Below are 101,587 nucleotides of genomic sequence, written 5' to 3'. Positions count from 1 at the left end.
GAGAACCCATGCGCACCCACGCCGTCGTCGACAGCCCCTGCGGCCCGCTGACGCTGGTCGCCGAGGGCGACGCGCTCTGCGGCCTCTACATGGTCGACCAGCGCCACCGCCCGGCCCAGCTCACCTTCGGCTCGCCGGACCCCGGCGCGGACGTCTTCGCCCGTGCCGAAGCGGAGCTGAAGGAGTACTTCGCCGGGCACCGCCGCGAGTTCGAGGTCCCGCTGGTGTTCGCGGGCACGCCCTTCCAGCAACTGGTCTGGGCCGAGCTCCGCAAGATCCCCTACGGAACGACGATTTCCTACGGTCAGCTGGCCGACCGGCTCGGCAAGCCCGCGGCGTCGCGCGCGGTGGGCCTGGCGAACGGCAAGAACCCGATCGGCATCATCGTCCCGTGCCACCGGGTGGTCGGCTCGAACGGCTCGTTGACCGGCTACGGCGGCGGCCTCGAGTGCAAGCGGTACCTGCTGGACTTCGAGCAGGGCGTGCTGTTCTGATCCCAGCCCGTGGGAGGCCGCGTCCACGGCAGTGTGAGATGGGCGGCACCCGCGGCGGGGCGGAGCGGCGTCGAGGGGGCCGGGATGGAAGGATTCCGGACCGTGAAGACCTTCGATGAGCTGTTCGCGGAGCTTGCCGAGCGCGCGCGTACCCGTCCCGACGGGTCCGGCACCGTCGTCGCCCTCGATGCCGGGGTGCACGCCCAGGGCAAGAAGGTGCTCGAGGAAGCCGGCGAGGTGTGGATCGCCGCCGAGCACGAATCCGACGAGCGCCTAGCCGAGGAGATCTCCCAGCTGCTGTACCGGGTGCAGGTGCTGATGCTCGGCCGCGGCCTGTCGACCGAGGACGTCTACCGCTACCTGTGACGGGTCGTCTCCGAAGAACCCGAAGAACGAGGAGAGAAGCGAAATGCTGCGTGTTGCCGTGCCGAACAAGGGAGCCCTCGCCGCCGCGGCGACGGAGATGCTCGGCGAGGCGGGCTACCGCAAGCGGCATGAGCAGCGCGACCTGACCGTGCTCGACCACGTCAACGAGGTCGAGTTCTTCTTCCTGCGGCCCAAGGACATCGCGATCTACGTCGGCTCCGGCGAGCTCGACCTCGGCATCACCGGCCGCGACCTCGCGCTCGACTCCGGCGCCCCGGTGGAGGAGATCCAGGCGCTGGGCTTCGGCGGCTCGACGTTCCGCTACGCCGCCCCGGCGGGCCGGGACTGGAAGCCGGCGGACCTGCACGGCAAGCGGCTGGCGACGTCGTACCCGCGGCTGGTCCGCGACGACCTCGCCCGCCACGGCGTCGAGGCCGAGGTGATCCGCCTGGACGGCGCTGTGGAGATCTCGATCCAGCTCGGCGTGGCGGACGCGATCGCCGACGTCGTCGAGTCGGGCCGGTCCCTGCGGCAGAACAACCTGGTGGCGTTCGGCGACCCGATCTGCGTGTCGGAAGCCGTGCTGCTGCAGCGCCGCGGCAGCGAGCAGAGCAAGGCGAAGACGCAGCTGGCCGCGCGGCTGCGCGGGGTCGTGTTCGCGCAGCAGTACATGATGCTGGACTACGACTGCCCGCGCACGCTCGTGGAGCGCGCGATCGCGATCACGCCGGGCCTGGAGTCGCCGACGGTCGCCCCGCTCGCGGACGAGGACTGGGTCGCCGTGCGCGCGATGGTGTCGCGCAAGAAGGTCAACCTCGTCATGGACGAGCTGGCCGAGGTGGGCGCGAAGGCGATCCTGGCGTCGGACATCCGTTCCTGCCGCCTCTGACGCACCTCCGTGGTGAGGCGGGTTCCGACCCGCCTCACCACACTCACGACCGAGGCCGGTTCGGCTTCTTCGGCAGCAGGTCGTAGAGGCCCTTGCGGGCGCCGTTGTCGTTGACGTTGCGGGCCACCGCGACCTCGGAGATGAAGTCCTCGAAGACGAATTCCTCGTCGGCCGGGACCACCGCCGGAGCCGCGTTCTGCTCCAGGTAGCCGTCCAGCGTTCCGGCGATCTCGCGGAAAGACAGCGCTTGCAGCGTCTCCGGCGCGTACGTCGTCACCGGGACGCCGTGCGCCGCCGCCTCGTTCATCACCACACCGAGCGGCAGGTGCGAGAGCATCGGGATGCCGAAGTCGTACATCTCCTGCAGCGCCGCGGCCGCGTAGTGCGAGATCGGCCGCCGGTACAGGCTCGGCACCAGGCCGAACCACGACAACGGCTGCCGCCCGACCGTCTGCTCGACGTACCGGACCTGGTCGGCCAGCAGCCGCAGCGCGCGGATGCTCGTCTTGTCCGGCTGGACCGGCACCAGGATGCCGTGCGAGGCCGCCAGCGCGTTGTTCGTCAGCACGTCCAGCGCGGGCGGGCAGTCGATGATGCAGTGGTCGTAGTTGGCGAACTGGATGACCCGCGCGAGCTGCCAGCCCGGCACGCGGAAGGAGTCGAGCCGCCGGATCAGGTCGAACATCCCCGGCGACGTCGGCACGACGTCGAGCGCGCCGCCGCGGCCGAGGTTGCTGCGCGGGTGCGGGACGACGAGTTCCTCGATCGGGCCCTTCCACGTCTTGGCCAGCGCCTTCGCCAGGCTCGGCTGGTCCGCGGCCACCTCGGACAGCCCGAGCATCTCGGTCGTCGCGTGGCCCTGCGGGTCGAGGTCGACCAGGAGCACCCGGCGGCCCAGCTCGGCCAGTGCGGCCGCGGTGCCGACGCTCAGTGAGGTCTTGCCGACCCCGCCTTTCTGGTTGACCACCGAGGTGATCTGCATGCCGGAGCGCTCCTCAAGTCGGTCGTTCCGCGAAGGTTATTGGATGCGGGCCCGTTGTGGGTGGCTATCCGCCCCCGGCCTGTCGCGGCCGGACCATCAGCGCCTGCGCGCCGGTGGCCACCGGGCCGTCGGCGTCGTGCAGGATGCTCGTCGCCGTGCCGATGCCGTGCTTGCCGGCCAGCGTGACCGCGTCGAGGCCGATCCACTCGCCGGCCGGCACCCGCCGCAGGTGCACGGTGAGCTCGGAGTTGATGAACCACCACTTCCGCGGGTCGAGGTAGTTCGAGACGCCGTTGCCGGAGTCGGCGATGGCGAACAGCCGCTGCAGCCCGCTCGGCTCCTCGCCGTCGACCAGCGGGACGCGCTGGCGCGCCCACACCGCCGCCGGGCCGGGCACGTCCATGCCGCCGCGCACCGCGCGCCACTCGACCGCGTCGAGGTAGCCGCCCTGCCAGCCCTCGGGCCACGGCGACTCGCCGACGCTGCCCGGCCCCGGCAGCAGCGGGCCGGCGTCGGTGGCTGCCTCCGCCGTGTCCGACGTCGCGATCCGCCACGCCGACGCCCGCGCCACGACGCGTTCGGCGCTCGCCAGCTCCGCCTGCAGCAGTTCGACCGAGCGGCCCGGCCGCTCGACCCGGGCGCGCACGGCGAGTTCGGCGACCGGCGCCGGGCCGAGGATCTCGACGGTGACGCGCGCGAGTTCGGAGGGATGGGTGGTTTCGACGCTTTCGAGGGCGCGCACGAGCAGCGCCGACGGCGGGCCGAAGTGCTGGGCGTCCGGGGTCCACGGCCCGGCCGTGTGCCCGGTCGCGGCGAACCGGCCTTCGCCGAGCGGGACGTAGAAGGCGTCGGCCATCAGTCGGCCCGGTCCAGCGGCGTCTCCTCGCCCGCACCGGGCTCCGGCCAGCCGGGGTAGGCGGGTGGCGTGCCGCCGTACTCGGGGCAGTGCGCCTTGTGGTCGCACCAGTTGCACAGCTTGCTCTTGTTCGCCCGGAAGTCGCCGGTCTTGCCCGCCTTGAGGATGGCCTGCCAGATGGCTTCCAGCGTGCGCTCGAAGCGGATCAGCTCCGCCTCGTCGGGCGTGTAGGCCAGCGATTGACCGTCGGTGAGGTACATGAGCTTCAGCTGGCGCGGCACGATCCCGCGCAGCCGCCACAGGACCACGGCGTAGAACTTCATCTGGAACATCGCCTTGGCCTCGCCGATCTCCCGCGGCGCGGCGCCGGTCTTGTAGTCGACGACCCGGATCTCGCCGGTCGGCGCGACGTCGACGCGGTCGATGTAGCCGCGCAGCAGCACACCGGAGCCGAGCTCGATCTCGACGTGCAGCTCGCAGGCTTCCGGCTCGAGCCGCCGCGGGTCCTCCAGCTCGAAGTAGGCGTCCAGCAGCTTTTCCGCCGACCGCAGCCAGTCGGCGTGCTCTTCGGGCTTCGCGCCGTCGAACAGCTCGGTCCACTCCGGACGGTCCGCGGACAGGTCCGTCCACGCCGGGCCGAGCAGCTCCCGCGCCTGCGCGGGGACGCGCTCGGCGGCCGGGAGGGCGAAGAGCCGCTCCAGGACGGAGTGGACGAGCGTGCCGCGCAGCTGGGCCTTGGTCGGGACCTCCGGCAGCCGGTCGACCGCGCGGAACCGGTAGAGCAGCGGGCACTGCTTGAAGTCGCTGGCCCTCGACGGCGACAGCGCGGGCCGCCGCCGCACCTCGGTGGCGACGGCGGAGGCTGGGGAGTCGGTGGTGACGGTGTCGGCGTCGGGCATGGGCAGAGCGTAACGCCGGGGTCCGACAGTTCCGTCGACCGCAACGCCCGCCACCCCTCCCGACCCGCGGTCCCGAAGCGCCCCAATGCGGCCTTGGGTGCGTTGAATCAGCACTGCGGCGCGAAGCGCCTCCGTTGAGGGTGGTGGCGGGGGCATGGATGGAGCACCGAAGGCCGCCTTGGGTGCGTCTTGCGCAACCAAGGCCGCATTGGGGCGCTTCCGCGGGCGGGGGCGACACCGGCTGGGCGACACTGGCGGAGCGACACCCGTGGGGGCGGATCACCCGGTACCCACACGCGGGGCTCTAGGCTCTCCGCATGGCCGCGACCAGTGAGCAGGGCACCGGCGGCACCCGGCAGGCCGTCCTCTCGGACGGCGGCCTCGTGCTGTTCCGGGTCGCCGGGGTGCCGGTGCTGCTGGCGCCCTCCTGGTGGGTCGGCTCGCTGATCGTCGTCGTGCTGTACGCGCCGCTGGTCGGGCGGCTGCTGCCGGACGCGTCGACGGCGACGTCGTGGCTGCTCGCGGGCGCGTTCGCGCTGCTGCTGGGGTTGTCCGTGCTCGCCCACGAACTCGGGCACTGCCTGGTCGCCCTGCGGCTGGGGATCCCGGTGCGGCGGCTGCGCCTGTTCCTGCTCGGCGGCCTGTCCGAAGTGGCCCGCACGCCGAAGCGCCCCGGTGACGAAGGCCTGGTCGCCGCGGCCGGGCCCGCCGTCTCCCTGCTGCTCGGCGGGTTCTGCGGCCTGCTGATGTTCGCCGTGCCCGCGGACGGTGCGGTCTGGCTGCTGATCGGCGAGTGCGCCGTGGCGAACCTCGCCGTGGGCGTGTTCAACCTGCTCCCGGGGCTGCCGCTGGACGGCGGGCGGCTCGTCCGCGCCGGCGTCTGGGCGGCCACCGGCATCCGCGCCAAGGGCACGCGCGCCGCGGTCGCCGGCAGTGCGGTCGTGGCCGCCGGGCTGCTGGTCTGGGCCCTGTGGGGCCTGGCGACCGCGAGCCCGGACCGTTGGCTGCGGCTGGGCGTCTGCGTCGTCACGGCGTGGTTCGTGATCCTCGGCGCGCGTTCGGAGCTGGCCGCTGAAGCGCGCCGCACGTGGCCGGAGGGCCTGGTCCTCGGCGAGCTGGTCCGGCCGGTGCTGCAGCTGCCCGCCGAGAGCCCGGTCTCGGACGCGCTGGCCGCGTCGGCCGGGCGCGGCGTGGTCCTGGTCCGCGCCGACGGCGTGGCCGCGGGCCTGCTGGACGAAGGCGCGGCGGAGCGGCTCGCGGGCACCTCGCCGCACGCGCCCGCGGAGCTGGCGGCCGAGCCGATCCGGGCCGAAACCGTGCTGCTGGCGTCGGAGCCGGGGGAGGACGTCGTCGAGCGGGTCCGCGAAACCGCCGCGTGGCAGTTCCTCGTGGTCGACGACGAGGGCCGCCCCGCGGGCGTGCTGCGCCGGGAAGACCTGCGGGCCGCCCTGAACCGCCGTACCCGCTGAGCCCCGCGCCCGCGCGGCCTGCGAAGATCTGGCGTCGGCCAAACGGGTTACAGGAGGAAGTTTTGTCGGTCAGCGGACCGTTTCGCGCGGGTGATCGGGTGCAGTTGACCGACTCGAAGGGGCGGCACTACACCCTGACGCTGGCCGCCGGTGGTGAGTACCACACCCACCGGGGCGCGCTGGCCCACGACGACCTGATCGGCCGTCCAGAGGGCTCGGTGGTGACGTCCGCCGGCGGGTCGACCTACCTCGCGCTGCGCCCGCTGCTGCCGGACTACGTGCTCTCGATGCCCCGCGGCGCGCAGGTGATCTACCCGAAGGACGCCGCGCAGATCGTGATGTGGGGCGACATCTTCCCGGGCGCGCGCGTGCTCGAGGCCGGTGCCGGCTCCGGCGCGCTGACCTGCTCGCTGCTGCGCGCGGTCGGGCCGGCCGGGCGCGTGCACTCCTACGAGATCCGCGACGACCACGCCGAACACGCCGAGCGCAACGTCGTGAAGTTCTTCGGCGAGAAGCCGGCCAACTGGTCGCTCACGGTCGCCGACCTGGCGACGCACGAGGGCGAGGTCGACCGCGTCGTGCTGGACATGCTGGCGCCGTGGGAACAGCTGCCGAACGTGGCCGCGCACCTGGTGCCGGGCGGGGTGCTGACGGTCTACGTGGCGACGGTCACGCAGCTGTCGCGCGTCACGGAGTCCCTGCGCGAGCAGCAGTGCTGGACCGAACCCGAGTCGTGGGAGACGCTGATGCGCCCGTGGCACGTGGTGGGCCTGGCCGTCCGCCCGGACCACCGGATGGTGGCGCACACGGCGTTCCTGCTCACCGCGCGGCGGCTGGCGGACGGCACGGTGTCCCCGCGCGTGTCGCGCCGGCCGAGCAAGGGCAAGGGCTGAGGCGGCCCGCCTAGCCCGGCACGCACCAGCGGCCGTTCTCCTTGTGCAGCGGGAAGGGCGTGTCCTTGACCCCGCCCGCCGCCTCGACGTGCACCTTCGCCGTCGCCGACTCGCCGCGCAGCTCCGGGGGCGCCGCCAGCCGGGCGGTGACCGGACCGGCCGCGTCCCACGTGCGCTGGAGCCCGGCGAGGGCCTCGGCGGTCTGCGGGCGGCAGGTGAGCTTCCCGAACGCCGCCGAGTCGTGGCGGGCGATCGCGTCGACGATCGCCCTGGCCAGCACCGCCACCGCCGCGGTGTCGGCCTCGTCCGGCGCGGACGACGCCGACGTGCTGGTCTTCGGCGGTGCCGAAGCGGCCGGCGCGGCGGGCGGGGCACCGGAGGGAGCCACCAGTAGCAGCCCGAGCACCACGCCCGCTCCGGCCGCACCGGCGAGGACCAGGCCGGCGGCGAACGCGCGGTTCACCGCCGCCGGGCGCTCACGAGCCATCCGCCTTGACGTTGGACAGGCACCAGAGCCCGGATTCCTTCTGCGCCGACATCGTGCCGACCTTGGTCTTGCTGCCGTCGGTGGCGGAGTAGCGGACGGTGGCCTTGTCGCCGGTCTCCTCCGGCGTGCCGGTCAGCTTCACCGTGACCTTGGGGATCTGGCCCGTCGTGCCCTCGTAGACGCTGCGGCAGATGACGTCGCCCAGCGCCTTCTCGTCGCCCGCGTTGTAGGCGGCGATCGTCGTGTCGAACAGCTCCTGGGAGCTCTCCTTGCCGCCGGGGGCCGGGCCGCTCGCCGGCTTGCTCTTCGCCGTCGGGCTGGTCGGCGCGGTGGTCTTCGGCTTCGGGGAGGTCTTCGGCGCGGACGTCGGCGCCGCCGAGGTGCTGCTCGCGGGCGGCGCGGCGGTCTGGTCCCCGTCGCGGTTGGCGAGGACGAACGCCGTCACGCCGCCGCCGACGACCACCACCGCGGCCACCGCGATGCCGACGATCAGGCCGGTTTTCTTCTTCTTCGGCGGGGGAGCTTCACCGAAGCCGCCGCCGTAGGGGTCGTGGCCGCCGAACGTCTGCGGCGGCCGGCCCCACTGGTCCTGCTGGCCGTACTGCGGGGGCTGAGGGCCCGTCTGCGGCGGGTAACCACCCTGGCCGGACTGGTCGTAAGGGCCGGGCTGGCCGTATTGCTGGGTGCCGTCGTAGCCGCCGGGCTGACCGTACTGCGGTGAGCCGCCGGGCTGGCCGTACTGCTGGGTGCCGTCGTAGCCGGGCTGAGGCTGGGGACCGCTCTGGGGGTAGCCGCCGGGCTGCTGGCCGTACGGCCCGGGCTGCTGCCCGTAACCGCCGGGCTGCTGCCCGTAACCGCCGGGCTGCTGCCCGTAGCCGCCCGGTTGCTGCGGCGGGTAGGTCATGACTGGTGCCCCCTAGCGTTCCTGCGGTGGCGCCCGGCCGTCGGGCCCGGCGCGGCGTCGCCCGATGCTAGCCACCGGGCCCGGCGCCCGCGCGGTTAGGGCGGAACTGGCCGGAATCGCCCCGGTTCCGCGCCGGGGTTGGTGCTCCGGCGGGCGGGGTACTCCCGACGTGCTTGCTTGTTCCCGGCCCGTCCGGACCCGCGACACACCGGCGCCACGGCACCGAAATGGCCGCTTGCGCTGCGGGAATGTCCGTGCTGGGGGTGGCAGGCAAACCGCGACGCGCCGATCTTGTGATCCGGAAAGGCCTTTTCTTGTCGGTGATCGCCGGTACCGTGGAATGAAAAGCACTCCGAGGAGGTGCCCGATGCATCATGACCTTCCCGGAGGTCGGCGCGAGGAGGCCGACCCTTCAGCAACATCCGGAGCTGGGACGACGGCGGACGAGCAGGCTCGGCAGATCCGTTTTCTCGAGGAAGAAGTGGCGCTGCTGCGTCGCAAACTGACGGACTCGCCACGGCAGAACCGCGTTCTCGAACAGCGGCTCGCCGAGGCCTCGGAAAGGGTGAGCCAGCTCACCGAACGCAACACCAAACTGGTCGAAACCCTGCGCGAAGCGCGAGGACAGCTCCTCGCCCTCCGCGAGGAGGTCGACCGGCTGGCCCAGCCACCGTCCGGGTACGGCGTCTTCGTCGAGGCGTACGAGGACAACACGGTGGACGTCTTCACGGCCGGCCGGAAGATGCGGGTGTCGGTTTCGCCCGCGGTGGAGATCTCGTCGCTGCGCCGCGGCCAGGCGCTGCGGCTCAACGAGGCGCTCACCGTGGTCGAGGGCGGCGGTTTCGAACGCACCGGTGAGGTGTGCGCGCTGCGTGAGGTGCTCGCACCGGACGTCGAGGGCGGCAGCCCCCGCGCCCTGGTGGTCGGGCACGCGGACGAGGAGCGGGTGGTCCTGCTCTCCGACCTGCTGGCCGAGCAGCCGCTCAAGCCGGGCGACTCGCTCCTGGTCGACTCCAAGGCCGGCTACGCGTACGAGCGCGTGCCGAAGGCGGAGGTCGAGGACCTGGTGCTGGAGGAGGTGCCCGACGTCCGCTACGAGGACATCGGTGGCCTCACCCGGCAGATCGAGCAGATCCGGGACGCGGTCGAGCTGCCGTTCCTGCACGCCGACCTGTACCAGGAGTACCAGCTGCGGCCGCCCAAGGGCGTCCTGCTCTACGGCCCGCCGGGCTGCGGCAAGACGCTGATCGCCAAGGCGGTGGCGAACTCGCTGGCCAAGAAGGTGGCCGAGGCCCGCGGCGACGCGGCGGACGGGAAGTCCTACTTCCTGAACATCAAGGGTCCCGAGCTGCTCAACAAGTTCGTCGGGGAGACCGAGCGGCACATCCGCCTGATCTTCCAGCGGGCGCGGGAGAAGGCCTCCGAGGGCACCCCGGTGATCGTGTTCTTCGACGAGATGGACTCGATCTTCCGGACCCGTGGCTCGGGCGTGTCGTCCGACGTGGAGACGACGATCGTGCCGCAGCTGCTGTCGGAGATCGACGGTGTCGAAGGCCTGGAGAACGTCATCGTCATCGGCGCCTCCAACCGCGAAGACATGATCGACCCGGCGATCCTGCGGCCGGGCCGGCTCGACGTCAAGATCAAGATCGAGCGTCCGGACGCCGAAGGCGCGAAGGACATCTTCTCCAAGTACCTGGCCGAAGGCCTGCCGATTCACGCCGACGACCTCGCCGAGTTCGGCGGGGACCACAAGGCGACGTTCGACGCGATGATCCAGCACACCGTCGAGCGGATGTACGAGGAGAGCGACGAGAACCGGTTCCTCGAGGTGACCTACGCCAACGGGGACAAGGAAGTCCTGTACTTCCGCGACTTCAACTCGGGCGCGATGATCCAGAACATCGTGGACCGGGCGAAGAAGTCGGCGATCAAGTCGGTGCTCGAGACGAAGCAGCCGGGTCTGCGCGTCCAGCACCTGCTCGACGCGATCGTCGACGAGTTCGCGGAGAACGAGGACCTGCCCAACACCACCAACCCGGACGACTGGGCCCGGATCTCCGGCAAGAAGGGCGAGCGGATCGTCTACATCCGCACACTCGTCACCGGCAAGAACCAGGATTCGGGGCGGGCGATCGACACCGCCACGAACACCGGTCAGTACCTGTAGGCACCAGTGCTCGATGGGGCGGTCGCTTCGGCGGCCGCCCTATCGGCGTGTCTAGCGGCGGATGAGTTCGCCCCCGGGCCGGGTTGAGCGGCGCAGGCGCAACTTTCCGTGCGCGGCGAGGATGCCCAGCACGACGAGCAGCGCCCCGGCCGGCTGGTTCCAGCTCACCGGCTCGCCCAGCACCAGCACACCGAGCAGCACCCCGACCACCGGCGTCAGGTACGTCACCGCGGAGGCGTTGGCGGCACCCCAGGCCGCGATGATGCGGACGTTCCAGACGTAGGCCAGTCCCGTGCCGAACACACCGAGCGCCACCATGCTCGCCACGACCGGCAGGCTCAGGTGCATCGGCGTGGCCGCGATCGCCGGCGCCAGCAGCCCCAGGATGATGGTCGCGGACGCCGTCTGCCCGAACGCGACGACCACCGGGTCCGTCCCACGGGGTGAGAGGAACCGGCGCATGTAGACGAAGCAGGCGCCGTAGCACGCTGTCGCGCCGAGGCAGGCGAGCTGGGCCGTCAGCTGGTGGGTCACGTCGACGCCGTGCCACACCCCGACGATCGTGAGCACACCGGCGAACCCCAGCAGCAATCCGAGCACCCGCGCCGGCGTGAACCGCTCCTCGGGCAGCGCGACGGCCGCCAGCAGCATCGTGACCAGCGGCGTCGTCGCGTTGAAGATGCTCGCCAGCCCGGAGGAGATGTACTGCTCCGCCCACGAGAAGAGCAGGAACGGCACCACGCACAGCAGCACCGACACGACCGCGAGGTGCCCCCACAACCCGGGATCACGGGGGAGCGGCCGCCGCCGCGCGACGAGGACCACGGCCAGCGCGAGCGCTCCCAGCGCGACCCGGGCGAGCGCGACCTGGGCGGGGGAGAGCCCGTTCAGGCCCACCTTGATGAACAGGAAACTCGCACCCCACACGACGGCCAGCAGCGCGAACCGCACCGCGACCCCGAACTCCGCCCGTTGCATGGCCGCAGTCAAACCGGGCGACCACCCGCGAAGCCAGTGGTTTTCCGACGCCGCGTTGTGTATAACGACCTATACCATGGGGCAGGAATGGCGAAGAGCGGTCCAGTACGTCGCCGACCGGGTCACCGGACCGCCGCTCCCGGCGGGCCTGGACGTCACGGTCCACTTCCACCCGGAGCGGCTGGTGGGCGACGTGCCGCTGCTGCGGCACTGGCTGACCGACGGTGTCTACCGCTCGCAGTTCGAGACCGGTACTGGCAACGGCGGCCTGACCGCGCACCCCGGCGGGGCCCGGTGGCACTGGGAACACCGGATGTTCGGCGGCGTCTACGACGGGCTGCCGCCGTCCGGGCGCCCGAAGTACGGCTCGCTGAACCACCGCCTCCGCCCGGCCGGCGGTTCCGTGCGGTTCGGCTCGGCGCACTTCCGGCTCGAGCGGCACGTGCTGGGACGCACGACGTTCTGCTACCCGGACAGCTTCCACGAGCCGGCGCACTTCGGCACTCGGACGCACATGCCGCTGCTCCCGCTCGTCGAAGTGGACGCCCCCGACGAACTCGACGACTACGTCGAGGCCCACGTCCACGGCCCGCTCCGGCTGCCGGACGACGTCGCCGCTCTCGTGCTGGACCCGTCCTTCCGCGGCACCGACGTCGAGGCGGCGGCCGCGGAGCTCGGGTGCCCGACGTACTGGCACCACGGGTTCCGGCTCCCGGTCGCGAAGCTCGCCGAGCACGCGGACTACCGCGGTGAGGAGGCCGTGCGGGCCGGCGAAGCCATCGCCGAGGACGGCTGGGTGGATGCGCGGATCATCGGTGACGCCGTCCGTGCCGGCCGGCACGACCCCCAGGTGCTCAAGCGCGTGTGGCACTGCACCGCGCGGTTCGGCCTACGCGGGTAGCAGCGCTTCGGTCAGCCGGCGCCAGTGCGGCATGGCCGACTTGCCCGGCTCGACCCCGATCACCTGGACGCCGACGTGGTCGGCGCCCGCGTCGAGGTGTTCGCGCAGTTTCGCGGTGATCGTGTCGAGGTCGCCCCAGAACACGAGGTCGTCGACGAGGCGGTCGCTGCCGCGGCCGCCGTCGATGTCCGCTTCCGTGTAGCCCAGCCGCCGGAACTTGGCGATGTTGTACGGGGACGTGAGGTACGGGTGCAGGTGGGCCCGGGCGGTTTCCCGCGCCCGGGCCGGATCGGTCTCGAAGAGCACGGCGTGCTCGACGCCGAGGAACGGCTCCGCGCCCAGGATCTCTCGCGCCTGCGCGGTGTGCTCCGGGGTGACGTGGTAGGTGTGGGCGCCCGCCGACCGGTCGCGGGCCAGCTCCAGCATCTTCGGGCCGTAGGCGGCGAGGATCCGGCGCATCGGGGCGCGGGGCGCCGGGTTGACCTTCGAGTCGGTGTCCAGGGCGTCGAGGTAGTCGTTCATCGCCCGCAACGGCTTCGCGCCCGGCTTCCCGGCGCCGAAGCCGAGGCCCAGGAGGTGGCGGTCCGGGTAGGCGTCGGCCAGCAGCAGGGCCGCGCCGCGGGTCCACTGCGCCTCGCGCGACCAGATCTGGGCGATGCCGTTCACGACGGTGAGGCGTTCGGTGGCCGACAGCAGGAACCCGGCGTGCGTCAGCGCCTCCCGGCCTTCGCTCTCCGGGATCCAGATCGCCGGCCAGCCGAGTTCTTCCAGCTCCTGCACCGAATCCCGGATCAGGCCGGCGGGCTGGTCTTCGAAGTCGAACGTCCAGATGCCGTAGCGGCCGAGCCGCATGTTCTCGATCATACCCATAAATCGAAGTATCTCAGATTTTCGATATGAGTCGCAATGGGGGATGGCGGACCTGGGAGAGAAGCAGGTCAGAGGGTGCGGCCGAGCAGCTCGACGAGCGCGGCGATCCGCGTCTCGTCCCGCTTGTAGTGCGTCCACTTGCCGACCCGCGTCGCCCGCACCAAGCCGGCGCGCTGCAGCTCGGCCATGTACGCCGACACCGTCGACTGCGCCAGCCCCGTCTTCTCCTGGATGTGCGTCACGCACACGCCGACCTCGACGGGATCGGCGATCGCCCGGTCGACGGGGAAGTGCCGCACCGGCTCCCGCAGCCACCGCAGCACCTGCAGCCGCACCGGGTTCGCGAGCGCCTTGAACACGTCGAGCAGCGGCTCGACGTCGGCTTCGGGTTCGGTGTGGGCAGTCATGGGCTTCGAGATCAGCATAACCGCTCCGGCGTGTGCTCCGCCGAACCGAGCGTATAACGACCTATACTCGCCGGCGTGACCGAAGAAACCCGGCCCCGCGCCCCCATCACCGAAGCCGATGTCCTGGCCTGGCTGGAGACGACGGCCGCCGCCGTCGAAGCGGGGGAGGTGAGCGCCCCGGAACTCATCGACATGCTGGGCGAGCTGCGCCGTGCGTCCGCGGCCTGCGCCGACGCCTCGGACTGGCTGCTGCTCGCCGCCCGCGAAGGCGGCGCTAGCCTCCGTCAGATCGCCCCCGTCTTCGGCAAGGGCTACGTCCGGGCCCCGGCCGCGCGTCTGGAGAAGCTGCACCGCCAGGCGCAGACGGCGGGACAGTGGCTGGCCATCCTGCGGCACAAGCAGACGGCGTGAGCACGCGCGTGGACCGCATCGCCCTGGGCCTGGCGGCGCTGGGCCGTCCCGCGTACATCAACCTCGGCCGCGACGGGGCGCTGCCGCCGGTGCGGGACGTCGCTTCGATGCGCGCGGCGACGTTCGCGGTACTCGACGCCGCGTACGCCGCGGGTGTCCGGCACGTCGACGTCGCCCGGTCCTACGGGCGTTCGGAGGAGTTCCTGGCCGGCTGGCTCGCCGAGCGCGGGCCTGCCGGAGTCGAGATCTCCAGCAAGTGGGGCTACGCCTACGTCGGGCAGTGGCGGCTCGACGCCGACGTGCACGAGGTGAAGGAGCACTCGGCGGCGCGGTTCGTCACGCAGTGGGCGGAAACCCTGGCGCTGCTGGGGGACCGGGTCGGCCTGTACCAGGTCCATTCGCTCACTGTGGACAGTCCGTTGTTCACCGACGAGCCGTTGCTCGAAGCGCTCGCGGAGCTGGCCGCGAACGGGGTCGCCGTGGGCTTTTCGACCTCGGGGCCGGCCCAGGCGGACGCGGTCGAGCGGGCGTTCGCGCTGGAAGTGGCCGGGCAGCCGGTGTTTTCGGCCGTGCAGTCGACGTGGAACCTGCTGGAGCCCTCCGCGGGCGAGGCACTGGCGGCGGCGCACGCGGCCGGGAACCGGGTGCTGGTCAAGGAAACCCTGGCCAACGGCAGGCTGGTCGTCGAGGCGCCGGCCGTGGTGCGGGAGATCGCGGCCGCCCACGGGACCGGGCCGGATGCGGTCGCGGTGGCCGCGGTGCTGGCGAACGGCTGGGTGGACCGGGCGGTGATCGGCCCGGCGAGCCCGGCGCAGCTCGAGGCGAATCTGCGGGCCACGGCCCTGGAGCTGACCGCGGCCGAACGGGACGCGCTGGCCGCGCTCGCCGAGGAGCCCGGGGCGTACTGGCGACACCGGTCCTCGTTGGAGTGGGACTGAGGGGCTGCACTACCCTTCGCAGGCACGCCACGGACGACAGGAGGCCGGAGCAGGTGCGTCATCGGCAGGCGATCGCGTTGGCCGCGGTCGCGTTGGTCGGCCTCACGGCCTGCGAAGGGCCGGACCCGGACAACCTCGAGACGTACTACGACGATCCGGTCCCCACGTCCTCGGCGGTCCCGACGCCCTCGGAGGCCCCGGTGAGCCCGGCGAAGGCGGCTCCCGTCACCCCGCCTCCGGCCGTGCCCGACGCCGGCCGGCTCGCGGAGCAGGCGTTGCTCTCCGACGCCGACGTCGCCGGGGAAGGCGTGCAGCCGGGCTCGGGTGAGGCTTCCGGGTGCCTGGCGGACGGGCCGTCGGCGGGCAGCCGGACCGCGACCTGGCGCTACGCCAGCGGGTCGGTGCTGAGCCACCGCGTCGTGGTGTTCCCGGACCGATCGGCCGCTCAAGCCCTCGCGGAAAACGAGTGCGCGGGCAAGCCGGTGACCGTCCCCGCCCAGCCCGGGGTCGAGCGGCAGCAGGCCTGGTGCGAGGGCAAGACCTGCACGGTCCTGCTGGCCAAGGGCAGGCTCGTGTCCGAGCTGACGGTCTCGGCGAGCACCGGGACCCGCGCGGTGGACGCGGCGAAGCGCCTGCTGCCGGCGATGACGGCGAAGCTGTCCGCTCAGCCGTAACGGCGGAACCACTCCCGGACGCCTTCGCGGCCGTCGGGGATGAAGGGCAGCTCGGGGACCGGGTCGTCGACCCAGGCCCGCAGCTCGCCGAGGGGGATCCAGCGGCCTTCGACGATCTCTTCGGCCTGGTGGCGGATCGGGCCGTCCCACCGCACCTCGAAGGCGAAGTTGTGGCAGCGGTTGCGGCCGTCGTCGTAGACCTTGGTGAACAACGGCACGGGTTCCACGCCTCGGACACCGAGCTCTTCGGCGAGTTCGCGGCGGGCGCACTCGGCCGGGGTCTCGCCCGCGGCGACCACGCCGCCCGCCCAGCAGTCCCAGGTCGAGGGGAACACGTCCTTGTCCGGGGTGCGGAGGTGCACGTAAACGGCTTCTCCGTCACCCGAACGGACCAGGACGACGCCGGCCGCGTGCCACAGGGCCTCGGCGCGGACACGCGCGCGGGTCGTCGTGCCGACGACCGCTCCGGCCTGGTCATAGAGGGCAACGAGTTCGTCACTGCCTGGCATGGGTGCATCGTTCCACTAGGACGACCCCGTAGGGTGGGGACATGCGGCGGATCATGGGAACCGAAGTCGAGTACGGCATCTCCGTGCCGGGCGACGCGACGGCGAACCCGGTACTCACCTCCACCCAGGTCGTGCTGGCGTACGCGGCGGCGGCCGACATCCCGCGCGCCCGGCGGGCGCGGTGGGACTACGAGGTGGAGAGCCCGCTGCGGGACGCGCGCGGGTTCGACCTGACCGGCCCGGGCGGGCCGGGGCACGACCCGGACGTCGAGGACCTGGGCGCGGCGAACGTCATCCTGACCAACGGGGCCCGGCTCTACGTCGACCACGCGCACCCGGAGTACTCGGCGCCCGAGGTGACGAACGCGCGCGACGCGGTCATCTGGGACAAGGCGGGCGAGCGGGTGATGGAGGAGGCGGCGATGAAGGCCGCTTCCGTGCCGGGCCAGCCGCAGCTGCAGCTGTACAAGAACAACGTCGACGGCAAGGGTGCCAGCTACGGCACGCACGAGAACTACCTGATGGCGCGGTCGACGCCGTTCACCGCGGTGATCGCGGGCCTGACGCCGTTCTTCGTGTCGCGGCAGGTCGTGACCGGCTCCGGCCGGGTCGGGATCGGCCAGCAGAGTGAAGAGGCCGGGTTCCAGCTCTCCCAGCGCGCGGACTACATCGAGGTCGAGGTCGGCCTGGAGACGACGCTCAAGCGCGGGATCATCAACACCCGCGACGAGCCGCACGCGGACGCGGACAAGTACCGGCGGCTGCACGTCATCATCGGCGATGCGAACATGTCGGAGTACTCGACGTACCTGAAGGTCGGGACGACGGCGCTGGTGCTGGACCTGATCGAGTCCGGCATCCGGTTCGACGACCTGAAGCTGGACGAGCCGGTCAAGGCCGTCCACCAGATCAGCCACGACCCGACGCTGAAGGCGCAGGTGTCGCTGGCCAACGGCAAGAAGTACACCGGCCTGGACCTGCAGTTCGCCTACCACGAGATCGCCTCGCAGAACCTGGAGCGCACCGGCGCCGACGAGGCCTCGAAGGAGGTCCTGCGGGTCTGGGGCGAGGTGCTGGACGCGCTGGCGCGTGACCCGCAGGAGTGCGCCGACCGGCTGGACTGGCCGGCCAAGCTGCGGCTGCTGGAGGGCTACCGGCAGCGCGACCAGCTGGCCTGGGGCGCGCCGCGGCTGCGGCTGGTCGACCTGCAGTACTCGGACGTGCGGCTGGCCAAGGGCCTGTACAACCGGCTGGTGACGCGCGGGTCGATGAAGCGGCTGGTCACCGAGGAGGAGGTGCTGGCCGCGGTGACGACGCCGCCGTCGGACACGCGCGCCTACTTCCGCGGCCGGGCGCTGGAGAAGTACGCGACGTCGATCGCGGCGGCTTCGTGGGACTCGGTCATCTTCGACGTGGGCAAGGAGTCGCTGGTGCGGATCCCGACCCTGGAGCCGCTGCGGGGGACGAAGGCGCACGTCGGCAAGCTGCTGGACAACGCGGCGACGGCGGAGGAGCTCGTGGAGGCGCTCACCGGTTCGGACTAGGCGGGACGCACCAGCGATCGCGGCGTGACCCCGAATGTCGGGGGCGCTGGGTAGGCTAGGAAACATCAGCCACACCGGGAGGCGAGATGGCCCAGGAAAAGATCGAAAAGCACGGCGGTGGTGACTCCGACGAGGAGTTCGAGGACACCGGCGCGGCGGGTCAGGAGCGGCGCGAGAAGCTCGGCGAGGACGTGGACACGATCCTCGACGAGATCGACGACGTGCTCGAGGAGAACGCCGAGGACTTCGTCCGGGCCTACGTGCAGAAGGGCGGCGAATAGCCGCTGCGGGGCACTGCCGCCCCTGCCGACCGTTCAGCCGGCGGCCGGGGCTCCGCGTGGCGGCTTCTCGCGCGCGGGGCGCCCGGCCCGCACAGATGGGATTTTTGAGCACGTATGGACAACACCAGGGGCATCTCGGGTCCCGCGCTGCCTGCGACGTACTTTTCCTCGGCGACGTCGTCGTTCTCCGACTTCCTGCGCGTGCAGGCGCCGGAGCTGCTGCCCGCGCGCCGCGTGGCGCCGGGCGCGGCCGAGCTGGGCGTGCCGCACGGGACGACGATCGTCGCGTGCACCTTCGCCGGCGGCGTGCTGATCGCGGGTGACCGGCGGGCGACGTCGGGGAACCTGATCGCCAGCCGCGACATCGAGAAGGTGCACGTCACCGACGAGTATTCGGCGGTCGGCATCGCGGGCACGGCGGGGCTGGCCGTGGAGATGGTGCGGCTGTACGCGGTGGAGCTGGCGCACTACGAGAAGATCGAGGGCGTCTCGCTGTCGCTGGACGGCAAGACGAACAAGCTGGCCGGGATGGTCAAGGCGAACCTCGAGATGGCGATGGCCGGGCTGGCCGCGATCCCGCTGTTCGTGGGGTACGACCTGGAGGCCGAGGACGCCAAGCACGCGGGCCGGATCGTGTCGTACGACGCCGCGGGCGGCCGCTACGAGGAGAACGGCGGCTACGCGGGCATCGGCTCGGGTTCGCTGTTCGCGAAGTCGGCGCTGAAGAAGCTGCACGACCCGGACGCCGACGTCGAAGGCGCGGTGCGGGTCGCGGTGGAGGCCCTGTACGACGCCGCGGACGACGACACCGCATCGGGCGGCCCGGACCTGGTGCGGCGCATCTTCCCGAGCGTCGTGACGATCACCGCGGAGCGCGGCGCCGTGCAGCTGTCGGAGTCGGAGACGGCGGCGGTGGCCGAAGCGGTGGTGGCCGGCCGGATCGAGCGCCAGCAGCGCCGGCTGTCCTGACCGGAGCCGGACCAGTGAACGTTGGAACACCGAAAGACCTGGAGCGCACACCGTGACGATGCCGTTGTATGCCTCTCCCGAGCAGCTGATGCGGGAGCGTTCCGAGCTGGCGCGCAAGGGCATCGCGCGCGGCCGGAGCGTGGTGGTGCTGAAGTACGCGGGCGGCGTGCTGTTCGTGGCGGAGAACCCGTCGGCGACGTTGCACAAGGTGTCCGAGATCTACGACCGCATCGGTTTCGCGGCGGTCGGGCGCTACAGCGAGTTCGAGAACCTGCGCGTGGCGGGCATCCGCCACGCGGACCTGAAGGGCTACCAGTACGACCGCCGTGACGTGAGCGCCCGCGCACTGGCGAACGCGTACGCGGCGACGCTGGGCAGCATCTTCACCGAGCAGCTGAAGCCGTTCGAGGTCGAGATCTGCGTGGCGGAGGTGGGCGCGAGCTCGGCGGAGGACCAGCTGTACCGCCTGACGTACGACGGTTCGATCTTCGACGAGCCCCAGTACGTGGTGATGGGCGGCCAGACGGACAAGATCTCGGCCAAGCTGAAGGAGACGTTCGAGGACGGCCTGGACCTCCAGGCGGCCTTGAGCGTGGCGGTGGCGGCCCTGAGGACCCCGAGCCAGCCGGCCCCGGCAACGTCTTCGGGCTCATCATCATCATCGTCCGCGGCGGGCACGGCATCGAACGGAAACGGCGACGCGGACCCGATCAAGCTGGAGGTGGCGGTCCTGGACCGCGACCGCCCCCGCCGTTCGTTCCGCAGGCTGACGGGAACGGCACTGGACACGCTCTTGCCGGTCCCGGACCCCCAGGGCGAGGAGCCGGAGAGCAAGCCGGAAGGCGACTGAGCAAAGCGAAGCGAAGGAAACGGGGCGCGGCCGAAGGGCCGCGCCCCGTTTCGCATGCAAGACGCTGACCACCCAAAGCACCCGAGCACCAGCCCGACTCCAACAAGCCGGGCGCCAAGGCAAAGACGCCGAACACGAAAAGGCCCGCAGGGCCTCCGGCCACACCCCCCTGCCGACCCGATACGCAGCCGCATCAGCGGCCGACAGGCCGTGTCAAGGCACGCTTTCCCGCCTTGACACGGCCTGTCGGCCGTTGAACGATCCGGCGTTCGGGCCGGCGGGAAGACTCCGGTAGGGCTGAGTCCGGTAGGGCTGAGTCCGGTAGGGCTGAGTCCGGTAGGGCTGAGTCCGGTAGGGCTGAGTCCGGTAGGGCTGAGTCCGGTAGGGCTGAGTCGGCAGGGCTGACTCCGGCAGGGCTGACTCCAGCAGAATCAACCTGCCCACCGCGCAACAGCAAGCAGGTGAGCGCTGGTCTCGACAACGAGCGGATCCTGTTCCACGATCCGCGCCGCCCGCAGGGCGGATTCGACGAGGTCACCGAACCGCCCCAGCCCGGCAGCATCAAGAGCAGGCCAAGCCGGCCCCTCGACCCCGAACACCGCAACGTCCGAAAACCCCGCGGCGCCGACTTCCGCCCGCAGTTCCCCGGCGGTGTGCCAGTGCGTGGCGACGAACCCGACGTGCCCGTCATAGGCACCGGTCGAGATGACTTCCCGGATCGGAGCGACCCGCGAAGCGGTGAGCGTCCCCCCGGCACCGGTCTCCAGCAGCGACAGATAACGGCTGATCCCCGCCGCCGCGAGCACGCCACCGGGCCGCAGGACCCGGCGCGCCTCGGCGAGCGCCCGCGCCCGATCGGCGCCGTCGATCAGGTGGTAGAGCGGTCCGAGCAGCAGCACCACGTCGAACGCACCGTCCGGGACGCCGAGACTCCGAGCGTCCCCGACCTCGGCGGTAACCCCCGGCAACGTCGCCGCCTGCGCAACGTGGGCCGCGACCACGTCGACGAGGTGCACGACGTGCCCATCGGCGGCCAGCCACCCGGCGTGCACCCCGGTCCCACCGCCGACGTCCAGGACCCGGGCGCGCGCGGGCAGGAAACGACGCAGCAACTCCTGGGTACGCAGGTACTCCAAGCGGCCGTGCGGGGTCCGGATCAGCCGCGTCTGCTCCGCCGGCCCACTCCCGTACGCGATCTCGAGATCCACCCGCTCAGGATGCCGCAGGCGGAGCCCGGAAGGTCTGATCGGCAAAAGCCAGCAGGTACGGCAGCGTCGCCCGTGCAGTGTGCCAGGTGTGGTTGAACCCCCGCTCAGCGTGCACCACAGCCTCCTGCCCCCGAGCATGCAGGGCGTCCGCGATCCGGTGCGCCGTCGTGACGTCGGTCGGGGCGCCGGTCCCCACCGCCAGCATCACCGAGATCGGCGCGGAGAACTTCATCGTGGGCAGATAACGGCGGGGCGTGTTCGCGGCGATCGCCGCCCGGTTGCCGTCGAGGATGCCGATGGAGTCGTTCAGGTCGTCGTACGGGAGCGCGATCACCAGGGTGGCGAACTCGTCGACGTGGTGGAGGCCGATGTTCAGCGCGCCGAAGCCGCCGCCGGACATGCCGCCCAGTGCCCGGTGCTTGCGGTCGGCGAGGGTGCGGTACCGCTGGTCGATCGCCGGGACGACCGTGCCGGCCAGGTAGCTCTCCAGCTGCGGACCGCCCGGGACGTTCAGGCACTCCCAGTCGGTGCTGGGGTTGCCCGCCGTCATGTCGACGGTCACCACGATCATCGGCGCGATGACGTTGGCCTGCTGCAGCGCCAGCAGCGAGCCGGGGGCGTCGCCGGAGGTGAGCCAGTCGCGCGGGCCGCCGAACGGGTAACCGTGGATGAGGTAGACGACCGGGTAGCGGCGGGTGGGGTCGCTGTCGTACCCGGGCGGGAGGACGACGTAGTTGCTGCCCGTCGGGATCCCGTGCGCGGGGTCGGCGACGTTGACGACGTCGATCCGCTGCCCGGCGGCCGGCTTGCCGGCGCCGGGCCGCGGCGTGGACCCCGACGACGACGAATCGGGCGACGACGAGCCCGAGCCCGACGACGGCTCGGGGGCTTCCTTGCCGTCGTCGAGCAGGCGGCCGGCGAGGTTCACCACGCCCGGGCCGCGCTGGAGCAGCCGCGCCAGGTCGTCGGACGTGCGGACGTACCCGACGTAGCTGTTGAGCGCCGTGACCGACGCCACCAGCAGCAGCACCGCGAAGGCGGTGAACCCCCAGCGCCGGACGCGGCGGCGGTACCAGAGCGCGACCACCACGGCCAGCACCGCGACGGCGGCCGAGGCGAAGCCGAGCCAGATGAGCGGTGACTCGAGCGGGCCCAGGTCGCGGGCACGGGCGGTCACGTCACCGGGCAGCACCGGATCGCTCGCGGCCCGGTGGACGACGCTCGCCAGGCCGTGCCCGTCCATCGAATCCCCGCTCGCCCCTGGCCGCGGGCAGGAGTGCCCGCAACTCGGTCGCGAAGCTAGCGGGAAGCACCTGTGGGTTCGTTGAGAGAAGGTAAAGCAACCTCAAGGCCGGTAGAGCGTCAGGGCGCTGGGGCGCGACCGGAAGCGGAACCGGTTGCCGAGCGGGCCGACCTCGCCGTCGGTGGCGACGCGCCGGTTGCCGTCGAGCAGTTCGACGTCCAGTTCGGGCAGGTCGAGCTCCTGGTAGACGTGACTGGCCGCGAGGCTGCGGGTGATCATCGCCAGCAGGAACCGCGCGCGGGAGTAGGGCAGGTCGGCACGCAGGTAGCGGATGTCGAGCAGGCCGGTGTCGAGCGCGGGACGGCGGCTCGGGGCGAAGCCCTTGGGCGCGTACGTGCCGTTGCCGACGAACAGCAGCCAGACCTGGGTCTGCTTGCCGTTGAGCCGGACGGTCAGCGGCCGGGCGTGCCGCAGCGTCCTGGCCAGCGCGATCGCGGCCGACGGCCACTTCGGGTGCTTCTCCTGCAGCTTCTCGCGCAGCCGGACCATCTCCGGATAGCCGCCGAGGCTGGCGGTGTTGACGAACCAGCGGTGGGCCGGTTCGCCTGCCCCGTCGACCTCGACTTCGCCGAGGTCGACGCGGACGGCGTTGCCGACCTCGGTCGCCGCGTCGGCGTCGGGCATCGAGCTGACGCCGACGTCGCGGGCGAAGTGGTTGAGCGTGCCCGCCGGGACCAGGGCGAGCGGCAGCTCGCGCTCGGCGGCGACGGAGGCGACCGCCGCGACGGTGCCGTCCCCGCCCGCGACGGCCAGCGCGCGGATCGTGCCGCGGGCGTCGAGCTCGGCTTCGATCTGGGCGCGGAGGCCCTGCTCGGGGTCCGGGTAGAGCAGCGTGGCCTTCGGCCAGGCGAACTTGACGTCGTCGGTCGGGTCCTGGCCCGCCACCCCGGAGTTCGGGTTGACGACGGCGAGCATGTCCTCGCCGTCGACCATCTCGGGCGCGTCCGCGTCGTGGATCGCGCGGCCCGGGATGTCGTCGTGCAGCGGCCACCAGTGCCGGGTGGCCAGGCCGACCCCGACGCCGATGCCGAGCCCGGCCCCGACGTCGGAAGGCCAGTGCACGCCGGTGTGGACCCGCGAGTAGGCCACCGCCAGCGCCAGCGGCGCCACCGCGAGCCCGGCCCGCGGCGACTCCATCGCCACCGCCGTCGCGAAGGCCGCCGCGGACGCGGAGTGCCCGGACGGGAACGACGAGGACGTGGGGCGTTTCCGCAGGCGGCGGCGCATCGGCGTCTCCTCCTCGGCCGGCCGCCGGCGGGGGAAGAGCGGCTTGCCGATGAGGTTCGCCGCGGCGCTGGCCCCGGCGATCGCGACGACCCCGCGCAACGCCGCGCGGCGGGTTTCGCCCGGGCGCGCGGCCAGCAGCGCGGCGACCCCCCACCACAGGCGGGACTTGTTCGCCGATCTGGACAGCACCATCAAGGCGTCGTCGGCTTTCGTGGCGGGCAGGGCGGCGCTGCGCCGCATCAGCGCGCGGTCGGTCCGGCCGACCCGCCGGAAGGCCCGGATGAGCTGGTGTGACAAAGGAGTCCGCCTTCCGCACGTCGTCAAGAGCTGTGCTCCAATCGTGCCTGATTCGGCGAGATTTCACCGTCTGTGGCGTACTGGGGGCGTGTCGACGCCCGAACGGCGCACCGTCGACGGGGGTGCAGCGCCTACTCTGGTGGAATGCAGCGGCGGATCTTTGGCATCGAGACCGAGTTCGGGGTCACGTGCACCTTCCACGGACAGCGCAGGCTCTCGCCCGACGAGGTGGCGCGGTACCTGTTCAGGCGGGTCGTGTCGTGGGGACGCTCCTCCAACGTGTTCCTGTCGAACGGCTCGCGGCTCTACCTCGACGTCGGCTCGCACCCCGAGTACGCGACGGCCGAGTGCGACGACCTGGTCCAGCTCGTCACGCACGACAAGGCCGGGGAGCGGATCCTCGAGGACCTGCTGGTCGACGCCGAGCGGCGGCTCGCCGACGAGGGCATCGGCGGTGACATCTTCCTGTTCAAGAACAACACCGACTCGGCGGGCAACTCCTACGGCTGCCACGAGAACTACCTGGTGACGCGGGCGGGGGAGTTCTCGCGGATCGCGGACGTGCTGCTCCCGTTCCTGGTCACCCGGCAGCTCATCTGCGGGGCAGGCAAGGTGCTGCAGACCCCGCGCGGGGCGGTGTACTGCCTCTCCCAGCGGGCGGAGCACATCTGGGAAGGCGTCTCCAGCGCCACGACCCGGTCCCGCCCGATCATCAACACCCGGGACGAGCCGCACGCCGACGCCGAGCGCTACCGGCGCCTGCACGTCATCGTGGGCGACTCGAACATGGCCGAGCCGACGACCATGCTCAAGGTCGGCTCGGCGAACCTGGTGCTCGAGATGATCGAGGCCGGCGTCCAGTTCCGCGACTTCACCCTGGACAACCCGATCCGGGCGATCCGCGAGATCAGCCACGACCTCACCGGCCGCCGCCAGGTGCGGCTGGCCGGCGGGCGCGAGGCCTCGGCGCTGGACATCCAGCGCGAGTACCACGCCCGGGCGCTCCAGCACATCAAGGACAACGGCACGACCGCGGCGAACGAGCGTGTCGTCGAGCTGTGGGGCCGGGCGCTCGACGCGGTCGAGCAGCAGGACTTCGGCAAGATCGACACCGAGATCGACTGGGCGATCAAGCACCGGCTGGTCGAGCGCTACCGGCACAAGCACGACCTGGACCTGTCCAGCCCGCGCATCGCCCAGCTGGACCTGGCCTACCACGACATCCGCCGGGGCCGGGGCATCTTCGACCTGCTGCAGCGCAAGGGCCTGGTCCGCCGGGTCACCGACGACGGCGAGATCGAGGCCGCCAAGGACACCCCGCCCCAGACGACCCGGGCGAAGCTGCGCGGCGACTTCATCGCCGCCGCCCAGGCCGCCGGCCGCGACTTCACGGTCGACTGGGTGCACCTGAAGCTCAACGACCAGGCCCAGCGCACGGTCCTGTGCAAGGACCCGTTCCGCTCGGTCGACGAGCGGGTGGAACGCCTGATCAGCTCGTTGTAGTCCGTCGCGCCCGCCCGGAATTCCTACGAAAGTCGCCGGGCGGGTGCGGCAGGATCTCCGCATGCGTGTCGTGCTGCTCGTGTGCGCCCTGCTGGTCTCGATCGCGGCCCCGGCGTCGGCGGGTGAGCACCGGCCGGCGTGGGAGGAGAAACCGACCGGCGTCACCGCCCAGTTCCGCGGCCTGTCCGCGGTCAGCGCGCGGGTCGCGTGGGTCAGCGGCACGCAGGGCACCGTCCTGCGCACCACCGACGGCGGGACGACCTGGCGGTCCGTCGGGCCGCCGGGCACCGAGGCCCTCCAGTTCCGCGACGTCGAGGCCTTCGACGCCGAGCACGCCGTGGTCCTGTCGATCGGGTCCGGAACCGACTCCCGCGTCTACCGGACCGACGACGGCGGCGCGCACTGGCGGCAGACGTTCCAGAACACCGACGCGGCGGCGTTCTACGACTGCCTCGCCTTCTTCGACCCGTGGCGCGGCCTGGCGATGAGCGACCCGGTCGACGGCAAGTTCCGCGTCCAAGCCACCTACGACGGCGGCCGCAGCTGGCGGCCGGTACCCGACGACGGCTTCCCGCCCGCGTTGCCCGGCGAGGCCGGCTTCGCGGCCAGCGGGCAGTGCGTCACCACGGCGGGGCCGTTCGACGCGTGGCTCGCGACGGGCGGCGGCGCGACCGCCCGCGTCCTGCACTCCAGCGACGGCGGCCGCCACTGGACGGCGTCGGACACGCCGTTGCCGAGCAGCCCGTCCGCCGGCGTGTTCGCGCTGGCGTTCCGGAACCCGCGCCACGGCGTCGCGATCGGCGGCGACTTCGCGAACCCGGCGGCCCCCGGCCCGGCGGTCGCGCTGACCGGTGACGCCGGCCGGACCTGGCGCACCCCGGCGCAGTACCCGGCGGGGTACCGCTCCGGGGTGGCCTGGCGCGGCGGGACGCTCCTGGCCGTCGGTCCGGGCGGCAGCGACTACAGCCCGGACGGCGGACGGCACTGGACGTCGTTCGACACCGGCAGCTTCGACAGCGTCGACTGCGCCGCAGCGGCCTGCTGGGCCAGCGGCGCGCAGGGCCGCGTCGCCCGGCTCTGCTAAAGCACCTGGCCGGTGGGGCGGACCATGATCTCGTTGACGTCCACCGACGGGGGCTGCGAGAGCGCGTAGAGCGCGGCGCGGGCGATGTCGTCGGCCTGCAGGTGCGGTTTCTCGCGCTGCTCGTCGCTGAGGATGTCGGTGTCGGTGATGCCGGGGTTGATCAGCGTGACCCGCACCCCGGTGCCGACCGCCTCCTCGCGGATCGCCCCGGCCATGCCGGTGACGGCCCACTTCGTGACCGAGTACAGGCTGGCGTTGCGGATGTAGCGGCCGGCGACCGAACCGGTGATGAGCAGGTGCCCGGCGGTTTCCCTGAGTGCGGGGAGGGCGGCGCGGGCGGTGTAGGCGGCGCCGAGGACGTTGGTGCGGACCATCGGCTCCCACGCACGCGGGTCGGGGTCGTCGTCATCGCCGAAGAAGGTGGTGCCGATCCCGATGCCGGCGTTGGCGAAGGCGGCGTCGAGCCGTCCGAACCGCTGCACGGTCTCGTCGACGGCGGCGGAGATGCCCGGCCAGTCCCCGACGTCGGCGCCGAGGGCGAGGGCCCGGTCCGCGCCGATTTCGGCGGCGAGCGGGGCGACCGAATCGGCCCGGCGGGCGACGAGGGCGACCTTGAAGCCGGACGCGGCGGCGAGGCGGGCGGTCGCGGCGCCGATCCCGCGGGAGGCACCGGTGATGAGGAGAACACGATCAGCCATGCCCCCAGGCTAGGGAATGAGGACGAGCCTGCCGCGCAACCCGCCCGCGGCCAGCCGTTCGTGCGCGGCCGCCGCCTCGGCCAGCGGCCGCGTCCCGGCCACGCGCAGGGGGAGCGTGCCGTCGCCGGCCAGCCGGGCCAGCTCGGCCAGCCGTTCGCCGTCGGCGCGGATCCAGACGTGGCGGACGCCGATCCCGCGCAGCGGCAGCGGGGCCGCGCCGGCGGCGAACGCCACGAATTCGCCGCCGCCGCGGACCGCGTCGAGGGCGTCCAGGCCCAGGAGCGCGGGGTCGAGGGCCGCGTCCACCCCGCCCGGCACCAGCGCGCGGACCCGGTCGCCCAGCGCGGGCCCGCGTGGCACGAACTCGTCCGCGCCGAACGCCCGGACCTCGGCTTCGTCCGCTTCGGAAGCCACGGCGACCACGCGGAGCTTCCGCGCGCGGGCGAGCGCGACGGCGTACCCGCCGACGGCCCCGGCCGCTCCGGTCACCAGCACCGTCCCGGTGGTCTTCACGAGGTCCAGGGCCTGGGCGGCGGTCAGCGCGTTCAGCGGCAGGGTCGCCGCCTCGGCGGGCGACACGCCCGGCGGCGCCGGTGCGACCGCCGAGGCGTCCAGGACGATCTGCTCGGCGTACGCCCCGAGCGGGGTCCCGATCCGGTCGCGCAGGCCGATCACCGCGGCGCCCTCGGCGAACCCGCCGCCCGCCGTCTCGACCGTGCCGGCCACGTCCCAGCCCAGCCCGAGCACCGCCCGCGGCGGCACCACGCCCGCCGAACTCAACGCGCCGCTTCGGGTCGCCAGGTCCACCGGGTTCACCGCGGCCGCCGCCACCCGGATCCGCACCTGTCCCGGGCCGGGCTCCGGCGCCGGCACCTCGACCTGCTCCAGCACCTCCGGGCCGCCGAACCGCCGGACCACCACCGCTCGCATCTTCGTCTCCTCCACGGGAAAGCCGTCTTCCCGACGAACGTATGGGGAGCTACTCTCCATCGGGAAGTACGCACCTGCAGGTGCCCACCGCACGGTGAGGTTCGCGAGACGGGAGGTCGCCCGGTGCCCACGCGCACGGCGGAACAGCGGCGGCAAGCCGAAAAGGCCGCCTACGACGCCTACCTGGCGGCCTGCCCGACCCGGAAGCTGCTGGACGAGATCGCCGGCAAGTGGGTCAGCCTCATCCTGGTCGCGCTCGGTGACGGCCCGCAGCGCTACAGCGACCTTTCGCGGCGCATCGCCGGGGTCAGCCAGAAGATGCTCACCCAGACCCTGCGGGTGCTCGAGCGGGACGGTCTCGTCCGCCGCGAGGTCACCCCGGCGGTCCCCGTCCGTGTGGACTATTCCCTTACGCCACTGGGAGAATCGCTGCGCGCGCTGATGGCCGGGTTCAAGGCGTGGGCCGAGCAGAACTTCGAGGCCGTCGACGCCGCCCGCACCGATTACGACGCGCGCACCCCGGACCTCACGATCGGGCCGGACGGCGCGGGCTAGGCTCTACCGGGTGTCCACCGCACGCGCCGAACGGCTGGTCAATCTGGTGCTGGCCCTGTTGTCCACCCGGCAGTACCTCACGGCCGAAAAGATCCGCGGCATCGTGCCCGGGTACGGCGACGCGGCCAGCGACGACGCCTACTTCCGGATGTTCGAGCGGGACAAGACCGAGCTGCGCGAGCTCGGCATCCCGCTGGAAACCGGCCGCAACTCCGCGTTCGACGCGATCGAGGGCTACCGGATCGCCCGCCGCGACTACGAACTCGGCGAGATCGACCTCGCCCCCGACGAAGCCGCCGCCGTCGCGCTGGCGTCCCGGCTGTGGGACTCCCCGGAGCTGACCGGCCAGGCGCAGGGCGCGCTCGTGAAGCTGCGCGCCGCCGGGCTGGAGGTCGACGACCAGGCGCCCACCGTGGTCGAGCCGCGCGTGCGCGCCGAGCCGGCGTTCGGGCCGCTGCTGGCCGCGGTCCAGAACGGCCAGGCGGTCCGGTTCGAGTACCGCCGCAGCGGCTCCCCGGAGCGGATCATGCGCACCCTCGAGCCGTGGGGCGTGGTGTCGTGGCGGGCCCGCTGGTACGTCGTCGGGCACGACCGCGACCGCGGCGCCACCCGCTGCTTCCGGCTCTCCCGCGTCACCGGCCAGGTCCGCCCGGTCGGCAGGCCCGGCGAGGTCCGGCGCCCCGAGGGCGTCAACCTCCTCAAGCTCGTCACGGCCACCGGCGAGAGCGAACCGGCGCCGGTGACCACCGCCCGGGTCTGGGTCGCCGACGGCCGCGCGGCCGGGGTCCGCCGCCGCGGCACCGTCGTCGGCCGGGCCACCGTCGACGGCGACGAGGGCGACCTCGTGGAGATCGGCCTGCTCTACCCCGAGTCGGCCGCGGACTGGATCAGCGCCCAGGGCCCGGACGTCGTGGTGCTCGAACCGGACGTGCTGGCCAAGAGCGTCCAGGACCGGCTGGAAGCCGTCGTCGCCCGGCAGGTGAGCGCCCGGTGAGCGCCTCCACCGACCGGATGCCGAGACTGCTCGCGCTCGTGCCCTACCTGCTGGCGCGCCCGGGCGTCCGCATCGACGACGCGGCACAGGACTTCGACGTCACGCCCAAGCAGCTGCGCAAGGACCTCGAGCTGCTGTGGATGTGCGGGCTGCCCGGCTACGGCCCCGGCGACCTCATCGACCTGTCCTTCGAGGGTGACACGATCGTCGTCACCCACGACGCCGGGATGAGCCGCCCGCTGCGGCTCACCGGCGGCGAGGCGACCGCGCTGCTCGTGGCGCTGCGCGCGCTGGCCGAGACGCCCGGCGTGGTCGACGGCGACGCCGTCCGCCGGTCCATCGCCAAGATCGAAGCCGCGGCCGGGCAGGCGCAGCCGGCCGGCGTGGTCGTCGGCGGGGGAGTGCGCGAGGGCAAGAAGACCGCCCGGACCCGCGAGGAGGTCGCCCGCGCGCTGCAGGAGGGGCGGGCGCTGCGGATCCGCTACTACACCGCGTCCAAGGACCAGATCACCGAGCGCACGGTCGACCCGATGCGGCTGCTGATCGTCCAGGCCGTCGGCTACCTGGAGGCCTGGTGCCGCCGCGCCGAGGGCGTCCGGCTGTTCCGGCTCGACCGGATCGACGAGCTGGCGATCCTGCCGGAGCCGTCGCGCCCGCCCGCGCACGCCCACCCGACCGACATCTCCGAGGGTGTCTTTCGCGAGCGTCCCGACCAGCGGGAGGCGGTCCTGGTCCTCGATCCGGACGCACGCTGGGTAGCCGAGTACTACCCGTGCGAGGAGCTCGACGAGCTCGACGGCGGCCGGCTGCGGATCCGGATGCGCTACGCCGACCAGTCGTGGATGGTCCGCCTGGTACTGGGGCTGGGCGGCGAAGCGCTGGTGGAAAGCCCGGCCGACCTGGCGTCCGACGTCGGCCGCCGGGCCGCCGACGCCGTGGCCCGAGCCCGTCACCTTCCGTCAACCTGCGACCACTAGGCTGGCGCCGTGCCGTACCTGCCCACCGCTGCGCTGATCGTGATCGGCCTGGCCCTGCTCGTGGTCCTGCTGGTGCGGACCGCCAAGGTCTTGCGTGCCTTCCGGCGGACCGCAAGCATGGTGACTGCGCACACCCAGGACCGGGCGGGTCTCGTCCGCGCCCGGTCGGCGGCGTTGCGCGTCGCGTTCGCGCAACGCCACCGCAAGCCCGAAAACCAGTAACATCCCTACCAGACGCAGATAGGAGGCCACCATGCTGAACGGATTGCAGCCGTGGCATTTGATCATCCTGGTGCTCGTCGTCGTGCTGCTGTTCGGGGCCAAGAGGCTTCCCGACGCGGCCCGGTCCATCGGCAAGTCCATGAAGATCTTCAAGGCCGAGACCAAGGACCTCACCGGCGACAAGCCCGCGGCGCACGAAGACGCCGTGCCCGCCGAGACCAAGCAGATCCCGGCCACCCCCGCCGCGACGTCGACCGACCAGCAGGTGGCCGACCTGCAGCGCCAGCTCGACGAGCTGAAGCGGCAGCAGGCCGCCGACCAGACCCAGAAGAACGCCAGCTGAGCGGTTCCAGCCCCACCTGGTCCCCGGTCCGCGGAGCGCGCCGTCCCCGGCGCGCTCTGCGCGGACTCCGATGAGAACGGAACAACCCGTGGCGGAATCCGCCTCCGGAAACGGTGACAGCCGCCGGTCGAAGCGGCGCAAGCGCAGCCGTCGGGCCAATCCCGACGGGACGATGACGCTCATCGAGCACATCTACGAGTTCCGCCGCCGCCTCGGCTTCGCGCTGCTCGCGGTGGTGATCGGCGGGATCCTCGGGTTCATCTGGTTCGGCACCAACATCGGGCCGATCCCGTCGCTCGGCGACCTCGTCAAGGACCCGTACTGCGCCATCCCGCCGAGCCGCCGGCTCGACAGCGCCGCGGGGTGCCGGCTGCTGCAGACCGTGCCGTTCGAAGCCTTCATGACGCAGCTGAAGGTCGGCATCGCGGCCGGGGCCGTGCTCCTGTCGCCGGCCTGGCTGTACCAGCTGTGGGCGTTCATCGCGCCCGGTCTGTACAGCAAGGAACGCAAGTACGCGCTGACGTTCGTCGGGTTCGCGTCGGTGCTGTTCGCCGCGGGCGCCGTGCTCGCCTACATCCTCTTCCCGCACGCCCTGCAGCTGCTCATGGGCTTCGGGCAGGACGCGTTCGTCACCGCGCTGACCGCGGACAAGTACATCTCGTTCCTGCTGTCGCTGCTGGTCATCTTCGGGATCAGCTTCGAGCTCCCGCTGCTGGTGGTGATGCTCAACCGCGTCGGCGTGGTCAAGTACGTGCAGCTGAAGAAGTGGCGCCGCGGCATCGTGTTCGCGCTGTTCGTCTTCGCCGCCTTCGCCACGCCGGGCTCGGACCCGTTCTCGATGCTCGGCCTGGCCGGCGCCCTGACCGTGCTCTTCGAGATTGCCGTCCAGATGGCGCGCTTCCACGACCGCAAGCTCGACAAGGCCCGCGCCGACGAGGGCTGGGACCAGCTCGCCGACGACGAAGCCGCGCCGTTCGACTACACGCCCAGCACGATCGACGACGAGCCGTCCACCCCGACCGCGTCCGGCGGCCGGTCGAGCACCGACGACGTCACGTAGTGGGGCTCCACGCCGCGCTCGCCGTGCACCCGGCGTCGGGGCACGGCGCCGCCGCCCGGATCGCCGACACCGTCGCCGAGCGGCTGCGCACGGCCGTGGACCGCCTCGACGTGCTCGTCGCCCGTTCGGTCGAGGAGTCCCGCGCGCTGATGCGCTCGTCCCACGCCGCCGGCCTGGACGTGCTGATCGTGCTCGGCGGCGACGGCGCCGCCCACCAGGGCGTCCAGTTCTGCGCGAACAACGACGTCGCGCTGGGGCTGGTCCCGGCGGGCACCGGCAACGACTTCGCCCGCGCCCTCGGCATCCCCGGCGAGCCGCTCCCGGCGGTGGACGCGCTGGTAGCGGCCCTGCGCTCGGGCGCCCGCCGCCGGATCGACCTCGGCCGCGTGGGCCCCACCTGGTTCGCCACGGTGCTCTGCGCGGGGTTCGACGCGAGCGTCAACGAGCGGGCGAACCGGATGCGCTGGCCGTCCGGGCCGCGCCGCTACGACGTCGCGATCCTGGCCGAGCTGGCCGCGTTCCGCTCCCGCCCGGTGGTCGTCGACACGGGCACCGACCGCATCGAGCTCGCGGCGACCCTCGTGGCGATCGGCAACACCCGCTTCTACGGCGGCGGCGTCCCGATCTGCCCCACGGCCGACCCCGAAGACGGCGTCTTCGACGTGACGATCATCGGCCACGCCACCCGCCGCGGCCTGGTCCGCATGCTGCCGGGCCTGCGCACCGGCAAGCACCTGACCCACCCGGCGGTCCGCACGCTGCGCGCCCGCTCGGTCACCCTCGCGGGCAACACGTGGCCCGCGTATGCGGACGGCGAACCGCAGGGCGTGGTCCCCGTGACGGCGAACTGCGTACCGGGCGCGCTCACGGTGCTGGCTTAGACAGGGGCACTTTCACGTGAAAGTGCCCCTGGGGGGCTAACGGTCGTAGCCGCCCGCCCGGGCCACCAGCTGGCGGAAGTGGGCCGGGGTCAGCAGGCGGCCCGCGTCGGCGAAGTACACGCCGCCGCAGCGGTGGCAGAACCAGCCCTGCTCCCACACCTGCTGCGCCGCCGGGACCCCGCGTTGCTGCCTCCGGTGGGCCCGCACGCGGCGCGCGTACAGCCAGACCAGCACGCCCGCCGCGGCGTACACGCACGCCGACGGCAGCGAGAACAGGGCGATGCCCAGCGCCTTCGCCGCCGCGCCACCCGGCGGCGGGGCGTCGGACGCCCAGAACGGCAGCAGGAGGAAGCAGCTCCCGACCAGGGCCAGCAGGATTGCCACCACCAGTACGCCGCCGCCGCGGCGCCGGGGCGGGAACGGATCCAGCGCCCGGGCGACCGCCGTCACCGACACGCCGCTGACCTGGCTGTTCGTCACCACAACGCCGTCACCCGCGGGCACCGCGACCGCCGGGCCCCGGCCGCGGAAGTACGAGTGGCCGCCGTGGTAGGCCGCGGGTACGTGCTGCACCCGGTCCAGCAGGCCGCAGCTCGGGCACGGTTCGGTCATGCCCGCTCCGACGCCGCCGGCCGCGAACCGGTTCCGCGCTCCCGCCAGATGTATAACGACTTGTACGGCGGGTCGACGCACGCAACGTGCGAACAGCCGGAGGTGTGTGAAACCCTGACGACGTGGCCAGTAGCCCTTCTCCGTCCCCGGCCGAGGCCTATGCGGCCTCCGCGCGCCGCGGGAAGTACCCCCAGCTGACGCGCTTCGCCGCGCAGGTGTCCTTCGAGTTCGACCAGTTCCAGATCCGCGGGTGCGAAGCCCTGGAAGACGGCCACGGCGTGCTGGTCTGCGCGCCGACCGGGGCGGGCAAGACCATCGTCGGCGAGTTCGCCGTGCACCTCGCCCTCGCCGAGGGCCGCAAGTGCTTCTACACGACGCCGATCAAGGCGCTGTCGAACCAGAAGTACGCGGATCTCGTGGCCCGCTACGGCACCGACGCCGTCGGCCTGCTGACCGGGGACACCTCGATCAACGGCAACGCGCAGGTGGTCGTGATGACCACCGAGGTGCTGCGCAACATGCTCTACGCCGGCTCCTCCACGATCACCGACCTCGGCTACGTCGTGATGGACGAGGTCCACTACCTGGCCGACCGGTTCCGCGGCGCGGTGTGGGAAGAGGTGATCCTGCACCTGCCCGAACACGTCCGCGTGGTGGGGCTGTCGGCGACGGTCAGCAACGCCGAGGAGTTCGGCGAGTGGCTGGTGGAGGTGCGGGGCGACACGACGGTCGTGGTCGACGAGCACCGGCCGGTGCCGCTGTGGCAGCACATGCTGGTGGGCAACCGCCTGCTGGACCTGTTCGCCGGCGACGACGTGCACGCGCCGGGCGCGGAGCTGCGGATCAACCCGACCCTGCTGCGGCGGACCGAGGAGATCGGCCGGCAGTACGCGCCGGCGGGGTTCCGGGGGCCGCGGGGCCGGCGGGGCGCGCCGCCGCGGATGCCGCGGTTCCGGCCGCCGTCGCGGGTCGACGTCGTCGAGCAGCTGGACCGGGCCGGGTTGCTGCCGGCCATCGTGTTCATCTTCTCCCGCGCGGGCTGCGACGCGGCGGTGGCGCAGTGCGTCCGGTCGGGGCTGCGGCTGAACGGGCCGGGCGAGGTCGAGGAGATCCGGCGGGTCATCGAGCAGCGCACGGCCGACCTGCCCGAGGGCGACCTCGGTGTGCTGGGGTACTGGGAGTGGCGCGAGGCGCTGGAACGCGGGATCGCCGGGCACCACGCCGGTTTGCTGCCGGCGTTCAAGGAGACCGTCGAGGAGCTGTTCGTCCGCGGGCTGGTGAAGGTCGTGTTCGCGACCGAGACCCTCGCGCTCGGCATCAACATGCCGGCGCGCACGGTCGTGCTCGAGCGGCTGGTGAAGTACAACGGCGAGGCGCACGTCGACCTGACGCCGGGGGAGTACACGCAGCTCACCGGCCGGGCGGGGCGGCGCGGCATCGACGTGGAGGGGCACGCCGTCGTGGCGTGGCAGCCGGGCGTCGACCCCAAGCAGGTCGCCGGTCTGGCGTCGACGCGGACCTATCCGCTGCGGTCGTCGTTCCGGCCCGGGTACAACATGGCGGTCAACCTCGTGGCGCAGGTCGGCGCGGCCGAGGCGCGGGAGCTGCTGGAGCAGTCGTTCGCGCAGTTCCAGGCCGACCGGTCGGTGGTCGGGACCGCGCGCCGGATCGAGCGGAACAAGGAAGCCCTGAAGGGCTACACGGCCGCGGTGACCGGTGACTTCGACGAGATGCTGGAGTACGTCGAGCTGCGCGCGAAGATTTCGGCGCGGGAAAAGGCGTTGTCGCGGCAGAACACGGCCGTGCGGCGGGCCGGGACCGCGGAGTCGCTGGAAAAGCTGCGCAAGGGTGACGTCATCGCCGTGCCGGCCGGGCGGCGGGCGGGGCTGGCCGTGGTGGTCGATCCGGGGCTCGACCCGATCCGGGAGCCGCGTCCGGTGGTGGTGACCGAGGACCGGTGGTCGGGACCGCTGTCGGTGGCCGACTTCCCGGCGCCGGTCGAGGCACTGGGCCGGATCAAGCTGCCGAAGCACATCGAGCTGCGGTCGCCGCGGACGCGCCGGGACATCGCCTCGGCGTTGCGGAACGCGGGGATTTCGCTGCCGGGACGGCAGAAGCGGCGGTCGGGGGCGAACGAGGACGGGGAGCTGGCCGCGCTGCGGCGGGCGCTGCGGGCGCACCCCGGCCACGGGCTGGCCGAGCGCGAAGCGAACCTGCGCTGGATCGAACGTTACCAGCGGCTGGCCGCCGAAACGCAGCAGCTGGAGCGGAAGGTCGCGGCGACGACGCACTCGCTGGCGCGGGCGTTCGACCGGATCCTGGCGCTGCTGGGCGAGCGCGGCTATTTGGGGCCGGAATCGGCCGGGGACGGCGAAGACCGCGTCACCGAGCACGGGCGGCGGCTGACGCGGCTCTACAGCGAGTCGGACCTGCTGGCCGCGGAGTGCATCCGCCACGGCGTGTGGCGCAAGCTCAACCCGGCCGAGCTGGCCGCGGTCGTGTCGACGCTGGTGTTCGAGGCCCGCCGCGACACCGCCGGCGAGCCCCGGCTGCCGGGCGGGGCGGTGCCGGAGGCGTGGCAGGAGACGGCGCGGTTGTGGGTCGAGCTGACCGAGGACGAGCGGCGGCACCGGCTGGACCGGACGCGGGAACCCGACGCCGGGTTCGCGTGGCCGGTCTACCGCTGGGCGCGGGGTGAATCCCTGGAGAAGGTGCTGACGGCGGCCGAGGCGAACGGCCAGGAACTGTCCGCGGGCGACTTCGTGCGCTGGTCGCGTCAGGTGATCGACCTGCTCGACCAGATCCGGGACGTGCTGGGCAAGGCCGATCCGGTCGGGGCGGCGGCGGCCGAGGCGGTGAAGGCGCTCCGGCGCGGGGTCGTGGCCGCGGGCGCCGCGTGAACTCGGTGTTAGCCCAGCTCGGCGGTGGGGTGGCGGTGAGCGTGGGCACGTGTGCTCGGCTCCGACCTGTGGTTGGATCGCCTGCGACACCGTGTGTGCGCGGCTTGCCGGTGTTTCGGGGTGGACAGCGAGATGAGTGAAGCAGGCGGAGGCAGACGATGAGCACGCCGTATGGCGGCAACGACCCACAGCAGCCCCACTACGGGCAGCAGCCGGGCGGCGCGTACCCGCCGAGCGGCTCGCAGGAGCAGCCGCAGTGGGGGCAGCCGCAACAGCCTTCCTACGACCCGAACCAGCAACAGCAATGGGGCCAGCCGCAGCAGCCCCAGCAACAACCGCCGCAGTGGGGGCAGCAGCCGGGCGGGTACGCCCCGCCGCAGCCGCAGTGGGGTCAGCAGCCGCCGCCCTACGGCCAGCAGCCCGGCGGCGGGTACCCGCCGAGCGGGGCCCAGGCCCAGCCGCAGTACGGGCAGCAGCCGGGCGGGGCGTACCCGCAGAGCGGGCCGCAAGCGCAGCCGCAGTACGGGCAGCAGCCGGGCGGGCAGTACGACTACGGCCAGCAGCAGCAGTTCCCCGGCGCCCCGGAGGGCGAGAAGCCGGCGAAGTCGAAGAAGGGCCTGCTGATCGGCGCCGTCGCGGCGATCGTGGTGGTCGCCGTCGTGCTCGTCCTCGGGTTCGTCACGCCCGGGTTCTTCAAGACGCAGGTCTTCAACAACACCCAGATGCAGACCGACGTGCAGAAGCTGCTGACCGAGACGTACAAGATCGACGGTGTCACCGGCGTCACCTGCCCCGCCGAGCAGAAGGTGGAGGACGGGGCGAAGTTCGAGTGCACCGCCACGATCGCCGGCAAGCCGCAGCAGGTGCCGATCACGGTCAAGGGTGACGGCGGCAACTACGAGGTTTCCCCGCCGGTCGCCAAGTAGCGTGCCGAAGCCCGGCCGCCGGGGATTTCCGGTGGCCGGGCTTCGTCGTTTCCGGAGATGATCCGCCGCATGAGTGACTTCGAGATCCGGACGCTGGGCACCGAGGAGCACCGGGCGGCGAGCAACCTGTTCCGGGAGAGCGTGCACTACCCGCCTTCCGACGACGCCGAATGGGTGTACGCGGCGCGGTACTACTCGCCCGGGGGCGCGATCGGGGCGTTCGACCCGGAGCTGATCGGGACCGCGCGGTCGTTCGATGCGCAGCTGTCGGTGCCGGGCGGGGCGCGGCTGCCGATGGCCGGGGTGACGTCCGTGGGCGTCCGGGCCGACCGCACCCGCCGCGGGGTGCTGCGGGCGATGATGACGACGCAGCTGGAGGACTTCGCCGGGCGCGGGATCGTGTTCGCGAACCTGCTCGCGTCCGAGGCCGGGATCTACGGCCGGTTCGGCTACGGCCTGGCGACGCGGTGCCGCACCTACAGCCTCGACGGGCACCGCGCGCGGTTGCGCCCGGACGCCCCGGTCGGCGGGGAGCTGGAACTGCTGGACCTCGACCGGGCGCTGGAAGTGTGTCCCGGTGTGTACGACGGCGTGGCGTACCGGCCGGGGATGATGACCCGGCCGGAGGTGCTGTGGCGGCTCTACGAAACGCAGCTGCGCCGGTACACCTCGCCGGTGAAGGCGGTCGTGCACCACGGCCCGGGCGGGCCGGACGGGTTCGCCGTCTACCGCGTCGACGCCCCGCTCGCCCCGCCGTGGACCAAGACGATGGAGCTCTGGGACCTGTTCGCCGGCTCGGCGAGCGCGTACGCGGGGCTGTGGCGGTTCCTGCTGGGGGTCGACCTCGTGGACCGGATCGTCGCCGACTCGCGGCCGCTGGACGACCCGATCGAGCTGCTGCTGGCCGACCACCGGACCGGCAACGTCGACCGGATCGGCGACGAGCACTGGATCCGGCTCGTCGACGTCCCGGCGGCGCTGGCGGGCCGGACCTACGGCCACGCGGACCCGGTGGTCGTCGAGGTGACGGACCCGCTGCTGCCGCACAACAGCGGCAAGTACCGGATCACCCCGGACGGCGCCGCCCGCACGGACCGGCCGGCGGCCCTGCGGCTGGACGTCACGACGCTGGCGATGGCGTACCTCGGCACGTGGCGCCCGTCGGCGCTGGCGGCGGCGGGCCGGATCGAGGTCCGCGACCCGGCGGCGCCGGCGGCTGCGGACGGGTTGTTCGCCACGAGTGTGGCGGCTTGGAGCGGCAGCCACTTCTGAGCCGGGGTGGTGCGCGGAGCGGCGGACCGGCCGGCGGCGTCCCTGGGTGGGTGGCGGCCCGGGTCCAAGCCCGCGATCCTGCCGCGGGCCGGGTTGTTCGGTACCGGTGTGGCGGCTTGGAGCGGCAGCCACTTCCGAGCGTGCCGGAAAACCGGGTGCCGGACCTCGCGGCGGGCGGCAGGATCCGGAGGCATGACCGACTTCGACGTTCGCCCGATCACCGAGGAAGAGCGGCGCAGCACGTTCGACCTGCTCCGCCGTGCGCTGCACTCCCCGCGCGTCACCGACGAGCTGTGGGATCGGATCGGGGAGTCCTGGCCCGCCGCGGGCAAGTTCGGTGCGTTCGACGACCGCGGGATGCCGATCGGGATCGTGAGTTCCTTCGACACCGAGATCGCCGTGCCCGGCGGGACCCTGCCCGCCGCCGCGGTCGAGGGGGTCGGTGTCCGGGCCGATCGGACCCGGCGCGGGGTGCTCAGCGCGATGATGGCCGCGCAGCTGGCGGACTTCGCCGCGCGCGGGCTGCCGCTGGCCGTCCTGCACGCGAGCGAACCGACCATCTACGGCCGGTTCGGCTACGGCTCGGCCGCGCTCGGCAAGACACTGCGCGTGGAGCGGCCGGCGGCGCGGCTGCACGAGCGGGTGGCGGCGGGCGGCGACGTCCGGCTGCTGACGCCCGAGGAAGCGGTGCGGGAGATCCCGGCGCTGTACCGGCGGATCGGGCTGCACCGGCCGGGCATGATCGGGCGGCCGGAGCTGTGGTGGCCGATCGCGCACAACCGGCACGTCGACCCGGACGAACGCCTGGTGGCCGTCCACAGTGGACCCGACGGGGACGACGGGTTCGCCGTGTACGCCGCGGTCAGCCGCCGGTCCGTGGACGCACCCGACCACGGCGCGGTGCTCGACGTCCACGAGCTGCACGCCGCCGGTCCGGTCGCGCGGGCCGCGCTCTGGCGGTACCTGCTGTCGGTGGACCTGGTTTCCGAGGTCCGCGCCCGGCACCGCCCGGTCGACGAGCCCCTCGCCCTGCTGCTGACCGATCACCGGCACGCGGCCACCCTCTCCGTCGAGGACGACCTGTGGCTGCGGCCGGTCGACGTCGCCGCCGCGCTCGCCGCCCGCGGCTACCGCGCGGCGGACCCGGTGGTGCTCGCGGTGACCGACCGGCTGCTGCCGGCCAACACCGGGCACTACGAGATCGGCCCGGACGGCGCCGGCCGCACCTCGGCGCCCGCGGACCTGGTGCTCGACGTCGACACGCTCGGCATGCTCTACCTCGGGCAGTGGAGCGCGACGGCGCTGGCGGAGGCGGGCCGGATCGACGTCCGCGACCCGGCGGCGACCGGGCGGGCCGACGAGCTGTTCACCACCGTCGCCGCACCGTGGTGCGGCACGCACTTCTAGGCGCCGGGCAGGGCCTTGAGCAGCCGTTCGACCGAGTTCCCGAGGTTCCACTGCTCGGCCAGTTCGGCGACCCGCTCCGGGTCGGCCGGCGTCGCGGGCACGGTGTCCGGGCGCGACTGCTCGACCGGCGCGCCGACCGCCACGCGGACGACGGTCGGGGCGACGGCGAGGTAGTCCGCGGCGTCCTTCAGCCGCAGCCGGGTCTTGAGCGGGACCGCCGAGTCCCCGGCCGTGGCCGCGGCGATCAGGGCGTCGAGCGACCCGAACTGCGTGATCAGCTTGGCGGCGGTCTTCTCGCCGATGCCCGCGACGCCGGGCAGGCCGTCGGAGGGGTCGCCGCGCAGGGCGGCCATGTCCGCGTACGCCGGCCCGGCGGTTTCGCGCGGCAGGCTGTAGCGCTCGGCGATCTCGGCCGGACCGAGCACCTCGGCCTTGGCCCAGCCCTTGCCGACGTAGATGACCGAAGCGGGCGACGGCTCGTTGCGCACGAGCTGGAAGAGGTCCCGGTCGCCGGTGATGACCTCGACGGGATCGGTCTTCTCGCGGGTGGCGAGGGCGCCGATGACGTCGTCGGCCTCGTAGCCGGCGGCTTCGGCGGTGGCGAAGCCGAACGCTTCGAGCAGGTCGAGGATGATCGGGACCTGCGGGGTGAGCGTGTCGGGGACCTCTTCGACGTCCGGGCCGCTGCCGGTCTCCTCGGCCACCCGGTGCGCTTTGTAGCTGGGCAGCAGATCGGTGCGGAACTTCGGCCGCCAGTCGGCGTCGAGGCAGCAGACCAGCCGGGCGGGCCGCCGGTCGGTGAGGATCCGCGCGATGGTGTCGGCGAACCCGCGCACGGCGTTGACCTGCGTCCCGTCCGCGGCGCGCATCGAGTCGGGCAGGGCGAAGAACGAGCGGAAGTACAGGCTCGCGGAGTCGAGCAGGGCAAGTGGTCCGGTCACCCGCACAGCCTGCCACGCCGGGGACGGCGAAAGCGCCGAGCCACGCGACTCGGCACGAGCGAAGGTGCGGGGCGGCGGCGGTTTTCGGTCCGCACTGGAGGACCGCGGCGGAAATTGTTCACCTCTTTCCGCGACCCGGCCTGGGGTAGCCGGGGCACCCGGCCCGGCCATCACCTCCTTCCGCGACCCAGCCCGGGGGAGCCGCGTCACCCGGCCCGGCATGTCGTGGCCCCGGGCGCGTTCGCCTGCGCCGCCGTCCCACTAGGCTCGGCCTCATGTCGCGCCGATCCCTTCACACGCCCGCTCCCGATGCCGCCGCCCTGCGGGCGCGGCTGGACCGTGCCCGCGCTGCCGCGGGCGCCGCGGGCACCGATGCCCTGCTGATCGCGCCCGGCTCCGATCTGCGGTACCTGCTCGGGCAGGCCGGTGGCTCCTTCGAGCGGCTCACCACCCTCGTCGTCCCGGCCGAGGGCACTCCCGCGCTGGTCGTGCCGAAGCTGGAGGCGCCCGGGTACGCCGACGTGCCCACCGGTGAACTCGGCGTCGAGCTGCTCACCTGGGTCGACGGCGACGACCCCTACGAACTCGTCGCCGACCGGCTCGGCAAGCCCGGGCGGGTCGCCGTCAGCGACTTCACCCCCGCCCTGCACGTCCTCGCGCTGCGGGCCGCGCTCGGGGACGCCGAGCAGACCCTCGCCGGGCCCGTCGTGCGGGAGCTGCGGATGCGCAAGGACGCCGCCGAAATCGCGTCGCTGCGCGAGGCCGGTGCGGCGATCGACCGCGTGCACGCGCGGGTCCACGAATGGCTGCGGCCGGGCCGCACGGAAGCCGAGGTCGGTGCCGACATCGCCGCGGCCATCGTGGAAGAAGGCCACGTGCAGGCCGATTTCGTGATCGTCGGGTCGGGGCCGAACGGCGCCAGCCCGCACCACGACGTCTCCGACCGCGTCATCGAGCGGGGTGACGTCGTGGTCGTCGACATCGGCGGTCCGTTGCCGGCCGGCTACAACTCCGACTCCACCCGCACCTACGCCGTCGGCGAGCCGCGGGACGCGGACGTGGCCGAGACCTACGCGGTGCTGCAGCGGGCGCAGGCCGCCGCGGTGGCCGCCGTCAAGCCGGGCGTCACCGCCGAGGCCGTCGACGCCGCCGCGCGGCAGGTCATCGCCGAGGCCGGGTTCGGCGAGTACTTCATCCACCGCACCGGGCACGGCATCGGCCTCGACGTGCACGAGGAGCCGTACATCATCGCCGGCAACGCGCTGCCGCTGGAGCCGGGCATGGCCTTCAGCGTCGAGCCGGGCATCTACCAGCCGGGCCGGTGGGGCGCCCGGATCGAGGACATCGTGATCGTCACCGAAGACGGCGTCGAGTCCGTCAACAACCAGCCGCACGAGCTCGTCGTGCTGGACGCATGACCACCGGCGGCCTGGAGCCGCTGGACCAGTCGATCGTCCAGGAGCTCGCGGCCGACGGGCGGCGCAGCTTCACCGACCTCGCCGAACGCGTCGGGCTATCGGTGTCGGCGGTGCACCAGCGGGTGCGCCGCCTCGAGCAGCGCGGGGTCATCCTCGGCTACACCGCGCGGCTCGACGGCGAGCAGATCGGCCTGCCGCTGACCGCGCTGATCTCGCTGACGCCGAACGACCCGGCGGCGCCGGACGACTACCCGCAGCGGATCCAGCACATCAAGGAGATCGAGTCGTGCTACTCGGTGGCCGGCGACGAGTCCTACATCCTGCTGGTGCGCGTCCAGTCGCCGCTGGCGCTGGAGGACCTCTTGCGGCGGATCCGAGAGGCGGCGAAGGTGTCGACTCGCACCACGGTGGTGCTGTCTACGCCGTTCGAGGGACGTTCGCCCACGTTCTGACACCGGCGCCCCGTCCGGCGGCCGGGGCGCTGGTACGGTAAAAGGTATGGCAACACGTAAGGTCACTCTTTCGCTGGACAGCGGCGCGCTGGAATTCGCCGAGCGAGCCGCGAAAGCCCACGGAATCTCGGTCTCGTCCTGGCTGTCGAAGGCGGCCCGGCGCGAGGCGGTGCGCACCGGTTACACCCCGCAGAAGCCGGAGCCGGTTGTCGCGGAGTCGGACGAGGCCGAGCGCAGCGCGGCGGAAAAGGATCTGCGTGCGCAGGGGTGAAGTCTGGACGTACCACCCCCCGACCGAACCGGCCCGGCAGCGCACGGTCGTGCTGCTGTCCTCGGACGGGGTGAACGAGTCCGAGCGCCCCTGGCTGCTCGGCACCGAACTGCTCGACCGCGACCCGATGGACATCCTCGGCGTGGCGATCGACGCCCGCTACTGGGTGTCGACGCTCAACCTGACCCGCCTGTACCGCCCGTGGTTCGACGAGCGGATCGCGGAGATCGACCAGGACGTCCAGGAGCGGATCGACATCGCCCTGCGGGCCGCGCTCGATCTGTGAGGGCGACGGCCGAGGCGCCGAGGGCGAACACCGCGCCGAGCACGCTGGAGCCCGCCCAGCCGGCGGTGGCGTACGCGGCCGTCGTCGCTGCGGCGCCGAGGGCCGAGCCCAGCGAGTAGAACAGCATGTAGCCGCCGATGACGCTGCTGGTCCGGTCCGGGTGGGCCGTGGTCAGCAGGTGCTGGTTGCTCACGTGCACGGCCTGCACGGCGAAGTCGAGCACGACCACACCGGCGACGGTGAGCGCGAGCGACCACGACGCCTGCCCGATCGCCGGCCACGAGACGGCGAGCAGAGCGAGGGCGCCGCCGGTGACCGGGCGCGCGAACCCCGCGTCGGCCCAGCGTCCGGCCCGGGCCGCGCCGAGCGCACCGATCAGCCCGGCCAGCCCGAAGAGGCCGATCTGCGCCGCGCTCAGCCGCCACGGCGCCGCCGCGAGCGGCAGCGCCAGCCCGCTCCACAGCGTGCCGAACGAGGCGAAGAGGAAGAACGCGATCAGCCCCCGCGTGACGAACAGCCGCTCGCGGAACAGCCCGCCCAGCGACGTCAACGCGGCCCGGTACGACGAACGGCCGGGGCGCGGATCGGGCGGCAGAAGCTTGCGAACCAAGCCGGCGAGCGTCACCAGGAGCACGGCGAGCACGACGTACACGCTGCGCCAGCCCCATGCCGTGGCCAGCGCTCCGGCGGCGACGCGGGCGCCGAGGATGCCGAGGACGACCCCGGAGGTCACCGCGCCGAGGGTGCGGCCGCGTTCGGCGGGCGTGGCGGTCGCCGCGGCGTAGGCGACGGTCGTCTGGACGACGACCGCGAACAGGCCGGCGAGGGCCAGCCCGGCCAGCAGCACCCAGAGCCGGGTCGCGGCGGCGGCGACGAGTGCGCCCGCCGCCGTCAGGACGAGGTGCCCGGCGATGAGCGTGCGCCGGTCGCGCAGGTCGCCCAGGGGGACGAGCAGCGCCAGCCCGGCCAGGTAACCGAGCTGGCCGGCCGCGACGATCCAGCCCAGATCCGGCGCCGGGACGTCCAGGTCCGCGCCGATCCCGGCGAGCGCGGGCTGAGCGGCGTAGATGCTCGCGACCGCGGTCCCGCAGATCGCCGCGAGCAGGGTGTTCCGGCCCATCCAGCCCCCATCGGTAGCGAATTGCAACTGATTCGACCGTACGGCAGAATGGTTTCGAAGAGCAACTCTTCCGGAGGTGTGGTGACCGAGAGCTGGACCGACCCGAGCTGTCCCGTGGCGCGGACGCTCGACCTCGTCGGCGACCGCTGGAGCCTGCTGGTGGTGCGGGACGCCATGGACGGCGCACGCTCGTTCACCGACTTCCGGCAGCGCACCGGGATCGCCCGCAACATCCTCACCGACCGGCTGCGACGCCTGGTCGAGCGCGGCGTCCTCGACCGGCGGACCGCCGCATCGGGCCGTCGGCAGGTCTACGTCCTGACCCCGGCCGGGCGGGACCTGTTCACCGTCATCGTCGCCCTGCGCCAGTGGGGCGAACGGCACGCGTTCACCGCCGGGGAACCGCACTCGGTGCTGCTGGACGAACACGGCGTCCCGCTGCCCCCGTTGACACCGCTCGACTCGGCCGGCACCCCCGCGGACGCGGACACGACCCGCGTGCGCAAGGTCGGCTGACGTACCCGGAGGGTCGGCCTGCGTACCCAGGCGGTCGGTTCGCGTACCCCGAGGGTCGGCTCACCAGCCGACCCTCCAGGTACGCAAGCCGCCGCTCCGGGTACGCAGGCCGACTGTTCGGGTACGCAGGGCGACCTTCCGGGTACGCGGGCCGACCCGTGGGGTCAGCGGGCTATGACCTCGGGGACCGCGTGGAGCTTGCCGTCTGCGCCGGCGAGGCAGGTTGCGTTGCCGTCCTTGGCCGCGATGAACTCCGTGAGGCAGTCGGCGATCGCTGTGTGGCCGGCCGCGTTGGGGTGGAACGACTCCTGGAGGGCGTGGCCGGCGCGTTCGGCTTGGCCGAGGTCGGCGAGCTGGAGCGTCAGGCGGGTGAACCACTCCGTCGCCGGGTTCGCGCCGCCGCTGCACGCCTCGTGCTTGACGCCCGCCTTGGCCAGGTCCAGGAACCGCGCGCCGCTCTGCTGCGCGGCCGCCTTGAGGCCGGTGGACAGCACGCCGATGCCGGTCTGGGCGATCCAGCGCAGGTCCTCGGTGCGGAACGGGCAGCCGTTGAGGCTGCGCAGGTCCTCCGGCAGGTCCGGGCCGATCGGCGCCGCGTAGGACTGGAGGATCAGCTGGTAGTCCGCCGGGACGTAACCGGCGGACGCCAGTACCGCCTTCACGTCCGAGACCGCCTTCGCCACCTTCGGTACCATGGCGTCCACTTTGGACTGCCAGGTCCGCTTCAGGACGTCGCTGCACGCCGGGCCGCCGGGGTTGAACCAGGCCTTGAAGCAGTCGTTGACCTGGTTGGAGAACTTCGGTTCGTCGTTCGCGCCGACGGCGATCACCACCGCCGCCACGCGGTGGTCCTTCACCAGCGCGGCCAGCTGCTGCGCCTGCGAACCTTCGGTCCACTGCTTGACGTCGCCGAGCGCGACCTGCTCGGCGGGCGCGCCGGAGCAGCCGAGGTTGACGTGCGCGGTGACGCCGGGAACGGCGATCTTCTCCACGAACGCGTTGGGGGAGCGGTGGCACCAGTTGCCGCCCTGGCCGTTGGTGGCGGCGGTGTACTGGCCGGCGCCTTCGCCCGACACGGTGCTGTCGCCCATCGCGACCACGGTGAGCGGGCCGGTGCCCGGCGGACCCTGGCGCGGCTGCGGCCGCCCGGGTTGGCTTTCCGAGCCGAAGAAGACGAAAAAACCGGCCAGCAGGGCCACGCACGCGAGGACGAGGGCTCCCCAGTACCACCGAAGACGACGCATCGCCGCCGATTCTACGGACCGGCCCGGCGGCGGACACGGTGCGTCACCGAAGCCAGGTCCGCACCAGCCGGACGAGCGACTCCGCCAGTGCCACCGACTCGAGCTCCCGCTCCCGCCGCCAGTGCCGGACCTGCTCGGCCGCCAGGGCCGCGAGCAGGACGTCCGCGGCGATTCCGGCATCCGCCGCGCCGCCGGCCTCGAGCAGGTGGCGGCAGTGCTGCCGCCACAGGGTGTGCGCACCGGTCCGGAACCGTGCCCCGGTCGAGGCGGTCTCCGACAGCAGGACGAGGTCCAGCTGCCGGTCGAGGAAGCCCAGGTAGGCCTCGACGAACGCGCCGAGCCGGTCCGCGGGTTCCGCGCCGGGGCCCAGCGGCGGCGGCCCGGTGAGGATCCGCTCCTGCAGCTCCCGTTCCCGCTGGTCGAGCAGGGCCATGGCGAGGCCGCCCTTGTCGCCGAACCGGCGGTAGAGCGTGCCCTTGCCGACGCCGGCGGCGCCCGCGACGTCGTCCATGGTCACCGCGTCGACCCCGCGGTCGGCGAAGAGCTTCTCGGCGGCCTCCAGGACGCGGATGCGGTTGCGGGCGGCGTCCGCCCGCTCCCGGACGGGCGCGCCGAGGACCGGCAGCTCGGCGGGCGTTGACGAAGCGGACTGCGGTCCGCTACGGTTCGAGGACATAAGCGGACTCTAGTCCGATTCTTCGCCCGGCGGAAGCCGGCGCGCCTTCCGAGGAGCTTCGAGATGCCCGATCTGCTGCACGTTTCCGCGTCCCCGCGCGGGGAAGACGCCCAGTCGCTGCGCTTGGCCGGTGCCTTCCTGGACACCTACCGCCGCCTCCACCCGGACGCCGTCATCGACGACTGGGACCTCTGGGACGGCACCCTGCCCGCGTTCGGCCCGGCCGCCGCCCGCGCCAAGATGACCGTCTTCGGCGGTGGCACCCCGCAGGGCGAGGAGGCCGACGCCTGGGCGGCGGCGCAGGCCGCGTTCGCCCGCTTCGACGCCGCCGACCGGATCCTGTTCAGCGTCCCGATGTGGAACTCCGGCGTGCCGTACGTGCTCAAGCAGTTCATCGACGTCGTGTCCCAGCCCGGCTGGGTCTTCGGCGTCGACCCGGTCACCGGCTACCGGCACCTGCTCGAAGGCCGCGGCAAGCGCGCCGCGGTCATCTACACCAGCGCCGTCTGGGCCCCCGGGCTCGGTCCCGAATTCGGGGCGGACTTCCAGGCGCCGTTCTTCACCGGCTGGCTGAACTGGACCGGCATCGAGGACGTCACCGAGATCCGCTTCCACCCGACCCTCACCGGCGACGCCGAGGAAGCCGGCCGCATCGCCCACGAAGCCGCCCGCGACACCGCGAAAACCTTCTGAGAAGGGGAAACGCCGGCCAGGTGCCCCGGTGGTCGGCGCCGGACGAGGTCGCGGCGCTCGCCGCCGGCCGCTCGGCGCCGCCCGCCCCGACCGCGGCAAGGGTCAGCCCGCCTGGGTCAGGTCCGTGGCCGCCGCCAGTCCGGCCGCGACGTCGGCGATCGCCCGCACCGCCGGGTTGTCCTCGCCCGGCACCCACACCAGTTCCGTGCGGGCGACGTCGCCCGCCAGCGGCACGAACACCACGCCGGTGCGGCGGAGGCTGTGCGAGGACCGGGCCAGCCGGGTGACCCCGACGCCGGCCGCGACCAGGCCGAGCAGGCCCTGCACGGTGGCGGCCCGCTGCACCACCCGCGGGGTGAACCCGGCCGCGGCGAAGTCCTCGTCGTAGCCGCGGTGCCACGGCTCCCAGCTGCTGCGCGGGGTCAGCACCCACGGCTCGTCCTTCAGGTCGGCCAGTTCCAGCGAGGAACGGTCGGCCAGCGGATGACCGGCGGGCAGCACCGCGCACACTTCTTCGGTCAGCAACGTCCGGGACACCAGGTCGCCGACCAGCGGCGGCCGGGTGAACGCCAGGTCGAACCGGCCCTCGCGCAGGCCCTCGACGAGTTCGGCGATCGACGCCTCGGCCGTCGTCACCGCCAGTCCGGGCAGCTGCTCGCGCACCGCGCGGACCACCGGCGGCAGCAGGTAGTTCGCCGTCGTGGCGAGGAAGACGAGCCGGACGTCGCCGATCTCGCCGCGCACCGCCCGGCCGAGTGTCGCGACGGCTTCCTCGGCGCGGGCCAGCACCGCGCGCGCCTCGGGCAGGAACAGCCGACCCACGGCGGTCAGCCGCGTGCCGCGCGCGCCGCGGTCGAACAACCGCGCGCCGAGACCGCGTTCCAGCACGGTGATCTGCTGCGACAGCGACTGCTGGGCGATGTGCAGCCCGGCGGCGGCGCGGGTGAAGCTGCTCGCGTCGGCGACGGCGACGAAGTAGCGCAGTTGCCGCAGCTCGGGGGTCACAGGCGCCGACTGTAGCCGCGGCAGGACATCGGTGTTGGCGACCCCGCCGTGATCGTCTCCAGGATGGGAAGGAGGAAAAGCACCGGGAGGAAACGAGCATGACGAACACCGACGGCCGCGTCTGGCTGATCACCGGCTGCTCCGCCGGCTTCGGCCGGGAGATCGCGCTGGCCGCGCTGGCCGCGGGCGACCGCGTGCTGGCCACCGCCCGCCGGCCGGAAACCCTCGGCGCACTGGTGGAGCGCGGCGGCGACCGGGTACGGACCGCGGCACTGGACGTCACCGACGCCGGGCAGGCCGACGCCGCGGTGAAGGCGGCACTCGAAGCGTTCGGCCGGATCGACGTCGTGGTGAACAACGCCGGCAGCGGCTCGGTCGGCGCGGTCGAAGAACTCACCATGGACGAACTGCGCACCCTGATGGAGGTCATGTTCTTCGGCGCCGTCGCGGTCACCAAAGCCGTGCTGCCGCACCTGCGCGCGCAGGGCAGCGGCACGGTCGTGCAGATCAGTTCGATGGGCGGGCAGCTGTCCCCGCCCGGCTTCGGCGCCTACTGCGCGGCGAAGTTCGCGTTGGAAGGGATTTCCGAAGCGCTGGCCGCGGAGGTGGCGCCGTTCGGGGTGAAGGTGCTGATCGTCGAACCCGGCGCCTTCCGCACCGAGTTCGGCGGCGGCCGCATGCACCGCTCTCGCACGATCGACGCCTACGCGGTGTCGACCGGCGGAACGCGCGAAGCGGTCGAGAACATGGACGGCACCCAGCCCGGCGACCCGGCCAAGGCGGCCGCGGCGATCGTGGCCGCGGTGGGCAGCGACGACGCCCCGCTGCGCCTCGCGCTGGGCGCGGACGCCGTCGAAGCGATCCGCGCCCACCACGAGGCCGTCGCGGCGGACCTGGCCGCCTGGGAGGAGGTCAGCCGGGCCACCGCGCTGGACTGAGGCTCAGGCCTGCGGGTCCTGCAGCACGCCGAGGACGTTGCCGTCGGCGTCGGTGAAGGTCGCCACCAGTCGCCCGTTGCCGACGTCCTTCGGCTCGTCCTTGACCTTCGCCCCCGCCGCCGTCACCTCGGCGAGCTTCGCCTCGATGTCGCCGACGTGCCAGTAGGTCACCGGCCCGGTCATGCCCTGCTGCGCGCCGTTCGGCACCAGCCCGATGTGCTGGCCCTCGACGTCGTAGCCGACGTAGTAGGGCGCGTCGGCCTGCGGCTCGGTGCCCAGCAGGGCGGTGTAGACGGCCTTGGCGGCGGCCAGGTCGGTGACGGGGTGCAGGACGGTCTTGATCCCCTGGGTGCTCATCTTCGGTGCTCCTGAAGTCGTGGTCTTTGGTACGTCGCTTGCGGTACGACACCGACGCTATTCCCGGGTCGCTGACCTGCGCTTCTCGATTCCTGATCGGTTGGCGCGGCCGCCGCCGCTACACTCCCGACCGGCATCGGAACGGACGTTGGGGGGACCGCGATGAGCGGGAACAAGGTGTTGGTGGCCGGGGCGAGCATCGCGGGGCCCGCGCTGGCCCACTGGCTGCAGCGCCGGGGCGCCGAAGTCACCGTGGTCGAGCGCGCTCCCGGACTGCGGCCCGGCGGCCAGGCGGTCGACGCGCGCGGGATCGCCAAGGAAGTCATCAAGCGGATGGGGCTGGACGCGGCGGTGCGCGCGGCCCGCACCGACACGGCCGGGGCGTACACCGTGGACGCCGACGGGACCGTGCTGGAGACCTTCAGCGCGGAGGACGACGGCGGTGACGGCTACATCGCCGACATCGAGATCCTGCGCGGAGACCTGTCGCAGGTGCTCTACGACGACACCCGTGACGACGTCGAGTACCGCTTCGGCGACCGGATCGCCGAGGTGGCCCAGGACGCCGACGGGGTCGACGTCACCTTCGCGGGTGGCGACCGGCGGCGCTTCGACCTGGTGATCGGAGCCGACGGGCTGCACTCGGCGCTGCGGGCGACGGTCTTCGGGCCGCGCGAGCGGTTCGTCCGCCACCTCGGGCTCGTGCTGGCCTTCTACAGCGTGCCCAACGAGTTCGGGATCGACCGGTGGATGCTCGACCACCAGCACGAGGGCCGCTCGGCCGGCCTGCGGCCGCTGAAGGACGCCACCCGGGCGATGGCCATGCTGTCCTTCCCGGCCGACGGCTTCGACGTCGACCACCGCGACATCGAGGCGCAGAAGCGCCTCCTGCGCGAGCGGATGGCCGGCCTGGGCTGGCTGACCCCGCGCATCCTCGAGCACCTGGACGACACGCCGGACTTCTACCTCGACCAGGTCGCCCAGGTGGTCATGGACCGCTGGTCGGCCGGGCGGGTGGGGCTGATCGGCGACGCGGCGTTCTGCTCGTCGCCGATGTCCGGCGGCGGCACCGGGCTGGCCCTGGTCGGCGCCTACCTGCTCGCCGGGGAACTGGCCACCGCCGGGTGGGAGCCCGAGGCCGCGTTCGCCCGGTTCGAGGCCCGGATGCGCCCGTTCGTCGAGGCGAACCAGGAAATCGGGCGGCTGCACGTGCAGAGCCTCACCGGCGCCGCGGCGGCCGAGCCGGACATGGAGGCGCTCATGCCGCTGGTCGAGCGCGCGATCAACGGCGTCGAACTGCCCGACTACGCCGGTGTGCCGGATTCGCGGGCGTCGGTCAGTCCAGCAGTGCGGTGAGCACGCCGTCGAGGAGGCGGACGCGGCGGTCCGCAATGCGGTGGACCTCGTCGTCGTGGGTGGCCACGATCACCGCGGCGCCTTCTTCGGCGCAGCGGCGCAGCAGCCGCAGCACCCGGGGCGTCGACCCGGCGTCCAGGTGCGCGGTCGGCTCGTCGGTGAGCAGCACCCGCGGCCGTCCCGCGACCGCGCGGGCCAGCGCCACCCGCTGCTGCTGGCCGAAGGACACCTCCAGCGGGTAGCGGTCGCCGAGGTCGCCGATGCCCAGCTCGTCCAGCAGCTCGGTGACCCGCGCGGCGACCGCCTCCGGCGCGGGGCGCGGGACGTCCGAACGCAGCCGCAGCGGCAGCGCGACGTTTTCGGCGATCGTCAGCTCGTTGGCCAGCCCGAGTGCCTGCGGCAGCACCGCGCAGGTGTGCCACGACGGCGCGCCGCTGATCGGGACGCCGTCGAGCAGCACGCAGCCGGAGTCGGGGGAGTCGAACCCGCACAGCAGCGCCAGCAGGGCGCTCTTGCCCGAGCCCGACCGGCCCGACACCGTCACCAGCTCGCCGGCGCCGACCCGCAGCTCCAGCCCGCGCAGCACTTCGATGTCCCCGCTGGGGTGGGCGAAACTGCGGCGCAGGCCGACCGCTTCCACGACTGTCATGCCCGGGGCTCCCGTTCTTCGACGCCCTCGAGCGCGCCCTTGTGCAGCCGGGCCACCCGCGCGCCGAGGTCGATGAGGCGTTCGTCGTGCGAGGCGACCAGGACCGCGAAGTCCTGGTCCACCAGGTACTGCAGGGTTTCCAGCACCAGGTCGGCCGACGCCTCGTCCAGCTGCGACGTCGGCTCGTCGGCGAGGATCACCGTCGAGCGCGCGGCCAGCACGCACCCGAACGCCAGCCGCTGCTGCTGCCCGCCCGACAACGCCGAGATCTTCCAGCTGCCGGTGCCGTGCAGGCCGAGCTGCCCGAGGATGTCCTCGGCCGTGCAGTCGGTCCCGGCCGCCTCGGCCGCGGCGTGCAGGTTCTCGGCCACGGTCAGGTAGGCCAGCAGGTTGTCGCCCGGGTTCTGGAACACCAGCCCGAGGTGGTGGCGCCGCAGGGCCCGCCGCTCGCGGTGCTTGAGCCTGCGGACGTCGGCGCCCTGGAACGTCAGCGTGCCCCGCGCGGGCTGTTCGAACAGGCCCAGCACCCGCAGCAGCGTCGACTTCCCCGACCCCGACGGCCCGGCGAGCACGGTCATGCCGCGCGCGGGCACGTCGAGGTCCACGTCGTCGACGCCGGTGACGACCCCGGCCGGGGTCGGGTAGTCGACGCCGATGCCCCGTAGCGAAAAGATGGGTTTCTCAGGCACGGATCAGCTCCGCGGTCCGGGCGGTGCGCACCGAGCGCACCGCGATCCAGCCGGCCAGCGCGACCACCGCCACGCCGATCACGACGACGGTCAGCACGAACGGCAGCGGGTCCGGCAGCTCCGAGCGCGGCGCGAGGAACGTCGCCGGGTCGAACCGCGGCACCGACAGGCCCGCCACCGAAACGCCGCACCCGACCCCGACGACGATCGCCAGCCCGCTCAGCGCCCCCAGCTCCATCAGGTGACTGGCCAGCAGCGTCCGCGGCCGCATGCCCATCCGCAGCACCAGCGCCCCGGCCAGCGCGTTCTGCCGCCGCCGGACTTCGACCGCCACCAGCAGCGCCAGGATCGCCACCACCCCGAGCACCGCGCCCAGCAGCGCGACGAACGAGAACGTCCACGACACCACGAAGAACGGCAGACCGTCCAAAGCGGACTCGCGGCTGATCCGGCTCGGGATGAACACCCCCGCCGCCCGCAGCGCGGTCGTCGCCTCCGCCAGCGGCGAGGTCGTCAGGACGCTCCACTTCGGAATGCCGTCCAGCTGCGCGTGGCTGAGCACCGTGCGCGAGACGACGTACCCGGGGGAGGTGCCGATCATCGGGAACACCGGCAGGTCACCGGCGACGACCGCGTCCGGCAGGTCGTCCGGCAGCTGGGCGTTCTGCTTGGCCGTGTGCCCGACCCGGATCACCGGCGTGCCGCGCGGGTCCGGCTGCGAAATCTTCTGCAGCAGCGCGGCCAGGTCGTCGCCGGGCACGCGGTCCACCGCGGCCCCGCGGGTGAACGTCGCCGGGTCGACCACGAGCACCACGCTGCCGGTCCCGGTCAGCTCGCCGACCACCGTGCTGGTCCCGGCCAGCGCGGCGGGCACCGCGACCGCGCCCATGCCGATCGGGCTGTCGGTGTCGAGGCGGGCGTTGCTGCCGACGAAGATCGCCGACTTCGTGTCCAGGGCGTCCTCTTGGCCGCGGGCGATGCCGATGCCGGTGGCCAGCGTGCCGATGGCGAGGGTGCCGATGACCAGCACCCCGGTCACCGGGGCGCGGGCGCCGGCCAGGCGCCGGATCGCCAGCTGCAGCGCCGGGCGCGACCAGAACCGGGCCCGGTGCGAGGCGTGCAGCGCCAGCCACGCCAGCCGCGCGGTCAGCAGGCCCACCGTCAGCACCACGAACACCGGGTAGGTCAAGGCGAGCGGATCGACCTGCGGCAGCGGGTTGCCCAGCCGGGACGTCGTGCCGTAGCGCGCCAGCCGCGTCCAGCCCAGCCACGCCATGCCCGCGGTCGCCAGCTCCCACGGGAAGTACGCCAGCCACCGCACCCTCCGGCCGCCGCGGCGCACCCGGCCCAGTTCGAACTCCCGGTGCACCCGCACCGCGACCACCAGCGCGAGCAGCACCAGCGACACGGCCAGCGTCCCGGCCGCGACCCCGGCGGCCGTCAGCACGGCCGCCGGGTCCGGGGTGCCGGGTGGCCCGTACACGCCGAGCAGCAGCCGCGCGGCGACCGCGCCGGCCACGCCGCCGAGCAGGATCGGCAGGCCCAGCTCCGCGACGGCGAGGCCGCCGAGCGCCGCGGGGCCGCTGCCGCGCGCGGACAGCAGCCGCAGCTGCGCGTGCCGCCGCTGGTACCACTGCAGCGCCACCGTGCCGAGCCCCGCGCAGCCGACCAGCACGCTGATCAGCGCGAGCGGCAGGATCGAGACGAACACGTTGTCCTGCGCCTGTCGCGAAATCTGCACCGAGCGCTCGAACGTCGGCACGTCGGCGGCGATCAGCGAGCCGAGGCCCTGGGCGGCCAGGTCGGCGCGGACGTCGGCGACGAGGTCCTGCGAGCGCTGCAGCAGGTCCTCCGCCGCGCTCAGCGTCGCCGGCGCCGGCTCGTAGAACGAGACGTGGAAGTACTGCATGGTCGGCAGGCCGATGGCCTTGATCGCGTCGTCGAAGGTCCTGCGGTCGGTGGCGAAGACGATGGCGTCGATCGGGTCGTCCACCAGCCGGTCGACCACCGCCCCGGACTGCTGGGAGCACCACCACCGCGGCGGCGGGTCGAGCAGGTCGCGGTAGATGCCGGTGACCGGCGGCAGCGGCACGCCCTTCAGGCTCGGCTTCGTGCCGAGGCCGATGTGCTCGGCGTCGGCCACCACGTTGCCCAGCCACAGCCCCGGCGCGCGGGTGCCCTGCTGCAGCGTCAGGTTGTCCAGGCCCACCTGGTCGCGGTAGCCGAGGCGGATCTTGTAGTGCGGGTCGCCGTTGAACTCGGTGCCCCGCAGCACGGTGGTGAACTGGCCGACGACGGGCGCGCCGAACCCGTGCGCGGCGGCGTGCCGCTGGATCGCGCCGGTCACCGCGGGGATGTCCCGCACCGGCATGTTGCCCTTGCCGAACACCGGGCCGTAGCTGTCCGGGCAGGTGATGCCCGTCTGGTACCGCACCGCCGCGCCGCCGGCCGCGGACGCCTGCAGCACCGCGGCCGTGCCGAGGAAGCAGGCCAGCAGGGACGTCACGGCCGCCACGATCAGCGTCAGCGGGCTGGAGAGGGCGGCCTTGGGCGCCGCTCGCCACGGCTTGGTCACTCTGCGTCGGCCAATCGTCCCCCGCATCACCCGCATGGCGCAGGACGCTACCGGTCGGTCGGCTGTGTTGGAACGTTTTTGTCGCGATCGTTGCTCACCCGGTGTGTTCGCGCCCGGTGGTGTCCGGCGAGCAACCGCTACCGCCATCCGGCCGGTTTAGTGGTCTGGACCTTGACGCCAGGATTGGTCTGGTCCAATCCTGGGGTGTCCCGCCGTGCACCGCCGCCGCACGGCTCCCCGCCGGTTCCTGGAGTGCAGATGCGACGACGCAGACTCTTCGCCCGAATGTCCGTTTCCCTGGCCCTGGCGGCGTTTTCGGCCGGTTCCCTGGTCGCCGCGGCCGGGACCGCCCAGGCCGCAACACCGCTGCCGGCGCACGTGTTCGCGCCGTACTTCGAAGCCTGGACCGGCGAAAGCCCCGCCGCGCTGGCCCAGCAGTCCGGCGCCAAGCACCTGACGATGGCGTTCATCCAGGCCGCGACCAAGGGCTCCTGCACGGTGTACTGGAACGGCGACACCGGCATGCCGATCGCCAACAGCACCTTCGGCGCCGACATCGCCACCATCCGCTCCCGCGGCGGCGACGTCATCCCGTCCTTCGGCGGCTACACCGCCGACAACACCGGCACCGAAATCGCCGACAGCTGCACCAATGTGGACTCCATCGCCGCGGCCTACGAGTCGGTGATCACCACCTACGACGTCCCCCGCCTCGACATGGACATCGAGGACAACTCCCTGACCAACTCCGCCGGGATCGACCGCCGCAACAAGGCCATCAAGAAGGTCCAGGACTGGGCCGCGGCCTCCGGCCGTTCCCTGCAGATCTCCTACACCCTGCCCACGACCACCCATGGCCTCGCCGACAGCGGGCTGGCCGTCCTGCGCAACGCCGTCTCCAACGGCACCCGCGTCGACGTCGTCAACCTGATGACCTTCGACTACTACGACAACGCCGCCCACGAGATGGCGTCCGACACCCAGACCGCCGCGACCGGCCTGGTCTCGCAGCTCGCCTCGCTCTACCCGGGCAAGACGCAGACGCAGCTGTGGGCGATGGTCGGCATCACCGAGATGATCGGGGTCGACGACTTCGGCCCGGCCGAGACGTTCACCACCGGCGACGCCGCCACCGTCTACAACTGGGCCGTCTCGAAGGGCATCAACACCCTGTCGTTCTGGGCGCTGCAACGCGACAACGGCAGCTGCGCCGGCGGCGCCGCGGCGGACAACTGCTCCGGCATCGCCCAGGACACCTGGTTCTTCAGCCACGCCTTCGAACCCTTCACCGGCGGCACCTCCGTGCCCGGCAACGACTTCTCCCTCGCCGCCAACCCGGCGTCGGCCGCGGTGGACCCGGGTGGCTCCGCGACGGCGACCGTGACCACCGCCGTCACGTCCGGTTCCGCCCAGCAGGTGGCGCTGTCGGTCACCGGCGCGCCCGCCGGCGTCACCGCGTCCGTCAGCCCCGGCACGGTGACCGCGGGCGGCAGCGCGACGCTGTCGGTGAGCACCACCGCGGCCGCCGTCCCCGGCAGCTACCCGCTCACCGTGACCGGCGCCGCCACCTCCGGCAGCCACAGCACCACCTTCACCCTCACCGTCAAGGGCACCCCGCCCGCGGGCGGCGTGGTCAACGGCGGCTTCGAGACCGGTGCGCTGAGCCCGTGGACCGCTCCCGGTGACGCGGTCGTCGCCTCCCCGGCGCACTCGGGCACGCACGCGCTGCAGGTCGTGCCCTCGGCGTCGGCGACCGGCGAAGCGGCGCAGAACGTGACGCTGGCCCCGAACCACGCCTACACGCTCACCGCCTGGGTGCAGGGCAGCTACGCCTACGTCGGCGTCCGGGGCGGTGCCACCGCCAGCGCGTGGACCTCCGCCAGCGGCTGGACGAAGCTGTCGGTGCCGTTCACGACCGGGGCGTCCGGCGCGGTGACGGTGTACGTCCACGGCTGGTACGGCCAAAGTGCCGTCTACGCGGACGATTTCGCCATCGGCTGAGGGTTTCCGCGGCTTTTCGGCGGCGGCCCGGTTGGGCAAGACGGAGGTTGGCCGGGCCGCCGCCGGCCGGAAGACTGCGGGGACGATCTTCCGCCCCCGCGAGGAGGAACCGATGCCGCACATCCCGCTCGACCCGCAGCTGCCCGGGATCCGGTCACTGATGGCGTTCCGGCCCGAGACGGCCGTCCCGCTGAACCACCTGGCGCAGACGCTGCTGCGCGGCCCGAGCAGCCTCACGGTCGGCGAGCGAGAGCTGATCGCGGCGGTGGTGTCGAACGGCAACGAGTGCCGCTTCTGCCACGGCAGCCACGCCGCGGCCGCGGCCGAAACCCTCGACGGCGGCCGCGCGGTCGTCGACGCGGCCTGCGCCGGAGTCGACGACGCACCGGTGGGGGAGAAGCTCAAGGCCCTGCTGCGGATCGCGCTGGCGACGCGGGAGACCGGCCGCGCCGTGACCCCCGAGCTCATCGCGGCCGCCCGCGCGGAAGGCGCGACCGACGTCGAGCTGCACGACACGGTGCTGATCGCCGCGGCGTTCTGCATGTACAACCGCTACGTCGACGGACTCGCCACGGTGGCCCCGGAGGACCCGGCCGCCTACGAACTGATGGGCAAGGTGCTGGCCGCGGAGGGCTACGGCCGGTAGCGCGGTTTTCGACGTCGGATAAGCTCCCGCCACAACATTGAGGGGGGAACTTCGATGTCGCGGTTCGTGAAGCCTGCGCTGTGGATGTTCGGAGCGCTCGCCGCGGGCGGGCTCGCGTTCTGGCTGTTGCTGGCGCTCGACATCCCGTACAAGAGCACCGCCGCACCGGAAACCACGCCGGTCACCACGTCGGCGACCACTTCGGCTCTGCCCGAGCCCGTGGAGCAGGCGGCGTGGGTCACCGGCGTCCGGCCGGGCCCGGACGACCACAGCGCGGTGCTGGAAGTCCAGGTGCCCAACTGCGCCGAAGCGCCGCACGCCCGGGTCACCGAGGCCGACAACCGCATCGATGCCGTGGTCTCGTACCGGGCCGAGCAAGACCTGAGGTGCCCGCAGACGCCGGTCGACGTCCCGATCAAGACGACTGCGCCGATCGGGAACCGGCCGGTGGTCGTCAACGGCAGTGAAGCCTGGCCGGTGGCTGCCGGCAGGCAGCAGTGCTACCTCGTCGTCGGCTGCAACCCGCCCGCCGACCACTGCGACCGGGCGTGGATCGCGCAGGTGGAGTCCCTCGCGGAGGCCGAGCACCCCGGCACCACCCGGGCGTGCGACCAGAGCTGGCTGATCCACGACCTGCAGCGGCACAGCGGCCAGGCGCCGAACCGGGTCGCCTACCGCTGGGCGAGCTACGGCTGGGCGAGCTTCGCCTCGGCGCAGGGCGGCGGCTGCGCGGAGATCCTGGCTGCGGAACCGAAGTTCCCGACCTCGCTGTGCGAGAAGCTCGCCCCGCCTGGGTGAGCGGCTGCCGGACGGACCCGGCGGCAACGCTGCGCTGCCTTCCGCATGGGCCTGGAGGGGTTGAACGACCGCGCCGGTCCGTGCCGAGGGCTCCGGCTGCAGAGACCCGTAGAGACGCCTGGCAGGCCGAGCGGCCGCGGATTTCCCGGTTCGGAAGCGGTTTGGAAGCCGGATCCGACACAATGCCGGGGAACGCGAAGGAGCTCAACGATGAACCGTGCTGCAGCTGCCGCTCTCCTCACCGCGGCCGCGCTCGCCGTGCTCGCCCCGGTGGCGTCCGCGGCGAGCGGACCCCCGAGCGACCCGTCGCCGGTCGGCGGGGTGGGAAGCGGTCCCTACATCGGCGACGTGCCGAAACCCGGCCCTGGGGGCCACTGATCACCGGCGTGCCGGAACCCGGCCCCGGAGGCACCTGACCACCGGGGCTCAAGGCACCAGCACGACGCGGCCCGGGCTGCTCCACGCCCGGGCCGCGTCGCGCAGCGGGACGCGCTCGTACCCGGCCGTCAGCGCACCCGCCATCGCCTGGGCCACCACCGTCAGGAGCGCTTCACGGCGCTCGCCGGGCGTCAGCTCGTTGTTCGTGTACCCGTGGATGCGCAGCGACCGGCTGCGCAGCAGCGCCGAAGGGACCGGGCACACCTCGCCGGCCGCGCTGCCGAGGTTGACCAGCCGGCCGCCCGGGCGCAGGGTGTGCAGCGCCGCCGCGGCCGGGAGCCCGCACAGCGGGTCCAGCACCAGGTCCACCGGCCCGGCCGCCGCCCCGAGCCGCTGCGCCAGCGCCTCGGTGTCTTCGCCGTCCTCCAGCCGGACCGTGGCGTCCGCGCCCAGCCCGCGGGCCCGCTCCAGCGCCGCGTCCGACCGCGCGCACGCCACCACCCGCCCGGCCCCGGCCACCCGCGCCAGCTGGACGGCCGACTGCCCGACCACCCCGCCCGCGCCGAGCACCAGCACCGTCTCACCCGCGGCCAGCCCGCCCGTGCGCGTCTGGCACCGCCACGCCGCCACGGCCGAGAGCCCGAGGGCCGCGACGAGCGCCTGATCGGCCCCGTCCGGCAGGTCGACGACGTCGCCGGACGCGGCCACGGCGTACTCGGCCATGCTCCCGTCCCCGGGTCGCATGCCCGCGGCCGTCGCGAACCAGACCGGCCTCCCCGCCACCTCGCCCACGCCCTGGACTCCCGGCACGTACGGGGTCGCGGGCACGCCGAAGTAGGACGTCCCGGACGCGCACAGCAGGTCGAGCGGGGTGATCGGGGCCGCCGTCACGCGGACGGCGACCTCACCGGGCCCCGGTGCCGGTTCCGCCCGGACGGCCACCACCGGGGGCCGTCCGGGCGTGCGGATCTCGGCCGCGCGCACCGGCGGTCAGACCGGCTGCAGGACGAAGTCGTACCGCGCTTCGAGCCACGGCTGCGCCGATTCGCCGCCGTCCGGCGTCGGCCCGGGTTCGCGCGGCTCGAAGGCGACCACCAGCTCCTGCTTCGTGCCGAACACGACGTCGCTGTCCAGGTACTGCGCGCCCTCCTGGAACAGGTGCGTGATCAGCGGCTCGTAGCCGGCGGCGTTGATCAGGAAGTGCACGTGGGCGGGCCGGAAGTGGCTGATGTCGGTGCCGCGGACGAGCGCGCCCACCGGGCCGTCCATCGGGATGGAGTAGCCCTTCGGCGCGATCGTCCGCACGCAGTAGGTCCCGTCGGCCCGGCTGGTGTACTTCGCCCGCAGCCGTGCTTCGTCGACCTCGGGGAGCTGCGACTCGTACGCGCCTTCCTCGTCGGCCTGCCAGACGTCGAGGACCGCCCCCACCACGGGAAAGCCGTCCAGGCCGCGGACCGCACCGGTGATGTAGAGCGGGGTGCCGGGCAGGCCGTCGGACATGTCACCGCCGAACCCCTTCTCCGGCGAACCGTCGATGTGGAAGGGGCCGAGCACGGTGGCCGGGGTCGCCTTCGCGTCGAACTCGTGGTTCATCTCCACCACCAGCATGCTCAGGCCGAGCACGTCGGAGGCGAGGATGAACTCCTCCCGCTTCTCGTTGCTGATCTGCCCGGTTTCGGTGAGCCACCGCATCGCGGCCATCCACTCGGGTTCGGTCAGCCGCACTTCGCGGGCGAAGGCGTGCAGGTGGCGCACGAGCGCCGCCAGCACCTCCGCCGTCCGCGGGTCGTGCGCGCTCGCCCAGCGCTGCGCGGCGAGCTCGGTGATGTTGTCCTCGGTGACCAGCTGCATCGGCGTTCCTCTCACGCGTGCGGATCCGGTGGGACCGATCGGTTGTTCAGGTCGACCGACAGGAAGATGTCGTTGGCGACGGGGTGGCGCAGCTCCTCGGCGAGCTGGCCGATCAGCCCCGCGGTCCTGGCCAGCAGCGCGAACCCGCGCAGCAGCTCCAGCGGCAGCCCGAGGTCGGCGAGCGCGGCGCCGCAGACGCCGGCGCCGTTGAGCGGCAGCGTCTTGCCCAGCACCCGCGGGTGCACCCGGCCGATCGCGGCGAACAGCTCCAGGTGCGGGCCGCGCAGGCCTTCCTCTTCGGCGATGGCGAACAGCCGCCGGGTGCGCGGGTCCCCGGCCTTGTGCACGTGGTGCCCGAGGCCGGGGACGAACTTCTTCTCCGCCCGGCACTTCTCGACGGTGGCGAGCGCGAGCGCGTCCCACCCGTCCTGGTCTGCCGGAGGTTCGTCCACTTCGGACAGGACGTCGTGCAGGAAGCGGCCGCAGTCCTCGGTCACGCCGAGGAACCGTGACCCGCCGCCCAGCAGACCGGCCGCCAGTGCGCCCTGGACGGAGTCCGGCGCGGACAGGTAGGTCAGCCGCGTGACGATCGCCGTCGGGGTGAAACCGTGATCGGCCAGGGCGGCCAGCACCGCTTCGAAGACCCGCGTTTCCCCGTGCGACGGACGTCGCTGGGCCGCCAGCCAGAAGGCGAGCTCGCCGAACCCGACCGTGCCCATCACGTCCTCGGCGAGGTCGTGCCCGAGCAGGGTGATCTTGTCCGTTGTGGACGCGCCGAGAGCGGTTTCGTAGACCGGGTCAGCCATCGGCGGCCGCCGTCAGCCAGGCCCGCAGTTCGGTGCCGTGTTCGTCGAGTTCCGGCGGCGGCAGCCGATAGCCGGCCGGGGTCGCGGAGAACCGGATGGGGTGGCGGGTCGTCGGTACCGCGCGGTCACCTTCGCCGACCTCGACGACCGGGTCCAGCCCGAAGCGCTCGGCCATCGCGAACCCGCCGTCGATCGTGTTGATCGGTCCACACGGGACACCGACCTTCGTCAGCGCGTCGAACCACTCCACCGCACCGCGCTTCGCGAGCCGTTCGACGAGGATCGGCCGGAGCTCTTCGCGGTTCTTCGTGCGGTCGGCGTTGCGGGCGAACCGCGGGTCGTCCGGGACGCCGGGCAGGTCGAGCACCTCGCACAGCCGGCGGAACTGGCCGTCGTTGGCCGCGGCCACGATCAGGTCGGCGTCGGCCGTCGGGAGCGGCTCGTAGGGGAACACGCTGGGGTGGGCGTTGCCCATCCGGTACGGCACGACGCCACCGGCGGCGAAGGCCGAGCTGTGGTTGACCAGGCCGGTCAGCGCCGAGGACAGCAGGTTGACCTCGACGTGCTGGCCCTCGCCGGTCGCGTCGCGGTGGCGCAGCGCGGCCAGGATGCCGATCACCGCGTGGTTGCCCGCCATGACGTCGAACACCGAGATCCCGGCCCGGTACGGCGGCCCGTCCGGATCGCCGGTCAGGCTCATCAGGCCCGAGATCGCCTGCACCATCAGGTCGTAGCCGGGCACGTGCGCGCCTTCGCCCGCCCCGAACCCGCTGATCGAGGCGTAGACGCTGCCGGGGTTGGCCCGGCGGACCGCCTCGTGGTCCAGGCCGTACTTGGCCAGCCCGCCCGGCTTGAAGTTCTCGATCAGCACGTCCGCGCGGGCCGCCAGCTCGCGGGCGACGACGGCGTCGGCCTCCTCGCGCAGGTCGAGCGCGATGGACCGCTTCCCGCGGTTGACACCCAGGTAGTAGGTCGAGACGTCGCCGCGCACCGGCGGCATCCACGTGCGCGTTTCGTCGCCCTGCGGGCCCTCGACCTTGACGACGTCGGCGCCCATGTCCGCGAGCAGCATCGTGGCGTACGGGCCGGCCAGCACCCGGGAGAAGTCCGCGACCAGCAGCCCGGACAGCGGGCCGGTGGGGGAGTCCAAACCGTTTCCTCGCCTTCTGTCCGTCAGACGGACTGTTGTCCGTCAGTCTGCGACAGGGCTGGGCCGCGGTCAAGGCGTCAGGAGACGGCGGGGACGGTCACGTGCGGGACGGCGTCCAGGCGGGCGAAGTCGGCGCTGATCTCCCCGGCCGTCTGCAGCAGCAGCGGCAGGTGGTGCTCCAGCAGCCGCTCGACCGGGGTCTCGGCGGCGTGGCAGTTGACGTTGAGGCCGGCGACCACCCGTCCCGACCCGTCGCGCAGCGGCGCGGCCACCGACCGGATGCCCAGCGCGAGCTGCTCGTCGGTCAGGGCCCAGCCGCGGGCGCGGACCTCGCGCAGCTCGGCGTCGCGCTCGGCGCGGCCGGGCTGCCAGCGGGGGACCAGTCCCGAGCGGGTCGGCTCGGCGAGCACCGCCTCCAGCTCGTCCGGCGGCAGCGCCGCCAGCTGCACCTTGCCCAGCGAGGTCGGCAGGGCCGGGAACCGGGTGCCGATCTGCACGCTCAGCCCCACGATCTTCGGCACCGCCACCCGGGCGACGTAGACGATGTCCGAGCCGTCGAGCTGGGCGATCGAGCACGACTCGTTCGTGCGTGCGACCAGGTGTTCCAGGTGCGGGCGGGCGACGTCCCACAGGCCGGTGGAGCGCACGCAGGCGACGCCGAGGTCGAGCACCCGCGGCGTCAGCGAGTAGTCGCGGCCGTCCGTGCGGACGTACCCGAGCTCCTCCAGCGTCAGCAGGATCCGGCGCGCGGTCGGACGGGCCAGCCCGGTGGCGGCCGCGACCTCGGCCAGCGTCATCGCGCGCCGGTCCGGCCGGAACGCCGTGATCACCTCGAGCCCGCGTGCCAGCGCCTCGATGAAGTCGGGACCGGTTCCCTCGCGTGGCATGCGCGACCTCCCTCTCAAGTGGTCCTCCCCGGCAGCGTAGCGGCGGGGATTGACACCGGCGCGGCACTGGACGAAGGTGACGTCACCCTTCAGTTGTCCGTCCAGCGGACAAGTGTACGCAACGGAGGAAGCCATGTCCGGATCGATCGTCCTGCGCGGCGGCACGGTGCTGACCCTCGACGACGCACGCCGCGTCCTGCCGGGCGAAGACGTACTGGTCGAGGGCGACCGCATCACCGCGATCGGGCCGGCGCTGGACGTGCCGGCGGGGACGACCGAGATCGACGCCGCCGGCGGCATCGTCATGCCGGGGATGATCGACACCCACCGGCACCTCTGGCAGACCGCCATGCGGGGGTACGGCGCCGACTGGACGCTGACCCAGTACTTCGTCTGGTACTACCTCGAGTGGGGCAAGGTGTTCCGGCCCGAGGACATCCACGCCGGCAACCTGCTCGGCGCGTGGGAAGCCCTGGAGGCCGGGGTCACGACCACCGTCGACTGGTCCCACGGCCTGCGGACGACCCAGCACGCCGACGCGGCGGCCGACGCGCTCGAAGCCGTCCCCGGCCGGTTCGTGCTGGCCTACGGCAACATCCAGGACGCCCCGGCGAACTGGACGGGCACGCGGGAGTTCCGCGACTTCGTCTCGCGGCGCACGGGCGGCGACGGTGGCCTCGAGGGGTTCCAGCTCGCCTTCGACGTCACCGGCGACCCGGCGTTCCCCGAGAAGCCGGCGTTCGAGGTGGCCCGCGAGCTCGGCGTGCCGGTGACGACGCACGCCGGGGTGTGGGGCGCGACCGGCGACGACGGCATCCGCCTGATGCACGACCACGGGTTCATGACCCCGGACACGATCTACGTCCACGGCGCGTCCCTGTCGGCGGACTCCTACCACCGCATCGCCGCCACCGGCGGCTCGGTGTCCGTCTCGACCGAAAGCGAGCAGAGCGCCGGCCAGGGCTACCCGCCGACCTGGGCGCTGCGCAAGTACGGCATCCCGGTGTCGCTGTCGATGGACACGTCGGTGTGGTGGAGCGGCGACCTGTTCTCGGCCATGCGCGCCACCCTGGGCGCGGACCGGTCGCGGGAGCACCTGGAGGCCCACGCCGAAGGCGAGACGGTGACGCACGCGGCGCTGCGCGCGGCGCAGGTCGTCGAGTGGGCCACCCGCGGCGGGGCCGCCGCGCTGGGCCGCCCGGACCTCGGCAGCCTCGAGATCGGCAAGAAGGCCGACGTCGTGCTGCTGAAGAACGACGACTCGCCGGTGTCCTTCCCGCTGCTGAACCCCTACGGCCACGTGGCGTTCCAGGCCCAGCGCGCCGACGTCCACACCGTCCTGGTCGGCGGCCGGGTGGTCAAGCGCGACGGCCGCCTGGTCGGCGCCGACCTGCCCGCCCTCCGGCGGCGCGTGGAGGAGACCGTCGGCTACTTGCGCGGGCAGCTGGGGGAGGAGGCCTGGCGGCAGGGCATGAACCCGGACGTCCCGGAGACCAAGGTCCTCGACAACCCCTACACCTACACCGACTACCGGAGCGATCGCACCCACGGCGGCTGAGCTACGGTTTCGCCGTGGTCCAGGTCTTCGTCCAACCCGCGTACGGCACCGCGGACGCCCGCCGGTACGGCGCGGAATCCCTGGAGCGGAGCGTGGCCTTCCGCGAACTCGCCGAGCTGCTCGACCCCGCCGACCTCGCCCGGCTGAACGCCCTGCACCCGGGCGGCCGGGCGCGGTTCTGGGGCGCCAAGGACAAGTACGACCGCCGGATGGACACCGTCACCACCGGCGACGTCGTGCTCTTCACCGGCCGCAAGCTCGTCCAGGCCACCGCCGAGGTGGGGCACGGGTTCCGCAATCCGGCCTTCGCGCGCCGCCTGTGGAACCCGGACCCCGGCAAGTGCCTCTTCAGCAACGTCTACAGCCTCCGCCGCTACCGGCGCGTCGAGCTGCCCTACGCCGCGATCTGGGCCCTGCCCGGTTTCAACCCCGGCGACAACTTCATGGGCCTGCGGTTCCTCGACGAGGCCAAGTCGGCCGCGGTGCTGGGGCTGCTCGCCGCGCGCTGAGCCGCGCACGGCCTCAGCAGCGCGGCATCACGTCGTCGAAGGACGCGCAGTTGTCCTGGTCCCACGGGGTCGACTGCCACTGATCGGCCGTCAGGATCCGGGACGTGTCGCCCGCGACGAACTGCCACGGCCCGTAGTAGGCGTTGCTGAACCAGTAGTTGCCCTGGTCGTGGGTGATGGCGTCCTGCACGGTCGTGCCCTTGTACGGCGACCAGCTCGGGTACGTCCCGTAGTTCGACAGCAGCGCCATCTTGCCGCAGGAGCCGTTCGTGCAGCCGGCGCGGACCGGGTCGAAGCGGAACGTGTTGTCGTGCACCTCGACCAGCTGGGTCTTCCAGCGGCAGTCGTCGAACAGCGGCGGGTCGGCGATGCTCGGCGCCGAGCACTGCGTCCGGTCGGCGACGAGCTTCGTGCAGGTGTTGATCGAGGTGTTGGCCGGGCTGTTGCAGAACCGGTCGGCGTTCTCCCAGGCCGTGATGCCGGACCAGTTGTCCTCGAAGGTGTTGTCGTAGACGTCGATCAGGTGCGTGCGGGCCGGCACCCGCGGCTCGCCGCCGGACTCGGACAGGTAGACGCTCGCCACCGGGAAGTTGTCGCCGCGGTCGGCCCGGCGCTTGCCCGCGACCAGGCTGTTGCGCCGCAGGACGTTGTCGCGGAACACGAGGTTGTAGCTGATTTCGTAGAACAGCGCCTCCGCGTCGTTGTCCTCGATGAGGTTGTTCTCGATGAGGAAGTCGTTGTTGTCGGTGTCGGCCCAGAGCCCGGCGCCGTGGTTGTGGTGGATCCAGTTCCCGCGGACGTCGGCCTTGTCGACCACCCAGAACTTGACCCCGCCGCTGCACCCGCAGCCGGGGCTGCGCGTTTCCCAGTCGTCGGTGTTGTTGCCCGCGATTTCGTTGCCCTCGATGACCAGCGCGGTGATCGTGCTGTCCGATCGGTAGGCGTTCATGCCGTATTGCCCGTTGTTGCGCAGGCAGCTGTGCCGCACCTCCTGGCGTGCGCCTGCCATGATTCCCGCGCCTTTGTTGTTCTGCACGGTCGTGTTTTCGATGATCCAATGCTCGCCGGAATCGTGGTTCACCACGCCCTGGTCCTGCGGGGCGACGAAGTTCTGGATGGTGAGCCCGCGGATGACGACGTCCTTGGCCTGCTGGGTGAACGCCGCCCGGTTGATGCCCTGCCCGTCGAGCACCGCGCCGGGTGCGCCGAGGTAGACGTCGCCGTCCTTGGGGATGACCTGCCCGAACGGGTCGGCGGCCAGCGTGTGCGTGCCCGCGGGCAGCCAGAACGTCGTGCCGGGCGGCGACTCCTGCGACTTGTGGTAGAGGTCGCCGGGCACCGCGGCGTCGACGGTGACCGCGCCCGCGGGCGCGGTCGTGTTGGCCAGTGGCTGGTGATCGCACACGGGGCCGGGCGTCACCGCGGCCGCGGACACCGCCGGGGCGAGCGGCACGGCGAACGCGGCCAGCAGAACGACAGCCAGAATGGATCTGATCGGCGACATGCGGTGAACCTACGCAATTGATCGCGCGACGGCTTGGTCCGATCGAGTCGATTACGACGCTTTCCGGGTGTACCAGGTAACGCAAAATGCAGTGATTACTCCACGACTGTGAATACCGTGGGAACAATCGGTGGACGGTTCTGTTACCGTGGTCCGGCGGTCGCCCCCGGCCGGAATTCCCCGCCGGGGCCGGGTCCCGGCGCTCCCGCCGGGGCGGTGGCGGTGGGCCGGCTGCCGCGGCCGGGTCGGCCGAGCGGCCGAGCGCGGCGGCGGTCGGCCGGCGGAGTGCCCGCCGGAGCCCCGGCGGCCGCCCCGCGTGTTATCCGGCTAAACGGAGAACTACCTGAGCGAGTGATTTCACCCCATCCATTCCGGCCGCACCCACGGCGGCGAACTAGGCTAGTCCGACCCCATTTCGGATCTGTCCTCCACATGGCGGTTCCCGCACACCGATCGGGTATTTGCCCAGGTCAACGCCCCATGCCGAGGGCGCGTGACCGGTAACGTGACCTATCGGACAGAACTTCTGCCCCGGCGTACGGGCCCCGATTGAAACCCGGCCGCCGCACTCAGGAAGGGAACCCCGAGAAACCATGTCCACATTGCGACGACTGGCTGTCGCCGGCGCTTTCGCGCTGCCGCTTTCCCTCGTCATCGCCGGCCCGGCGACCGCACATCCGTTCGGCGGGCCGCAGGGCACCTGGAACGCCGAAAGCTCCGCCACCTGGGCCGGCATCGGCGGTGCGGGCACCACCGACACCGACGAAGGCGGGACCTGGTGGGGAAACCACCACTGGTCGGAGTCCGAGTCGGCCGTGGCCGGCATCGGCGGCGCCTACGTCACGCACAACGGCGAGTCCGGCGACGACGGCTGGAACCCCGCCTGGCACCACACGGTGCACGGCACCTGGCACGACCAGGACAACGGTGACTGCGACGACTACGACGGCAACGGCTACCACTCGGGCGACTACGACGACAGCCCGGCCGTGTCGCACCACTACGTCGTCAGCCACCCGGACCCGGTGAACCAGGAGCCGGCCGGCTACGTCGTGCACCCGGTGTACAGCACCGACCACGACAACGCCGACAACGTGGGCTACTACGCCGAGACCCACTCGGCCGGTGCGGACGGCGCGACCACGGGCCACGTGATCAGCCACGCGGGTGAGCACCACGCCGTGTACGACGCGGAGAAGCTGTCGGCCGGCCCGTACGGCGCATCGTCGGAGGGTGCGCACGCGCTGGCCGTGCCGGACCACGCGGCTTACCACGCCTGGTACACCGCGGCCGGGGTGAGCGGTGCGGCGGCGCACTCGGTCACCGCGGTGGCCGACACCACGGACGACGACAACGTCTGGGCCGAGCACCACGCCGGCGACGACTACGCCTACGACCGGGGCTGACCTCCCGATCGAAGCCGAAGCTGAGCGAGCCGGGTCCGCACTCCGCGGACCCGGCTCGCTCAGCACGGGGCGTCCGGGTCCGTGGCGGGGGTGAACTCCAGCCGCAGGGCATCGGTGCGCGGCAGCACGACGGCGGTCCCGTCGGCCTTGTGCCACTGCACGGGCAGCAGGAAGTACTGGCCGCCGGACTGCAGGATCAGCTTCAGCCCGGTGTACCGGTAGTGGTAGGCGCTGTCGGGGTTGCGGCAGGTCGTCTCACGGACGCCGGGTGCCGTGAGGTTCAAGCTCTTGGCGCTGTAGAGCACCGTCTCCGGCGGGACGGCCAACGTGCCCTCGATCTCGATGGCCCGGCCGACGCCGACCGAGGCGGAGTAGTCGGCCACCGCCCAGAAGAGACCGACGCTGACCAGCACGAACGCCGCCGGCAACTCGACGGTGGCGAACGCGGCCGGCCGGGGCCGCGGGGTCCGTGACGCGGGCATCCGCGAGGCGGCCACCAGGAACAGGACGCCGAGGGAGAGCCCGGCGCCGGGCACGGCGTACGAGGTGGCGAAGGCTTCGGGGTGCACCACGCCGACGCCCGCCACCACGACGCCGGCGAGCCCGCCCACGACCGCGACCGGGGTGGCCGCGCGCAGCAGCCGCTGCCAGGCCGTCTCGGCGAGGCGGGCGCGGAGGAAGCGGTACACCCACAGCAGCACCAGCACCGCGGCGAGCACGACGGCGATCGGCGCGAACAGGCCGTCCGCGCTGCGGACCAGGTAGTCCTGGGCGGTCAAGCCCATGGTCGAGAGCGGGACGCCGAAGTAGTCCAAGAGCCAGTTGGCGTGCTGCCTGCCGAAGAAGAACAGCAGGCCGGTGAGCACGGTGGTGGGCGCGATCACCGAACCGAGCAGGCGCACCGCCTTCGACGGGCTTTCGGGCGCCGCTTCCGCCCGCGGGGGCCGGAGCGACCGGAGCCGTTTCGCCATGGCCGCCGCTAGCCGGTCGGCGACGGTTCGGTGAAGCCACCGCAGGGATCGGTGAGCACCACGGTGATCGTGTCGCCGCGGTAGATCGGCACCGACTGGACGATCCGCTCGACCGTGCAGTCCTGGTTCGGGTCCGGCGGTCCTTCGACGGTTTCCCGGATGGTGACGCAGAGGGTGCCGCCGCATTCGTCCGCCAGCTGCGCCCTGGTCAACGGCCCGGTCTGGGCGTAGGAGCTGCCGACGATGTCGATGGGCGCGGTCCGCACGGGCGATCCCTTGGCGGGCGGTTTCGCGGTCGTGGGCGTGACCTTCGGCGGCTTGCGGGACGTCTTCGCGCTGGTGGGGGCCCCGGTGGCCCGGGAGGCCGGAGCCGACGGTCCGGCCGCCGAGGTCGGCGTGGCCTGCGTGGCCGAGGTGACGGCCGGGTCGACGGCGGAGGCGGTGGTCGCGATCCCGGCCGCGGTTCCGGCCGGGGCGGAGACCGGCGGGCCGGGGGCAGGGCCGCCGCAGCCGGCCACCAGCAGGCCGATGGCCAGTGCGGTCGGGCCGGGGATCCGTCGCATGCCGTCACCTTCGTTCGCTCGCCCCGGTAGTCGTCCGGACACCGGAGCCGGTTACAAGATCGCGGCTGTCGCTGCCCTTACGGGCAGCCCGGCGTACCCGAAGGTTTGCCGCTGCGCGGGTGGCCGGGGCGGGCGCCCGCGATCATCGTGGAGGCACCGCCAGTGCGAGGAGGTCCGCCGGTGATCCACGAGGTCGACGAGGCGCTGCGCCGGCTGGTGAAGGACGAGGCGCTGCGCGGCAGCGAGGTCGACGTCGCCTTCGACGCGCCCACCAAGGACTGGGCCGCGCGGCGCAACGCACCGACGGTGAACATCTACCTCTACGACGTGCGCGAGGACATGCGGCGCCGGTCGCGCGGGCTGCTCAACGAGTACGACCAGCGCGGCGAGGTCGCGGCCCGGCACCTGCCGCCCAAGCACGTCAAGCTGTCCTACCTGGTCACCGCGTGGACCCAGCGCCCGGAGGACGAGCACCGCGTGCTCTCGGACCTGCTGCTGGGCCTGCTGCGCTACGAGGCCGTGCCGGCGGAGGTGCTCACCGGGTCGCTGGCCGAAACCGGGCTGCCGGTGCCGATGACCGTCGCGCTGCCGCCGCCGGAGGACCGGGCGTTCGCCGACGTCTGGACCGCGCTGGGCGGGGAACTCAAGCCGTCGCTGGACGTCGTCGTGTCCGCGCCGATCCACAGTGGACGCATCTACCCGGCCGGCCCGCCCGCCAAGGAAGGCCTCAAGATCGACACCGGCGACGGCGAGCTCGTCGGGCACCACGTCGCCGGGACCGGCGCGGTCGAGGGACAGCGCCGGGTCGCGATGGCACGCACCCACCGGAAGCCGCGGTGAGCCTGGAGCACCTGTTCGAGCGGCTGGCCCGGCTCGAACAGCGCATCCGCGACGCCGTCGGCAGCCGCCGCGCGGCCGACCCGAACCCGGACGACCCGTTCCGCGGCCTCTACCTGTCCGACGAGACGATCGACGCGCTGCTGGAAGGCCACCGCGAGCCGTTCGGCCCGTTCGCCGACTCCGTGCCGGGCGGCAGGCTGGCGCCGCTCGCCGAACGCGCCGGCCTCACCGGGGTCGACGTCGAACTGCTGCTGGTCGCGCTCGCACCCGACCTCGACAGCCGGTTCGAGCAGTTCTACGGCTACCTCAACGACGACGTGACCCGCCGCCGCGCGAGCGCCGGGCTGGCGCTGCGCCTGTGCGGGATCCCCGAGGCGTCGGCCGCCGGCCGCGCCCGGCTCGACGCGGACTCCCCGCTGGTCGCCTGCGGCCTGCTCACCGTGGGCGAAGACGAGCGGCCGTTCCTCTCGCGGACGCTGCGCGTGCCCGACCGGGTGGTGAACCACCTGCTCGGCGACGACCGGCTCGCCCCCGAGCTCGCCGGCTGCGCCCACCTGGGCACCGAGCTCGTCGAAGTGCCGGGCCGGGACCGGCTCGCCCGGGCCATCCGCGGCCGCGTCGGGCTGGTCTACCTGAAGGAACAGCCCGGCGGCGGCGCCGAAGAGCTCGGCGTCGGCGCGCTCGCCGCGGCCGGCTTCCCGGCGCTGGTGGTGGACGCGGCGCGCTGGCAGGCCGAGCCCGCGCTCACCGCGTCACTGCGGCGGGAGGCGTTGCTGCGCGGTGCCGGCATCGTACTGGGCCCGGTGGCGGACCCGCAGCCGGCGGACCTGGCGCACCCGGCGATCCCGCTGGTGGTGCACGGGACCGTGACCTGGGACCCGCGCTGGAGCGCGACACCGCCCCTGCAGCTCGACGCGCTGCCGCTCTCCGGCGCGGACCGCGCGGAACTCTGGCGCAGCCGCCTCGACGGCAGGCTCGCCCCGGACGTCGACCCCGGGGAGGCCACCGCGCACTTCGTCCTCGGGCCGGGGCAGATCGAGCGCGCCGCGAAGGCGGCGACCGTGACCGCACTGGCCGACGACGGACTGGTCCGCACGTCCCACGTCCGCGCGGGCGCCCGCAGCCAGAACGCCGCCGGCCTGCAGCGGCTCGCGCGGCGGATCGAACCGGCCGTCGGCTGGCCCGACCTGGTGCTGCCGGCCGGCGTGCTGTCCCTTTTGGACGAACTGGCGGCGCGGGCGCGCTACCGCGACCAGGTGCTCGACGAGTGGCGGATGCGCCCGGGCGGTGGGCGCGGGCGGGGCGTCACCGGCCTGTTCGCCGGGGATTCGGGCACCGGCAAGACGATGTCGGCGGAGGTGATCGCCGCCTCGCTCGGGCTGGACCTCTACACGGTCAACCTGGCGACCGTGGTCGACAAGTACGTCGGCGAGACGGAGAAGAACCTCGAGCGGATCTTCACCGAGGCGTCCGGGGTCAACGGCGTCCTGCTCTTCGACGAGGCGGACGCGATCTTCGGCAAGCGCTCCGAAGTCCGCGACGCGCACGACCGGTACGCCAACATCGAAAGCGCGTACCTGCTGCAGCGGATGGAGACGTTCGACGGGATCGCCGTGCTGGCGACCAACCTGCGGGCGAACCTCGACGAGGCGTTCACCCGCCGGCTCGACGTCATCGTCGACTTCCCGCTTCCGGACGTGGCGCTGCGCCGCCGGCTGTGGGACCGGTGCCTGGGCACCCGGCTGCCGCGCGGGGCGGACCTGGACCTGGGGTTCCTCGCCGAGGCCTTCGAACTGGCGGGCGGGCACATCCGCTCGGCCGCGGTCACCGGTGCCTACCTGGCCGCGGAGGCGGGCCGCCCGGTGGCGATGAGCGATCTGGTCGGCGCGGTCGCGCGCGAGTACCGCAAGCTGGGGCGGCTCTGCCTCGACCGGGAGTTCGGGCCGTACCTGGCCATGGTGACGGACGGCTGAACTGCCCGAAGGGGCAGCGTTCGCCGCCCGTCCGGACGGGCCCCGCAGCCTGGTGCGCGACGCGGCCGCGGGGCAAGCTTGACGGGCGGTGGAGGGAGCGGACATGCGCGGGCACAGCCACGAAAACGACGTCGAACCGACCCTGCGGCCGAAGGGCGACCGCATCGAGCGGGACGACCACGACCTCCTCGGCCGGGCGGCGGCGGCCGGCCGCACGGACGTCCTGGGCCCGGCGGGCGTGCTCGGGCTGCAGCGGGCGGTGGGCAACGCGGGAACGGCTTCGCTGCTGGAGGAAGAGCGTTCCCCGGTCCACGACGTCGTCGGTTCCGGCGGCGGCACCCCGCTGGACGCCTCGACCCGCGCGGACATGGAGAGCCGGCTGGGAGCGGACTTCTCCGACGTCCGGGTGCACACGGACGGCGCCGCGCACGACTCGGCGAAGTCGGTGAACGCGCAGGCGTACACGGTGGGGTCGGACATCGTGTTCCAGCGGGACAAGTACGACCCGGCGTCGGAGCCGGGCAGGCACATGCTGGCGCACGAGCTGACGCACGTGGTCCAGCAGCGGAGCGGGCCGGTGGACGGGACCGACGCGGGCGGCGGGGTGAAGGTGTCGGACCCGTCGGACCGGTTCGAACGCGAGGCGGTCGCGAACGCGGACCGGGTGATGTCGGCGCCCGTTGCCGCTCCCGCCGTGCAGCGGTGTGCGGACGGCGAGGCCCACGTCCAGCGCGAGGGAGCCGCTCCGGCGCCCGAGGAGGAGACCGCGCAGACGTACGTGCAGCGGGAGGAAGAAGCGCCAGAAGAAGAATCCGCGCCGGAATAGCCGGCCGAGCCGACTGATGAGCCAGGCGCGCTCGACCGAACCCGAACCGGTGGCCGCCGCCCGGCCGCCGGCTGCCGCCCGCGCGCGGCACACCGACCCGGCGCGGGAAACCGGGCGACCGGCCGACCGGTCGCCGTCCGTCCCGCGCTCGTCCGCGCGTTCGTCCCCGCGCTCGTCGCAGGCCGAGCCGGCGCCGGGCGTCGCGGCGCTGCTGGGCCTGCAGCGCGGGGCGGGGAACGCGGCCGTGGCCGGCCTGGTCCGCCGCGCCGCCGGGCAGCTCGCCCGGCGACCCGCGCCACGGCCGAAACCCCCGGACGCGAAGAGCACCGTGGCCGCCGGGGCCCGGCCCGCGGCTCCGGTCGCCGCACCTTCGGTGCCCACCCCCGCACGGCCGGCCGCGGAACCGGCTCCGGCACTCGACGAGGGTGGGGGCGTCGCCGAGACCGCACCCCAGACGCCCGCGCCCGGCCTCGGGGACGACGAACTGGCCACTTTGGACCAGCACGTGGATGCTCCGCCGGCTCAGGAGGCGGGCCCGGTGCAGACCGAGCCGGGCGGCGGCGTCTCCGGCTCCGGTGCGGGGCAGGCGGAATCGGCTCGGGCGGCGGTTTCGGTGGTGCAGGCAGAGCCGGGCGATGGCGGGAGCGCCCCTGAACTCGGGGCAGCGCAGCCGGGAGTCGCTTCGGGCGTCGAGGCGGAATCGGCTCAGGAGGCGGGCCCGGTAGCCCAGACCGAGCCGGGCGGCGGTGGGAGCGTTCCCGATCTCGCGGCGGCGGAGGCGGAAGTCGCTTCGGGCGCCGAGGCGGAATCGGCTCAGGAGGCGGGCCCGGTAGCCCAGACCGAGGCGGGCGGCGGTGGGAGCGTCCCTGATCCCGGGGCGGCGCAGGCGGAATCGGCTCAGGAGGCGGGCCCGGTAGCCCGGACCGAGCCGGACGAGGGTGGAAGCGTCTCCGATCTCGGGGCGGCGCAGGCGGAAGTCGCCTCGGGTGCCCAAGCGGAAGTCGACGCGGCCGGCGCGGACACCGGGCCCGAGCCGGAACCGGAGGCCGGCGGCGGAGGCGGCGGTGGGCCGATCGAGGAGCCTCCGGCTCCGGCGCCGCCCGACCTCGCCGGCGCACCACCGGAACAGGCCATGGCGCACCTCGGTGCGCTGCCGCCGGCGCAGATGGCCGCGACCATCGGCGGTGTCGAGGTGTCGGCCGGGGCGGCCGTCGCTCGCGAGCACGGCCGGCTGGCCGCCGGGCCACCCCGGCACACGCCGCTGGCCGCCACGACGACCCTGGCGGAACCGGCGTCGTCGCTGGTGCCCGCGAGCGGCGCCGCGCACGAGGCCCGCGTCGGCCGGGTGCCGTCGCGCGCCGCACGTCCCACGCCGCCGCCCCGGCCCGTTCCGCCGGCCGGTCCGGCCCCCGCCAGCCGGGTCACGGCACCGCCGTTGCCCGCGGCGCCCCAGGGCGGCCTGACCCGAACCGCCGCGCACGAGCTCGCCGCGTCGATCACCCGGCTCCCGGTCCGCGACCCGGGCACCCAGCTCACCCCCGGTGCGGCCCCGCGGGTGGCGCTGACCGGCGACGCCGATCCCGGCCAGGTCACCGCGCAGCAGGCGCAGCTGACCCAGGGCACCGCGGTGGCGCAGGGCGAGGGAGCCCGGGACGCGGGGGAGCCGCTCGGCGAGGACGCCGTGCACCCCACCACGGCCGTGGAGACGATGCGGGCCGAGATCCCCGCGGGCGCCGGCGGGACGGGCGCGGCCGGTCCGTCCGGCCCGGCCGCCGCGGAAACCGGCTCCGGCGCGGCGGATTCCGCCGTCTCCGCGGTCGCCGAAGAACAGGACGGCCCGCGGCTGCGCGCCGCGGCCGGGTCGGCGGCGACCGCGATGGCGGGCGCCCGGGCGGAGCACGTCGAGCAGGAGCAGGCCCAGCGCCGGCAGTCGGCCGAGCAGATCGCCGGGATGGAGCGCGAGCACGCCGAGGCCGAAAGCGCCGAGCGCACCCGGGTGCGCGGCGAGGTGGCCGAGCAGCGCACGCAGTGGCGGACCGAGCAACGCGCCCTGGTCACCACCGCGCACGCGGAGGCACAGACCGTGGTGGGCACCGCGGGGCAGACCGTGGACGGTGAGCGGCAGCGAGCCGAAACCGAGGCCGCCGAGCACCACCGGCAGGGCGAGCAGGAGGCCGCCGCGGCCCGGCAGGAAGGCGAGCGGGAAGCCGCGCAGCACCGGGCCGAGGGCCAGCGCGAAAGCGGCGGTGGCGGGTTCTTCGGCTGGCTCGCGTCCCGGGCGCAGTCGTTGTTCGACCGGGTCAAGCAGGGGATCACGGCGGCGTTCGAGAAAGCGCGTCAAGCCGTGCGGAGCGCGATCGAGAAGGCGCAGCAGCTCGCCACGGCCGTCATCGAACGCGCCCGGCAGGCGGCGGTGGCTGCGATCCGGCTGGCCGGCACCGCGCTGACCGCGATTGGCGACCGCGTCCTGGCCGGCTTCCCCGCCCTGCGTGACCGCTTCCGCGCCGCCATCCAGGCGCGGGTCCGCCAGGCCGAGGCGGCCGTGAACCGGCTGGCCGAAGGCCTGAAGTCCGGCGTGCGGGCGGCACTGGGCTTGCTCGGCCGGGGCCTGGCGGCGCTGCTGTCCGGTTTGGAGCGCGGTCTCAAGGCCGCGGTCGACGGCGTCGCCGCCACGGTCCGCGGCGCGATCGACGCGGCCCGGGCGGCCCTGCAGACGTTGGGCGCGTTCATGGCGATCGCCCGCGACGTCGCCTCGAACCCCGGCGCCTGGCTGCGCAACCTGGCGGCGTCGGTGCTGGACGGCATCCGCAACCACCTGTGGCAGGCCCTCAAAACCGCGGTCCAGCAGTGGTTCAACGACAAGGTCGAGCAGGTCCTCGGCCTGGGGCGCGCGGTCTGGAACCTGCTGACCCGCGGCGGCATCTCCCTGGCGAAGATCGGGCAAATGGCCTGGCAGGGCATCAAGCAGGCCATCCCGGCGGCTCTGATCGGCATCCTGGTGGAGAAGCTGGCGTCGATGATCATCCCGGCCGCGGGCGCGGTACTGGCGATCATCCAGGGCCTGCAGGCGGCGTGGGGCACGGTGAGCCGCATCCTCCAGGCGATCGACCGGTTCGTGGCGTTCTTGAGGGCGGTCAAGTCCGGCAACGGCGGCCAGGCGTTCGCGGCGGCGGTGGCGGCCGCAGCGGTGACGGTGATCGACTTCGTGTCCAACTGGCTGCTGGCCCGCCTGGCCCGCGGCGCTTCCCAGGTGGCGAACAAGATCCGCGACATCGCCCGCCGCATCGGCGCGGCGCTGAAGCGGGTGGTGACCCGGATCGGGGCGGCCTTGCGGCGGGTGGGGCGGCGGATCGGGGATCGGTTCCGGGCGTGGCGGGAGCGTCGTGGGGGCCGTCGCAACCGGGAGACTCCGGCGGACCGGCGGCAACGCCTCGAGGACCGTCTCGCCCGTGCGGCGCAAGCGATCGAACCGAAGCTGAACGGCCTGCTCGCGAAGGGCGTCGGACAGCTCGCGCTCCGGGCCCGGCTGCTGTACTGGCGGCTGCGGTACCGCCTCACCTCGCTCGATTTCCAGCGCAGCGGTGACAGCGCGGAGGTGTGGGCCACCATCAACCCGCGCCGGAAGGTGGCCAGGGCGACCGCGCTGTCTCCGGCCCAATTGCGCACCGTGGTCAACCAGGCCGTGGCCGATGTGCTCCGGGACCCGGAGATCAGGCGCCGGTTGAAGCCCATGCGGGCGCAGGCCGGGGAGAACCCGGACCTGCTGGACGTGTCCGGCGGCGAGGGCTGGGGTGCCGCGACGCAGTTCCTGCGGACGCAAGGGCGCCGCCGGCCGTGGTCGCGGGAGCAACGCACCGGCGTGCACGGTGAAGGAGCCAACGACCTGCTCACCCGGGAGAGCCGCTCTCCCTACGGCGGCCCGGCGAACGCCTACGTGCGAGGTCTGGGCAAGGGCAGTTACCCGGACATCGCCGCGGAGTTCGCCAAGACGGGCATCGACGACCGTCAGCTGGCCGCTCACCTGCACGAGTTCCTCCGGACGGGGGTGGCGCCGCGGGAGCTGACCGCCGAGCAGGCCGGGCTGCTGGGGCACGCGAGCTGGCTGATGTTCGCCCGGGAATCGCATCGGAACCGGCGGAACTACGCCATGGCGCCGATGACGGTCGAACTCGTCAAGAGCGGCGCCATGACCTGGCAGGAAGCCTTTGCCGCGCACGAGAGCGGACCCGGTCGTCGCCGGGGCGGCCGGGGGATGTTCCCCATGTCCATGGAGGGCGCCGAACGGGCGGCGCGTGAACTCAACCCCCAGGACGAGCTGATAGCGTTGCGGCGTCGCAACCAGCCGGCGCGCCAGGTCAGCCAGGAGACGCTCGACAACAGACGCCGCGATGCCCAGGAGCTCGAACGACGGGAGACCGCGTTGGTGACCATGTGGGTCAACATGCGGTTGGCTCGTGATCAAGGGCTGGTCGGGCTGAGCGCCCAGGCGATCGGCGATTGCATCCGGCGGATGCTGCGGGAGTTCTTCCGGAGGTCGGGATGAGTGAGCCGGCTCGGTCGCCGAAAAGCCGGATCGTGCTGCGCCCCGAAGTCACCCGTGAACAAGTGGAAGACGCGGCCCTCGACCTGGACTGGTTGTTCCTGCAGAACTGGCCGCGTGGCGAGGACCGGCCGTACGAGGACGTCTGGGTCGATCGCGACGAGCGGACGTGGATCCACTACGTCGAAGACCACCTCGTCGAGGCCCGTTACCTGGTCGTCAAGGGCGCGGACGTGCCGGCTGTGGAGTCGGAGGCGCGCGAGCTCTTGGCCGCCTACCGGCCGGAAGACGCCCTGCGTGCGTGGGATTCGGCGACGACTGCCGATGAGCGGGTCGAAGCCGTCCACCTCCTGGCTCTGACGGCCGATCCCGAAGACCGTTCCGGTTCGGTCGCGAAACTGCGGGCTGCGGCTTCGGACGACGTAACCGCCGTGCGGCGGGCACTCGTGCTCGTCACCACTTACGTCGGCTGGCCGGAATTGCGGCAGCTGCTGGAAGACATGACTTCGAACGATCCGGTCGAAGCGGTGCGGCAGGAGGCCCGTCTGGCTCTCGACGGGCTCGGATACCAGGACAGCCTCGAACGTTGATCCGGTGGCGCGAAGGCCGGCCGGATGCCTCCCGTGGCCTGCCGCACAGGCGGGCACGGCTGCCCGAACGGGCAGTTGCCTTTAAGGGCAGAGATCGGTTCCCGCGGGCCTAGCCGCACGGGCGTTCCGTGGAGAACGCCCTGGCAGCAGCATCCTCGATGACAAGACTCGTGCGTCGACAAGGGAGGCACGCATGCCCACCTATCTCACGCCGGGGGTGTACGTCGAGGAGATCGAGGCCGGCGCACGGCCGATCGAGGGCGTGGGCACCGCCGTCGCCGCCTTCGTCGGGTTTGCCTCCGACGGTCCCTTCAACACCCCGACGCTCGTCTCCAACTGGGGCCAGTTCACCCAGACCTTCGGTGACTTCCTCGAGGGCTGCTACCTGGCGCAGTCCGTCTACGGCTACTTCCTCAACGGTGGCACCAACTGCTACATCGTCCGCATCGGCGGGTCGCGCGCGCAGGACAACGGCGCCGGGCCGAAGCGGATCGAGGGGCGGCAAGCCGTGCTCGGGGGCTACCGGTTCGTCGCGAAAGAACTGCCGGAAGGCAAGCAGGGCGGGGACATCACCGTCGAGGTGGCCGAACCGACCGGTGACAACCCCGCCGAAGACCGGTTCACCGTGCTCGTCAAGCAGGACGGCAAGGTCGTCGAGACGCACAACGTGACGACCAAGCGGACCAAGGAGAACGTCGTCACCGCGGTGCGGGAGAAGTCGAACCTCATCACGGTCGAAGAGGTCGCCGCCGGCGGGGCGGTCGCCAAGCCGGACAAGGGCACCGCCGTGCTCTCCGCGCCGCCGAGGGAGGCGGACGCACCGCCGGTGCCGCGCCGGGTCGCCGCCGACGACTACGTCGGCGACGTCGCCGACCGGACCGGGTTCGGCGGCCTGGAGGCGATCGACGAGATCACCATGGTCGCCGCGCCGGACCTGATGGCCGCCTACCAGCGCGACCTGATCGATCTCGACACCGTCAAGGCCGTGCAGCTGGCGATGATCGCGCACTGCGAGCTGATGGGCGACCGGATGGCCATCATCGACCCGCCGCCGGCGCTCAACCCCCAGGAAGTCCGCAGCTGGCGGATGGACGCGGCCGGCTACGACTCCAAGTACGCCGCGCTGTACTACCCCTGGGTCCAGGTCCTCGACCCCGCGTCGGGCACCAACGCGTTCATCCCGCCGAGCGGCCACATGGCCGGTGTGTGGGCCCGCACCGACGCCACCCGCGGTGTCCACAAAGCTCCCGCCAACGAGGTCGTCCGCGGCGCGCTCGCGCTCGAGACGCACCTGACCAAGGCCGAGCAGGAACTGCTCAACCCGATCGGCGTCAACTGCGTCCGGTCGTTCTCCGGCAAGGGCATCCGGGTCTGGGGCGCGCGGACGCTCTCGAGCGACCCGGCGTGGCGCTACCTGAACGTCCGGCGGCTGTTCAACTACCTCGAGGAGTCGATCCTCGGCGGCACGCAGTGGGTCGTGTTCGAGCCGAACGACGACGCGCTGTGGGCGCGGATCCGGCGCACGATCAGCGCGTTCCTGGTGATGGAGTGGCGCAAGGGCGCGTTGTTCGGGCTCACGCCGGACGAGGCCTTCTTCGTCAAGTGTGACCGCGAGACCAACCCGGCCGAGGGCATCGACCTCGGCCAGGTGATCTGCGAAGTCGGCATCGCCCCGGTGAAACCGGCGGAGTTCGTGATCTTCCGGCTGGCGCAGATGTCCGGCGGCACCAGCCTCGTCAACGAGTAGTGAAGGGACTCCACCATGGCACTTCCCGATCTCGACAAGGCGGTCGGCCACTCCTTCGGGCTCGAGATCGACGGCGTCCAGATCAAGCAGATCTCCGAGGTCACCGGCCTCAAGATGGAGCAGGACGTCATCGAGCTCAAGCAGAACACCGCGGACGGCAAGTACGTCATCAAGAAGCTGCCCGGCCGCCCCAAGGCGGGCGAGGTCACGCTGACCCGCGGCCTCACCGACGACAACAGCTTCGAAAAGTGGGTCAAGGACGCGCACTTCGGCAAGATGACGACGGCCCGCAAGGGCGGCGCCATCATCGTCTACGACTACGAAGGCTCCGCGCTCAAGCGCTACAAGCTCACCAACGCCTGGCCGAAGAGCCTGGAAATCGGCTCGCTGAAGGCCGGCGACACGAGCGTGCTCACCGAGAAGCTCGTCATCACCTACGAGCAGATGGAAGTCGAGTGAGCCGATGCGCAGGGTGATGGCGTCGGCGCCGGTCGAAGAGGCACCACCGGAGGAGCCTCGGACCGAGCGGCCGAAGCTGCGGACGGAGTTCGCGTTCGAGCTCCCGCGCGGGTACGTCGACGACGAGGGCAAGGTGCACCACTCGGGCGTGATGCGCCTGGCCACCGCCCGCGACGAGCTGATCCCGCTGCGGGACGACCGGGTGCGCGAGAACTCGGCGTTCCTCACGGTGGTGCTGCTGGCCCGCGTGGTCACCCGGATCGGCGACATCACCGACGTGCACGCCGGGATCATCGAGAACCTGTTCGCTTCCGACCTGGCGTTCCTGCAGGACATGTACCGCCGGGTCAACAGCGAGGGCCACACCCGGGCGGGCGTGGCGTGCCCGGAGTGCGGCCACAGCTTCGTCGTCGACGTCGCCGGCGGCCGCCTGGGGGAATCGTGACGTACGCGGCCGACCGGCTGCACGAGGAAGTCGCGTACGTCGCCTACCACCTGCACTGGTCGCTCGACGAAATCCTCGACCTCGAACACCCCGACCGGTTGACCTACGTCGCCGAGATCGCCCGGATCAACACCCGGATGAGCCAGGGACGGTGACGCGATGTGGTTCCGCAGGAAGGAGCCGACGCCGCCGGCGCCTTCGTCCGGGCCTTTGCCTGCGCCTTCGCCGGTTCCGGCCGCGTTGCCGGTGACGCGCGGGGAGTGGCGGAGCGTGGCGCCGATCCAGCGGGTGCTGGGCGAGCACCCGCTGGTCAACCCGGTGCAGCGGTTCAGCTCGACGTTGACGTCCTGGCGCAGTCCCGGCTACCTGGAGCCGCTCGGGCACCGGGTCGGGCCTTCGGAACCCGCCGGAGTCATCGGCGACCTGGCCCGGCCGGTGCCGGACCTGCCGTTGGTCCAGCGGGTGGCTGCTTCTGCGCATTCGTCTTCCGGGGCGACGGGGGTGGTGTTGCCGGTTGTCGCGGCGGGTGAGGCCGTGCGGCCGCTGACGTCCGCGAGTGGAGCGGTTACGCCGACGGTTCGGAACCTGCAGGCGGAACCGTCCCTTGTGGACGCTCCGGTGGTCGAGGACGTACCGGTGAATCCATCGGCGGCGCCTGAATTGCCGCTCGTCCAGCGGACGGAGCAGGCGACGCCCCGCCGGCTGGGGCTCGGCGCGCCGATGCTGCCGGAGGGTTCTCGTGCGGCGGGGTTGCCGGTGTCGCGGGTCGCGGAGTCACCGCCGGTCTACAGTTTTCGTCCGCTCGAGGGCCCGGAGATGCGGTCCGGGACGACGGAGCCGCCTGGCAGCTCGGGCGGCTCGACGAGCGTTTCCCCGCCGGCGGAGCGGGCGCTCCCGGTGGCGCGGGCGGTCGAGGAGCCGCTTCCGGCGACGCCGAAGGGTGGTGATCGTTCGACGGCCGGGGCGGGGCAGAGTGCTTTGTTGCCGGTAACACGATCGGGTGAGTTGCCGGCTGTTTCGGTCGCGCGGGCGGTGGAAGGTCCTTCTAAGCCGATCGGGGTGGCCGAATCCGAGGATGCACCGACAGCGGGGATCGCGGCGCTTCCGGTAGCGCCGGTCGTTGGTGACTCCGCCTCGCCGACGGGGACACGGGAGGCCGACCCGATTCTGCCGGTGGCACGGGCCATCGACGGCTCCGGATCGTCGGCGGGGCGGTTATCTGAGGACTCGGTGGGCCGGTCCATCGACGCTGCCGCATCGCCCGCGCCGACTCCGGCGGCTGACGCACCGATTCTTCCGGTGGCACGGGCCGTCGATGGCTCCGCGTCGCCTGCGCCGACGCAGTCGGCCGAGGCTGCGGCGCTTCCGGTGGCACCGACCATCGATAGCTCTGCGTCGCCTGCGGCTATGCGGTCGGATGGGACCGAGGTGCTTCCGGTGGCACGGGCCATCGATGGCTCAGCGCCGCCTGCGGCGATGCGGTCGGACGGGACCGCGGCGGTTCCGGTGATCGATGGCTCGGCACCGTCGATGGGGACTCGTCCGGCCGAGGTGCTTCCGGTGGCGCGTGTGATCGATGGCTCTGCGTCGCCTGCGGCCACGCAGTCGGTCGGTAGCGCGGCGGTTCCGGTGATCGATGGCTCGGCACCGTCGATGGGGACTCGTCCGGCCGAGGCGATTCCGGTGGCACGGGTCATCGATGGCTCTGCGTCGCCTGCGGCCACGCAGTCGGTCGGTAGCGCGGCGGTTCCGGTGATCGATGGCTCGGCACCGCCGATGGGGGCGCGTCCGGCCGAGGCGCTTCCGGTAGCGCGCGTGATTGATGGCTCTGCGTCGCCTGCGGCGATGCAGTCTTCCGATGCTGCGGCGCTTCCGGTGGCGGGGATTGCTGGCACTGCATCGTCGTTGGCTCGACCGGCTGACCCGGCTCTGCCGGTGGCGCGGCTGATTGACGGTTCCGCTCCACCTGCGGCGGCGGTTCCGGTGGCGCCGGTGATCGGTGGCTCAGCATCGTCGGCTGAGGTGCTTCCGGTGGCACGGGCCATCGATGGCTCCGCTCAACCTGCGGTGACGCGGTCGGCTGCCGTGGAGCTGCCGGGAGCGCCGGTGATTGGTGGCACTGCATCGTCGGTGGCGGCACGACCGGTCGGGGCATTGCCGGTGGCGCGGGCGATCGACGGTTCCGCGTCGCCTGCGGCGACCCCGTTACCTGCGGCCCCGGTGGGCCCGTCCATGGACACCGCATCGTCGGCAGCGGCCGACCTGCCGGTTCTTCCGGTGGCGCGGGCTATCGATGGCCCCGCGTCGCCTTCGGCGACGCGGTCGGCCCACGCTGCGGTGCTTCCCGTTGCGCGGGTGATCGATGGCTCGGCACCGTCGATGGGGGTCCAACCGGCCGGCGGACTGCCGGTGGCGCCGGTGATCGATGACCCTGCATCCTCGAGAACCCGGGCGGCCGAGGCGCTTCCGGTGGCGCGGATGATCGATTCCGCCCCATCGGCAGTGGCACAGGCGGCCGAAGCCAACGCTTCTTCCGTGGCACCGACGATCGACGGCGCCACCCTGCCGGTGGTCGCGCGAGCGGTCGAGGCCATGGCTCGTCCCGCCACACCCACGAGCACCGCATCGCCGACGGGAGGTCGTGCCACCGACGCGGCGGAACCGGGCATCGACGCCACGGCACATCCTGTGGTCGCCAGAGTCGCCGACTCGGCAGCGCTTCCGGTGGCCCGGACTTTCGATGGTTCCGCACCTCCCGAGCCCGCACCAGCCACCGACACCGTCTCGCGCACCATCGAGAACCCGCCGCCCTCCGCGGTTCACGAAAGCGACTCGACCCACCAAAGCGTCGTCCAACGCACTCCCGAACCCGCCGCCGCGCAGCCACCGGGAACCGAAGAGCTCGTCAAAAAGCTCTTCGACCCACTGCTGCGCCGCCTCAAGACCGAACTTCGTCTCGACCGTGAGCGCCGGGGTGTGCTCACCGATCGTCCGCACTGAAGGAGGAGCCGATGCCCGATTCCGAAGAGGCCGTTGCCGTCTGCTACGTCGTCAAGCTGGACGACAAGAACCTCGGGAACCTCGGTGCCTTCTCCAGCTGTGACGGTCTCGGCTGCGAATTCGTCATGGAACAGCGGGAAGAGGGCGGGAACAACGGCATGGTCTGGCAGCTGCCGACCCGGATCAAGTACTCGAACGTCAAGCTCTCGCGGCCCGTCACCGAAGCCAGCTCGCAGATCACCCGGTGGTTCGCCAGCCTGGCGAGCGGGATCGAACGCAAGACCGCCACCATCGAGGCCCGCACCCTCGAAGGCAAGGTCATCGCCAGCTGGGCGCTCGAAGGCGTCGTCCCGGTGCGCTGGAGCGGGCCGCAGCTCTCGCCCGACTCACCCAAGGTCGCCACCGAGACCCTCGAACTGGCCCACCACGGCTTCCTCAGCCCGGCGAAGAAGGGCTGACGATGTCCTCGCCCGTCACCTTCACCTCGGCCGGCTCGCAGCCGCCTGCCGCCTACGGCTCCGGGGAACCGGCGCCCAGCAACCTGCAGCGTGCGCTGCTCAAGGTGCACAAACCGCCGCAGTCGGGCGGGACCGGGCAGCCGCCCGGGGACTGGATGTTCGACATCAACTTCCAGTTCAACCCCAAGGAACTCTCGCTGAGCAAGAACGCCAAATGGGGCCGGGACGCGCAGCCGAACGCCAAGAAGAGCGCGCCGCCGCAGTTCAAAGGGTCCGATCCGGCCAAGCTCGCGCTCGAGATGTTCCTCGACGCCACCGCCAAGATGGACGACGCCGTCGTCAAGAAGGTCGAGCAGCTGTTCAGCTGCTGCGTGGCCACCGAGGACAGCCGCCAGCACCGCAAACCCTCGCCGCCGTGGGTGATCTTCAAGTGGGGCGGCATGACCGGGTTCCCCGCCTACGTCTCGTCCGTCACCGCGAAGTACACGCTGTTCACGCCGTCGGGGACGCCGGTGCGGGCGGTCTGCACGGTGAACCTGGAGGAGATCTCCGGCGAGCTGGGCGGCCAGAACCCGACGTCCGGCGCGCTCGCCGCGCGGGACACGCACGTGCTCGTCGCCGGCGACTCGCTGCCGTCGGTGGCGTTCCGCGCCTACGGCGACGCCGGGAAGTGGCGCGAGATCGCCGACGCCAACGGCATCGACGACCCGATGCGGCTGCGGCCCGGCACCCGGCTCCTGGTGCCCGCGCTGGAGGAGCTCGATGGCTAACGAGACCTTCACGAACACCCTCATGGTCGAGGTCGAGGGCACCGCGCTGCCCGACGACGTCAAGGTGATGCTGAGCTACGCCTACGTCGACGACAGCCGGAACCTGCCGGACACCTTCGTGCTGCGCTTCCGCGACCCCGGGACCGTCGTGCTCGACAAGGGTAAGTTCAAGGTCGGGGCCAAGATCAAGCTCAAGGTCCAGACGTCGGACCCGGACGCCCCGCAGGACCTGCTCTCGGGCGAGGTCACCGCGGTCGCGATCGACCTGGACCCGCACGGCACGTTCACCGAGGTCCGCGGGTACGACCACGCGCACCGGCTGTTCCGCGGCCGCCGGGTCGCGGCGTACCCGGACATGACCGTCGCGGACGTCGTGCGCAAGGTCACCCGGCGCGCGAACATCCAGGTCGGCCGGATCGACGACGTCAAGGGCTTCCGCGGCCGGCCGAACACCCAGCTGTCCCAGGACAACGTCAGCGACTGGGAGTTCCTGTCCCGGCTGGCCGACGTGGTCGGCGCGCAGATCGCCGTCCGGGACGGCAAGCTGAACTTCGAACTCCCCGAAAAGCCCGCCGGCGCGCCTTCGACGACCACGAAGGCCACCGCCGACCCGCTCGTCCTCGAAGCCCACGGGACCCTGCTCAGCCTGCGCGCCAGCGTGACCGCGGCCGAACAGGTCCCCGAGGTGCGGGTCACCGGCTGGGACTACGAGAACAAGCAGGCGATCACCGCCACCGCGACCCCGAAGAACGCGGGCACGGAGGTGCCGGTCGACCCGGTGGAACTGGCCGGCAAGTTCGGCGGCCCGCCCTTCCTCGACGCCGCCGCGCCGCGGCGCACCCAGGGCGAGGCCGACGCGACCGCGAAGGCCCTGGCCGACCGGTTCGGCAGCGCCTGCACCGAACTCGACGGCGTCGCCAAGGGCAACCCGAAGCTGCGCGCGGGCGCGGCCGTCACGCTCACCGGCGTCGGCAGGCCGTTCGCGGGCAAATACACGCTGACCAGCACGCGGCACCTGTTCAACGACGAGGTCGGCTACACCACCGAGTTCGCCGTGTCCGGCCGCCAGGAACGCTCGCTCTACGGCCTGGTCGCGGGCGGGGCCCAGCACTCGCCGTGGCCGGGTGTCGTGCCCGCGCAGGTCACCGACCTCAAGGACCCGGCGAAGCTCGGCCGGGTCAAGCTCACCTTCCCGTGGCTGGACAAGGAGTTCACCAGCACCTGGGCCCGCACGGTCCAGCCCGGCGCGGGCCGGGACCGGGGTGCGCTGGTGCTGCCCGAGGTCGGCGACGAGGTCCTGGTCGGGTTCGAACACGGCGACTTCGAAGCGCCGTACGTGCTCGGCGGGCTCTACAACACCAAGGACACCGCGCCGTCGAAGTTCGGCAAACCCGTCGTCGACGCCAACAGCGGCGAAGTCGCCCTGCGCGGGTTCGTCTCGCGGAAGGGCCACAAGCTCGAATTCGCCGAGGATGACGGGATCACCCTGTCGTCGGGCGACGCGAAGTTCGTGGTCAAGATCGACCAGAAGAACCAGGTCATCGAGGTGACCAGCGGCAAGAGCGTCACGGTCAAGGCGCAGAACGGCGTGCGCATCGACGCCGGCAGCGGGCCGCTGGAGCTCAAGGGCCAGAAAGTCACGGTCAAGTCCCAGACCGACGCCAGCGTCGAGGCGACCAGCCGGCTGAAGCTGAGCGGCACCGCGGGTGTGCAGGTCGAGGGCGCCACCGTGTCGGTCGCCGGCCAGGGCCAGACGGAGCTGACCGCGAGCGGTGTCGTCACCGTGCGCGGCAGCGTGGTCAAGATCAACTGACGGGGAGTGCGCATGCCACCAGCCGCGAGGGTCGGCGACCCGACCGGGCACCCGGGCGTCATCGCCGGGCCGGGGGTGCCGACAGTGCTCATCGGCGGGCTGCCCGCCGCGAACGTCGGGACGCCGCACACGTGCTCGTTCCCGCCGCCCGCGGTGCACCCGCCGTCGCCGATCGCGCCGCCGGGCTGCCCCACGGTGCTGATCGGCGGCACGCCGGCCGCCCGGATGGGCGACCTGGCCGCGTGCGGCGCGCCGATCGTCATGGGCTGCCCGACCGTCCTGATCGGAGGCTGACGTGGATTTCCTGGGCCGGGGACTGGCGTTCCCGCTGCACACCGACGCGACCGGCTCGATCGCGCTGGTCGGCGGCGAACGCGAGGTCGTCGAGAGCATCCGGCTGATCCTGGCGACGTCGCCGGGGGAGCGCCCGATGCGCCCCGAGTTCGGCTGCGCGGTGCACGACCTCGTGTTCGCGCCCGCCGACGCGGCGACCGCCGGGCAGATCGCCTACGAAGTCCGGGTCGCGCTGGAGCGCTGGGAGCCGCGGATCACCCTCGACGACGTCGTCGTCGGCTTCGACGAGGCCGACCGGGGCACCCTGCTGATCGACATCCGCTACCGGCTGCGCGGCACCAACGACCCGCGCAACCTCGTCTTCCCCTTCTACGTCATCCCGCCGCACGAGCCGGGCGAGGACGGTGCCTGATGTCCCTGCCGATGCCCAACCTCGACGACCGCCGGTTCCAGGACCTGGTCGACGAAGCCAAGTACCTGGTCCAGCGCAACTGTCCGGAGTGGACCGACCACAACGTCTCCGACCCCGGCGTGACGCTGATCGAGACGTTCGCGCAGATGGTCGACCAGCTGCTCTACCGGCTCAACCGGGTGCCCGACCGGCACTACCTGCGCTTCCTCGAACTGATCGGGGTCCGGCTGTTCCCGCCCGCCGCGGCGCGGACCGACGTGACGTTCTGGCTTTCGGCGGCCCGCGACGTCCCGGTGGTCGTCGCGAGCGGCAAACAGGTCGCGAGCGTGCGCAACGAGGTCGAAGACCCGGTGGTCTTCACGGTCGAGCGCACGCTGGACATCGTCCCGTGCTCGCTCGCGCACCTGGCGACCGGCACCGCCGGCACCGGCCTGCCGCCGGTCGACCGCACGGACGAGCTGCTCGTCGGCGGCAGCCCCGCGGCCTTCGGCGAGACCCCGGCACCGGGTGACTCCGTCCTCTTCGGACTGTCGGACGCCGTCCCCGGCTGCGCGGTGCTGCTGCGGGTGGACTGCGAGGTCGAGGGCCAGGGCGTCGACCCGCGCGACCCGCCGTGGCTGTGGGAGGCCTGGGACGGCACCGGCTGGGCGGCGTGCGAGGTCGACCGGGACAGCACCGGCGCGTTCAACCGGGCCGGCGACATCGTCGTGCACGTCCCGCCCGCGCACGCGACTTCGGTGCTCGCGCGGCAGCGGGCCGGCTGGCTGCGGTGCCGCCTGGTCGAGGCGAAGCCGAACCAGCCGTTCTACCAGCGCCCGCCGCGGCTGCACGCGGTCGAGGCCTCGACGATCGGCGGCACGGTGGGCGCCGTGCACGCCGAAATCATCCGCAACGAGGTCGTCGGGACCTCCGACGGCACGCCGGGCCAGCGGTTCCCGCTCGGCCGGCCGCCGGTGGTCGTCGGCGAGGGCGAACTGGTCGTCGAGGTCTCCGGCCCGGACGGCTGCCAGCCGTGGACGGAAGTCCGGTCCTTCGCCGACTCCGGCCCGGACGACCGGCACGTCGTGCTCGACCGCGTCGGCGGGGCGGTCGAGTTCGGGCCCGCGGTGCGCCAGCCCGAGGGCGGCCTGCGGTACTACGGGGCCGTCCCGCCGAAGTCGGCCGCGATCCGCGTGCCCGAGTACCGGTCCGGGGGCGGCCGGCGGGGCAACGTCGCCCGCGAAGTCCTCGAAGTGCAGCGGGACCCGATCCCGTTCGTCAGCAGCGTGGTGAACCGGCGGCCGGCGATCGGCGGGGTGGACGGCGAGTCGGTCCGCGACGCGGCGGTCCGCGGCCCGCTGCTGCTGCGCACCCGCGACCGCGCGGTCACCGCCGAGGACTACGAGCAGCTCGCGCGCGAGGCCGCGCCGGAAGCGGCCCGCGTGCGGTGCATCCCGGCGCACGGCACCGACGGCCGCGAAACCGGCGCCATCCGGGTCCTCGTCGTGCCGGCCGTGCCCGACACCGGCGAACTCGCCTTCGCCACGCTGATGCTCGAACCCGGCCTGCGCGGCCGGATCGAACGCCACCTCGGCGAACGGCGCTGCGTGGGCGCGCTCGTGTCCGTGGAGCCGCCGTTCTACCAGGGTGTCACGGTGGTGGCGCGGCTGCGGGCCCGCCGCCGGACGACGGCGGGCACGCTGGGCGCCCGGGCGAGCCAGGCCCTCTACGACTACTTCAACCCGATCAGCGGCGGCCCGGACGGCGAAGGCTGGCCGTTCGGCCGCCCGGTGCAGTCCGGCGAGGTCTTCGCGGTGCTGCAGCGGCTGCCCGGCGTCGAGCTGGTGGAGGACGTGCGGCTGTTCGCCGCGAACCCGATCACGCGCGAGCGCGGCGAGCAGGTCGACCGGCTCGACCTGCCGCCCAACGCGCTGGCGTTCTCGTTCGGGCACCAGGTGCGGGTGCGGGAGGCGGGCGCGTGAGGACCGGCGTCCCGGGGCTGGCGAGCCCGCACCCGATCGGCGAGCAGCTGCCCGCGGTCTACGCCGAGGACCGGTTCGTGCAGGGCTTCACCGGTGCACTGGACGAAGTCCTCGCCCCGGTCTTCGCCACTTTGGACAACTTCGCGGGCTACCTCGACCCGGGGGTGGCGCCCGCGGACTTCGTCGCCTGGCTGGCGCACTGGGTCGCCCTCGGCGTCGACGAGAGCTGGGACCCCGCGCAGCTGCGGCAGCTGGTGACGCGCTCGGTCGAGCTGCACCGGTGGCGCGGCACCCGGCGTGGCTTGGCCGAGCACGTCGGGCTGCTGACCGGCGGCGCGGTCGAGGTGACCGACAGCGGCGGCGTCGTCGCCGACCCGCAGCCCGGCGCGCCGCTGCCCGATCCGGGGCCGCCCTGGGTGCAGGTGCGCGTGCGGGTGCCCGATCCGGGCCGGCTCGACGTGCGGCGGCTGACGGCGACGGTCGTGGATGCGGTGCCCGCCCACGTGCGGGTCACGGTGGAAGTGCTGGAGGGCTAGCGGATGGTCACCTACGCGGAGTGCGGGCACCAGGGGCCCGCCGACGTCGAGTTCTGCGGCGAATGCGGCCGCTACCTGAAGTGGGACGACGACGGCCCGGTCGCGGTGCGGTCGCAACCGGTGGTGCAGCAGCAGGTCGTGCAGCCCGCCGAGCCGGTCGCCCCGGTCCGGCAGCCGGTGCAACAAGCGGTCGAGGAGCAGGTCCTCAGCCCGGGCGACCTGATCTGCGGCCGGTGCGGCAAGGGCAACGCACCGGCCCGCAACTTCTGCAGCCGCTGCGGTGCGTCGCTGGCCGAGTCCGCGGTCGTCGAGACGTCGTGGTGGCGACGGCTGTCCGGCCGCAAACCGCGGGCGCACAAGGCGGGGGAGCGGCCGGGCAAGGACGGCGTCCGCCGCCGGACCGGCCGGGCCGGGGCCGCGCGCCGGACCGTGGGCAAGGTGATCCGCCGGGCGATCGCGGTGGCGCTCATCTTCTCGGCGCTGGTCTACGCGCTCTACCAGCCGTTCCGCAGCGCGATCAACACGGCGGCGACCGGGCTGTGGAGCCAGGTGACGGGGGTCTTCGAGGCCAAGCTGAACCCGGTCCACCCGGTGAAGGTGACCGCGACCGCGCAGACGACCGGGCACGCGGCGCCGCTGGTCACCGACAACGCGAAGAACACGTTCTGGGCGGCGCCCGCCGACCGGGAACAGGCGCTGGTGTTCACCTTCGACCACCCGGTGGACCTGCGGAAGGCGATCGTCCACTCCGGTGACGCGGCGAACTTCCAGGCCGAGCACCGGCCGCAGAAGCTGCACCTGGTCTTCTCCACCGGCAAGACCTACGACATGGTGCTGGCCGACACGCCCGACGCCCAGGAAGTCCCGATCGAGAACAGCGCCGGCGCCACGAGTGTCGAGCTGCACGTCGTCGGGTTGCACCGCTCGCTGGGCGGCTCGGACGTCGCGATCTCCGAGATCGAGCTGTTCGAGGCCGGCTGAGCCGGCGAAACCCGTGGGGAGGACCGACCATGCGCGCGAACCGAGCGGTGGCGGGCGTCGCGGTCGCCGCGGTGCTCGGCGGCTGGGCGATCGGCGGAGCGCTCTCGCCGACCGAGGCGCAGGCACCGGCACCGGTGCCCGCGCCCTACCGCGTCGGGTACGTCAGCGAGGCCACCACCGGCCTGTACCAGGCGACCGGGGAAGGCGCGGAGCCGGCGTTGCCGGAGGGCATCGGGAGCGTCGACGCCGACGCGTCCGCGGGCACGGGCGGCATCGTCTGGGTGAGCCACCGCGCCGCCACCGCCGGCGGTGGCGAGCGGGACGGCGAGCTGTACTACCTGCGCGACGGCGCCCGTGCGGCGCAGCGGCTGACCGACGACGACGCCGTCGACCTCCACCCGGCGCTCTCGCCCGACGGCCGCACGGTCGCGTTCGCCTCCGAACGCACCGGCAGCCGCAAGCTCTTCGTGATCGGCGTGGACGGCCGCGGCCTGCGCCAGGTGACGACCGGCCCGGCCGCCGACGACTCGCCGAGCTGGTCACCCGACGGCACCCGCCTGGCGTTCAGCAGCACGCGCGACGACCCCGCCGGGGACATCTACACCGTCCCGGCCGCCGGCGGGCCGCCGGCGCGCCTGACCACCGACCCGGCCGCCGACACCCAGCCCGCGTGGGGCCCGGCGCGGATCGCGTTCACCACCACCCGCTTCCACCCGGCGGGCGACGTCGTGCTGATCGCCGGAACCGGCGGCGCGGTCACCCGCGCGGTGCCCGATCCCGGTGACTCGTCCGAGCCCGCGTGGTCGCCCGACGGCGCCCGGCTGGCCTTCACGACCCGCGCCCAGGACCCCTTCGGCGACGTGGAGGAAGTCAGCGGCGGCAAGGTTTCGGCGATCTCGGCGCTGCCCGGCACCGGCGAAACCGAGCCGGCGTTCCGGCCGGACGGCCGGGCCGTGTTCACCGAGCTGCGCGACGGCGCCACCACCGACATCTGGAGCTCCGACGCCACCGGCGGCGACCGCCGGGACCTCACCCAGCGGCCCGGGGCCGACGAGTTCGACCCCGCCTTCTCCGCCGACGGCACCCAGCTGGCCTACACCGAGGCCGGTCCCGGCGAGTCGGCGGAGACGGCGATCGTCGTGGCGAACGCCGACGGCAGCGGTCCCCGCCCGCTGACCGGCCCGGCGGACGGGATCAAGCGCGAGCAGCACCCGGCCTGGTCGCCGGACGCCTCGATGATCGCGTTCACCGAGACCGCCGGCAGCGGCGAACGCAGCCGGGACGTGGTCCGGATCGCCCGGGTCGCCGACGGCCGGATCCTCGGTGAGATCCCGGTCCCGCCGTACCTGCGCCGGGACGACGACACCCAGCCCGTGTGGTCGGCCGACGGCACGAAGATCACCCTGACCCGGGCGGCCTCCCGGATCCCGCCGCCGCCGGCGGCGAGAGTGGTCCCGGCGGTGGTGGACGTGCCGGTCGGCCGGGGCGGCACCGGCACGGTCGACAAGACGGTGCCGACGGACAAGGTGCCCGCCAAGCCGGACATCGTGCTGCTGATGGACCAGACCGGTTCGATGGGGACCGCGCTGGCGGACGTGCAGGCCAACCTGACCAAGGTCATGGGCACCCTCACCACGGCGCAGCCGGACGCCGAGTACGCCGCCGTGGCGTTCGGCGACCGCGACGACGGCTCCGACGCGAACAATCCCCAGGGGCGCCTGTTCCAGGTGCAGCAGGACCTGACGAAGAACCAGGACGACGTGCAGGCCGCCTTCACCCGGATCACGCCCGGCGGCGGCGGGGACACCCCGGAGGACTGGATCTACGCGCTCGACCGGGTCGCCACGGGCGCGGTGACGTTCCGGCCGGACAGCAGCAGGATCGTCGTGCTGGTCGGCGACGCACCGAGCCACGACCCGAGCGGCGTGCCGCACCAGCCCGGCCAGGGCGTGACGCTCGCCCAGGCGATCGACCACCTCAAGGCGCAGGGCATCCGGGTGGTCGCGGTGTCGGCCGCGGGCGACGGCGGTGGCCTGGACAGCGACCCGGCCCGCCAGGCGACCCGGGTGGTGACCGGGACCGACGGCGTCATCGCCGGCACGAACCCGGACAACATCAGCGCCGTGATCACCGAGAAGATCGGCGACCTGCGCGTGAAGGTGCTGCCCGTGCCGTTCTGCGACCCGGGCCTGACGCTGACGTTCACCCCCGGCGGCGTGCAGCAGGTGCCGGGCGGCACGGACGCGAAGTTCACCGAAGCCGCCGCGGTGGCGGACACCGCGCCGCTCGGGGCCTTCCTGCACTGCCGGGTGGAGTTCCGGATCGACGGGGAGAACTCCGCCCGGCCCGGCTACACCGAGGACGTCACCGTGCGGGTGAAGGATCCGCGGCTGCCGCTGATCACCGTGCACGACCGGACCGTGCCCGGGACCGCGCCCACCGTCGTCGGCTACCCCGCGACCGCGGTCGACGCCGACGGCAAGACCCCGCTCACGCCGTTCTGCACGCCGTCGTCCGGGAGCCTCTTCCCGGTCGGGGCCACCACCGTCACCTGCACCGCGACCGGCCGGAACGGCACCGCCACCGAGACCGCCGTGATCGCCGTCGACCCCGGCGGGGAAGTGCGGCAGGAGCTGTGGCAGGTCGCGCTCGACGTGACCGCGGACGGCGTGGCCGCCGGCACCCAGCGGGACCTCTCCCCGTCGTTCGGGACGCCGTGCGGCACCGGACGGCAGGACTCGGCCGACGTCTCGCCGGACGGCTCGGCGCTCGCTTTCCGGAACGACACGCGGCAGCTCTGCGTGGCCCCCGCCGACGGCGGCACGGGCCGGGTGCTGGTGGACGACTCGGCGACCCTGGACGACCCCGCGTGGTCGCCCGACGGGACGCTGATCGCCTTCGACCGCACCCCCACCGAGTCCGTGCCGGGCATCCGCGTCGTGCCGGCGGGCGGGGGCGCGCCCACCCCGCTGATCGACGGCCCGGGCGGCGCCGGGCAGCCGGCGTTCCAGCGGATCGCCGACGTCGGCGTGACGGCGACCGCCGTCCCGGCCGCGATCCCCTTCGGCGGCCTCACGACGTTCGAGTTCGTGGTCACCAACCACGGTGCCGTCGCGTCGGCCCCGGCCGGGTTGTTCGTCCGGCTGACCGCCGGGCTGCGGGCGCAGGCACCGATCACCACCGCGGGCACGTGCACGCCGGACCTCGTGTGCGCGTTCGGCACGCTCGCCCCGGGTGCGCAGGCCCGGGTGCGGTTCAGCGCCACCGGAGCCGAACCGGGGACGCAGGCGGCCACCGGCACGGTCACCACGGCGGGCCGGGACGCCGACGCGCGCGACGACTCCGCCACCGCCGTGGTCACCGTCGGCGCGAAGCCGGTTCCGCCGGTGACGCCGGGATCGCTTTCGGTGGGCCTGGCGGTCTCGGCGGTCCCGCTCTTCGCCGGCGGCGACGACGTCGTGCTGACCTTCCTGGTGCACAACGGTTCCGGCGCACCGATGCCGGACGTCCGGCTGCTCACCCAGCTGCCGCCGCAGCTTCCCGTCACGTCGGTGCCGCCGGGCTGCACGCCGGCCGGGGGCAGTTGCGCGCTCGGAACGCTGGCGCCCGGCCAAACCGTCGAGCTCCGGATTTCGCTGGCGGCCGAGGCGGCGGCGGACGCGCCGGTGGCCGGCACGGTGCGCACCAGCGGACCGGACACCGACCCCGGCGACAACACGGCCGCTGCGCGGGTGGTCATCCGGCAGCCGGTGGTGACCGTCGACCCGGGCGTCGCGCCGCTGGGGGCCGTCCCGCGCGTGACGGGCACGGGCTTCCCACCGGGAGCCACGGTCCGGCTGGCGTGGTCGGAGGGCATCTCCGAGACGCCCGGCCTGGTCACCGTCGGCGTCGACGGGAAGTTCGAGGCGCAGTTCCTGGTCTTCCACCACGACCTGATCGGACCCCGCACGGTGTCGGCCGGCCCGGTGAGCGGACCGAAGTTCGGGACCGTGCCGTCGAACCCGATCCTGGTCGTCCTGCGCACGGAACAGCCCCCGTTCATCACCCGCGGCTGAGCGGCCGGACCCGCTGCCCGTAGGGGCAACCAGGGGCGCACGGCCGCACACCCGTCCGCTGCTGCCGCCACCGGGGCCGGGCGGCCAGACTTCGGCGCATGGGAGCAACGGCGACGCTGTCCGAGGCCGGCCTGGTCGCGGAACCCGGCCAGGAAACGACCTGCACGGTGACCGTCCGCAACGCCGGGCAGGTCGTCGACCAGTTCGCGATCGACGTGGTCGGCGACGCGAGTGGCTGGGCCACCGCGGAACCGGCGACGGTCAACCTCATGCCGGGGGAGACCGGGACGGTCACCGTGCGGTTCGCGCCGCCGCGGTCCTCCGACGTCCCCGCCGGCCCGGTCCCGTTCGGGGTCCGGGTGTTCTCGAGCGAGGACCCGGCCGGCTCGGTCGTCGAAGAGGGCACCGTCGAACTCGGCGCGTCCACCGAGGTGACCGCCGAGGTCGTGCCGGCCAAGGTGGAGGGCAGTTCCAAGGCCGACTTCGAGGTCGCCGTCGACAACCGCGGCAACCGGCCGGTCGCGGTCGAGCTGAGCCCGCTGGACCCGGAGGACGAGCTGGACTTCAGGCTCGAGCGCACCCGGGCCGACCTGGCCCCGGGCACCGCCGCGTTCGTCCGGATGCGCGCCCGGCCGCGGAAGCGCTTCCTGCGCGGGCCGTCCGTCCGGCACCGCTTCCAGGTGTTCGTCGTCACCGACGGGGCCGAGCCGCTCAAGACCGAGGGCACGATGGTGCAGCGGCAGCTGCTGCCGAAGTGGCTGCTGCCCGCGCTCGCCGCGCTGCTCGTCCTCCTGCTCGCCCTCGTGACGCTGTGGTTCACCGTGCTGCGCCCGGCGGTGAAGTCGGCCGCCCGCGAAGCCGCCGAGGAGCAGAACCACGAGATCGTGAAGGCGGCGCAGGACGCCGGTGCCGGCGCCGACCAGGCGCAGAAGAAAGCCGACCAGGCCAAGCAGAACTCCGAGCAGGCGATGAAGGCCGTCGGCCTGACCCCGCCGGGTGACAACCCCGCGCCGCCCGGCGCCGGTCCCGGTTCCGGTCCGGTCCCGAGCCGCGCCGCGAACGCCGCCGCCGACGGCACGCCGACGGACTTCCGGGTGGCCGCGGACGCGAAGATCGATTCGAACGTCAACCGGTTCGCCGAGTTCCCCTACAGCCTGCCGGACGCGACCAAGACGCTCGTCATCACCGACCTCGTGCTGCAGAACCCGCGCGGTGACACCGGAACCCTGCGTCTGCTGCGGGATTCCGGCGACACGAAGAGCGTTCTGCTGGAGGTGGGCCTCGGCAACTTCCGCGACCTCGACCACCACTGGCTGCAGGCCTGGCGGTTCCGGCCGGGGGAGAAGATCGTGCTCGCGGTCAGCTGCCAGAACCCGCCCGACCGCGGCCACTGCACCCCGTCGGTCTCCTTCTCCGGCCGGGTCGAGTGAGCCGGGCTAGATCAGGCCTTCGCGCAGGGCGAACGCCACGGCGTGGGCGCGGTTGCGGAGCTGGAAGCGGTTGGTGATGTCGTGCAGGATCGACTTGACCGTCCGCTCGGAGTAGCTCAGCTGCTCGGCGATCTCCTTGGTCTCGAAGCCGTCGGCGACCAGCCGCAGCACCCGCGTCTCCCGCTGGGACATCCCGGCGAGGTCCCAGCCGTTCGGGTGCAGCACGTCCCGCTGCAGCCGGGACACCCGGGACAGCAGGCGGCCCAGCAGGTCGGGCGGCAGCGCGCCTTCGCCGACGGCCGCGGCCTTCACCAGCCGCACCAGGGTGTCCGGGGTGGCGTCGGCCCGGCGGATGATCGCCGACACGCCGTTGCCCACGACGTCGAGCAGCTCGGAGTCCTCCACCTCCCCGGCGACCAGGACGACGCCGGTGTGGCCGGCGCACTGGAGGCTGCGCAGCAGCTGCCGGGCCGGTTCGTCCAGCCGCTCCACGATGACCAGCACCACGGCGGCTTCGCCGGAGCCTTCGTCGGCCAGGCGGATTTCGGGACGTGACCGCAGCGCGGCCGTGACGCCGGCGCGGGTGATGGTGTCGGTGGCGTGCAACAGCACCGGAACCTGGTCGGTGATCATCGGTGAGGCCCTCCCTCGAACGACATCGGATCGCTCCACCCCCAAGGATCGTGGTGCGGACGCCTGCCGAACAGGGACACGGAGTCCCGATGTGTCCCGCTTTCCTTAGTCCGATCGGGCAATCCCGGCCTCTTTGGCCTTCGCGATGGCCTGGGTGCGGTCGGTCACCCGGAGCTTGCGGAAGATGTGGGACACGTGGTTGCGCACGGTTTTCTGGCTCAGCACCAGCTCTTCGGCGATGGAGGCGTTGCCCATGCCGCGCGCGACGAGCTGCAGGATTTCCTTCTCGCGCAAGGTGAGCCGCGGGAACGACTCGTGCCGCGGGGTCGCCGTGCCCAGCAGCGACAGCACGCGGGTGGCGATGGCGGGGCTGAAGATGGCCTCGCCGTCGCCGATCACCCGGACCGCGCGGATGATCTGCTCGTTGCGGGCCCCCTTGAGCAGGTAGCCGCGGGCGCCCGCGCGCATGGCGGCGAACACCGCGGCTTCGTTCTCGAACATGGTCAGCATGAGCACGCCGGTGTGCGGGCGCGCGCCCACGATCCGCCGCGTCGCCTCGACGCCGTCGAGGCCCGGCAGGTTCAGGTCCATCAGGACGACGTCGGGGTCCAGCCGGCTCGCGTCGGCGACCGCCGCGCGGCCGTCCGCCGCCTCGCCGACGACCGCCATGCCGTCGGTGGCGTCGAGCATCGCGCGCAGCGCGGCCCGGAAGACGGGGTGGTCGTCCACCACCAGGACGCGCAGCGAACCGAACACCGCCTCACTTCCCCGCGGCGAGCGGCAGCCAGGCGGCGATCCGCGTGCCGCCGGAGGACACCGGCTCGACCCGGCAGCCGCCGCCGAGATCGCCGGCGCGCTCGCGCATCGACCGCAGCCCGCTCCCGCCCACCGCGGGCAGGGCCCCGCCGTCGGTGCCCACGCCGTCGTCGACGATCTCCACGTGCAGGTCGCCGTCGAGCGGCCAGAGGTGGACGGTGCACTCGCGCGCCCCGGAGTGGCGGGCGACGTTGACCAGCGCCTCGCGGATGATCCGGTACGCGGTGACCTCGACCTCGGCCGGCAACGGCGGCAGCTCGCCGCGCACCCGGACCTCGACCCGCAGCGGCCCGTGCTCGGCGGGCACCCGGGCGGTGAGCGTGGCGGCGTACCGGCGCACGGCCAGGACGAGCCCGGCGTCGTCCAGGGCCGGCGGCCGCGCGTCGGCCACGATCCGGCGCAGGTCGGTGATCGCGCCGAAGAGCTCCTCTTCGAGCCGCGCCAGCAGGTGCTCGGTGCCCGCCCGGTCCCGGGCGATCAGGTCCCGGGCGGCGCGCAGCCCGAGCACCGCGGCCGTGAGCGTCGGCCCGAGCCCGTCGTGCAAATCGTGGAGCACCCGTTTCAGCCGGTCCTCGTAGCCCGCGGGACGAACGACGTCGGCGACCACGAATGTCCGGCGCATTTTCTCCCCGTCCGCCAGAAATGGTCCGGCCCCCCGCCGCAAACCGGGGAACCAGCTCTCGTGCGGGTAGCCCAGCCGGCTGCTCCGATCCACGTAGCGGGATGGTCACCCGCTGTACTAATCGCCGCACCTCGCCTCGGCGTTTCACGGAGGACCACCCGCAAAGGTCACGGTATGGTCCCGATGCGGAAGCGCTCGTAACGACCCAGGTCGGTGCGATGATCCGACCGGACCGGTGCGCCGGGGGCGCGAAAAACCGTTCATGAACTCGGCGGTGAACCGGTGGAAATTCGACGAAGCGGCGGCGCTGCACTTTTCGTGAAGTCGCACGGCGGTCGGAGCAGCACGGCGGCGACAATTGGCGGAATGGCAACAGTGCCGCACGGCGGTTTCCGTTCGCCCGCCGTTTTCCGCGTGGGCGACCGCCCGTTCAAGCCGCCGCGGGCCGGGACCGGCGGCGGGTTTTCACCGGACCTCGACCGGCGTTCCGGGCAGCACCAGCCGGACGGGGATGCGCGGGGCGATCCGCGCCACCGCGTCGGCGTAGTGGCGCGGGTCCCGGTCGCCCTTGGTGATCATCCGGTCGCCGAGCCGCCCGCTGTGGAAGGCGTAGTGCTGCGGGATCGCCAAGGCCGGCTGCAGCGCCGCCGTCAGCCCGGCCGCCTCCTCGGCGTCCATCACGACCTGCTGGAGGTGCAGCGGCCGGATGCACAGGCCGTTGACCGGCAGGATGGCCAGGTCGAGCGGGCCGAACCGGTCCGGGATCGTGTCCAGTTCCGGAACCCGCAGCGAATCGCCGCCGAAGAAGACCGTGCGGCCGCCGGCCTGGATGACGAACGTGACCTCGTGGACGCCGTGCTTGCCCGGCGCCGCCGTCACGGTGAGGTCGCCGACCGTCGCGGCTTCCCACGCCTCGACGACCCGGATGTCGCGGAACCCCTTGTCCCGCGCGATCGCCGCGACCGTCCCGGGTCCGATCAGCGGGGTACCGAGGTCGAAGCCGCCGGCGACGAGGGCGTCGAGGTCGCAGTGGTCGTAGTGCTCGTGGCTGACGACGACGGCGTCGACCGGGCCCAGTGCGGCGACGGTCGAGGCGACCGGCTCCCCCGGGTAGTAGGTCGCGGCCTGGGTGAACCACGGGTCGGTCAGGACGCGGATCCCGCCGATGTCGATCAGCTGGCAGGCGTGCCCGATGCGGGTCACGCTCAAGGTGGTGCGCATGCCGGTGCTCCTTTTCGTCAGCGGCCGAGGTCGAGCAGGGCGCCCAGCAGTTCCTCGGGCGTTTCGACCTGCGGCAGGTGGCCGGTGCGGGGGAGCACGGTGAACGTCGACGTCGGAATCGCGGCGGCGTAGGCCTTTCCGTAGGCCGGACCGGCGATGCCGTCGCTTTCGCCCCAGATCACGTGCACGGGGACGTCGAGCTCGCCGAGCCGCCCGGCCAGCGTGGGGTCCGCCATGGTGGGGCCGGTGTAGCCGATCAGCGCCTGCAGGTCCGGGCTCGGCCCGGTGCCCCCGGCCGCCGGTGCCGGGCTCTTGGCCGGGTCGTGGAAGGACAGCTGCCGGATCTCCGGCAGCGACAGGCCGCTGATGTCGGTCAGCGGGTGGCCTTCGACCTCGATGCCGACCCCGTCGACGATGACCGCGCCGCTGACCCGCGGGCTCTTCAGCAGGGCGATCTCGGCGGCCAGCCAGCCGCCGAAGGAGTTGCCGAGCACGGTGACGTCGGTGAGGCCGAGGTCGTCCAGCAGCCCGACGTAGAGCCGGGCCAGTTCGGCCACGCCCGTGAGGTGGGCGGCCTTCGGGGTCCCGCCGAAGCCCGGGTGGGTGGGCAGCAGCACCCGGGAGTGGGTGCGTTCGGCGAGCAGGCCGGCGAACCCGGCCATGGACGCGACCCCGCCGCCGCCGTGCAGGAGCAGGAACGGGCGGGTGCGGTCGCGGTCCTCGTAGGTGAGCTCGGCGGCGCCGAGGGTGCGGGTTTCGGTGCGGGTGGGCCGGAGCGAGCCGGCCGCGGGGAGTGTCGTCATGGGTCCTT

General features: G+C 72.9%; 99 protein-coding genes. 62 read left to right on the top strand and 37 right to left on the bottom strand.

Translation table 11 applies throughout. The annotated features are described in order from the left end of the window. Window positions 1–8 precede the first annotated feature (8 nt). The 3 genes from ACLJPY_RS47515 (at window position 9) to hisG (ending at window position 1,749) form a co-directional block, all read left to right on the top strand. On the top strand, window positions 9–494 hold the full coding sequence (locus ACLJPY_RS47515) for a methylated-DNA--[protein]-cysteine S-methyltransferase (RefSeq protein ID WP_410597602.1): 486 nt from the start codon (window positions 9–11) through the stop codon (window positions 492–494). A gap of 102 nt (window positions 495–596) precedes the next feature. Beyond that, window positions 597–860, top strand: a complete 264-nt coding sequence (locus ACLJPY_RS47510) for a phosphoribosyl-ATP diphosphatase (protein ID WP_013226745.1) — start codon at window positions 597–599, stop codon at window positions 858–860. 43 nt (window positions 861–903) lie between these two features. Then, on the top strand, window positions 904–1,749 hold the full coding sequence (gene hisG, locus ACLJPY_RS47505) for an ATP phosphoribosyltransferase (RefSeq protein WP_410597599.1): 846 nt from the start codon (window positions 904–906) through the stop codon (window positions 1,747–1,749). Window positions 1,750–1,792: 43 nt separating this feature from the next. On the opposite strand, the gene ACLJPY_RS47500 is transcribed toward hisG, so the two are convergent. The 3 genes from ACLJPY_RS47500 to ACLJPY_RS47490 form a co-directional block, all read right to left on the bottom strand. Beyond that, on the bottom strand, window positions 1,793–2,731 hold the full coding sequence (locus tag ACLJPY_RS47500) for a ParA family protein (protein ID WP_410597598.1): 939 nt from the start codon (window positions 2,729–2,731) through the stop codon (window positions 1,793–1,795). Window positions 2,732–2,795: 64 nt separating this feature from the next. Continuing rightward, a complete protein-coding gene (locus tag ACLJPY_RS47495; protein WP_410597597.1) occupies window positions 2,796–3,587 on the bottom strand; it encodes a thioesterase family protein in 792 nt (263 codons plus the stop codon). Then, window positions 3,587–4,486, bottom strand: coding sequence for a RecB family exonuclease (locus ACLJPY_RS47490; RefSeq protein ID WP_410597596.1), 900 nt, complete (start codon window positions 4,484–4,486; stop codon window positions 3,587–3,589). Before ACLJPY_RS47490 ends, ACLJPY_RS47495 begins: the two co-directional genes overlap by 1 nt. Before the next feature lie 317 nt (window positions 4,487–4,803). Between ACLJPY_RS47490 and ACLJPY_RS47485 the strand changes: the two genes are divergently transcribed. Together ACLJPY_RS47485 and ACLJPY_RS47480 are read left to right on the top strand one after the other, a co-directional pair. Next, complete coding sequence (locus ACLJPY_RS47485; RefSeq protein ID WP_410597595.1) at window positions 4,804–5,955, top strand: site-2 protease family protein; 1,152 nt, start codon at window positions 4,804–4,806, stop codon at window positions 5,953–5,955. A 62-nt stretch (window positions 5,956–6,017) separates the two neighbouring features. Continuing rightward, window positions 6,018–6,848, top strand: a complete 831-nt coding sequence (locus tag ACLJPY_RS47480; RefSeq protein WP_410597594.1) for a tRNA (adenine-N1)-methyltransferase — start codon at window positions 6,018–6,020, stop codon at window positions 6,846–6,848. Window positions 6,849–6,858: 10 nt separating this feature from the next. Here ACLJPY_RS47480 and ACLJPY_RS47475 read toward each other — a convergent pair whose 3' ends face one another. Both ACLJPY_RS47475 and ACLJPY_RS47470 read right to left on the bottom strand, forming a co-directional pair. Further along, complete coding sequence (locus ACLJPY_RS47475; protein ID WP_410597601.1) at window positions 6,859–7,311, bottom strand: hypothetical protein; 453 nt, start codon at window positions 7,309–7,311, stop codon at window positions 6,859–6,861. A gap of 13 nt (window positions 7,312–7,324) precedes the next feature. Beyond that, window positions 7,325–8,239 (bottom strand): hypothetical protein, encoded by a 915-nt coding sequence (locus ACLJPY_RS47470; protein WP_410597593.1) that lies wholly within the window; start codon window positions 8,237–8,239, stop codon window positions 7,325–7,327. 367 nt (window positions 8,240–8,606) lie between these two features. On the opposite strand from ACLJPY_RS47470, the gene arc reads away from it, so the two are divergent. Then, window positions 8,607–10,409, top strand: coding sequence for a proteasome ATPase (gene arc, locus ACLJPY_RS47465; RefSeq protein WP_033260667.1), 1,803 nt, complete (start codon window positions 8,607–8,609; stop codon window positions 10,407–10,409). Window positions 10,410–10,460: 51 nt separating this feature from the next. On the opposite strand, the gene ACLJPY_RS47460 is transcribed toward arc, so the two are convergent. Further along, window positions 10,461–11,387 (bottom strand): DMT family transporter, encoded by a 927-nt coding sequence (locus tag ACLJPY_RS47460; RefSeq protein WP_410597592.1) that lies wholly within the window; start codon window positions 11,385–11,387, stop codon window positions 10,461–10,463. Between the two features lie 76 nt (window positions 11,388–11,463). On the opposite strand from ACLJPY_RS47460, the gene ACLJPY_RS47455 reads away from it, so the two are divergent. Beyond that, a complete protein-coding gene (locus tag ACLJPY_RS47455; RefSeq protein WP_410597591.1) occupies window positions 11,464–12,288 on the top strand; it encodes a DUF3626 domain-containing protein in 825 nt (274 codons plus the stop codon). Here ACLJPY_RS47455 and ACLJPY_RS47450 read toward each other — a convergent pair. After that, window positions 12,277–13,158: a TIGR03620 family F420-dependent LLM class oxidoreductase gene (locus tag ACLJPY_RS47450; protein ID WP_410597590.1), complete on the bottom strand. Its 882-nt coding sequence runs from the start codon at window positions 13,156–13,158 to the stop codon at window positions 12,277–12,279. The two genes, ACLJPY_RS47455 and ACLJPY_RS47450, sit on opposite strands and share 12 nt — an antisense overlap. Window positions 13,159–13,226: 68 nt before the next feature. Next, the gene (locus ACLJPY_RS47445; protein WP_410597589.1) at window positions 13,227–13,565 is read right to left on the bottom strand and encodes an ArsR/SmtB family transcription factor; all 339 of its coding nucleotides are present in this window, start codon (window positions 13,563–13,565) and stop codon (window positions 13,227–13,229) included. A 75-nt stretch (window positions 13,566–13,640) separates the two neighbouring features. Here ACLJPY_RS47445 and ACLJPY_RS47440 point away from each other — a divergent pair, with 75 nt between their 5' ends. Genes ACLJPY_RS47440 through ACLJPY_RS47430 form a run of 3 tightly spaced genes read left to right on the top strand, consistent with a single transcriptional unit; the run spans window position 13,641 to window position 15,588 of the window. Next, window positions 13,641–13,976 (top strand): hypothetical protein, encoded by a 336-nt coding sequence (locus tag ACLJPY_RS47440; protein ID WP_410597588.1) that lies wholly within the window; start codon window positions 13,641–13,643, stop codon window positions 13,974–13,976. After that, window positions 13,973–14,914, top strand: a complete 942-nt coding sequence (locus ACLJPY_RS47435) for an aldo/keto reductase (protein ID WP_410597587.1) — start codon at window positions 13,973–13,975, stop codon at window positions 14,912–14,914. Before ACLJPY_RS47440 ends, ACLJPY_RS47435 begins: the two co-directional genes overlap by 4 nt. 53 nt (window positions 14,915–14,967) lie before the next feature. After that, window positions 14,968–15,588, top strand: a complete 621-nt coding sequence (locus tag ACLJPY_RS47430; RefSeq protein ID WP_410597586.1) for a hypothetical protein — start codon at window positions 14,968–14,970, stop codon at window positions 15,586–15,588. Here ACLJPY_RS47430 and ACLJPY_RS47425 read toward each other — a convergent pair. Beyond that, window positions 15,579–16,097 carry an NUDIX domain-containing protein gene (locus tag ACLJPY_RS47425; RefSeq protein ID WP_410597585.1) on the bottom strand — a complete coding sequence of 173 codons (519 nt, stop codon included), beginning with the start codon at window positions 16,095–16,097 and terminating at the stop codon, window positions 15,579–15,581. The two genes, ACLJPY_RS47430 and ACLJPY_RS47425, sit on opposite strands and share 10 nt — an antisense overlap. 41 nt (window positions 16,098–16,138) lie before the next feature. On the opposite strand from ACLJPY_RS47425, the gene dop reads away from it, so the two are divergent. From dop to prcA, 4 genes are all read left to right on the top strand, one after another. Further along, window positions 16,139–17,641 carry a depupylase/deamidase Dop gene (dop, locus tag ACLJPY_RS47420; protein ID WP_410597584.1) on the top strand — a complete coding sequence of 501 codons (1,503 nt, stop codon included), beginning with the start codon at window positions 16,139–16,141 and terminating at the stop codon, window positions 17,639–17,641. 86 nt (window positions 17,642–17,727) lie between these two features. Further along, entirely contained in the window at window positions 17,728–17,922 is a 195-nt protein-coding gene (locus ACLJPY_RS47415; protein ID WP_003075646.1) for a ubiquitin-like protein Pup, read from the top strand. A gap of 114 nt (window positions 17,923–18,036) precedes the next feature. Then, window positions 18,037–18,891, top strand: coding sequence for a proteasome subunit beta (gene prcB, locus ACLJPY_RS47410; RefSeq protein WP_410597583.1), 855 nt, complete (start codon window positions 18,037–18,039; stop codon window positions 18,889–18,891). Between the two features lie 52 nt (window positions 18,892–18,943). Beyond that, window positions 18,944–19,741, top strand: coding sequence for a proteasome subunit alpha (prcA, locus tag ACLJPY_RS47405; protein ID WP_410597582.1), 798 nt, complete (start codon window positions 18,944–18,946; stop codon window positions 19,739–19,741). A gap of 431 nt (window positions 19,742–20,172) precedes the next feature. Here prcA and ACLJPY_RS47400 read toward each other — a convergent pair whose 3' ends face one another. The 3 genes from ACLJPY_RS47400 to ACLJPY_RS47390 all read right to left on the bottom strand — a co-directional run bounded on the left by ACLJPY_RS47400 (window position 20,173) and on the right by ACLJPY_RS47390 (window position 23,719). Beyond that, window positions 20,173–20,949 carry a class I SAM-dependent methyltransferase gene (locus ACLJPY_RS47400; RefSeq protein ID WP_410597581.1) on the bottom strand — a complete coding sequence of 259 codons (777 nt, stop codon included), beginning with the start codon at window positions 20,947–20,949 and terminating at the stop codon, window positions 20,173–20,175. 4 nt (window positions 20,950–20,953) lie between these two features. Next, window positions 20,954–22,192, bottom strand: coding sequence for an alpha/beta hydrolase (locus ACLJPY_RS47395; RefSeq protein WP_410597580.1), 1,239 nt, complete (start codon window positions 22,190–22,192; stop codon window positions 20,954–20,956). A gap of 102 nt (window positions 22,193–22,294) precedes the next feature. After that, on the bottom strand, window positions 22,295–23,719 hold the full coding sequence (locus ACLJPY_RS47390; protein ID WP_410597600.1) for a bifunctional phosphatase PAP2/diacylglycerol kinase family protein: 1,425 nt from the start codon (window positions 23,717–23,719) through the stop codon (window positions 22,295–22,297). A 201-nt stretch (window positions 23,720–23,920) separates the two neighbouring features. On the opposite strand from ACLJPY_RS47390, the gene pafA reads away from it, so the two are divergent. After that, the gene (gene pafA, locus ACLJPY_RS47385; RefSeq protein WP_091311474.1) at window positions 23,921–25,279 is read left to right on the top strand and encodes a Pup--protein ligase; all 1,359 of its coding nucleotides are present in this window, start codon (window positions 23,921–23,923) and stop codon (window positions 25,277–25,279) included. 61 nt (window positions 25,280–25,340) lie between these two features. Continuing rightward, window positions 25,341–26,363, top strand: coding sequence for a WD40/YVTN/BNR-like repeat-containing protein (locus ACLJPY_RS47380; RefSeq protein WP_410597579.1), 1,023 nt, complete (start codon window positions 25,341–25,343; stop codon window positions 26,361–26,363). Here the strand turns inward: ACLJPY_RS47380 and ACLJPY_RS47375 are convergent. Next, on the bottom strand, window positions 26,360–27,061 hold the full coding sequence (locus ACLJPY_RS47375; protein WP_410597578.1) for an SDR family oxidoreductase: 702 nt from the start codon (window positions 27,059–27,061) through the stop codon (window positions 26,360–26,362). The genes ACLJPY_RS47380 and ACLJPY_RS47375 overlap by 4 nt on opposite strands. Before the next feature lie 9 nt (window positions 27,062–27,070). Then, window positions 27,071–27,991, bottom strand: a complete 921-nt coding sequence (locus ACLJPY_RS47370) for an NADP-dependent oxidoreductase (protein WP_410597577.1) — start codon at window positions 27,989–27,991, stop codon at window positions 27,071–27,073. 123 nt (window positions 27,992–28,114) lie between these two features. Here ACLJPY_RS47370 and ACLJPY_RS47365 point away from each other — a divergent pair, with 123 nt between their 5' ends. The 7 genes from ACLJPY_RS47365 (at window position 28,115) to ACLJPY_RS47335 (ending at window position 33,023) form a co-directional block, all read left to right on the top strand. Continuing rightward, on the top strand, window positions 28,115–28,546 hold the full coding sequence (locus ACLJPY_RS47365) for a winged helix-turn-helix transcriptional regulator (RefSeq protein ID WP_410597576.1): 432 nt from the start codon (window positions 28,115–28,117) through the stop codon (window positions 28,544–28,546). A gap of 10 nt (window positions 28,547–28,556) precedes the next feature. Beyond that, on the top strand, window positions 28,557–29,540 hold the full coding sequence (locus ACLJPY_RS47360) for a helix-turn-helix transcriptional regulator (RefSeq protein WP_410597575.1): 984 nt from the start codon (window positions 28,557–28,559) through the stop codon (window positions 29,538–29,540). Continuing rightward, the gene (locus ACLJPY_RS47355) at window positions 29,537–30,517 is read left to right on the top strand and encodes a helix-turn-helix transcriptional regulator (protein ID WP_410597574.1); all 981 of its coding nucleotides are present in this window, start codon (window positions 29,537–29,539) and stop codon (window positions 30,515–30,517) included. Before ACLJPY_RS47360 ends, ACLJPY_RS47355 begins: the two co-directional genes overlap by 4 nt. A gap of 9 nt (window positions 30,518–30,526) precedes the next feature. After that, window positions 30,527–30,739 carry a bacteriophage holin gene (locus tag ACLJPY_RS47350; RefSeq protein ID WP_410597573.1) on the top strand — a complete coding sequence of 71 codons (213 nt, stop codon included), beginning with the start codon at window positions 30,527–30,529 and terminating at the stop codon, window positions 30,737–30,739. Between the two features lie 31 nt (window positions 30,740–30,770). Then, window positions 30,771–31,082, top strand: a complete 312-nt coding sequence (gene tatA / locus ACLJPY_RS47345; protein ID WP_410597572.1) for a Sec-independent protein translocase subunit TatA — start codon at window positions 30,771–30,773, stop codon at window positions 31,080–31,082. A gap of 88 nt (window positions 31,083–31,170) precedes the next feature. Then, window positions 31,171–32,142, top strand: coding sequence for a twin-arginine translocase subunit TatC (tatC, locus tag ACLJPY_RS47340; RefSeq protein WP_410597571.1), 972 nt, complete (start codon window positions 31,171–31,173; stop codon window positions 32,140–32,142). Next, window positions 32,142–33,023, top strand: coding sequence for a diacylglycerol/lipid kinase family protein (locus tag ACLJPY_RS47335; protein ID WP_410597570.1), 882 nt, complete (start codon window positions 32,142–32,144; stop codon window positions 33,021–33,023). The genes tatC and ACLJPY_RS47335 overlap by 1 nt, the downstream gene beginning before the upstream one ends. Window positions 33,024–33,059: 36 nt before the next feature. Here the strand turns inward: ACLJPY_RS47335 and ACLJPY_RS47330 are convergent, their stop codons facing one another. Continuing rightward, window positions 33,060–33,635: a hypothetical protein gene (locus tag ACLJPY_RS47330; RefSeq protein ID WP_410597569.1), complete on the bottom strand. Its 576-nt coding sequence runs from the start codon at window positions 33,633–33,635 to the stop codon at window positions 33,060–33,062. Between the two features lie 122 nt (window positions 33,636–33,757). Between ACLJPY_RS47330 and ACLJPY_RS47325 the strand changes: the two genes are divergently transcribed. The 4 genes from ACLJPY_RS47325 (at window position 33,758) to ACLJPY_RS47310 (ending at window position 40,140) form a co-directional block, all read left to right on the top strand. Next, window positions 33,758–36,535: a DEAD/DEAH box helicase gene (locus ACLJPY_RS47325; protein WP_410597568.1), complete on the top strand. Its 2,778-nt coding sequence runs from the start codon at window positions 33,758–33,760 to the stop codon at window positions 36,533–36,535. Between the two features lie 158 nt (window positions 36,536–36,693). Further along, the gene (locus ACLJPY_RS47320; protein WP_410597567.1) at window positions 36,694–37,461 is read left to right on the top strand and encodes a DUF4333 domain-containing protein; all 768 of its coding nucleotides are present in this window, start codon (window positions 36,694–36,696) and stop codon (window positions 37,459–37,461) included. Between the two features lie 69 nt (window positions 37,462–37,530). Then, window positions 37,531–38,733, top strand: coding sequence for a GNAT family N-acetyltransferase (locus ACLJPY_RS47315; RefSeq protein WP_410597566.1), 1,203 nt, complete (start codon window positions 37,531–37,533; stop codon window positions 38,731–38,733). A 192-nt stretch (window positions 38,734–38,925) separates the two neighbouring features. Further along, the gene (locus ACLJPY_RS47310; protein WP_410597565.1) at window positions 38,926–40,140 is read left to right on the top strand and encodes a GNAT family N-acetyltransferase; all 1,215 of its coding nucleotides are present in this window, start codon (window positions 38,926–38,928) and stop codon (window positions 40,138–40,140) included. Here the strand turns inward: ACLJPY_RS47310 and ACLJPY_RS47305 are convergent. Further along, entirely contained in the window at window positions 40,137–41,081 is a 945-nt protein-coding gene (locus ACLJPY_RS47305; RefSeq protein ID WP_410597564.1) for a 5'-3' exonuclease H3TH domain-containing protein, read from the bottom strand. The two genes, ACLJPY_RS47310 and ACLJPY_RS47305, sit on opposite strands and share 4 nt — an antisense overlap. A gap of 275 nt (window positions 41,082–41,356) precedes the next feature. Here ACLJPY_RS47305 and ACLJPY_RS47300 point away from each other — a divergent pair, with 275 nt between their 5' ends. Genes ACLJPY_RS47300 through ACLJPY_RS47285 form a run of 4 tightly spaced genes read left to right on the top strand, consistent with a single transcriptional unit; the run spans window position 41,357 to window position 43,508 of the window. Further along, a complete protein-coding gene (locus tag ACLJPY_RS47300) occupies window positions 41,357–42,499 on the top strand; it encodes a M24 family metallopeptidase (protein WP_410597563.1) in 1,143 nt (380 codons plus the stop codon). Further along, window positions 42,496–42,951, top strand: a complete 456-nt coding sequence (locus ACLJPY_RS47295; RefSeq protein WP_043786019.1) for an Lrp/AsnC family transcriptional regulator — start codon at window positions 42,496–42,498, stop codon at window positions 42,949–42,951. The genes ACLJPY_RS47300 and ACLJPY_RS47295 overlap by 4 nt, the downstream gene beginning before the upstream one ends. A gap of 46 nt (window positions 42,952–42,997) precedes the next feature. Continuing rightward, entirely contained in the window at window positions 42,998–43,222 is a 225-nt protein-coding gene (locus ACLJPY_RS47290; protein WP_410597562.1) for a hypothetical protein, read from the top strand. Further along, the gene (locus ACLJPY_RS47285) at window positions 43,209–43,508 is read left to right on the top strand and encodes a hypothetical protein (RefSeq protein WP_003092405.1); all 300 of its coding nucleotides are present in this window, start codon (window positions 43,209–43,211) and stop codon (window positions 43,506–43,508) included. Before ACLJPY_RS47290 ends, ACLJPY_RS47285 begins: the two co-directional genes overlap by 14 nt. On the opposite strand, the gene ACLJPY_RS47280 is transcribed toward ACLJPY_RS47285, so the two are convergent. After that, window positions 43,399–44,628, bottom strand: a complete 1,230-nt coding sequence (locus ACLJPY_RS47280; protein WP_410597561.1) for an MFS transporter — start codon at window positions 44,626–44,628, stop codon at window positions 43,399–43,401. The genes ACLJPY_RS47285 and ACLJPY_RS47280 overlap by 110 nt on opposite strands. Before the next feature lie 48 nt (window positions 44,629–44,676). Between ACLJPY_RS47280 and ACLJPY_RS47275 the strand changes: the two genes are divergently transcribed. Continuing rightward, window positions 44,677–45,144, top strand: coding sequence for a winged helix-turn-helix transcriptional regulator (locus ACLJPY_RS47275; protein WP_410597560.1), 468 nt, complete (start codon window positions 44,677–44,679; stop codon window positions 45,142–45,144). A gap of 164 nt (window positions 45,145–45,308) precedes the next feature. On the opposite strand, the gene ACLJPY_RS47270 is transcribed toward ACLJPY_RS47275, so the two are convergent. Both ACLJPY_RS47270 and ACLJPY_RS47265 read right to left on the bottom strand, forming a co-directional pair. Next, window positions 45,309–46,388: a GDSL-type esterase/lipase family protein gene (locus tag ACLJPY_RS47270; RefSeq protein ID WP_410597559.1), complete on the bottom strand. Its 1,080-nt coding sequence runs from the start codon at window positions 46,386–46,388 to the stop codon at window positions 45,309–45,311. 43 nt (window positions 46,389–46,431) lie between these two features. Then, on the bottom strand, window positions 46,432–47,064 hold the full coding sequence (locus tag ACLJPY_RS47265; RefSeq protein ID WP_410597558.1) for a TetR/AcrR family transcriptional regulator: 633 nt from the start codon (window positions 47,062–47,064) through the stop codon (window positions 46,432–46,434). A 63-nt stretch (window positions 47,065–47,127) separates the two neighbouring features. Between ACLJPY_RS47265 and ACLJPY_RS47260 the strand changes: the two genes are divergently transcribed. After that, a complete protein-coding gene (locus ACLJPY_RS47260) occupies window positions 47,128–47,757 on the top strand; it encodes an FMN-dependent NADH-azoreductase (protein WP_410597557.1) in 630 nt (209 codons plus the stop codon). A gap of 102 nt (window positions 47,758–47,859) precedes the next feature. Here ACLJPY_RS47260 and ACLJPY_RS47255 read toward each other — a convergent pair whose 3' ends face one another. Continuing rightward, a complete protein-coding gene (locus ACLJPY_RS47255; protein ID WP_410597556.1) occupies window positions 47,860–48,762 on the bottom strand; it encodes a LysR family transcriptional regulator in 903 nt (300 codons plus the stop codon). Window positions 48,763–48,860: 98 nt separating this feature from the next. Between ACLJPY_RS47255 and ACLJPY_RS47250 the strand changes: the two genes are divergently transcribed. Then, on the top strand, window positions 48,861–49,700 hold the full coding sequence (locus ACLJPY_RS47250; RefSeq protein WP_410597555.1) for an oxidoreductase: 840 nt from the start codon (window positions 48,861–48,863) through the stop codon (window positions 49,698–49,700). Between the two features lie 3 nt (window positions 49,701–49,703). Here the strand turns inward: ACLJPY_RS47250 and ACLJPY_RS47245 are convergent, their stop codons facing one another. Next, complete coding sequence (locus ACLJPY_RS47245) at window positions 49,704–50,057, bottom strand: VOC family protein (protein ID WP_410597554.1); 354 nt, start codon at window positions 50,055–50,057, stop codon at window positions 49,704–49,706. Window positions 50,058–50,219: 162 nt separating this feature from the next. Here ACLJPY_RS47245 and ACLJPY_RS47240 point away from each other — a divergent pair, with 162 nt between their 5' ends. Beyond that, entirely contained in the window at window positions 50,220–51,413 is a 1,194-nt protein-coding gene (locus ACLJPY_RS47240) for an FAD-dependent monooxygenase (protein ID WP_410597553.1), read from the top strand. Here ACLJPY_RS47240 and ACLJPY_RS47235 read toward each other — a convergent pair. The 3 genes from ACLJPY_RS47235 to ACLJPY_RS47225 are packed head-to-tail and all read right to left on the bottom strand — an operon-like array spanning window position 51,394 to window position 55,326. After that, a complete protein-coding gene (locus ACLJPY_RS47235) occupies window positions 51,394–52,062 on the bottom strand; it encodes an ABC transporter ATP-binding protein (protein ID WP_410597552.1) in 669 nt (222 codons plus the stop codon). The two genes, ACLJPY_RS47240 and ACLJPY_RS47235, sit on opposite strands and share 20 nt — an antisense overlap. Then, on the bottom strand, window positions 52,059–52,751 hold the full coding sequence (locus tag ACLJPY_RS47230) for an ABC transporter ATP-binding protein (RefSeq protein WP_410597551.1): 693 nt from the start codon (window positions 52,749–52,751) through the stop codon (window positions 52,059–52,061). The genes ACLJPY_RS47235 and ACLJPY_RS47230 overlap by 4 nt, the downstream gene beginning before the upstream one ends. Beyond that, window positions 52,744–55,326: an FtsX-like permease family protein gene (locus tag ACLJPY_RS47225; protein WP_410597550.1), complete on the bottom strand. Its 2,583-nt coding sequence runs from the start codon at window positions 55,324–55,326 to the stop codon at window positions 52,744–52,746. Before ACLJPY_RS47225 ends, ACLJPY_RS47230 begins: the two co-directional genes overlap by 8 nt. 285 nt (window positions 55,327–55,611) lie before the next feature. Between ACLJPY_RS47225 and ACLJPY_RS47220 the strand changes: the two genes are divergently transcribed. The 4 genes from ACLJPY_RS47220 (at window position 55,612) to ACLJPY_RS47205 (ending at window position 59,149) form a co-directional block, all read left to right on the top strand. Continuing rightward, window positions 55,612–57,327, top strand: a complete 1,716-nt coding sequence (locus ACLJPY_RS47220) for a glycosyl hydrolase family 18 protein (RefSeq protein ID WP_410597549.1) — start codon at window positions 55,612–55,614, stop codon at window positions 57,325–57,327. 112 nt (window positions 57,328–57,439) lie between these two features. Next, window positions 57,440–57,973: a carboxymuconolactone decarboxylase family protein gene (locus ACLJPY_RS47215; protein WP_410597548.1), complete on the top strand. Its 534-nt coding sequence runs from the start codon at window positions 57,440–57,442 to the stop codon at window positions 57,971–57,973. Between the two features lie 54 nt (window positions 57,974–58,027). Further along, a complete protein-coding gene (locus ACLJPY_RS47210) occupies window positions 58,028–58,771 on the top strand; it encodes a hypothetical protein (RefSeq protein WP_410597547.1) in 744 nt (247 codons plus the stop codon). A gap of 210 nt (window positions 58,772–58,981) precedes the next feature. Beyond that, window positions 58,982–59,149: a hypothetical protein gene (locus tag ACLJPY_RS47205; protein ID WP_410597546.1), complete on the top strand. Its 168-nt coding sequence runs from the start codon at window positions 58,982–58,984 to the stop codon at window positions 59,147–59,149. 48 nt (window positions 59,150–59,197) lie between these two features. Here the strand turns inward: ACLJPY_RS47205 and ACLJPY_RS47200 are convergent, their stop codons facing one another. The 5 genes from ACLJPY_RS47200 to ACLJPY_RS47180 all read right to left on the bottom strand — a co-directional run bounded on the left by ACLJPY_RS47200 (window position 59,198) and on the right by ACLJPY_RS47180 (window position 63,843). Next, a complete protein-coding gene (locus tag ACLJPY_RS47200) occupies window positions 59,198–60,133 on the bottom strand; it encodes a quinone oxidoreductase family protein (RefSeq protein ID WP_410597545.1) in 936 nt (311 codons plus the stop codon). A 6-nt stretch (window positions 60,134–60,139) separates the two neighbouring features. Continuing rightward, window positions 60,140–61,000 (bottom strand): dioxygenase, encoded by an 861-nt coding sequence (locus tag ACLJPY_RS47195; RefSeq protein ID WP_410597544.1) that lies wholly within the window; start codon window positions 60,998–61,000, stop codon window positions 60,140–60,142. Window positions 61,001–61,011: 11 nt separating this feature from the next. Beyond that, complete coding sequence (locus ACLJPY_RS47190) at window positions 61,012–61,806, bottom strand: citryl-CoA lyase (RefSeq protein WP_410597543.1); 795 nt, start codon at window positions 61,804–61,806, stop codon at window positions 61,012–61,014. Continuing rightward, complete coding sequence (locus ACLJPY_RS47185; RefSeq protein WP_410597542.1) at window positions 61,799–62,956, bottom strand: CaiB/BaiF CoA transferase family protein; 1,158 nt, start codon at window positions 62,954–62,956, stop codon at window positions 61,799–61,801. The genes ACLJPY_RS47190 and ACLJPY_RS47185 overlap by 8 nt, the downstream gene beginning before the upstream one ends. Window positions 62,957–63,033: 77 nt before the next feature. Next, entirely contained in the window at window positions 63,034–63,843 is an 810-nt protein-coding gene (locus ACLJPY_RS47180; RefSeq protein WP_410597541.1) for an IclR family transcriptional regulator C-terminal domain-containing protein, read from the bottom strand. 133 nt (window positions 63,844–63,976) lie between these two features. Between ACLJPY_RS47180 and ACLJPY_RS47175 the strand changes: the two genes are divergently transcribed. Together ACLJPY_RS47175 and ACLJPY_RS47170 are read left to right on the top strand one after the other, a co-directional pair. Next, a complete protein-coding gene (locus ACLJPY_RS47175; RefSeq protein WP_410597540.1) occupies window positions 63,977–65,401 on the top strand; it encodes an amidohydrolase family protein in 1,425 nt (474 codons plus the stop codon). A 14-nt stretch (window positions 65,402–65,415) separates the two neighbouring features. Further along, window positions 65,416–65,910 carry a hypothetical protein gene (locus ACLJPY_RS47170; protein ID WP_410597539.1) on the top strand — a complete coding sequence of 165 codons (495 nt, stop codon included), beginning with the start codon at window positions 65,416–65,418 and terminating at the stop codon, window positions 65,908–65,910. 13 nt (window positions 65,911–65,923) lie between these two features. On the opposite strand, the gene ACLJPY_RS47165 is transcribed toward ACLJPY_RS47170, so the two are convergent. Further along, window positions 65,924–67,414 carry a right-handed parallel beta-helix repeat-containing protein gene (locus tag ACLJPY_RS47165; protein ID WP_410597538.1) on the bottom strand — a complete coding sequence of 497 codons (1,491 nt, stop codon included), beginning with the start codon at window positions 67,412–67,414 and terminating at the stop codon, window positions 65,924–65,926. A 593-nt stretch (window positions 67,415–68,007) separates the two neighbouring features. On the opposite strand from ACLJPY_RS47165, the gene ACLJPY_RS47160 reads away from it, so the two are divergent. After that, window positions 68,008–68,820, top strand: coding sequence for a hypothetical protein (locus tag ACLJPY_RS47160; protein ID WP_410597537.1), 813 nt, complete (start codon window positions 68,008–68,010; stop codon window positions 68,818–68,820). Window positions 68,821–68,879: 59 nt separating this feature from the next. On the opposite strand, the gene ACLJPY_RS47155 is transcribed toward ACLJPY_RS47160, so the two are convergent. Next, window positions 68,880–69,791, bottom strand: a complete 912-nt coding sequence (locus ACLJPY_RS47155) for a hypothetical protein (RefSeq protein ID WP_410597536.1) — start codon at window positions 69,789–69,791, stop codon at window positions 68,880–68,882. Window positions 69,792–69,799: 8 nt separating this feature from the next. Next, on the bottom strand, window positions 69,800–70,354 hold the full coding sequence (locus ACLJPY_RS47150) for a hypothetical protein (protein ID WP_410597535.1): 555 nt from the start codon (window positions 70,352–70,354) through the stop codon (window positions 69,800–69,802). Between the two features lie 180 nt (window positions 70,355–70,534). On the opposite strand from ACLJPY_RS47150, the gene ACLJPY_RS47145 reads away from it, so the two are divergent. The 20 genes from ACLJPY_RS47145 to ACLJPY_RS47050 all read left to right on the top strand — a co-directional run bounded on the left by ACLJPY_RS47145 (window position 70,535) and on the right by ACLJPY_RS47050 (window position 97,484). Then, on the top strand, window positions 70,535–71,194 hold the full coding sequence (locus ACLJPY_RS47145; RefSeq protein ID WP_410597534.1) for a DUF4255 domain-containing protein: 660 nt from the start codon (window positions 70,535–70,537) through the stop codon (window positions 71,192–71,194). Next, window positions 71,191–73,167 carry an ATP-binding protein gene (locus tag ACLJPY_RS47140; RefSeq protein WP_410597533.1) on the top strand — a complete coding sequence of 659 codons (1,977 nt, stop codon included), beginning with the start codon at window positions 71,191–71,193 and terminating at the stop codon, window positions 73,165–73,167. The genes ACLJPY_RS47145 and ACLJPY_RS47140 overlap by 4 nt, the downstream gene beginning before the upstream one ends. 103 nt (window positions 73,168–73,270) lie before the next feature. Beyond that, window positions 73,271–73,993: a DUF4157 domain-containing protein gene (locus ACLJPY_RS47135; RefSeq protein WP_410597532.1), complete on the top strand. Its 723-nt coding sequence runs from the start codon at window positions 73,271–73,273 to the stop codon at window positions 73,991–73,993. A gap of 16 nt (window positions 73,994–74,009) precedes the next feature. Further along, window positions 74,010–78,536, top strand: coding sequence for a hypothetical protein (locus ACLJPY_RS47130; RefSeq protein WP_410597531.1), 4,527 nt, complete (start codon window positions 74,010–74,012; stop codon window positions 78,534–78,536). Then, the gene (locus ACLJPY_RS47125; protein ID WP_410597530.1) at window positions 78,533–79,123 is read left to right on the top strand and encodes a HEAT repeat domain-containing protein; all 591 of its coding nucleotides are present in this window, start codon (window positions 78,533–78,535) and stop codon (window positions 79,121–79,123) included. The genes ACLJPY_RS47130 and ACLJPY_RS47125 overlap by 4 nt, the downstream gene beginning before the upstream one ends. A gap of 193 nt (window positions 79,124–79,316) precedes the next feature. Next, window positions 79,317–80,870, top strand: a complete 1,554-nt coding sequence (locus ACLJPY_RS47120; protein ID WP_410597529.1) for a phage tail sheath family protein — start codon at window positions 79,317–79,319, stop codon at window positions 80,868–80,870. Between the two features lie 15 nt (window positions 80,871–80,885). Further along, window positions 80,886–81,329 carry a phage tail protein gene (locus ACLJPY_RS47115; RefSeq protein WP_410597528.1) on the top strand — a complete coding sequence of 148 codons (444 nt, stop codon included), beginning with the start codon at window positions 80,886–80,888 and terminating at the stop codon, window positions 81,327–81,329. 4 nt (window positions 81,330–81,333) lie between these two features. Then, complete coding sequence (locus ACLJPY_RS47110; RefSeq protein WP_410597527.1) at window positions 81,334–81,774, top strand: hypothetical protein; 441 nt, start codon at window positions 81,334–81,336, stop codon at window positions 81,772–81,774. After that, window positions 81,771–81,929 (top strand): DUF6760 family protein, encoded by a 159-nt coding sequence (locus ACLJPY_RS47105; RefSeq protein ID WP_410597526.1) that lies wholly within the window; start codon window positions 81,771–81,773, stop codon window positions 81,927–81,929. Before ACLJPY_RS47110 ends, ACLJPY_RS47105 begins: the two co-directional genes overlap by 4 nt. Before the next feature lie 115 nt (window positions 81,930–82,044). Beyond that, window positions 82,045–84,774 (top strand): hypothetical protein, encoded by a 2,730-nt coding sequence (locus tag ACLJPY_RS47100; protein ID WP_410597525.1) that lies wholly within the window; start codon window positions 82,045–82,047, stop codon window positions 84,772–84,774. 11 nt (window positions 84,775–84,785) lie between these two features. Then, window positions 84,786–85,232 (top strand): phage tail protein, encoded by a 447-nt coding sequence (locus ACLJPY_RS47095; RefSeq protein WP_410597524.1) that lies wholly within the window; start codon window positions 84,786–84,788, stop codon window positions 85,230–85,232. 2 nt (window positions 85,233–85,234) lie between these two features. Beyond that, on the top strand, window positions 85,235–86,002 hold the full coding sequence (locus ACLJPY_RS47090) for a LysM peptidoglycan-binding domain-containing protein (RefSeq protein WP_410597523.1): 768 nt from the start codon (window positions 85,235–85,237) through the stop codon (window positions 86,000–86,002). Beyond that, window positions 85,995–87,815 carry a VgrG-related protein gene (locus ACLJPY_RS47085; RefSeq protein ID WP_410597522.1) on the top strand — a complete coding sequence of 607 codons (1,821 nt, stop codon included), beginning with the start codon at window positions 85,995–85,997 and terminating at the stop codon, window positions 87,813–87,815. The genes ACLJPY_RS47090 and ACLJPY_RS47085 overlap by 8 nt, the downstream gene beginning before the upstream one ends. A gap of 12 nt (window positions 87,816–87,827) precedes the next feature. Beyond that, complete coding sequence (locus tag ACLJPY_RS47080; RefSeq protein ID WP_410597521.1) at window positions 87,828–88,109, top strand: PAAR domain-containing protein; 282 nt, start codon at window positions 87,828–87,830, stop codon at window positions 88,107–88,109. 1 nt (window position 88,110) lies between these two features. Beyond that, a complete protein-coding gene (locus tag ACLJPY_RS47075) occupies window positions 88,111–88,521 on the top strand; it encodes a GPW/gp25 family protein (protein WP_410597520.1) in 411 nt (136 codons plus the stop codon). Next, on the top strand, window positions 88,521–90,482 hold the full coding sequence (locus tag ACLJPY_RS47070) for a putative baseplate assembly protein (protein ID WP_410597519.1): 1,962 nt from the start codon (window positions 88,521–88,523) through the stop codon (window positions 90,480–90,482). Before ACLJPY_RS47075 ends, ACLJPY_RS47070 begins: the two co-directional genes overlap by 1 nt. Then, entirely contained in the window at window positions 90,479–91,018 is a 540-nt protein-coding gene (locus ACLJPY_RS47065) for a phage tail protein (protein ID WP_410597518.1), read from the top strand. The genes ACLJPY_RS47070 and ACLJPY_RS47065 overlap by 4 nt, the downstream gene beginning before the upstream one ends. A gap of 3 nt (window positions 91,019–91,021) precedes the next feature. Then, window positions 91,022–91,999, top strand: a complete 978-nt coding sequence (locus ACLJPY_RS47060) for a zinc ribbon domain-containing protein (RefSeq protein ID WP_410597517.1) — start codon at window positions 91,022–91,024, stop codon at window positions 91,997–91,999. 29 nt (window positions 92,000–92,028) lie between these two features. Continuing rightward, the gene (locus ACLJPY_RS47055) at window positions 92,029–96,054 is read left to right on the top strand and encodes a VWA domain-containing protein (protein ID WP_410597516.1); all 4,026 of its coding nucleotides are present in this window, start codon (window positions 92,029–92,031) and stop codon (window positions 96,052–96,054) included. Window positions 96,055–96,152: 98 nt separating this feature from the next. Continuing rightward, window positions 96,153–97,484 (top strand): hypothetical protein, encoded by a 1,332-nt coding sequence (locus ACLJPY_RS47050; RefSeq protein WP_410597515.1) that lies wholly within the window; start codon window positions 96,153–96,155, stop codon window positions 97,482–97,484. Between the two features lie 6 nt (window positions 97,485–97,490). On the opposite strand, the gene ACLJPY_RS47045 is transcribed toward ACLJPY_RS47050, so the two are convergent. The 5 genes from ACLJPY_RS47045 to ACLJPY_RS47025 all read right to left on the bottom strand — a co-directional run bounded on the left by ACLJPY_RS47045 (window position 97,491) and on the right by ACLJPY_RS47025 (window position 101,579). Further along, window positions 97,491–98,117: a response regulator transcription factor gene (locus tag ACLJPY_RS47045; RefSeq protein WP_410597514.1), complete on the bottom strand. Its 627-nt coding sequence runs from the start codon at window positions 98,115–98,117 to the stop codon at window positions 97,491–97,493. A gap of 105 nt (window positions 98,118–98,222) precedes the next feature. After that, complete coding sequence (locus tag ACLJPY_RS47040; RefSeq protein WP_410597513.1) at window positions 98,223–98,873, bottom strand: response regulator; 651 nt, start codon at window positions 98,871–98,873, stop codon at window positions 98,223–98,225. Window positions 98,874–98,877: 4 nt separating this feature from the next. Continuing rightward, window positions 98,878–99,555, bottom strand: a complete 678-nt coding sequence (locus tag ACLJPY_RS47035; protein ID WP_410597512.1) for a sensor histidine kinase — start codon at window positions 99,553–99,555, stop codon at window positions 98,878–98,880. Between the two features lie 465 nt (window positions 99,556–100,020). Continuing rightward, window positions 100,021–100,776 (bottom strand): MBL fold metallo-hydrolase, encoded by a 756-nt coding sequence (locus tag ACLJPY_RS47030; protein ID WP_410597511.1) that lies wholly within the window; start codon window positions 100,774–100,776, stop codon window positions 100,021–100,023. Between the two features lie 17 nt (window positions 100,777–100,793). Continuing rightward, window positions 100,794–101,579, bottom strand: coding sequence for an alpha/beta fold hydrolase (locus ACLJPY_RS47025; RefSeq protein WP_410597510.1), 786 nt, complete (start codon window positions 101,577–101,579; stop codon window positions 100,794–100,796). Between the last annotated feature and the right edge of the window lie 8 nt (window positions 101,580–101,587).

It is taken from the genome of Amycolatopsis sp. lyj-23, assembly GCF_046549135.1.
Classification (GTDB): Bacteria; Actinomycetota; Actinomycetes; order Mycobacteriales; family Pseudonocardiaceae; genus Amycolatopsis.
This window is presented reverse-complemented; position numbering and strand designations above follow the sequence as displayed.

What these genes read in the sequence shown, in the direction of transcription:
- ACLJPY_RS47445 (WP_410597589.1), bottom strand. Translation starts at nt 13,565, where the DNA reads ATGACTGCCCACACCGAACCCGAAGCCGACGTCGAGCCGCTGCTCGAC.
- ACLJPY_RS47490 (WP_410597596.1), bottom strand. Translation starts at nt 4,486, where the DNA reads ATGCCCGACGCCGACACCGTCACCACCGACTCCCCAGCCTCCGCCGTC.
- ACLJPY_RS47085 (WP_410597522.1), top strand. Translation starts at nt 85,995, where the DNA reads ATGGCTAACGAGACCTTCACGAACACCCTCATGGTCGAGGTCGAGGGC.
- ACLJPY_RS47375 (WP_410597578.1), bottom strand. Translation starts at nt 27,061, where the DNA reads ATGGCTGATCGTGTTCTCCTCATCACCGGTGCCTCCCGCGGGATCGGC.
- ACLJPY_RS47160 (WP_410597537.1), top strand. Translation starts at nt 68,008, where the DNA reads ATGTCCACATTGCGACGACTGGCTGTCGCCGGCGCTTTCGCGCTGCCG.
- ACLJPY_RS47035 (WP_410597512.1), bottom strand. Translation starts at nt 99,555, where the DNA reads ATGCGCCGGACATTCGTGGTCGCCGACGTCGTTCGTCCCGCGGGCTAC.
- ACLJPY_RS47515 (WP_410597602.1), top strand. Translation starts at nt 9, where the DNA reads ATGCGCACCCACGCCGTCGTCGACAGCCCCTGCGGCCCGCTGACGCTG.
- ACLJPY_RS47415 (WP_003075646.1), top strand. Translation starts at nt 17,728, where the DNA reads ATGGCCCAGGAAAAGATCGAAAAGCACGGCGGTGGTGACTCCGACGAG.
- ACLJPY_RS47080 (WP_410597521.1), top strand. Translation starts at nt 87,828, where the DNA reads ATGCCACCAGCCGCGAGGGTCGGCGACCCGACCGGGCACCCGGGCGTC.
- ACLJPY_RS47210 (WP_410597547.1), top strand. Translation starts at nt 58,028, where the DNA reads ATGTCGCGGTTCGTGAAGCCTGCGCTGTGGATGTTCGGAGCGCTCGCC.
- ACLJPY_RS47135 (WP_410597532.1), top strand. Translation starts at nt 73,271, where the DNA reads ATGCGCGGGCACAGCCACGAAAACGACGTCGAACCGACCCTGCGGCCG.
- ACLJPY_RS47245 (WP_410597554.1), bottom strand. Translation starts at nt 50,057, where the DNA reads ATGAGCACCCAGGGGATCAAGACCGTCCTGCACCCCGTCACCGACCTG.
- ACLJPY_RS47290 (WP_410597562.1), top strand. Translation starts at nt 42,998, where the DNA reads ATGGCAACACGTAAGGTCACTCTTTCGCTGGACAGCGGCGCGCTGGAA.
- ACLJPY_RS47240 (WP_410597553.1), top strand. Translation starts at nt 50,220, where the DNA reads ATGAGCGGGAACAAGGTGTTGGTGGCCGGGGCGAGCATCGCGGGGCCC.
- ACLJPY_RS47295 (WP_043786019.1), top strand. Translation starts at nt 42,496, where the DNA reads ATGACCACCGGCGGCCTGGAGCCGCTGGACCAGTCGATCGTCCAGGAG.
- ACLJPY_RS47390 (WP_410597600.1), bottom strand. Translation starts at nt 23,719, where the DNA reads ATGCGGCGCAGCGCCGCCCTGCCCGCCACGAAAGCCGACGACGCCTTG.
- ACLJPY_RS47275 (WP_410597560.1), top strand. Translation starts at nt 44,677, where the DNA reads ATGGTTTCGAAGAGCAACTCTTCCGGAGGTGTGGTGACCGAGAGCTGG.
- ACLJPY_RS47070 (WP_410597519.1), top strand. Translation starts at nt 88,521, where the DNA reads ATGTCCCTGCCGATGCCCAACCTCGACGACCGCCGGTTCCAGGACCTG.
- ACLJPY_RS47050 (WP_410597515.1), top strand. Translation starts at nt 96,153, where the DNA reads ATGGGAGCAACGGCGACGCTGTCCGAGGCCGGCCTGGTCGCGGAACCC.
- ACLJPY_RS47125 (WP_410597530.1), top strand. Translation starts at nt 78,533, where the DNA reads ATGAGTGAGCCGGCTCGGTCGCCGAAAAGCCGGATCGTGCTGCGCCCC.
- ACLJPY_RS47175 (WP_410597540.1), top strand. Translation starts at nt 63,977, where the DNA reads ATGTCCGGATCGATCGTCCTGCGCGGCGGCACGGTGCTGACCCTCGAC.
- ACLJPY_RS47280 (WP_410597561.1), bottom strand. Translation starts at nt 44,628, where the DNA reads ATGGGCCGGAACACCCTGCTCGCGGCGATCTGCGGGACCGCGGTCGCG.
- ACLJPY_RS47310 (WP_410597565.1), top strand. Translation starts at nt 38,926, where the DNA reads ATGACCGACTTCGACGTTCGCCCGATCACCGAGGAAGAGCGGCGCAGC.
- ACLJPY_RS47195 (WP_410597544.1), bottom strand. Translation starts at nt 61,000, where the DNA reads ATGCAGCTGGTCACCGAGGACAACATCACCGAGCTCGCCGCGCAGCGC.
- ACLJPY_RS47115 (WP_410597528.1), top strand. Translation starts at nt 80,886, where the DNA reads ATGGCACTTCCCGATCTCGACAAGGCGGTCGGCCACTCCTTCGGGCTC.
- ACLJPY_RS47090 (WP_410597523.1), top strand. Translation starts at nt 85,235, where the DNA reads ATGTCCTCGCCCGTCACCTTCACCTCGGCCGGCTCGCAGCCGCCTGCC.
- ACLJPY_RS47220 (WP_410597549.1), top strand. Translation starts at nt 55,612, where the DNA reads ATGTCCGTTTCCCTGGCCCTGGCGGCGTTTTCGGCCGGTTCCCTGGTC.
- pafA (WP_091311474.1), top strand. Translation starts at nt 23,921, where the DNA reads ATGCAGCGGCGGATCTTTGGCATCGAGACCGAGTTCGGGGTCACGTGC.
- ACLJPY_RS47155 (WP_410597536.1), bottom strand. Translation starts at nt 69,791, where the DNA reads ATGGCGAAACGGCTCCGGTCGCTCCGGCCCCCGCGGGCGGAAGCGGCG.
- ACLJPY_RS47380 (WP_410597579.1), top strand. Translation starts at nt 25,341, where the DNA reads ATGCGTGTCGTGCTGCTCGTGTGCGCCCTGCTGGTCTCGATCGCGGCC.
- ACLJPY_RS47045 (WP_410597514.1), bottom strand. Translation starts at nt 98,117, where the DNA reads ATGATCACCGACCAGGTTCCGGTGCTGTTGCACGCCACCGACACCATC.
- ACLJPY_RS47500 (WP_410597598.1), bottom strand. Translation starts at nt 2,731, where the DNA reads ATGCAGATCACCTCGGTGGTCAACCAGAAAGGCGGGGTCGGCAAGACC.
- ACLJPY_RS47270 (WP_410597559.1), bottom strand. Translation starts at nt 46,388, where the DNA reads ATGCGTCGTCTTCGGTGGTACTGGGGAGCCCTCGTCCTCGCGTGCGTG.
- ACLJPY_RS47150 (WP_410597535.1), bottom strand. Translation starts at nt 70,354, where the DNA reads ATGCGACGGATCCCCGGCCCGACCGCACTGGCCATCGGCCTGCTGGTG.
- ACLJPY_RS47315 (WP_410597566.1), top strand. Translation starts at nt 37,531, where the DNA reads ATGAGTGACTTCGAGATCCGGACGCTGGGCACCGAGGAGCACCGGGCG.
- hisG (WP_410597599.1), top strand. Translation starts at nt 904, where the DNA reads ATGCTGCGTGTTGCCGTGCCGAACAAGGGAGCCCTCGCCGCCGCGGCG.
- dop (WP_410597584.1), top strand. Translation starts at nt 16,139, where the DNA reads ATGCGGCGGATCATGGGAACCGAAGTCGAGTACGGCATCTCCGTGCCG.
- ACLJPY_RS47370 (WP_410597577.1), bottom strand. Translation starts at nt 27,991, where the DNA reads ATGCGAGCGGTGGTGGTCCGGCGGTTCGGCGGCCCGGAGGTGCTGGAG.
- ACLJPY_RS47460 (WP_410597592.1), bottom strand. Translation starts at nt 11,387, where the DNA reads ATGCAACGGGCGGAGTTCGGGGTCGCGGTGCGGTTCGCGCTGCTGGCC.
- ACLJPY_RS47055 (WP_410597516.1), top strand. Translation starts at nt 92,029, where the DNA reads ATGCGCGCGAACCGAGCGGTGGCGGGCGTCGCGGTCGCCGCGGTGCTC.
- ACLJPY_RS47110 (WP_410597527.1), top strand. Translation starts at nt 81,334, where the DNA reads ATGCGCAGGGTGATGGCGTCGGCGCCGGTCGAAGAGGCACCACCGGAG.
- ACLJPY_RS47235 (WP_410597552.1), bottom strand. Translation starts at nt 52,062, where the DNA reads ATGACAGTCGTGGAAGCGGTCGGCCTGCGCCGCAGTTTCGCCCACCCC.
- ACLJPY_RS47030 (WP_410597511.1), bottom strand. Translation starts at nt 100,776, where the DNA reads ATGCGCACCACCTTGAGCGTGACCCGCATCGGGCACGCCTGCCAGCTG.
- ACLJPY_RS47130 (WP_410597531.1), top strand. Translation starts at nt 74,010, where the DNA reads ATGAGCCAGGCGCGCTCGACCGAACCCGAACCGGTGGCCGCCGCCCGG.
- ACLJPY_RS47250 (WP_410597555.1), top strand. Translation starts at nt 48,861, where the DNA reads ATGACGAACACCGACGGCCGCGTCTGGCTGATCACCGGCTGCTCCGCC.
- ACLJPY_RS47485 (WP_410597595.1), top strand. Translation starts at nt 4,804, where the DNA reads ATGGCCGCGACCAGTGAGCAGGGCACCGGCGGCACCCGGCAGGCCGTC.
- ACLJPY_RS47470 (WP_410597593.1), bottom strand. Translation starts at nt 8,239, where the DNA reads ATGACCTACCCGCCGCAGCAACCGGGCGGCTACGGGCAGCAGCCCGGC.
- ACLJPY_RS47320 (WP_410597567.1), top strand. Translation starts at nt 36,694, where the DNA reads ATGAGCACGCCGTATGGCGGCAACGACCCACAGCAGCCCCACTACGGG.
- ACLJPY_RS47455 (WP_410597591.1), top strand. Translation starts at nt 11,464, where the DNA reads ATGGGGCAGGAATGGCGAAGAGCGGTCCAGTACGTCGCCGACCGGGTC.
- ACLJPY_RS47060 (WP_410597517.1), top strand. Translation starts at nt 91,022, where the DNA reads ATGGTCACCTACGCGGAGTGCGGGCACCAGGGGCCCGCCGACGTCGAG.
- ACLJPY_RS47215 (WP_410597548.1), top strand. Translation starts at nt 57,440, where the DNA reads ATGCCGCACATCCCGCTCGACCCGCAGCTGCCCGGGATCCGGTCACTG.
- ACLJPY_RS47395 (WP_410597580.1), bottom strand. Translation starts at nt 22,192, where the DNA reads ATGGACGGGCACGGCCTGGCGAGCGTCGTCCACCGGGCCGCGAGCGAT.
- ACLJPY_RS47300 (WP_410597563.1), top strand. Translation starts at nt 41,357, where the DNA reads ATGTCGCGCCGATCCCTTCACACGCCCGCTCCCGATGCCGCCGCCCTG.
- ACLJPY_RS47330 (WP_410597569.1), bottom strand. Translation starts at nt 33,635, where the DNA reads ATGACCGAACCGTGCCCGAGCTGCGGCCTGCTGGACCGGGTGCAGCAC.
- ACLJPY_RS47190 (WP_410597543.1), bottom strand. Translation starts at nt 61,806, where the DNA reads ATGGCTGACCCGGTCTACGAAACCGCTCTCGGCGCGTCCACAACGGAC.
- arc (WP_033260667.1), top strand. Translation starts at nt 8,607, where the DNA reads ATGCATCATGACCTTCCCGGAGGTCGGCGCGAGGAGGCCGACCCTTCA.
- ACLJPY_RS47180 (WP_410597541.1), bottom strand. Translation starts at nt 63,843, where the DNA reads ATGCCACGCGAGGGAACCGGTCCCGACTTCATCGAGGCGCTGGCACGC.
- ACLJPY_RS47450 (WP_410597590.1), bottom strand. Translation starts at nt 13,158, where the DNA reads ATGGGTATGATCGAGAACATGCGGCTCGGCCGCTACGGCATCTGGACG.
- prcB (WP_410597583.1), top strand. Translation starts at nt 18,037, where the DNA reads ATGGACAACACCAGGGGCATCTCGGGTCCCGCGCTGCCTGCGACGTAC.
- ACLJPY_RS47425 (WP_410597585.1), bottom strand. Translation starts at nt 16,097, where the DNA reads ATGCCAGGCAGTGACGAACTCGTTGCCCTCTATGACCAGGCCGGAGCG.
- tatA (WP_410597572.1), top strand. Translation starts at nt 30,771, where the DNA reads ATGCTGAACGGATTGCAGCCGTGGCATTTGATCATCCTGGTGCTCGTC.
- ACLJPY_RS47260 (WP_410597557.1), top strand. Translation starts at nt 47,128, where the DNA reads ATGCCCGATCTGCTGCACGTTTCCGCGTCCCCGCGCGGGGAAGACGCC.
- ACLJPY_RS47495 (WP_410597597.1), bottom strand. Translation starts at nt 3,587, where the DNA reads ATGGCCGACGCCTTCTACGTCCCGCTCGGCGAAGGCCGGTTCGCCGCG.
- ACLJPY_RS47120 (WP_410597529.1), top strand. Translation starts at nt 79,317, where the DNA reads ATGCCCACCTATCTCACGCCGGGGGTGTACGTCGAGGAGATCGAGGCC.
- ACLJPY_RS47095 (WP_410597524.1), top strand. Translation starts at nt 84,786, where the DNA reads ATGCCCGATTCCGAAGAGGCCGTTGCCGTCTGCTACGTCGTCAAGCTG.
- ACLJPY_RS47265 (WP_410597558.1), bottom strand. Translation starts at nt 47,064, where the DNA reads ATGTCCTCGAACCGTAGCGGACCGCAGTCCGCTTCGTCAACGCCCGCC.
- ACLJPY_RS47165 (WP_410597538.1), bottom strand. Translation starts at nt 67,414, where the DNA reads ATGTCGCCGATCAGATCCATTCTGGCTGTCGTTCTGCTGGCCGCGTTC.
- ACLJPY_RS47205 (WP_410597546.1), top strand. Translation starts at nt 58,982, where the DNA reads ATGAACCGTGCTGCAGCTGCCGCTCTCCTCACCGCGGCCGCGCTCGCC.
- ACLJPY_RS47025 (WP_410597510.1), bottom strand. Translation starts at nt 101,579, where the DNA reads ATGACGACACTCCCCGCGGCCGGCTCGCTCCGGCCCACCCGCACCGAA.